Source organism: Streptomyces spectabilis, assembly GCF_008704795.1.
Classification (GTDB): domain Bacteria; phylum Actinomycetota; class Actinomycetes; order Streptomycetales; family Streptomycetaceae; genus Streptomyces; species Streptomyces spectabilis.
The window spans coordinates 2,730,963-2,846,305 of the sequence record NZ_CP023690.1 but is presented as its reverse complement, the minus strand read 5'-3'; the positions used below and the strand labels follow the sequence as shown (position 1 = coordinate 2,846,305).

At 72.7% G+C, this 115,343-nt stretch carries 96 protein-coding genes and 2 pseudogenes (2 of these 98 cut by a window edge); 69 read left to right on the top strand and 29 right to left on the bottom strand.

Features of this window, described 5'->3' with window-relative positions:
• The 3 genes from CP982_RS12260 to CP982_RS12250 form a co-directional block, all read left to right on the top strand.
• A protein-coding gene (locus CP982_RS12260; RefSeq protein WP_150510553.1) for an SAV_6107 family HEPN domain-containing protein crosses the window boundary here: on the top strand, nucleotides 1–312 show its 3' portion. 219 nt of this gene lie to the left of the window's left edge; the window shows 312 of its 531 coding nt (coding positions 220–531); the start codon falls outside the window, past its left edge; it ends in the stop codon at nucleotides 310–312.
• Between the two features lie 202 nt (nucleotides 313–514).
• Complete coding sequence (locus CP982_RS12255; RefSeq protein ID WP_030679388.1) at nucleotides 515–1,351, top strand: methyltransferase; 837 nt, start codon at nucleotides 515–517, stop codon at nucleotides 1,349–1,351.
• A 301-nt stretch (nucleotides 1,352–1,652) separates the two neighbouring features.
• Entirely contained in the window at nucleotides 1,653–2,075 is a 423-nt protein-coding gene (locus CP982_RS12250) for a DUF3040 domain-containing protein (protein ID WP_150510552.1), read from the top strand.
• 388 nt (nucleotides 2,076–2,463) lie between these two features.
• Here CP982_RS12250 and CP982_RS12245 read toward each other — a convergent pair whose 3' ends face one another.
• The 4 genes from CP982_RS12245 to CP982_RS12230 all read right to left on the bottom strand — a co-directional run bounded on the left by CP982_RS12245 (nucleotide 2,464) and on the right by CP982_RS12230 (nucleotide 8,231).
• Complete coding sequence (locus CP982_RS12245) at nucleotides 2,464–4,875, bottom strand: transglutaminase TgpA family protein (RefSeq protein ID WP_150510551.1); 2,412 nt, start codon at nucleotides 4,873–4,875, stop codon at nucleotides 2,464–2,466.
• Nucleotides 4,872–6,278 (bottom strand): DUF58 domain-containing protein, encoded by a 1,407-nt coding sequence (locus tag CP982_RS12240; RefSeq protein WP_150510550.1) that lies wholly within the window; start codon nucleotides 6,276–6,278, stop codon nucleotides 4,872–4,874. The genes CP982_RS12245 and CP982_RS12240 overlap by 4 nt, the downstream gene beginning before the upstream one ends.
• Nucleotides 6,278–7,297 (bottom strand): AAA family ATPase, encoded by a 1,020-nt coding sequence (locus CP982_RS12235; RefSeq protein WP_150510549.1) that lies wholly within the window; start codon nucleotides 7,295–7,297, stop codon nucleotides 6,278–6,280. Before CP982_RS12235 ends, CP982_RS12240 begins: the two co-directional genes overlap by 1 nt.
• A gap of 370 nt (nucleotides 7,298–7,667) precedes the next feature.
• Nucleotides 7,668–8,231, bottom strand: coding sequence for a beta-class carbonic anhydrase (locus CP982_RS12230; protein ID WP_150510548.1), 564 nt, complete (start codon nucleotides 8,229–8,231; stop codon nucleotides 7,668–7,670).
• A gap of 412 nt (nucleotides 8,232–8,643) precedes the next feature.
• On the opposite strand from CP982_RS12230, the pseudogene rsmH reads away from it, so the two are divergent.
• The 16 genes and pseudogenes from rsmH (at nucleotide 8,644) to CP982_RS12150 (ending at nucleotide 26,533) form a co-directional block, all read left to right on the top strand.
• Nucleotides 8,644–9,602: pseudogene (gene rsmH / locus CP982_RS12225) on the top strand (16S rRNA (cytosine(1402)-N(4))-methyltransferase RsmH).
• Between the two features lie 107 nt (nucleotides 9,603–9,709).
• Nucleotides 9,710–10,276: a cell division protein FtsL gene (ftsL, locus tag CP982_RS12220; protein WP_150510547.1), complete on the top strand. Its 567-nt coding sequence runs from the start codon at nucleotides 9,710–9,712 to the stop codon at nucleotides 10,274–10,276.
• 5 nt (nucleotides 10,277–10,281) lie between these two features.
• Nucleotides 10,282–12,288, top strand: a complete 2,007-nt coding sequence (locus CP982_RS12215) for a peptidoglycan D,D-transpeptidase FtsI family protein (protein WP_150510546.1) — start codon at nucleotides 10,282–10,284, stop codon at nucleotides 12,286–12,288.
• An 11-nt stretch (nucleotides 12,289–12,299) separates the two neighbouring features.
• Complete coding sequence (locus CP982_RS12210) at nucleotides 12,300–13,964, top strand: UDP-N-acetylmuramoyl-L-alanyl-D-glutamate--2,6-diaminopimelate ligase (RefSeq protein WP_184924958.1); 1,665 nt, start codon at nucleotides 12,300–12,302, stop codon at nucleotides 13,962–13,964.
• A 4-nt stretch (nucleotides 13,965–13,968) separates the two neighbouring features.
• Nucleotides 13,969–15,387, top strand: a complete 1,419-nt coding sequence (locus tag CP982_RS12205; protein ID WP_150510544.1) for a UDP-N-acetylmuramoyl-tripeptide--D-alanyl-D-alanine ligase — start codon at nucleotides 13,969–13,971, stop codon at nucleotides 15,385–15,387.
• Nucleotides 15,384–16,457, top strand: a complete 1,074-nt coding sequence (mraY, locus tag CP982_RS12200) for a phospho-N-acetylmuramoyl-pentapeptide-transferase (protein WP_144002956.1) — start codon at nucleotides 15,384–15,386, stop codon at nucleotides 16,455–16,457. Before CP982_RS12205 ends, mraY begins: the two co-directional genes overlap by 4 nt.
• A complete protein-coding gene (gene murD, locus CP982_RS12195; protein WP_150510543.1) occupies nucleotides 16,439–17,887 on the top strand; it encodes a UDP-N-acetylmuramoyl-L-alanine--D-glutamate ligase in 1,449 nt (482 codons plus the stop codon). The genes mraY and murD overlap by 19 nt, the downstream gene beginning before the upstream one ends.
• A 125-nt stretch (nucleotides 17,888–18,012) precedes the next feature.
• Nucleotides 18,013–19,335 carry a putative lipid II flippase FtsW gene (ftsW, locus tag CP982_RS12190; RefSeq protein ID WP_150510542.1) on the top strand — a complete coding sequence of 441 codons (1,323 nt, stop codon included), beginning with the start codon at nucleotides 18,013–18,015 and terminating at the stop codon, nucleotides 19,333–19,335.
• Between the two features lie 6 nt (nucleotides 19,336–19,341).
• Nucleotides 19,342–20,436 (top strand): undecaprenyldiphospho-muramoylpentapeptide beta-N-acetylglucosaminyltransferase, encoded by a 1,095-nt coding sequence (gene murG / locus CP982_RS12185; protein ID WP_144002953.1) that lies wholly within the window; start codon nucleotides 19,342–19,344, stop codon nucleotides 20,434–20,436.
• Between the two features lie 14 nt (nucleotides 20,437–20,450).
• Nucleotides 20,451–21,242, top strand: coding sequence for a cell division protein FtsQ/DivIB (locus CP982_RS12180; RefSeq protein ID WP_150510541.1), 792 nt, complete (start codon nucleotides 20,451–20,453; stop codon nucleotides 21,240–21,242).
• A 276-nt stretch (nucleotides 21,243–21,518) separates the two neighbouring features.
• Nucleotides 21,519–22,745, top strand: a complete 1,227-nt coding sequence (gene ftsZ, locus CP982_RS12175) for a cell division protein FtsZ (RefSeq protein ID WP_150510540.1) — start codon at nucleotides 21,519–21,521, stop codon at nucleotides 22,743–22,745.
• 26 nt (nucleotides 22,746–22,771) lie between these two features.
• A complete protein-coding gene (pgeF, locus tag CP982_RS12170) occupies nucleotides 22,772–23,482 on the top strand; it encodes a peptidoglycan editing factor PgeF (protein WP_150510539.1) in 711 nt (236 codons plus the stop codon).
• A gap of 6 nt (nucleotides 23,483–23,488) precedes the next feature.
• The gene (locus CP982_RS12165; RefSeq protein ID WP_150510538.1) at nucleotides 23,489–24,208 is read left to right on the top strand and encodes a YggS family pyridoxal phosphate-dependent enzyme; all 720 of its coding nucleotides are present in this window, start codon (nucleotides 23,489–23,491) and stop codon (nucleotides 24,206–24,208) included.
• 125 nt (nucleotides 24,209–24,333) lie between these two features.
• Entirely contained in the window at nucleotides 24,334–24,981 is a 648-nt protein-coding gene (locus CP982_RS12160) for a cell division protein SepF (RefSeq protein ID WP_150510537.1), read from the top strand.
• Between the two features lie 81 nt (nucleotides 24,982–25,062).
• Nucleotides 25,063–25,347, top strand: a complete 285-nt coding sequence (locus CP982_RS12155) for a YggT family protein (protein WP_030679335.1) — start codon at nucleotides 25,063–25,065, stop codon at nucleotides 25,345–25,347.
• A gap of 46 nt (nucleotides 25,348–25,393) precedes the next feature.
• Nucleotides 25,394–26,533: a DivIVA domain-containing protein gene (locus CP982_RS12150; RefSeq protein ID WP_144002947.1), complete on the top strand. Its 1,140-nt coding sequence runs from the start codon at nucleotides 25,394–25,396 to the stop codon at nucleotides 26,531–26,533.
• A 188-nt stretch (nucleotides 26,534–26,721) separates the two neighbouring features.
• On the opposite strand, the gene ileS is transcribed toward CP982_RS12150, so the two are convergent.
• Nucleotides 26,722–29,865 carry an isoleucine--tRNA ligase gene (ileS, locus tag CP982_RS12145; protein WP_150510536.1) on the bottom strand — a complete coding sequence of 1,048 codons (3,144 nt, stop codon included), beginning with the start codon at nucleotides 29,863–29,865 and terminating at the stop codon, nucleotides 26,722–26,724.
• A gap of 598 nt (nucleotides 29,866–30,463) precedes the next feature.
• Between ileS and CP982_RS12135 the strand changes: the two genes are divergently transcribed.
• The 5 genes from CP982_RS12135 (at nucleotide 30,464) to CP982_RS12115 (ending at nucleotide 35,576) form a co-directional block, all read left to right on the top strand.
• Nucleotides 30,464–31,738, top strand: a complete 1,275-nt coding sequence (locus CP982_RS12135; RefSeq protein ID WP_150510535.1) for a TraR/DksA family transcriptional regulator — start codon at nucleotides 30,464–30,466, stop codon at nucleotides 31,736–31,738.
• Nucleotides 31,739–31,815: 77 nt separating this feature from the next.
• Entirely contained in the window at nucleotides 31,816–32,403 is a 588-nt protein-coding gene (gene lspA, locus CP982_RS12130) for a signal peptidase II (protein WP_150510534.1), read from the top strand.
• 68 nt (nucleotides 32,404–32,471) lie between these two features.
• Nucleotides 32,472–33,413 carry an RluA family pseudouridine synthase gene (locus CP982_RS12125; protein ID WP_150510533.1) on the top strand — a complete coding sequence of 314 codons (942 nt, stop codon included), beginning with the start codon at nucleotides 32,472–32,474 and terminating at the stop codon, nucleotides 33,411–33,413.
• Nucleotides 33,410–33,889, top strand: coding sequence for a GNAT family N-acetyltransferase (locus CP982_RS12120; protein WP_229878924.1), 480 nt, complete (start codon nucleotides 33,410–33,412; stop codon nucleotides 33,887–33,889). Before CP982_RS12125 ends, CP982_RS12120 begins: the two co-directional genes overlap by 4 nt.
• Nucleotides 33,890–33,989: 100 nt before the next feature.
• The gene (locus CP982_RS12115) at nucleotides 33,990–35,576 is read left to right on the top strand and encodes a Na+/H+ antiporter (protein WP_150510532.1); all 1,587 of its coding nucleotides are present in this window, start codon (nucleotides 33,990–33,992) and stop codon (nucleotides 35,574–35,576) included.
• 18 nt (nucleotides 35,577–35,594) lie between these two features.
• Here the strand turns inward: CP982_RS12115 and CP982_RS12110 are convergent, their stop codons facing one another.
• Nucleotides 35,595–36,686 (bottom strand): mechanosensitive ion channel family protein, encoded by a 1,092-nt coding sequence (locus CP982_RS12110; protein ID WP_150510531.1) that lies wholly within the window; start codon nucleotides 36,684–36,686, stop codon nucleotides 35,595–35,597.
• Nucleotides 36,687–36,763: 77 nt separating this feature from the next.
• Here CP982_RS12110 and CP982_RS12105 point away from each other — a divergent pair, with 77 nt between their 5' ends.
• Entirely contained in the window at nucleotides 36,764–37,333 is a 570-nt protein-coding gene (locus tag CP982_RS12105) for a dienelactone hydrolase family protein (protein ID WP_150510530.1), read from the top strand.
• Between the two features lie 22 nt (nucleotides 37,334–37,355).
• Here CP982_RS12105 and CP982_RS12100 read toward each other — a convergent pair whose 3' ends face one another.
• From CP982_RS12100 to CP982_RS12080, 5 genes are all read right to left on the bottom strand, one after another.
• The gene (locus tag CP982_RS12100; protein WP_150510529.1) at nucleotides 37,356–38,927 is read right to left on the bottom strand and encodes a serine/threonine-protein kinase; all 1,572 of its coding nucleotides are present in this window, start codon (nucleotides 38,925–38,927) and stop codon (nucleotides 37,356–37,358) included.
• 53 nt (nucleotides 38,928–38,980) lie between these two features.
• A complete protein-coding gene (locus CP982_RS12095; RefSeq protein ID WP_184924955.1) occupies nucleotides 38,981–40,681 on the bottom strand; it encodes an alkaline phosphatase D family protein in 1,701 nt (566 codons plus the stop codon).
• Nucleotides 40,682–40,785: 104 nt separating this feature from the next.
• Nucleotides 40,786–41,604, bottom strand: coding sequence for a thioredoxin domain-containing protein (locus tag CP982_RS12090; protein WP_150510528.1), 819 nt, complete (start codon nucleotides 41,602–41,604; stop codon nucleotides 40,786–40,788).
• A gap of 44 nt (nucleotides 41,605–41,648) precedes the next feature.
• Nucleotides 41,649–42,338 (bottom strand): hypothetical protein, encoded by a 690-nt coding sequence (locus tag CP982_RS12085; protein WP_150510527.1) that lies wholly within the window; start codon nucleotides 42,336–42,338, stop codon nucleotides 41,649–41,651.
• A 135-nt stretch (nucleotides 42,339–42,473) separates the two neighbouring features.
• A complete protein-coding gene (locus CP982_RS12080; protein WP_150510526.1) occupies nucleotides 42,474–43,802 on the bottom strand; it encodes a DUF2252 domain-containing protein in 1,329 nt (442 codons plus the stop codon).
• A 180-nt stretch (nucleotides 43,803–43,982) separates the two neighbouring features.
• On the opposite strand from CP982_RS12080, the gene dnaE reads away from it, so the two are divergent.
• Complete coding sequence (gene dnaE / locus CP982_RS12075) at nucleotides 43,983–47,525, top strand: DNA polymerase III subunit alpha (RefSeq protein WP_150510525.1); 3,543 nt, start codon at nucleotides 43,983–43,985, stop codon at nucleotides 47,523–47,525.
• A gap of 81 nt (nucleotides 47,526–47,606) precedes the next feature.
• Here dnaE and CP982_RS41665 read toward each other — a convergent pair whose 3' ends face one another.
• Nucleotides 47,607–47,777, bottom strand: coding sequence for a hypothetical protein (locus tag CP982_RS41665; RefSeq protein WP_170316405.1), 171 nt, complete (start codon nucleotides 47,775–47,777; stop codon nucleotides 47,607–47,609).
• A 312-nt stretch (nucleotides 47,778–48,089) separates the two neighbouring features.
• On the opposite strand from CP982_RS41665, the gene CP982_RS12070 reads away from it, so the two are divergent.
• The 4 genes from CP982_RS12070 to CP982_RS12055 all read left to right on the top strand — a co-directional run bounded on the left by CP982_RS12070 (nucleotide 48,090) and on the right by CP982_RS12055 (nucleotide 52,059).
• Nucleotides 48,090–49,310, top strand: a complete 1,221-nt coding sequence (locus tag CP982_RS12070; protein ID WP_150510524.1) for an NYN domain-containing protein — start codon at nucleotides 48,090–48,092, stop codon at nucleotides 49,308–49,310.
• Between the two features lie 128 nt (nucleotides 49,311–49,438).
• Complete coding sequence (locus tag CP982_RS12065) at nucleotides 49,439–50,476, top strand: ABC transporter ATP-binding protein (protein ID WP_372503351.1); 1,038 nt, start codon at nucleotides 49,439–49,441, stop codon at nucleotides 50,474–50,476.
• A gap of 46 nt (nucleotides 50,477–50,522) precedes the next feature.
• Complete coding sequence (locus tag CP982_RS12060; RefSeq protein ID WP_150510523.1) at nucleotides 50,523–51,344, top strand: ABC transporter permease; 822 nt, start codon at nucleotides 50,523–50,525, stop codon at nucleotides 51,342–51,344.
• 58 nt (nucleotides 51,345–51,402) lie between these two features.
• Nucleotides 51,403–52,059, top strand: coding sequence for a DUF2567 domain-containing protein (locus CP982_RS12055; RefSeq protein ID WP_150510522.1), 657 nt, complete (start codon nucleotides 51,403–51,405; stop codon nucleotides 52,057–52,059).
• 108 nt (nucleotides 52,060–52,167) lie between these two features.
• Here CP982_RS12055 and CP982_RS43330 read toward each other — a convergent pair whose 3' ends face one another.
• From CP982_RS43330 to CP982_RS12035, 5 genes are all read right to left on the bottom strand, one after another.
• Nucleotides 52,168–52,242, bottom strand: a complete 75-nt coding sequence (locus CP982_RS43330; RefSeq protein WP_467095488.1) for a hypothetical protein — start codon at nucleotides 52,240–52,242, stop codon at nucleotides 52,168–52,170.
• A 40-nt stretch (nucleotides 52,243–52,282) separates the two neighbouring features.
• Entirely contained in the window at nucleotides 52,283–52,783 is a 501-nt protein-coding gene (gene ybaK / locus CP982_RS12050; RefSeq protein WP_150510521.1) for a Cys-tRNA(Pro) deacylase, read from the bottom strand.
• A gap of 33 nt (nucleotides 52,784–52,816) precedes the next feature.
• A complete protein-coding gene (locus CP982_RS12045; RefSeq protein ID WP_150510520.1) occupies nucleotides 52,817–53,557 on the bottom strand; it encodes an LON peptidase substrate-binding domain-containing protein in 741 nt (246 codons plus the stop codon).
• Between the two features lie 11 nt (nucleotides 53,558–53,568).
• Nucleotides 53,569–54,585 (bottom strand): hypothetical protein, encoded by a 1,017-nt coding sequence (locus CP982_RS12040; protein ID WP_150510519.1) that lies wholly within the window; start codon nucleotides 54,583–54,585, stop codon nucleotides 53,569–53,571.
• 378 nt (nucleotides 54,586–54,963) lie between these two features.
• On the bottom strand, nucleotides 54,964–56,478 hold the full coding sequence (locus tag CP982_RS12035) for an oxidoreductase (RefSeq protein WP_221514882.1): 1,515 nt from the start codon (nucleotides 56,476–56,478) through the stop codon (nucleotides 54,964–54,966).
• Nucleotides 56,479–56,793: 315 nt separating this feature from the next.
• Between CP982_RS12035 and hisD the strand changes: the two genes are divergently transcribed.
• Genes hisD through hisF form a run of 8 tightly spaced genes read left to right on the top strand, consistent with a single transcriptional unit; the run spans nucleotide 56,794 to nucleotide 62,530 of the window.
• A complete protein-coding gene (hisD, locus tag CP982_RS12030) occupies nucleotides 56,794–58,125 on the top strand; it encodes a histidinol dehydrogenase (protein ID WP_150510517.1) in 1,332 nt (443 codons plus the stop codon).
• Nucleotides 58,122–59,228: a histidinol-phosphate transaminase gene (locus tag CP982_RS12025; protein ID WP_150510516.1), complete on the top strand. Its 1,107-nt coding sequence runs from the start codon at nucleotides 58,122–58,124 to the stop codon at nucleotides 59,226–59,228. The genes hisD and CP982_RS12025 overlap by 4 nt, the downstream gene beginning before the upstream one ends.
• Nucleotides 59,225–59,818 (top strand): imidazoleglycerol-phosphate dehydratase HisB, encoded by a 594-nt coding sequence (hisB, locus tag CP982_RS12020; protein WP_150510515.1) that lies wholly within the window; start codon nucleotides 59,225–59,227, stop codon nucleotides 59,816–59,818. The genes CP982_RS12025 and hisB overlap by 4 nt, the downstream gene beginning before the upstream one ends.
• 4 nt (nucleotides 59,819–59,822) lie before the next feature.
• On the top strand, nucleotides 59,823–59,987 hold the full coding sequence (locus CP982_RS41660; RefSeq protein WP_030683755.1) for a hypothetical protein: 165 nt from the start codon (nucleotides 59,823–59,825) through the stop codon (nucleotides 59,985–59,987).
• On the top strand, nucleotides 59,978–60,634 hold the full coding sequence (gene hisH / locus CP982_RS12015) for an imidazole glycerol phosphate synthase subunit HisH (protein WP_150510514.1): 657 nt from the start codon (nucleotides 59,978–59,980) through the stop codon (nucleotides 60,632–60,634). Before CP982_RS41660 ends, hisH begins: the two co-directional genes overlap by 10 nt.
• The gene (gene priA, locus CP982_RS12010) at nucleotides 60,634–61,374 is read left to right on the top strand and encodes a bifunctional 1-(5-phosphoribosyl)-5-((5-phosphoribosylamino)methylideneamino)imidazole-4-carboxamide isomerase/phosphoribosylanthranilate isomerase PriA (RefSeq protein ID WP_150510513.1); all 741 of its coding nucleotides are present in this window, start codon (nucleotides 60,634–60,636) and stop codon (nucleotides 61,372–61,374) included. Before hisH ends, priA begins: the two co-directional genes overlap by 1 nt.
• Nucleotides 61,371–61,778, top strand: coding sequence for a RidA family protein (locus tag CP982_RS12005; protein WP_150510512.1), 408 nt, complete (start codon nucleotides 61,371–61,373; stop codon nucleotides 61,776–61,778). Before priA ends, CP982_RS12005 begins: the two co-directional genes overlap by 4 nt.
• Complete coding sequence (gene hisF, locus CP982_RS12000; protein ID WP_150510511.1) at nucleotides 61,775–62,530, top strand: imidazole glycerol phosphate synthase subunit HisF; 756 nt, start codon at nucleotides 61,775–61,777, stop codon at nucleotides 62,528–62,530. The genes CP982_RS12005 and hisF overlap by 4 nt, the downstream gene beginning before the upstream one ends.
• A gap of 29 nt (nucleotides 62,531–62,559) precedes the next feature.
• Here hisF and CP982_RS11995 read toward each other — a convergent pair whose 3' ends face one another.
• Nucleotides 62,560–63,195 (bottom strand): TIGR03085 family metal-binding protein, encoded by a 636-nt coding sequence (locus CP982_RS11995; RefSeq protein WP_150510510.1) that lies wholly within the window; start codon nucleotides 63,193–63,195, stop codon nucleotides 62,560–62,562.
• A gap of 83 nt (nucleotides 63,196–63,278) precedes the next feature.
• Here CP982_RS11995 and hisI point away from each other — a divergent pair, with 83 nt between their 5' ends.
• The 11 genes from hisI to lgt all read left to right on the top strand — a co-directional run bounded on the left by hisI (nucleotide 63,279) and on the right by lgt (nucleotide 71,926).
• On the top strand, nucleotides 63,279–63,644 hold the full coding sequence (gene hisI, locus CP982_RS11990) for a phosphoribosyl-AMP cyclohydrolase (protein WP_150510509.1): 366 nt from the start codon (nucleotides 63,279–63,281) through the stop codon (nucleotides 63,642–63,644).
• Between the two features lie 10 nt (nucleotides 63,645–63,654).
• A complete protein-coding gene (locus CP982_RS11985; protein WP_150510508.1) occupies nucleotides 63,655–65,172 on the top strand; it encodes an anthranilate synthase component I in 1,518 nt (505 codons plus the stop codon).
• A 7-nt stretch (nucleotides 65,173–65,179) separates the two neighbouring features.
• The gene (locus tag CP982_RS11980; protein ID WP_150510507.1) at nucleotides 65,180–65,836 is read left to right on the top strand and encodes a TIGR02234 family membrane protein; all 657 of its coding nucleotides are present in this window, start codon (nucleotides 65,180–65,182) and stop codon (nucleotides 65,834–65,836) included.
• Nucleotides 65,837–65,945: 109 nt separating this feature from the next.
• Complete coding sequence (locus CP982_RS11975) at nucleotides 65,946–66,170, top strand: HGxxPAAW family protein (protein ID WP_150510506.1); 225 nt, start codon at nucleotides 65,946–65,948, stop codon at nucleotides 66,168–66,170.
• 99 nt (nucleotides 66,171–66,269) lie between these two features.
• Nucleotides 66,270–66,707: a DUF2752 domain-containing protein gene (locus tag CP982_RS11970; protein WP_150510505.1), complete on the top strand. Its 438-nt coding sequence runs from the start codon at nucleotides 66,270–66,272 to the stop codon at nucleotides 66,705–66,707.
• Between the two features lie 134 nt (nucleotides 66,708–66,841).
• Nucleotides 66,842–67,651, top strand: a complete 810-nt coding sequence (gene trpC / locus CP982_RS11965) for an indole-3-glycerol phosphate synthase TrpC (protein WP_150510504.1) — start codon at nucleotides 66,842–66,844, stop codon at nucleotides 67,649–67,651.
• Nucleotides 67,652–67,659: 8 nt separating this feature from the next.
• Nucleotides 67,660–67,842, top strand: coding sequence for a tryptophan biosynthesis modulator TrpM (trpM, locus tag CP982_RS42480; protein WP_150510503.1), 183 nt, complete (start codon nucleotides 67,660–67,662; stop codon nucleotides 67,840–67,842).
• A 90-nt stretch (nucleotides 67,843–67,932) separates the two neighbouring features.
• The gene (trpB, locus tag CP982_RS11955; RefSeq protein ID WP_150510502.1) at nucleotides 67,933–69,186 is read left to right on the top strand and encodes a tryptophan synthase subunit beta; all 1,254 of its coding nucleotides are present in this window, start codon (nucleotides 67,933–67,935) and stop codon (nucleotides 69,184–69,186) included.
• Nucleotides 69,183–70,010 (top strand): tryptophan synthase subunit alpha, encoded by an 828-nt coding sequence (trpA, locus tag CP982_RS11950; protein WP_150510501.1) that lies wholly within the window; start codon nucleotides 69,183–69,185, stop codon nucleotides 70,008–70,010. Before trpB ends, trpA begins: the two co-directional genes overlap by 4 nt.
• A 63-nt stretch (nucleotides 70,011–70,073) precedes the next feature.
• Nucleotides 70,074–70,856 carry a DsbA family protein gene (locus CP982_RS11945; protein ID WP_150510500.1) on the top strand — a complete coding sequence of 261 codons (783 nt, stop codon included), beginning with the start codon at nucleotides 70,074–70,076 and terminating at the stop codon, nucleotides 70,854–70,856.
• 113 nt (nucleotides 70,857–70,969) lie between these two features.
• The gene (gene lgt / locus CP982_RS11940) at nucleotides 70,970–71,926 is read left to right on the top strand and encodes a prolipoprotein diacylglyceryl transferase (protein WP_150510499.1); all 957 of its coding nucleotides are present in this window, start codon (nucleotides 70,970–70,972) and stop codon (nucleotides 71,924–71,926) included.
• Between the two features lie 16 nt (nucleotides 71,927–71,942).
• On the opposite strand, the gene CP982_RS11935 is transcribed toward lgt, so the two are convergent.
• The 7 genes and pseudogenes from CP982_RS11935 to CP982_RS11905 all read right to left on the bottom strand — a co-directional run.
• On the bottom strand, nucleotides 71,943–72,776 hold the full coding sequence (locus CP982_RS11935; RefSeq protein WP_150510498.1) for an HpcH/HpaI aldolase/citrate lyase family protein: 834 nt from the start codon (nucleotides 72,774–72,776) through the stop codon (nucleotides 71,943–71,945).
• Nucleotides 72,773–73,963, bottom strand: a complete 1,191-nt coding sequence (locus CP982_RS11930) for a CaiB/BaiF CoA transferase family protein (RefSeq protein WP_150510497.1) — start codon at nucleotides 73,961–73,963, stop codon at nucleotides 72,773–72,775. The genes CP982_RS11935 and CP982_RS11930 overlap by 4 nt, the downstream gene beginning before the upstream one ends.
• Nucleotides 73,960–74,862, bottom strand: a complete 903-nt coding sequence (gene rbsK / locus CP982_RS11925) for a ribokinase (protein WP_150510496.1) — start codon at nucleotides 74,860–74,862, stop codon at nucleotides 73,960–73,962. The genes CP982_RS11930 and rbsK overlap by 4 nt, the downstream gene beginning before the upstream one ends.
• Nucleotides 74,862–76,253 carry an ADP-ribosylglycohydrolase family protein gene (locus tag CP982_RS11920; protein WP_150510495.1) on the bottom strand — a complete coding sequence of 464 codons (1,392 nt, stop codon included), beginning with the start codon at nucleotides 76,251–76,253 and terminating at the stop codon, nucleotides 74,862–74,864. Before CP982_RS11920 ends, rbsK begins: the two co-directional genes overlap by 1 nt.
• On the bottom strand, nucleotides 76,253–77,416 hold the full coding sequence (locus CP982_RS11915) for an ADP-ribosylglycohydrolase family protein (RefSeq protein WP_150510494.1): 1,164 nt from the start codon (nucleotides 77,414–77,416) through the stop codon (nucleotides 76,253–76,255). Before CP982_RS11915 ends, CP982_RS11920 begins: the two co-directional genes overlap by 1 nt.
• A gap of 24 nt (nucleotides 77,417–77,440) precedes the next feature.
• The gene (locus CP982_RS11910) at nucleotides 77,441–78,538 is read right to left on the bottom strand and encodes an ADP-ribosylglycohydrolase family protein (protein ID WP_229878935.1); all 1,098 of its coding nucleotides are present in this window, start codon (nucleotides 78,536–78,538) and stop codon (nucleotides 77,441–77,443) included.
• Nucleotides 78,539–78,856: 318 nt separating this feature from the next.
• Nucleotides 78,857–79,696 (bottom strand): annotated as a pseudogene (locus CP982_RS11905) (ADP-ribosylglycohydrolase family protein); the annotation flags it as partial.
• Between the two features lie 313 nt (nucleotides 79,697–80,009).
• On the opposite strand from CP982_RS11905, the gene CP982_RS11900 reads away from it, so the two are divergent.
• From CP982_RS11900 to CP982_RS11875, 6 genes are all read left to right on the top strand, one after another.
• Nucleotides 80,010–80,741 carry a VIT1/CCC1 transporter family protein gene (locus CP982_RS11900; protein ID WP_150510493.1) on the top strand — a complete coding sequence of 244 codons (732 nt, stop codon included), beginning with the start codon at nucleotides 80,010–80,012 and terminating at the stop codon, nucleotides 80,739–80,741.
• A gap of 376 nt (nucleotides 80,742–81,117) precedes the next feature.
• Complete coding sequence (gene gltB / locus CP982_RS11895) at nucleotides 81,118–85,629, top strand: glutamate synthase large subunit (RefSeq protein ID WP_150515434.1); 4,512 nt, start codon at nucleotides 81,118–81,120, stop codon at nucleotides 85,627–85,629.
• A complete protein-coding gene (locus CP982_RS11890; RefSeq protein ID WP_150510492.1) occupies nucleotides 85,622–87,082 on the top strand; it encodes a glutamate synthase subunit beta in 1,461 nt (486 codons plus the stop codon). The genes gltB and CP982_RS11890 overlap by 8 nt, the downstream gene beginning before the upstream one ends.
• Nucleotides 87,083–89,779: 2,697 nt before the next feature.
• On the top strand, nucleotides 89,780–91,081 hold the full coding sequence (locus tag CP982_RS11885; RefSeq protein WP_150510491.1) for a sugar ABC transporter substrate-binding protein: 1,302 nt from the start codon (nucleotides 89,780–89,782) through the stop codon (nucleotides 91,079–91,081).
• Nucleotides 91,082–91,100: 19 nt separating this feature from the next.
• Nucleotides 91,101–92,093 (top strand): carbohydrate ABC transporter permease, encoded by a 993-nt coding sequence (locus CP982_RS11880; RefSeq protein WP_150510490.1) that lies wholly within the window; start codon nucleotides 91,101–91,103, stop codon nucleotides 92,091–92,093.
• Entirely contained in the window at nucleotides 92,090–92,923 is an 834-nt protein-coding gene (locus tag CP982_RS11875) for a carbohydrate ABC transporter permease (protein WP_150510489.1), read from the top strand. The genes CP982_RS11880 and CP982_RS11875 overlap by 4 nt, the downstream gene beginning before the upstream one ends.
• Nucleotides 92,924–92,999: 76 nt before the next feature.
• Here CP982_RS11875 and CP982_RS11870 read toward each other — a convergent pair whose 3' ends face one another.
• The gene (locus CP982_RS11870) at nucleotides 93,000–93,893 is read right to left on the bottom strand and encodes a chitosanase (RefSeq protein ID WP_150510488.1); all 894 of its coding nucleotides are present in this window, start codon (nucleotides 93,891–93,893) and stop codon (nucleotides 93,000–93,002) included.
• A gap of 156 nt (nucleotides 93,894–94,049) precedes the next feature.
• Here CP982_RS11870 and CP982_RS11865 point away from each other — a divergent pair, with 156 nt between their 5' ends.
• The 4 genes from CP982_RS11865 (at nucleotide 94,050) to CP982_RS11850 (ending at nucleotide 97,123) form a co-directional block, all read left to right on the top strand.
• Complete coding sequence (locus CP982_RS11865) at nucleotides 94,050–94,268, top strand: hypothetical protein (RefSeq protein WP_150510487.1); 219 nt, start codon at nucleotides 94,050–94,052, stop codon at nucleotides 94,266–94,268.
• 5 nt (nucleotides 94,269–94,273) lie between these two features.
• Nucleotides 94,274–95,386 carry a hypothetical protein gene (locus tag CP982_RS11860; RefSeq protein ID WP_229878925.1) on the top strand — a complete coding sequence of 371 codons (1,113 nt, stop codon included), beginning with the start codon at nucleotides 94,274–94,276 and terminating at the stop codon, nucleotides 95,384–95,386.
• A 94-nt stretch (nucleotides 95,387–95,480) separates the two neighbouring features.
• Nucleotides 95,481–96,365, top strand: coding sequence for a 4,5:9,10-diseco-3-hydroxy-5,9,17-trioxoandrosta-1(10),2-diene-4-oate hydrolase (gene hsaD / locus CP982_RS11855; RefSeq protein ID WP_229878926.1), 885 nt, complete (start codon nucleotides 95,481–95,483; stop codon nucleotides 96,363–96,365).
• On the top strand, nucleotides 96,362–97,123 hold the full coding sequence (locus tag CP982_RS11850; protein ID WP_150510485.1) for a VWA domain-containing protein: 762 nt from the start codon (nucleotides 96,362–96,364) through the stop codon (nucleotides 97,121–97,123). Before hsaD ends, CP982_RS11850 begins: the two co-directional genes overlap by 4 nt.
• A gap of 27 nt (nucleotides 97,124–97,150) precedes the next feature.
• On the opposite strand, the gene CP982_RS11845 is transcribed toward CP982_RS11850, so the two are convergent.
• Both CP982_RS11845 and CP982_RS11840 read right to left on the bottom strand, forming a co-directional pair.
• Nucleotides 97,151–98,077 (bottom strand): tyrosine-protein phosphatase, encoded by a 927-nt coding sequence (locus CP982_RS11845; protein WP_150510484.1) that lies wholly within the window; start codon nucleotides 98,075–98,077, stop codon nucleotides 97,151–97,153.
• A gap of 222 nt (nucleotides 98,078–98,299) precedes the next feature.
• Nucleotides 98,300–99,196: a hypothetical protein gene (locus CP982_RS11840; protein ID WP_150510483.1), complete on the bottom strand. Its 897-nt coding sequence runs from the start codon at nucleotides 99,194–99,196 to the stop codon at nucleotides 98,300–98,302.
• A 267-nt stretch (nucleotides 99,197–99,463) separates the two neighbouring features.
• Here CP982_RS11840 and CP982_RS11835 point away from each other — a divergent pair, with 267 nt between their 5' ends.
• The 4 genes from CP982_RS11835 to CP982_RS11820 all read left to right on the top strand — a co-directional run bounded on the left by CP982_RS11835 (nucleotide 99,464) and on the right by CP982_RS11820 (nucleotide 105,559).
• On the top strand, nucleotides 99,464–100,264 hold the full coding sequence (locus tag CP982_RS11835) for a S1 family peptidase (protein WP_150510482.1): 801 nt from the start codon (nucleotides 99,464–99,466) through the stop codon (nucleotides 100,262–100,264).
• 170 nt (nucleotides 100,265–100,434) lie between these two features.
• The gene (locus CP982_RS11830; RefSeq protein ID WP_150510481.1) at nucleotides 100,435–101,082 is read left to right on the top strand and encodes a response regulator; all 648 of its coding nucleotides are present in this window, start codon (nucleotides 100,435–100,437) and stop codon (nucleotides 101,080–101,082) included.
• A 7-nt stretch (nucleotides 101,083–101,089) separates the two neighbouring features.
• Entirely contained in the window at nucleotides 101,090–102,247 is a 1,158-nt protein-coding gene (locus CP982_RS11825; RefSeq protein WP_150510480.1) for a sensor histidine kinase, read from the top strand.
• Nucleotides 102,248–102,463: 216 nt separating this feature from the next.
• Nucleotides 102,464–105,559, top strand: coding sequence for an endo-alpha-N-acetylgalactosaminidase family protein (locus CP982_RS11820; RefSeq protein ID WP_229878927.1), 3,096 nt, complete (start codon nucleotides 102,464–102,466; stop codon nucleotides 105,557–105,559).
• A 76-nt stretch (nucleotides 105,560–105,635) separates the two neighbouring features.
• Here CP982_RS11820 and CP982_RS11815 read toward each other — a convergent pair whose 3' ends face one another.
• The gene (locus CP982_RS11815; RefSeq protein ID WP_150510479.1) at nucleotides 105,636–107,381 is read right to left on the bottom strand and encodes a glycoside hydrolase family 35 protein; all 1,746 of its coding nucleotides are present in this window, start codon (nucleotides 107,379–107,381) and stop codon (nucleotides 105,636–105,638) included.
• Nucleotides 107,382–107,540: 159 nt separating this feature from the next.
• Here CP982_RS11815 and CP982_RS11810 point away from each other — a divergent pair, with 159 nt between their 5' ends.
• The 6 genes from CP982_RS11810 to CP982_RS11785 form a co-directional block, all read left to right on the top strand.
• Nucleotides 107,541–108,440: a helix-turn-helix domain-containing protein gene (locus tag CP982_RS11810; RefSeq protein WP_150510478.1), complete on the top strand. Its 900-nt coding sequence runs from the start codon at nucleotides 107,541–107,543 to the stop codon at nucleotides 108,438–108,440.
• Between the two features lie 10 nt (nucleotides 108,441–108,450).
• Nucleotides 108,451–108,792 carry a chorismate mutase gene (locus CP982_RS11805; protein WP_184924952.1) on the top strand — a complete coding sequence of 114 codons (342 nt, stop codon included), beginning with the start codon at nucleotides 108,451–108,453 and terminating at the stop codon, nucleotides 108,790–108,792.
• Between the two features lie 93 nt (nucleotides 108,793–108,885).
• A complete protein-coding gene (gene pepN, locus CP982_RS11800; RefSeq protein WP_150510477.1) occupies nucleotides 108,886–111,387 on the top strand; it encodes an aminopeptidase N in 2,502 nt (833 codons plus the stop codon).
• Between the two features lie 167 nt (nucleotides 111,388–111,554).
• Nucleotides 111,555–112,403, top strand: a complete 849-nt coding sequence (locus CP982_RS11795; RefSeq protein WP_150510476.1) for an SDR family oxidoreductase — start codon at nucleotides 111,555–111,557, stop codon at nucleotides 112,401–112,403.
• A gap of 241 nt (nucleotides 112,404–112,644) precedes the next feature.
• Complete coding sequence (locus CP982_RS11790) at nucleotides 112,645–114,033, top strand: pyridoxal phosphate-dependent decarboxylase family protein (protein ID WP_150510475.1); 1,389 nt, start codon at nucleotides 112,645–112,647, stop codon at nucleotides 114,031–114,033.
• On the top strand, nucleotides 114,030–115,343 hold the 5' portion of the coding sequence (locus CP982_RS11785) for a lysine N(6)-hydroxylase/L-ornithine N(5)-oxygenase family protein (protein WP_150510474.1). Its footprint extends 132 nt past the window's final position; only the first 1,314 of its 1,446 coding nucleotides appear in the window; its start codon is at nucleotides 114,030–114,032; the stop codon falls past the right edge of the window. The genes CP982_RS11790 and CP982_RS11785 overlap by 4 nt, the downstream gene beginning before the upstream one ends.

Sequence of the window (115,343 nt, the reverse complement as noted above, 5' to 3'; positions counted from 1 at the left end):
CTGCGCACCGCGGCCGCGGTCCTCGCCGCCCGCGGCCGCCCCGAGCTCAACCCCCGGCGCAGGCAGCGCATCCGCAGCGCCTGGGAAGTGCTGCCCGAGATAGCCCCCGAGCTGACCGAGTGGAGCGCCCTGTTCGCCTCCGGCGCCGCCCGCAGGGCCCGCGCCGAAGCGGGCATCCAGGGCGCGGCCAGCATCCGCGACGCCGACGACCTGCTGCGCGACGCGGCGATGTTCCTCCGCCTCGTCGAGCGGATGCTGGTCCTCCAGCCGGTCCTCCCGCAAGCGCGCCAGGAGTCACCCGATGCGGGCTGACCTGGGCGTGCGCCACGCGGCCCGAGCGAGTCCCGCGGCGCACGCCTGGCCCGGGCGCGGCCGGGTGTCGGCGTGAGCGGCCGCCCGCGCCGCCCGCCCCCGCGGATGCCGGGGCACGGCTCCAGAGGCAATAGGGTGGGATCGCCCGTACCCGAACAGCCCGCCGACACCCAGGCGGAGCCGCGCCGAGGAGTCAACTGCCGTGTCGGACCCGATGCGCCCGCCCGCCTCCCCCCGTCACCCGCAGACGGCGTCGCTGCGCTCCGACCCCCCTCGCCCGCGCGCTTCCCTCCGTACGGCCGTGGTCTGGGACGTCCTGAAGGACGCCCTCGACCGCCGCGTCAAGGCCACCGCGGGCGACGCCCCCGGCGGTCTCGAGGTCCTGGACACCGGCGGCGGCAGCGGCAACTTCGCGGTACCCGTGGCCCGCCTCGGCCACCGCGTCACGGTCGTCGACCCCAGCCCCAACGCGCTGTTCGCGCTGGAGCGCCGCGCCGCCGAGGCGGGCGTCGCCGACCGCGTGCGCGGCGTCCAGGGCGACGTGCACGGCCTCTTCGACGTCGTCGAGCGCGGCGGTTACGACGCGGTGCTGTGCCACGGAGTCCTGGAGTACGTGGACGACCCGGCCGAAGGCGTGCGCAACGCCGTCGGCGCGCTGCGCCCCGCCGGCGTCCTGAGCCTGCTCGCCGCGGGCCTCGGCGGCGCCGTCATCGCCCGCGCCCTCGCCGGTCACTTCACCGAGGCCCACAAGGCGCTGGAGGACCCGGCCGGGCGCTGGGGCGAGGGCGACCCGGTGCCGCGGCGCTTCACCGCCGAGCAGCTCACCGAGCTGGTCGAGGGTGCGGGCCTGCGGGTGGGCGGCGTGCACGGCGTGCGCGTCTTCGCCGACCTCGTGCCCGGCGTCCTCGTCGACACCGAGCCCGGCGCCCTGGAGGCCCTCCTGAAGCTGGAGGCGGCCGCCGCCGAGCTGTCCGCGTTCCACTCCGTGGCCACCCAGCTGCACGTGCTCGGCGAGACGCCCGAGGCGAGCGGGGCCTGAGCTCCGACCGGCCGCTGGGACTCCTGTGACGCCTGGGGCTACCTCGCTGATCAGGGGCGCAGCAGCACATGGAGTACGCCACAGGCCCCCCGAACGGGCTACGGGCGCCGTATGATCGAGGGACACCGTCCGGCATGACAGACCGGCCGCTGGGGAATGCAGGCTTCAGCGAGCCGGAGCGACCTGACGGTCCGGTTTGGCGAAGTTGGCGCAGAGGGGCGGGTTTCACGGGGGCGATTCCCTGCCTATCCTGAAGGGGACCCCCCGGTCGCCCCGGCGACTGCACGATGAGGAGGACTCCGTGCCGCTCTCGGAGCACGAGCAGCGCATGCTCGAGCAAATGGAGCGAGCGCTGTACGCCGAAGATCCCAAGTTCGCGACAGCGCTTGAGGGAAGCGGGCTGCGTACGTACACCCGGAAGCGGGTCTACCAAGCGGTCGCGGGCTTCCTGGTGGGTATCGCCCTTCTCATGGCCGGAATGGTCGCCCAGCTGATCTGGGTGAGCGTGGTGGGATTCCTCGTCATGCTGGGATGCGCGGTGCTCGCCGTCACCGGTTGGCGCAAGGCGCCCAAGCCGGGCGAGCAGGCCCCCGGCGCCCCCAGTGGACCCACCGCCGCCCCGCACGGGCGGCGGCAGCATCAGCCCAGGCAGCGGCGGTCCGTGATGGACCGCATCGAGCAGCGTTGGCAGCGTCGCAGGGACGAGCAGCAAGGCGGCCAATAGCCTCCGAGGGTCCCCCGCCGCGCCTGACTTCTCTGTCGTGCCCGAGGCCCGGCCGCGCACTTGGCGCGCCGGGCCTTGTCGCTGCCCGCGTGGCCGTACGCGTCGCTGTTCGCGTCACCGTTCGCCGCATCCCCCGCCGATCGCGCCGAGCCCGCCGACGCTCGCCCATGCCCGCGCCCCCGTGATCCGCACGGCCCAGCGCCCCCGGCCGGAACACCTCTGCCTACTGGCCCAGCCCCGGACACGGCCGGTCCAGGCGTTTGCTCGCGCATGTGCACCCGCACATTGGTCGGTGGTGGAGGGTCCGCACACGGCGGTGGGGTGACCGCTGGTCCGCGGCCACCCCACGCACGTTTCGGGCCAGGCCCGGACGGCCGGGCCCGGGGCCTCAGCCCCCTTCGCGCGCCGCCGGGCGGGCGGGCCACCGCTTGGCAAGACGGCGCTGCCACCGGGAGCGCAGCACCGTCCAGCGCTCCGAGAGGGACCACATCACCCGCGCGGCCGAACGCGGCGCGAGCGTCGCCCGCAGCCGGGTCGAACGGCTCACGGAGGCACGCAGCCCCGCCCGCAGGCGCCGCACGTCGTCGGGCAGCCCCGTGGCCAGCCGCGGCTGCGGCGCGTACAGGACCTGCTCCACCGCCGCCGCCACCCGGTGCACGGACTCCGCGGCGCCCGGCTCCAGCTTGCCGACGAGGACGATCCGGGCCGCCGCCTTCCGCGGCGTCTGCGATTCGTCCGGCGGGATGCCGTGGTCCCACGCGGTGTCCGTGACCTCCAGCCAGGCCGCGAGGGTCCGCGTCGCCGCGTCCGCCTCCGTGCGCCCGCCGACGCCGAGCCGCACCGCGCGCACCCGCGTCCGCCACAGCAGCGGCAACAGGGGCACCAGGAGCACGGCCAGGCCCGCCAACGAACCGCCCACGATCATCCCGACCGGCGGCCCGCCGTCCCCGGAGTCCATCGCGAGCAGCGGCGCCGCGCTGTTGCAGCCGCCCGCCTGACGCTGGTCGCGCGGGCAGTCCGAGGACTGCGACGGCTGCGGGGACTCCTCCGCCGTCGTGGACGGCTCGGGCGCCGCCGGGTCGTCGGCGTCGTCGGTCGGGGCCTGGTCACGGGCGTAGTCCGGGACGGTACCGCGGGACGGCGTCGGCTCGAAACGGGTCCAGCCCACGCCTTCGAAGTACAGCTCGGGCCAGGCGTGCGCGTCCCTCAGGCCCACCGACATGGTGCCGTCCGCCTGCGCGGAGCCCGGGGTGAAGCCCACCGCCACGCGCGCGGGAATGCCGAGCGTGCGCGCCATCGACGCCATGGCGAAGGAGAAGTGGACGCAGAAGCCCTCCTTCTGGTCCAGGAAGCGCGCGATCGCCGAGGGGCCGCTGCCCGCGCGGACCTGCGTGTTGTACGTGAAGCCGCCGTCGGAGGCGAACCAGTCCTGGAGCTTCACCGCCCGCTCGTAGTCGTTCGCCGCGCCCCGGGTGATCCTGCGGGCCGTCTCGCCCACCACCGAAGGCAGGGTGTCCGGCACCTTGGTGAACTCGCGCCGCACGCCCTCGGGCGCCGGGGGCGCGGCCGCTAGCTGCTCGGCCGTGGGCTCCACGGCCAGGCTGTTGACGGAGTACTGCACACCCCGCGTGGTCTGCCCGTTGTCGCCGACCACGGCACGGCCCACGGGCTCGTACCGCCAGCGCCCCTCGATGCGCACCTGGCTCGCCGGATACGGCATGGGCAGCCAGTTCTGCGCGTAGCCGTCCGCCGCCGAGATGTTCGTCTGGATCTCGGTCCTGCGGACCGTGGGGGACAGGCCCGGCGGGTCCGGGAGGCGCGAGGGGATGTCCTCGATGTCCCGGACGGTGGTCTTCCACGTCGTCCCGTCGAACTGGTCGAGCGAGACGATCCGCAGATACATCTCCTGGGAGTTCTTCGCGTTCGTGCGGTACGAGATGACCTCGCGGTCCTCCGGCTGGTTCAGGCTGTCCTGGAGCGCGACCAGTGGGTTCACCGCGGAGATCGTGCCGCCTCCGCCGCGGCCGCCGCCCCCCGGGCCGTTCGAGTCGTCGAGGAGGCCGCCGTCGAGGGCGGGCAGCGCGAGCGGCACCACCAGGGCGACGCCCAGGGCGACGGCGCCGATGCGGCGGCCCGTGCGCACCGGGGCGAGGGCGCCGCCGTCGCCGTCCAGGCCCGCCGAGACCCGGCCGGGCGGCCGGGCCGCCCCGCCGAAGACCCGCCCCCACTGCGAGAGCCGGTCCCGGCCCTCGGCGAGGAGCAGCAGCAGATACCCGGCGGCCGCGAGCAGGAACCACAGCCACCCGGCGCCGTCCTCGGCGAGGCCCGCGGCGATCGAGTACAGGGCGAGCAGCGGCAGGCCCGCCGGTGCCGCGGTGCGGAACGTCACCGCGAGCGCGTCCACCATGAGCCCGACCACCAGGACCCCGCCGACCAGCATCAGCCGGATGCCGTCGGTGAGCGGCGCCGGGATCGCGTACCGCCCGACGTCGTCACCGCCCGCCTCCAGGAGCAGGCCGAAGTGCCGGAACACCTCGGGGGTGGGGATCACCCCGGCGAGCGCCTGCTCCCGGCCGAAGACCAGCGTCAGGAGCAGCAGCGTGACCAGGGCCTGCACGGCCACCGTCAGCGGCCGGGCGAGCGGCACCCGCCGGGCCAGACCGCCCACGCCGCTCTGCAGCGCGAGCAGGATCGCCGCCTGCACCAGCCAGCCCGACTTGTCGACGAGCGGCAGCATCGCGCCCGACGCCATCAGCGTCGCGGCGGCGGCGCACAGCGCGAGTCGCGTACGCCCACTCATGACCATCCCCCTGTCCCGCCCGCCATCGGGCCCCTGCTCGCCGCCGGGGCCGCGCCCACGCCGGTGCGCAGGTGGTCCGCCTGACGCCACAGATCGACCAGCGGCACCCCGGGCGGCACGGCGACCGCCGTCCAGCCCGCCTCGCGCAGCAGCCGCAGCCGGTCCGCGGCCCGCGCGGACGGCGGGGCTCCCGCGCCCCGCAGCCAGGCGTCGCCGTCCAGCACGAAGGCGACCGCGGCGCCGCTGCGCTGGCGCATCTTGGCGACCACCGTGGCCTGCTCCTCGTCCAGGTCGCCGATGAAGGCCACGAGGAGGCCTTCGTTGCCGCCGCGGAGCACGTCGTACGCGGGCGACAGGCCCGCGCCGTCCGAGTGGTCGATCACGGCGAGCGTGTCCATCATCAGCCCGGCCGCGTCCGCCGACTCCTGGCTCGCGCCCGCGAAACCGTCGGCGCCCTCACCGGGCAGCGAGTTGCCGGTGTCCGTCAACAGCCGTACGGAAAAGCCCCGTTCGAGCATGTGCACCAGCGTGGACGCGGTGCCCGAGACGGCCCATTCGAAGGCCGAGTCCGGGCCCGCGCCCTGGTAGGCCACCGCACGGGTGTCAAGCAGGACCGTGCAGCGCGAGCGCTGCGGCTGCTCCTCGCGGCGCACCATCAGCTCGCCGTAGCGCGCGGTGGAGCGCCAGTGGACGCGGCGCAGGTCGTCGCCGTAGCGGTAGCCGCGCGGAATGATGTCGTCCTCGCCCGCGAGGGCGAGCGACCGGTGCCGTCCGTCGCCGTACCCCTTGGCCTCGCCGGTCAGGCGCACCGCCGGGAGCGCTTCCACGCGCGGGACCACCGTCAGCGTGTCGTACGTGGAGAAGGACCTGGTCAGCTCGCACATGCCGAAGGGGTCGGTGAGGCGGAGCTGGAGCGGGCCCAGCGGATAGCGGCCGCGCAGGTCCGAGCGGACGCGGTAGGACACCTCGCGGCGCCCGCCCGCCTCCACGCGGTCGAGCACGAACCGCGGCCGCGGCCCGAGCACGTACGGCACTCGATCCTGGAGCATGAGCAGGCCCGTGGGCAGCCGCGAGACGTTCTCCATCCGCAGGTGCACGCGCGCCTCCGAGCCGGCGGGCACGCGCGCGGGGGAGAGACGGCGGCTGCCCGCGACGCGGTAGCGCGTGCGGTACAGCACGGCGGAGCACACCAGCGGCAGGACCGCGAGCAGCAGCCCGACCCGCAGCAGGTCGCTCTGGCCGAGCACATAGGCGCAGACGGCGGCGGCGACGCCCGCGGCGAAGAAGGAGCGGCCCCGGGTGGTGAGGCCGGCGAGCGCCGTGCGCAGGCCGCCCCGCTCACCCCTGTCCCCTGTGTCGGCGGGGCCGCCGGGGGCGTCCGACGGCCTCCCCCCGGCCGTCATCACAGCCTCCGGGCGCCGGGCGGCTGCTGGCCGAAGAACCCCTGGCCGGGCTGCTGGGCAGCCGGGACGGGGGTGCGCTGCAGGATCTCCAGGACGACCGATTCAGCCGTCCGGCGGTTCAACTGGGCCTGCGCCGTGGGCAGCAGCCGGTGCGCGAGGACGGCGACGGCCAGCGCCTGCACGTCGTCCGGCAGCGCGAAGTCACGGCCGCTGAGCGCCGCGGACGCCTTGGCGGCCCGCAGCAGGTGCAGGGTCGCGCGCGGCGAGGCGCCGAGTCTCAGGTCGGGGTGGTTGCGCGTGGCACCCACCAGGTCGACCGCGTACCGCCGCACGGCCTCGGCGACGTGGACCGTGCGGACCGCGTCGATGAGCTTCACGATGTCGTGCGCGTGCGCCACCGGCTGGAGGTCGTCGAGCGGGGAGACGCCGCCGTGCACGTCCAGCATCTGCAGCTCGGCCTCGGGGCCCGGATAGCCGATCGAGACGCGCGCCATGAAGCGGTCGCGCTGTGCCTCGGGCAGCGGATAGGTGCCCTCCATCTCCACCGGGTTCTGCGTGGCCACCACCATGAACGGGCTGGGCAGTTCGTACGTCTGCCCGTCGATGGTGACCTGGCGCTCCTCCATGGACTCCAGGAGCGCGGACTGCGTCTTCGGGGACGCGCGGTTGATCTCGTCGCCGATGACGATCTGCGCGAAGATCGCTCCCGGTTTGAACTCGAAGTCACGGCGCTGCTGGTCCCAGATGGACACACCCGTGATGTCCGACGGCAGCAGGTCCGGCGTGAACTGGATACGCCGCACCGAGCAGTCGATGGACCGCGCGAGCGCCTTGGCGAGCATGGTCTTGCCCACGCCCGGAACATCCTCGATGAGCAGGTGCCCCTCGGCGAGGAGCACGGTCAGCGAAAGCCGTACGACCTCCGGCTTGCCCTCGATCACACCCTCGACCGACCCGCGGACACGCTCCGCCGTGGCGGTCAGATCTGACAGGCTCGCTCGATCGTCATAGGTCGTCACCCGGCCCTCCTCGGCCCTTCCCCACGCTCGGCAAGGAGCAAGGGACACCTCTTTTCATGGTTCCCCGGGCCGACACTCGCGTGCGGACCGGCCCACCCCGAAACACGGACACCACGCGTGAATGGTTCAGCGCGGCGCCACACAGGCATTCTTGTTGGGCATACCGGTTCGTGTCACTTGCCTGTGGATAACTGGCGCCGTTATGTCGGATCTTGCGGCGTTTCGGGTGCCGGAGATTGTCCGGTACCCGGTACCCCCGCGTCACACACTGTCGCTTTGGTCACGCGGCTCGCCGCGGCCGCGCGAAGGCGGGGCGGCGCCGCCCGGGGACGGCGCCGCCCCGCTCGGGCGGTTCGGATGTGCCGCCGCGTCAGGCGGGGTCGATCTCGCGCAGCAGGCCCGTGTGCACGTCGAAGACGAATCCGCGCACGTCGTCGTTGTGCAGCAGGAACGGCGAGGTGCGCACCCGCTGCATCGACTGCCGTACGTCCTGGTCGACGTCGCGGAAGGACTCCACGGCCCACGGCGGCCGCTGCCCGACCTCCATCTCCAGGTCGTGCCGGAACTCCTCGGTGAGCGACTCCAGGCCACAGCCCGTGTGGTGGATGAGGACCACGCTGCGGGTGCCGAGCGCGCGCTGGCTGATGGTCAGCGAGCGGATGACGTCGTCGGTGACGACGCCGCCCGCGTTGCGGATGGTGTGGCAGTCGCCGAGTTCGAGCCCGAGCGCGGCGTGCAGGTCGAGGCGGGCGTCCATGCAGGCCACGACCGCGACCTGGAGGACGGGCCGGGCGTCCATGCCCGGGTCGGTGAAGCGCGCCGCGTAGCGCGTATTCGCGTCGACCAGGCGGTCGGTGACGGTACCGCCCTCACGGGCGCCGTCGGTGGGTATGGCGCCTTCGGGCTCGGTGGGGAGGGATGCGGAAGTCGTCATGACTATGACGGTAGTGGTCACGGTGGGTGCGGGCCTGTTGTGAGAGGGGACAAAGAACATGATTGAACGTTGTTGTGAGGTAACCCACAGGAGTGGGAGCGGAGCGGCCGAACAGGTGAAACCGCGCCGATCACCGACGCGATCCCGGCCGGGCCGCGCCGCGCAGGCCGGTTGATTGACCGCGAGACGGGGTGGACTAAAGTGACGCGAAGCGGGAGCGGAGACCTGCTCCACGCTGGTACATCCGGAGATTCGCAGAATTCCCCACGTGCGTGGCGCGTACGTACGGCTCGGCCTCCTCCCGCTCCCGGTCGGCTGACGCCGCCCCCGGCGCCGGCATACCGGTTCCCCTTCGTCGAGCGGGCGGGGATCCGACGGTGCGTACGACGCCCGCCGGACCTGAGAGGGCCCCTTGAGCAGCAGTCGACACGTCCCGGTGATGCTCCAGCGGTGCCTGGACCTGCTGGCCCCGGCCCTCACCCGGCCGGGAGCCGTCGTCGTCGACTGCACCCTCGGCCTCGGCGGCCACAGCGAGGCCCTCCTCGCCGCCTTCCCCGAGGCCCGCCTCATCGCCCTGGACCGCGACAAGGAGGCGCTGCGCCTGTCCGGCGAGCGGCTCGCGCCCTACGGCGAGCGCGCGACCCTCGTCCACGCGGTCTACGACGAGCTGCCCGACGTGCTCGACCGGCTCGGCGTCCCGCGCGTGCAGGGCGTCCTGTTCGACCTCGGCGTCTCCTCCATGCAGCTCGACGAGGCGGACCGCGGCTTCGCCTACGCCCAGGACGCGCCCCTCGACATGCGCATGGACCAGACGACGGGCATGAGCGCCGCCGAGGTCCTCAACACCTACCCCCGGGCGAACTGGTCCGGATCCTGCGCGCGTACGGCGAGGAGAAGCAGGCCAAGCGGATCGTGTCCGCCGTCGTGCGCGAGCGCGACAAGGAGCCCTTCAGCAACAGCGCCCGGCTCGTCGAGCTGATCCGGGACGCGCTGCCGCAGGCCGCCAAGCGCACCGGCGGCAACCCCGCCAAGCGCACCTTCCAGGCCCTGCGCATCGAGGTCAACGGCGAGCTGAGCGTCCTGGAGCGGGCCATCCCCGCGGCCGTGAAGGCGCTCGCCGTCGACGGCCGCATCGCCGTCCTGTCGTACCACTCCCTCGAGGACCGTCTGGTCAAGCAGGTGTTCGCGGCCGGTGCCGCGACGACGGCCCCGGCCGGCCTGCCGGTCGTGCCCGAGGAGTACCAGCCGCGGCTCAAGCTCCTGACGCGCGGTGCCGAACTGCCCACCGAGGAGGAGATCGCGGAGAACCGCAGGGCCGTGCCCGCGCGGCTGCGCGGGGCGCAGCGCATCCGCGAGGACGTCACTCGGTGAGAGGCGTCCGCGAGGTGCCCGCGTGACCCGGTGCCCGCGTGGGCGACGCCGTCCGCGGGAGCGAGGGTCCGCATGACCGAGGTGGCTTCGTGAAGGAGGTGGCTGGAGTGAGCAAGAGACCGCAGCTGCGGGGGAGGGCGGCGCGGCTCGCGCGGCTGCTGCCCGCGGGCCCGAGCCAGGCCGCCCGCACCCCCTTCATGCTTCTGGTCGTGCTGCTGCTCGGCGGCGGCCTGATCACGCTCCTGCTGCTCAACTCCTCGCTCAACGAAGGGTCCTTCCAGCTCAGCAGGTTGAAGAAGGAGACCCAGGAGCTCACCGACGAGGAGCAGCAGCTCCAGCGGGACGTCGACGAGTACGCGGCCCCGGACGCGCTCCAGCGCCGCGCCCGCGAGCTCGGCATGGTCCCCGGCGGCGACCCGGTCTTCCTGAACCCCGACGGCACCGTCCGCGGGGTTCCCGGCGCCGCGGCGGGGCCCTCCGCCCTGCGCGAGTCCGCGGCCCGCCCGCCCGCGCCGCTGCCCCCGGCGCCGCGGGCCCCCGAAGCGCTCCCCACGCCCGGGGCCGTGCCGTCCCCGGCGCCGAGCCCCGCCGCCGCACCGCCCGCGCGCGGGACCGCGCCGGACGCGGTCCCGCCCCCTTCCGCGAAACCCGCCCCCACGACCTCCGGCAGGTGACGTAAGTGACGGACCGTCAACCGCCGCCCCGGCGCCGCGTCCCCGCACCGGCCCGCCCCGTCCGGCCCGCACGCGGCGGCGGGCCGCGCCGCCCCCCGCAGGGCGCACGGCAGGGCCGCCGCCCGTCCGCGGCCCGGGCCAAGCCGCTGCGCCTGGGCAGCCCCCGGCCCCGGCTCCGCCTGGTCAGCCTCGCCCTGACCCTGGTGATGCTGGCGTTCGTGGTGCGGCTCCTCCAGGTGCAGGCCGTCGACGCCGACGCGTACGCCGCCAAGGCGGAGAAGAACCGGTACTCCAGCCACAAGATCGCCGCCGAGCGCGGTGCCATCACCGACCGCAGGGGCGTCGAGCTCGCCACCAGCGTGGACGCGTACGACATCACGGCCGACCCCACGCTCTTCACGGCCGAGGAGACGAAGATCCAGGACGCGCCCGAGCAGGCCGCGGCCCTGCTCGCGCCGATCGTCGACGAGGACACCGACGCCCTCGCCAAGAAGCTCAGGACGCCCCGCACCCGCTTCACGCTGCTCGCCCGCCGCGAGACCCCGCAGGTGTGGAAGCAGATCAAGGACCTGCGCGCCACGCTCGCCGACAAGGCGAACGCCGACGCCAAGGCGGTCAACGTCCTCGCCGGCGTCTTCGCCGTGCCCACCAGCAAGCGCGTGTACCCCAACGACGACCTGGCCGCCGGGATACTGGGCTGGGTCAACGCCGACGGCAAGGGCGGCGGCGGCGTCGAGCAGCAGCTCGACAAGGACCTCGCGGGCAAGCGCGGCGAGATCCGCTACGCCCAGTCCGGCGGCCGCCAGGTGCCGACCGCGGGCACCAACGAGAAGCCCGCCGTGCCCGGCTCCGACGTCGAGCTGACCATCGACCGCGACATCCAGTGGGCCGCGCAGGACGCCATCACCGAGCAGGTCAGGAAGTCCCGGGCGGACCGCGGCTACGTGGTCGTGCAGGACACCCGCACCGGCGAGGTCCTCGCCATGGCCAACGCGCCCGGCTTCGACCCCAACGACCTGTCGCGGGCCGCGAGCGGCAGCCTCGGCAACGCGGCGGTCCAGGACGCCTACGAACCGGGCTCCACCGCCAAGGTCATGTCGATGGCCGCCGTACTGGAGGAGAACGCGGCGACGCCGCAGACCCGGGTCACCGTCCCCAACCGGCTGCACCGGGGCGACCGGCTCTTCCAGGACGACATCGACCACCCGACCTGGTACCTCACGCTCAACGGCGTGCTCGCCAAGTCCAGCAACATCGGCACCATCCTCGCCACCGGCGAGCTGGGGAACACCCAGCGGGAAGTGAACCGGACCCTGTACGCGTACCTGCGGAAGTTCGGCATCGGAAAGCCCAGCGGACTCGGGTTCCCCGGCGAGACCAAGGGCATCCTCGCGCCGCCCGACAAGTGGTCGACCTCGCAGCAGTTCACCATCCCGTTCGGCCAGGGCGTGTCCATCAACGCCATGCAGGCGGCCTCCGTGTACTCGACCATCGCCAACGACGGCGTGCGGATCGAGCCCACGCTGGTGCGCGGCACCAAGGGGCCCGACGGCCGCTTCACGCCCGCGTCCGCGCCGCGGAAGAACCGTGTCATCAGTAAGAAGACCGCGAACACCGTCGCGCGGATGCTGGAGTCGGTCGTCGACGACGAGGAAGGCACCGGCACGAAGGCGCGCATCCCCGGCTACCGTGTCGCCGGCAAGACCGGCACGGCCAACCGCGTCGACCCGCAGACCGGCCGCTACCGCGGCTACACCTCGTCCTTCGCCGGGTTCGCGCCCGCCGACAAGCCGCGCGTCACCGTCTACTGCGTCATCCAGAACGCCAAGAAGGGCAGCTACTTCGGCGGCCAGATCTGCGGGCCCATCTACAAGAAGGTCATGCAGTTCTCCCTGAAGACCCTCCAGGTGCCGCCCACCGGCCACACCCCCGCCCGCCTTCCGGTCACCTTCACCCCGGGCAAGCCCGAGACCCCCGGCCGTCCCCCGGCCGCCGACAAGCCGGGCCGCTGAGCGGATCCGCCGTGACGACGATCACCCCGGATCCGGGGAACCGCACACCAGGGCCCCTCCCTTTTGGCCCCAGCGGGGGTACGCCCGGTACGCTCACCGCCGTGCCACACGCTGATCAGTCCCAAACCACCCAGAAGGACGCTCCCGTGACCCATCCGGGACCGCCGAGGCCGGCCCAGGTCTCCGCCACCCCTCTCGCGGAGCTCGCCGATCAGCTGGGGGCCGCGGTCCCGGGCACCGCGCCGGGCGCCACCGGTGTCACCGGCATCACCCATGACTCGCGCGCGGTGCGCCCCGGCGACCTGTACGTCGCGCTGCCCGGCGCCCGCATGCACGGCGCGGACTTCGTCGCCCAGGCCGCCGACCACGGCGCCGCCGCCATCCTCACCGACCCGACCGGTGCCGAGCGCGCCGCCGCCACGGGCCTGCCGGTCCTCGTCGTCGAGGACCCGCGCGGCCGCATGGGCGAGCTGGCCGCCACGGTGTACGGCCACCCGGGCCGCGACCTGCTCCAGATCGGCATCACCGGCACGTCCGGCAAGACGACGACCGCGTACCTCATGGAGGGCGGTCTGCGGCAGGTCCGCAGCACCGGCCTCATCGGCACGGTGGAGATGCGCATCGGCGACGAGCGGATCAAGTCGGAGCGCACCACGCCCGAAGCCACCGATCTGCAGGCGCTGTTCGCAGTGATGCGCGAGCGCGGCGTCCAGGCGGTCGCGATGGAGGTCTCCAGCCACGCCCTGGTGCTCGGGCGCGTGGACGGCTGTGTGTTCGACGTGGCCGTGTTCAACAACCTGAGCCCGGAGCACATGGAGTTCCACTCCGACATGGAGGACTACTTCCGGGCCAAGGCGCAGCTGTTCACGCGGCGGCGCGCGCGGCTCGGCGTCGTCAACTACGACGACGAGTACGGGCGCAGACTCCTGACCGAGTCCGAGGTGCCGGTCACCAGCTTCTCCGCCGAGGGCCACCCGGACGCCGACTGGCGCGCCGAGGACGTCCACGTGGGACCGCTGGACTCCACCTTCACCGCCGTCGGCCCCAAGGGCGAGCGGATCACCGCGAAGTCGCCGCTGGCGGGCCCGTTCAACGTCGCCAACACGCTCGCCGCGATCGTCGCGCTCGCCGTCGCCGGGATCGACCCGCAGACCGCGGCCGACGGCATCGGCGCGGTGCCCGGCGTGCCGGGCCGCCTGGAGCGCGTCGACGCGGGCCAGGACTACCTGGCGGTCGTCGACTACGCCCACAAGACGGACGCTGTCGAATCGGTCCTGCGCGCGCTGCGCAAGGTCACCGAGGGCAAGCTGCACATCGTGCTCGGCTGCGGCGGCGACCGCGACCAGACCAAGCGGATGCCGATGGGCGCCGCCGCGGCCCGGCTCGCCGACACCGCCGTACTGACCTCCGACAACCCCCGCTCCGAGGACCCCCTCGCGATCCTCGCCACCATGCTCGCGGGCGCCGCGGAGGTGCCCGCCCACGAGCGCGCCGAGGTCGCCGTCTTCGAGGACCGGGCCGCCGCGATCGCCGCGGCCGTCGCCCGCGCCGAGCCCGGCGACACCGTCCTCGTCGCGGGCAAGGGCCACGAGCAGGGCCAGGACATCGCCGGGGTGGTGCGTCCCTTCGACGACCGCCAGGTGCTTCGCGAAGCTATCCAGCAAACCCAGGGATGAAGTTGTGATCGCCCTCTCCCTCGCCGAGATCGCCACCGTCGTCGGCGGGCAGACGTACGACATACCGGATCCGTCGGTCCGGGTCACCGCGCAGGTCGTCCGGGACTCCCGTGAGGTGGAGCCCGGCAGCCTGTTCGCCGCGTTCGCCGGCGAGCGCGTCGACGGCCACGACTACGCGGCGCAGGTCGTCGCGGCGGGTGCCGTGGCCGTCCTCGCGCAGCGGCCCGTCGGCGTGCCCGCCATCGTCGTCGACGACGTGCAGACGGCGCTCGGCGCGCTCGCCCGGCACGTCGTCGCCCGGCTCGGCGCCACCCTCGTGGCCCTCACCGGCTCCGCGGGCAAGACCAGCACCAAGGACCTGATCGCGCAGGTGCTCCAGCGCGAGGCGCCGACGGTGTGGACGCCCGGCTCGTTCAACAACGAGATCGGGCTTCCGCTGACCGCCCTGTCCGCCACCGAGGAGACCAGGTTCCTGGTCCTGGAGATGGGCGCGCGCGGCACGGGCCACATCCGCTATCTGACCGGGCTCACGCCGCCGCGGATCGGTCTCGTCCTGAACGTCGGCACCGCCCACATCGGTGAGTTCGGCGGCCGCGAGCAGATCGCGGAAGCAAAGGGCGAGCTGGTCGAGAGCCTCCCGGCGGACGGCACCGCGATCCTCAACGCGGACGACCCGCTGGTGCGCGCGATGGCCTCGCGGACGCGGGCGCGCGTGCTGTTCTTCGGAGAGGCCGCCGACGCCGACGTACGCGCCGAGAATGTCCGTCTCACGGAGAACGGACAGCCGGCCTTCACGCTGCACACACCCTCCGGGTGCAGCGACGTGCGACTGCGCCTGTACGGTGAGCACCACGTGTCGAACGCGCTCGCCGCGGCCGCCGTCGCCCATGACCTTGGCATGCCCGTGGACGAGATCGCCCTCGCGCTCTCCGAGGCGGGCACGCTGTCCCGCTGGCGTATGGAGGTCACCGAGCGCCCGGACGGCGTGACGGTCGTCAACGACGCCTACAACGCGAACCCCGAGTCCATGCGCGCCGCCCTGCGTGCGCTGGCCGCCATGGGCAAGGGGCGCCGCACGTGGGCGGTGCTCGGCCACATGGCCGAGCTCGGGGACGAGGGGCTCGCCGAGCACGACGCGGTCGGACGCCTTGCGGTCCGGCTGAACGTGAACAAGCTCGTGGCAGTCGGGGGCAGGGAAGCGTCCTGGCTCCAACTGGGCGCATACAACGAGGGTTCGTGGGGTGAGGAGTCGGTGCACGTGTCCGACGCACAGGCGGCGATCGACCTGCTGCGCAGCGAGCTGCGCCCAGGAGACGTCGTGCTGGTGAAGGCGTCCAGATCGGTGGGCCTCGAGAGCGTCGCGCAGACGCTCGTGGCGGACACCGCCGCCGGCACCGCGACGGGCGGAGTTGACGCCCGATGATGAAGCAAATCCTCTTCGCGGGTGTGATCGGGCTCTTCCTGACCCTGGTCGGTACGCCCCTGCTGATCAAGCTCCTGGCACGCAAGGGCTATGGCCAGTACATCCGCGACGACGGCCCGCGCGAGCACCACAGCAAGCGCGGTACGCCGACGATGGGTGGTATCGCCTTCATCCTGGCGACCCTCATCGCGTACTTCCTGAGCAAGATCATCACGGGTGCCGAGCCGACCATCTCGGGTCTGCTCGTGCTCGGCCTGATGGCGGGCATGGGTCTGGTCGGCTTCCTCGACGACTACATCAAGATCGTCAAGCGCCGCTCGCTCGGTCTGCGCGCCAAGGCGAAGATGGCGGGACAGCTGATCGTCGGCATCGCCTTCGCCGTCATCTCGCTGCAGTTCGCCGACGGCCGGGGCCAGACCCCGGCGTCCACGAAGCTGTCGTTCGTGGAGGACTTCGGCTGGTCGATCGGCCCGGTCCTGTTCGTCGTCTGGGCGCTGTTCATGATCCTGGCGATGTCGAACGGCGTGAACCTCACCGACGGCCTGGACGGCCTCGCCACCGGCGCCTCCGTGATGGTCTTCGGCGCGTACACGTTCATCGGTGTCTGGCAGTTCCAGGAGTCCTGCGCCAACGCCCAGGACCTCACCAACCCGGCCGCGTGTTTCGAGGTCAGGGACCCGCTCGACCTGGCCGTCGTGGCCTCCGCGCTGATGGGCGCCTGCTTCGGCTTCCTGTGGTGGAACACCTCGCCCGCCAAGATCTTCATGGGCGACACCGGCTCGCTCGCCCTCGGCGGCGCGCTCGCCGGTCTCGCCATCTGCTCCCGCACGGAGATGCTGCTCGCGCTCCTCGGCGGCCTCTTCGTCCTCATCACCATGTCGGTGGTCATCCAGGTCGGCTCCTTCCGACTGACCGGTAAGCGGGTCTTCCGGATGGCGCCACTGCAACACCACTTCGAACTCAAGGGCTGGTCCGAAGTCCTGGTCGTGGTCCGTTTCTGGATCATCCAGGGCATGTGCGTCATCGTCGGACTCGGCCTCTTCTACGCCGGATGGGCAGCCAAGAAGTGAGCGACTGGCAGGACTCCTGGAAGGGTCTGCGCGTCACCGTCGCCGGGCTCGGCGTCAGCGGCGTCAGCGCCGCCCGCGCCCTCGCGGGCCTCGGCGCCGAGGTGACCGTCGTGGACGGCGGCTCGGGCCCGGCGCTCGAGGCGCGGGCCGCCGACCTCGCCGAGGCGGGCGTCGCCGTGCGCCTCGGGGACGCGCAGACGCTGCCCGAGGGGACCGGCCTCGTCGTCACCTCGCCGGGCTGGAAGCCGCAGAGCCCGCTGTTTCTGGCCGCCGCCGAGGCGGGCGTCGACGTCATCGGCGACGTGGAGGTCGCCTGGCGCCTGCGCGGCCCCGGCGCCGCCCCCTGGCTGGCCGTCACCGGCACCAACGGCAAGACCACGACCACCCAGATGCTGGCGTCGATCCTGCGGGCCGCGGGCCTGCGCACCGCCGCCGTCGGCAACATCGGCACGCCGATCGTCGACGTCATCCTGGAGGGTGATGACGCCTACGACGTTCTGGCCGTCGAGCTGTCCAGCTATCAGCTGCACTGGGCGCCATCGCTGCGCACGCACTCCGCCGCCGTGCTGAATCTCGCGCCGGACCATCTGGACTGGCACGGCTCCATGGAGGCGTACGCCGCCGACAAGGGCCGGATCTACGAGGGCAACCAGGTCGCGTGCGTCTACAACGTCGACGCCACCGACAAGCCGTCCACCGAGGACCTGGTCCGCGAGGCCGACGTCGAGGAGGGCTGCCGCGCCATCGGCTTCACGCTGAACACGCCCGCCCCCTCGCAACTCGGCGTCGTGGAGGGCATCCTGGTCGACCGTGCCTTCGTACCGGACCGCCAGAAGCAGGCCCAGGAGCTCGCCGAGGTCTCCGACGTCAGCCCGCCGGCCCCGCACAACATCGCCAACGCCCTCGCGGCGGCCGCGCTCGCGCGCGCCTTCGGCGTGGCCCCGCAGGCGGTCCGCGACGGCCTGCGGGCCTTCCGTCCGGACGCCCACCGCATCGAGCACGTCGCCGACGTGGCCGGTGTCGCCTACGTCGACGACTCCAAGGCCACCAACACCCACGCGGCCCAGGCCTCGTTGGCGGCGTACGAGTCGATCGTGTGGATCGCGGGCGGCCTCGCCAAGGGAGCAACCTTCGACGAGCTGGTCGCCGCCTCGGCGAAGCGGCTGCGCGCCGCCGTCCTGATCGGCGCCGACCGCGCCCTGATCAGGGAAGCCCTCGCGCGACACGCGCCGGAAGTACCGGTCGTCGACCTCGACCGGACCGACACTGGGGCGATGGCCGAGGCGGTGCGCCGGGCGGCACGGCTCGCAGCGCCGGGGGACACCGTCCTGATGGCCCCGGCCTGTGCGTCGATGGACATGTTCACCAACTACAACAAGCGTGGTGACGCGTTCGCGGAAGCGGTTCGCGAACTCGGCGCGAGCGCCTGACACGGGCCCGGGATGGGCGCCGTCGTCAGGCACCCGGCACCGTGAGGAGGGCACGTGAAAGCGTCGGCGTTGTGGGTGTGGGGGCGTTGCCGGGTACGGCCGTGCGCCGGTCTGGGGCGGCGCTGATGGCCGGGCGCGCCCCGGTCCGTACGCCCCGTGTCCCGCGTACGCCGAAACGGCCGGCCCGTCCGCGCAGCACACCGGTGCCGCGCGAGAGCCCCGTACGACGGCTCTACGTCAGGGCCCGGCGGGCCTGGGACCGGCCGCTGACCGCCTACTACCTGATCTTCGGCGCCGCGCTGCTGATCACCGCCCTGGGCCTGGTGATGGTCTACTCGGCGTCGATGATCCAGGCGCTGCAGCTGAACCTGCCCGCCTCGTACTTCTTCCGCAAGCAGTTCGTCGCCGCGGTGCTCGGCAGCACGCTGCTGCTCGTCGCCATGCGGATGCCGGTCAAACTGCACCGGGCGCTGTCCTACCCGATCCTCGCGGGGTCCGTCTTCCTGATGGTCCTCGTCCAGATCCCGGGGATAGGGCGCAGCGTCAACGGCAATCAGAACTGGATCTATTTGGGGGGTCCGTTCCAGCTCCAGCCCAGTGAGTTCGGCAAGCTCGCCCTCGTGCTCTGGGGCGCCGACCTGCTGGCCCGCAAACAGGACAAGCGGCTGCTCACCCAGTGGAAGCACATGCTGGTGCCGCTCGTGCCCGTCACCTTCATGCTGCTCGGCCTGATCATGCTGGGCGGCGACATGGGCACGGCGATCATCCTCACCGCGATCCTGTTCGGGCTGCTCTGGCTGGCGGGGGCGCCCACGCGGCTGTTCGCGGGCGTGCTGAGCATCGCGGCCCTCCTCGGTGTGATCCTCATCAAGACGAGCCCCAACCGCATGGCGCGCCTGGAGTGCATCGGCGCGACCGAGCCGGGCCCCGGCGACTCCTGCTGGCAGGCCGTGCACGGCATCTACGCCCTCGCCTCGGGCGGATTCTTCGGTTCCGGACTGGGCGCGAGTGTGGAAAAATGGGGTCAACTACCCGAACCGCACACCGACTTCATCTTCGCCATCACCGGTGAGGAACTCGGTCTCGCGGGGACGCTGTCGGTGCTCGCCCTGTTCGCGGCTCTAGGCTATGCGGGTATCCGCGTGGCCGGACGCACGGAGGACCCCTTCGTGAGGTACGCCGCGGGAGGTGTGACCACCTGGATCACGGCCCAGGCCGTGGTCAACATCGGTGCGGTGCTCGGCCTGCTGCCGATCGCCGGTGTCCCGCTCCCGCTGTTCTCCTACGGAGGCTCAGCCCTGCTGCCGACCATGTTCGCCGTCGGACTCCTCATCGCCTTCGCGCGACAGGACCCCGCGGCGAAGGCGGCCCTGGCCATGCGGCAACCTCGGGTGAGATGGAACACGATGCGACGGCGCGTCAAGGCGCGCTCGTCCGGAGAGCGGTGAATTTCGGTGCATGTCGTACTCGCCGGCGGGGGGACCGCCGGCCACATCGAGCCCGCGCTTGCCCTCGCAGACGCCCTGCGCAGGCAGGACCCGACCGTGGGCATCACGGCCCTCGGCACGGAGCGCGGCCTCGAGACCCGACTCGTACCCGAGCGCGGTTACGAACTCGCCCTGATCCCCGCCGTCCCCCTGCCGCGCAAGCCCACGCCCGAGCTGATCACGGTGCCCGGGCGGCTGCGCGGCACCATCAAGGCGGCCGAGCAGATCCTGGAGCGCACCAAGGCGGACTGCGTCGTCGGCTTCGGCGGCTACGTGGCCCTGCCCGGCTACCTCGCCGCCAAGCGCCGCGGCGTGCCGATCGTGGTGCACGAGGCCAACGCGCGCCCCGGCCTGGCCAACAAGATCGGCTCCCGGTACGCGGCGGCCGTCGCGGTCTCCACGCCGGACAGCAAGCTGCGCGGCTCGCGCTACATCGGCATCCCGCTGCGCCGCGCCATCGCCATGCTGGACCGCGCCAAGGTGCGCCCGGAGGCCCGGGACGCCTTCGGCCTGGACCCGAACCTGCCCACCCTCCTGGTCTCCGGCGGCTCCCAGGGCGCCCGGCGCCTGAACGAGGTCGTCCAGCAGGCCGCGCCGGTCCTGCAGCGCGCGGGCATCCAGATCCTGCACGCCGTCGGCCCGAAGAACGAATTGCCGTACGTCGAGAACATGCCCGGAATGCCGCCCTACATCCCGGTACCGTACGTGGACCGGATGGACCTCGCGTACGCGGCGGCGGACATGATGCTCTGCCGCGCGGGCGCGATGACCGTCGCCGAACTCTCCGCCGTCGGGCTCCCGGCCGCCTACGTCCCGCTGCCCATCGGCAACGGCGAACAGCGGCTCAACGCCCAGCCGGTGGTCAAGGCGGGCGGCGGACTGCTGGTCGACGACGCGGAACTGACGCCCGAATGGGTCCAGTCCCAGGTGCTGCCCGTGCTCGCCGACCCGCACCGGCTGTACGAGATGTCCCGTGCCGCCTCGGAGTTCGGCCGCAGGGACGCCGACGACCTGCTCGTCGGCATGGTGCACGAGGCGATTGCGTCACGCCGCAGCGCGTGAGAAGGCAGGGGAGCGTGGCCGGACAGAAGACCGCCGAACGGCAGGGGCCCAAGTCCGGCCCGCCCCGCCCGCGCTCGCGCCGCCCCCGGCTGCCGAAGTCGCGCACCCTGCTCCTCGTCGGGGCCCTGCTGTGCGTCCTCGGCGGGGCCGCGGTCTGGGTGCTCTACGGCTCCTCCTGGCTGCGCGTGGAGCGGGTGACGGCGACCGGGACCGTGGTCCTCAAGCCGGACCAGGTGCGCGAGGCGGCGGGCATCCGCGGCGGCGGACCGCTGATTTCGGTCGACTCCGACGCCGTCGAGGAGCGGCTGCGGAGGAAATTGCCCCGTATTGACTCGGTTGACGTCATCCGCGACTGGCCCCACGGAATCACACTGAAGGTGACCGAGCGCACCCCCGCCCTGCTCATCGAAAAGGGCGGAAAGTTCGTCGAAGTGGACGCCAAGGGTGTGCGCTTCGCCACGGTCGACAAGGCCCCGAAGGGCACCCCCCTCCTGGTCCTGACACCGCATCAGTCCGGCGACGCGGCCGCCAGCCTGCGCCGCTTCGGCCCCGACCGGCTGCGCCGGGAGGCGGTCCGGGTGGCCACGGACCTGCCCGGCGCCGTGGCCGGGGACACCACCGCCGTCAAGGTCCGGTCGTACGACTCCATCTCGCTGGAGTTGGCGGACGGGCGCACGGTCGCCTGGGGGAGCAGCGAGAACGGCCGTATGAAGGCCGAAGCCCTGAGCGCCCTGATGAAAGCCGTCCCCAAGGCACGGCACTTCGACGTGACCGTCCCCACCGCCCCCGCGTCATCGGCAAGTTGACGTACATCAGCGCAGGCCAGCACCCTGGATGGGCATTGCTACGCCTGATCACATAGGGTGAAAAGAAAAACGGGAGGTTCGGCGTGTTCGTTGAACGCGCGCCACTTGTCGACTTAGTGTCCTGTTCGGAAGAGTCCAGGGAACAGACACACTGGTAACCCTAAACTTCAGCGTTAGGGTTCGGGTCGGCGATTCGGACCGTCCCATTCGGCATCAGTCGTCGTATCGCGGCAGCGTGACATGACGACACGTAACTCGAGGCGAGAGGCCTTCGACGTGGCAGCACCGCAGAACTACCTCGCAGTCATCAAAGTCATCGGTGTCGGCGGCGGTGGTGTCAATGCCATCAACCGGATGATCGAGGTCGGTCTCAAGGGCGTCGAGTTCATCGCCATCAACACCGACGCGCAAGCCCTGTTGATGAGCGACGCCGACGTCAAGCTCGACGTCGGCCGTGAACTCACCCGCGGACTCGGCGCCGGCGCCAACCCGGCCGTCGGCCGCAAGGCCGCCGAAGACCACCGCGAGGAGATCGAGGAGGTCCTCAAGGGGGCCGACATGGTCTTCGTCACGGCCGGTGAGGGCGGCGGCACCGGCACGGGCGGCGCGCCCGTGGTCGCCAACATCGCGCGCTCCCTCGGCGCCCTGACGATCGGTGTGGTCACCCGGCCGTTCACCTTCGAGGGCCGCCGTCGCGCGAACCAGGCGGAGGACGGCATCGCCGAGCTCCGCGAAGAGGTCGACACCCTCATCGTCATCCCGAACGACCGGCTGCTCTCCATCTCGGACCGCCAGGTCAGCGTGCTCGACGCCTTCAAGTCGGCCGACCAGGTCCTGCTCTCCGGCGTCCAGGGCATCACCGACCTCATCACCACGCCCGGCCTGATCAACCTCGACTTCGCCGACGTCAAGTCGGTCATGTCCGAGGCCGGTTCGGCGCTCATGGGCATCGGCTCGGCCCGCGGCGACGACCGCGCGGTGGCCGCCGCGGAGATGGCGATCTCCTCGCCGCTCCTGGAGGCGTCCATCGACGGCGCCCGCGGTGTGCTCCTCTCCATCTCCGGCGGCTCCGACCTCGGTCTGTTCGAGATCAACGAGGCGGCGCAGCTGGTCAGCGAGGCGGCCCACCCGGAGGCGAACATCATCTTCGGCGCGGTCATCGACGACGCGCTCGGCGACGAGGTCCGGGTCACCGTCATCGCCGCCGGGTTCGACGGCGGCCAGCCGCCGGCCAAGCGGGACAACGTCCTGGGATCGGCCTCCAGCAAGCGCGAGGAGCCCGCTCCCGCCGGCCGTCCCACCGAATCGTCCCGTCCGGGACCGGCCTTCGGCGGCCTCGGCAGCGTCACCCCGCGCGAGGAGCCCCCGGCCCCGGAGCCGGTCGAGCCGGCCCCGGTGAACGAGGCCCCCGCGACCCCGGTGACGCCCCCGCAGGTCCCGCCGACCCGTCTGCACCAGGACAGCCAGGCCGAAGAGCTGGACGTGCCGGACTTCCTGAAGTGATAGGCGAAAGCTCCGGAACGAGCACTGTGAGCGGCGCGCACTTCGCCTTCACCGACCGGTGGGGCGGGGTGAGCGCCGTTCCGTACGAAGAGCTCAACCTCGGCGGAGCGGTCGGCGACGACCCCGACGCCGTCCTGCGGAACCGCGAACTGACGGCCAAGTCCCTGGGCGTCGACCCCGCCCGGGTGGTCTGGATGCACCAGGTGCACGGCCGGGACGTCGCCGTGGTCGACGGGCCCTGGCCCGCGGACCAGGAGATTCCGGCGGTCGACGCCGTCGTCACCGCCGAGCGCGGTCTCGCCCTCGCGGTGCTGACCGCCGACTGCACTCCCGTACTCCTCGCCGACCCGGTGGCGGGCGTCGTCGCCGCGGCGCACGCGGGCCGTCCGGGCATGGTCGCCGGAGTGGTGCCCGCGGCCGTCGAGGCCATGGTGGACCTGGGCGCGGAGCCCGGCCGGATCGTGGCCCGCACCGGCCCCGCCGTCTGCGGCCGTTGTTACGAAGTGCCCGCGGACATGCGCGCCGACGTCGCCGCCGTGGAACCCGCGGCGTACGCCGTCACGAGCTGGGGCACACCGGCGGTCGACGTGACCGCCGGGGTGCACGCGCAGCTGGAGCGGCTCGGGGTGCGCGACCGGGAGCAGTCGCCGGTGTGCACGCTGGAGTCGGGTGACCACTTCTCGTACCGCCGCGACCGCGTCACCGGTCGGCTCGCGGGCTATGTCTGGCTGGACTGATGGGGCATGACGGACCGTAAGTCGGAACTCGCCACGAACCTGGCGAATGTGGAACAGCGCATCGAGGCGGCCTGCGTGGCCGCCGGGCGCAAGCGCGAAGAAGTGACCCTCATCGTGGTCACCAAGACCTACCCCGCGAGCGACGTACGCGCGCTCGCGGAGCTCGGCGTCCGGCACGTCGCCGAGAACCGCGACCAGGACGCGGCGCCCAAGGCCGCCGCCTGCGCGGATCTGCCGCTGAGCTGGCACTTCGTCGGTCAGTTGCAGACCAACAAGGTGCGTTCCGTGGTCGGTTACGCGGACGTGGTGCAGTCGGTGGACCGGCCGAAGCTCGTCACCGCGCTCTCGGCCGCGGCCGTCCGGGCCGGGCGGGAGGTGGGCTGCCTGCTCCAGGTCGCCCTCGACGCCGGGGTGAGCGGCCGCGGGGAGCGCGGTGGCGTGGGCCCCGGTGGAATCGAAGAGTTGGCCGGTCTCGTGGCCGACGCCCCCGGCCTTCGGCTCGACGGTCTGATGACGGTCGCGCCGCTCACCGGGGAATACGCGGGACGGCAACAGGCGGCGTTCGAGCGGCTGATGGATTTGTCGACTGCCCTGCGCGTGGCCCATCCGGCTGCGAACATGGTCTCGGCAGGTATGAGTGCGGACCTCGAACAGGCCGTTGCGGCCGGTGCGACACATGTGCGCGTCGGTACAGCGGTACTCGGAGTCCGACGCGGGCTCGGGTAACGTCGCCAGGAAGTCGGACCACAGCAGAAAATATGGTCATCCCCGCCCCTGAGCGGGGATGACTCGTGGATCGCGGGAAGTTGGTGACGACCTCTCGATCCACCACAGAGCGGAGGACTCAGAGCATGGCCGGCGCGATGCGCAAGATGGCGGTCTACCTCGGCCTCGTGGAGGACGACGGTTACGACGGCCGGGGCTTCGACCCCGATGACGATTTCGAGCCCGAGCCGGAGCCCGAGCGCGACCGCCGGCGGCACGAACCACCGCACCAGTCGCACCAGTCCCACCTCGCGGACCGGGACTTGGAACGGGACGAATCGGTACGAGTGGTGCAGCCGCCGGCGCAGCGCGACCCGGCGCCGCGAGCCGCTTCGCTCGCCGCTGAATCGGGACGACCGGCGCGAATCGCCCCCGTGGCATCTATCACACCCGAACGTCAGAACCTGGAGAAGAACGCACCGGTGATCATGCCCAAGGTCGTGTCCGAGCGTGAGCCCTACCGCATCACCACGCTTCACCCCCGGACCTACAACGAAGCCCGTACCATCGGGGAACACTTCCGCGAAGGCACTCCGGTGATCATGAACTTGACCGAGATGGACGACACCGACGCGAAGCGACTTGTCGACTTTGCCGCCGGTCTGGTCTTCGGTCTGCATGGCAGTATCGAGCGAGTGACGCAGAAGGTGTTCCTGTTGTCGCCTGCTAACGTCGATGTCACGGCGGAGGACAAGGCCCGCATCGCAGAGGGCGGGTTCTTCAACCAGAGCTGAGACGCAGTGCAGTAGCCAGCAGCAGTACCGGACCGATACAGCGCGGATGCGACCAGAAGCAGGGGAGAGGGAAACGCGGACATGGGCGTGGTCTTGCAAGTGATCTACATCGCGCTGATGTGCTTCCTCATCGTGCTGATCTTCCGGCTGGTCATGGACTACGTCTTCCAGTTCGCCCGCTCATGGCAACCCGGCAAGGCGATGGTGGTCGTTCTGGAGGCCACCTACACTGTCACCGATCCACCGCTCAAGCTCCTGCGGCGGTTCATTCCGCCGCTGCGCCTCGGCGGCGTGGCACTCGACCTGTCCTTCTTCGTACTGATGATCATCGTCTACATCCTGATCACCGTCGTGAGTCAGCTGTGAACGATACGGTCTTGCCGAATGCCGACGACTACGTTGAGGTGAAGAGATGCCGTTGACCCCCGAGGACGTGCGGAACAAGCAGTTCACGACCGTCCGCCTCCGAGAAGGCTATGACGAGGACGAGGTCGATGCCTTCCTCGATGAGGTCGAAGCCGAACTGACCCGCCTGCTCCGCGAGAACGAGGACCTGCGCGCCAAGCTGGCCGCGGCCACGCGCGCGGCCGCGCAGAACCAGCAGCAGGGCAACATGCGCAAGGGCCCCGAGGGTGGCCCCCAGGACCAGCGAGGTCCCGGCGCGCCCGTGCCCGCCGCAATATCGGGCCCGCAGCCGGTCCCGCCGCAGCAGCAGATGGGCGGCCCGATGGGCGGCCCGCCGCAGCTTCCCGGCGGTGCGCCGCAGCTGCCCGCAGGCCCCAGTGGGCACGGCCCGCAGGGTGGTCCGCAGGGTCCCGGCCCGATGGGCCAAGGTCCGATGGGTCAGGGTCCGATGGGCCAGGGCCCCATGGGGCAGGGTTCGATGGGCGGCCCCATGGGCGGTCCCATGGGCGGCCACGGTCCGCAGATGCCCCAGCCCGGCCAGGGCCCCGGTGGCGACAGCGCCGCCCGTGTGCTCTCGCTCGCGCAGCAGACCGCCGACCAGGCGATCGCCGAGGCCCGTTCCGAGGCCAACAAGATCGTGGGTGAGGCCCGTTCGCGCGCCGAGGGCCTGGAGCGGGACGCCCGTGCCAAGGCCGACGCCCTGGAGCGGGACGCGCAGGAGAAGCACCGTGTCGCGATGGGCTCGCTGGAGTCCGCCCGCGCCACGCTTGAGCGCAAGGTCGAGGACCTGCGCGGCTTCGAGCGCGAGTACCGCACGCGTCTGAAGTCCTACCTGGAGTCGCAGCTGCGTCAGCTGGAGACCCAGGCCGACGACTCGCTCGCGCCGCCGCGTACCCCGGCGACCGCCTCGCTGCCGCCGTCCCCGGCGCCTTCTATGGCCTCGGCCGGCGCGGGTGCCCCGTCCTACGGCGGCAACCAGTCGATGGGTGGCAACCAGCCCGCGGGCGCGCCGTCGTACGGCGGGCAGCAGCAGATGTCGCCCGCGATGACGCAGCCGATGGCGCCGGTGCGGCCGCAGGGCCAGCCGCCGATGCAGCAGGCCCCGTCCCCGATGCGCGGCTTCCTCATCGACGAGGACGACAACTGACGGGCGTCACCACGCCATAGGCGTCGGCAGCGTTCAGGGCGGAGCCCCCGGATTCCCCGGGGGCTCCGCCCTTTTGTGCGCACCGTGCCCCGTCGTGCTCACGGTCCATGCGTCCCTCCCGGTCGGGGATGTGACGAAGGCCCGGTCCCGCCAAGCAGCTTGGCGGGACCGGGCCTTCGTCGTTGCTCTTACGCCTTGCGGAGGCGGAACGTCAGGTTCAGCGAGTCGTCCTTGAACGGCTCGCCGTAGCTGTCGTCCGCGTCGCCGGAGGCGAAGTCCGTTGCCAGGACCTCGTCGGCGATGAGCGCGGCGTGGTCCGTGAGGGCCGTGACCGTGGCCTCGTCCGTGGAGGCCCAGCGCAGTGCGATGCGGTCCGCGACGTCCAGGCCGCTGTTCTTGCGGGCCTCCTGGATCATGCGGATCGCGTCACGGGCGAGGCCCGCGCGGCGCAGTTCGTCCGTGAGCTCCAGGTCGAGGGCGACCGTGGCGCCGGAGTCGGACGCCACCGACCAGCCCTCGCGCGGGGTTTCGGTGATGATGACCTCGTCCGGAGCGAGCGTCACGGTCTCGCCGTCGACCTCGACCGACGCCGTGCCCTCGCGGAGCGCGAGGGAGAGCGCGGCCGCGTCGGCCTCCGCGACCGCCTTGGCCACGGCCTGGACGCCCTTGCCGAACCGCTTGCCGAGGGCGCGGAAGTTCGCCTTCGCCGTCGTGTCGACCAGGGAGCCGCCGACCTCGGAGAGGGAGGCGAGCGAGGAGACGTTCAGCTCTTCGGTGATCTGGGCGCGCAGTTCGTCGCCGAGCGCCTCGAAGCCGGTGGCCGCGACCAGCGCGCGGGACAGCGGCTGGCGGGTCTTGACGCCCGACTCCGCACGCGAGGCGCGGCCCAGCTCCACCAGACGGCGGACCAGGGCCATCTGCCGCGAGAGCTCCGGGTCGACGGCCGAGAGGTCGGCCTCGGGCCAGCTGGTGAGGTGCACCGACTCCGGGGCGTCCGGGGTGACGGGGACGATCAGGTCCTGCCAGACGCGCTCGGTGATGAACGGCGTCAGCGGCGCGAGCAGCCGCGTGACCGTCTCGACGACCTCGTGCAGGGTGCGAAGGGCCGCCTTGTCACCCTGCCAGAAGCGGCGGCGCGAGCGGCGGACGTACCAGTTGGAGAGGTTGTCGACGAAGGCGGACAGGAGCTTGCCCGCGCGCTGGGTGTCGTAGGACTCCAGGGCCTGCGTCACCTGGTCGGTGAGCGCGTGCAGCTCGCTGAGCAGCCAGCGGTCCAGGAGCGGGCGGTCGGCGGACGCCGGGTCGGCGTCCGAGGGGGCCCACGTCGACGTCCGGGCGTACAGCGCCTGGAAGGCGACCGTGTTCCAGTACGTCAGGAGGGTCTTGCGGACGACCTCCTGGATCGTGCCGTGGCCCACGCGGCGGGCCGCCCAGGGGGAGCCGCCCGCGGCCATGAACCAGCGCACGGCGTCGGCGCCGTGCTGGTCCATCAGCGGGATCGGCTGCAGGATGTTGCCCAGGTGCTTGGACATCTTGCGGCCGTCCTCGGCGAGGATGTGGCCGAGGCAGACGACGTTCTCGTAGCTCGACTTGTCGAAGACGAGCGTGCCGACGGCCATCAGCGTGTAGAACCAGCCGCGGGTCTGGTCGATGGCCTCGCTGATGAACTGCGCCGGGTAGCGGGACTCGAACAGTTCCTTGTTCTTGTACGGGTAGCCCCACTGTGCGAACGGCATCGAGCCCGAGTCGTACCAGGCGTCGATGACCTCCGGCACGCGCACCGCCTCGAGGGAGCAGCCCTCGTGGGTGCAGGTGAAGGTGACGTCGTCGATGAACGGGCGGTGCGGGTCGAGGTCCGACTGGTCGGTGCCGGTCAGCTCGGTCAGCTCCTGACGGGAGCCGACGCAGGTCAGATGGCCTTCCTCGCAGCGCCAGATGGGCAGCGGGGTGCCCCAGTAGCGGTTGCGGGACAGGGCCCAGTCGACGTTGTTGGTCAGCCAGTCGCCGAAGCGGCCGTGCTTGACCGAGTCGGGGAACCAGTTGGTCTTCTCGTTCTCCTGGAGGAGGCGGTCCTTGACGGCCGTGGTGCGGATGTACCAGGACGGCTGCGCGTAGTAGAGGAGCGCGGTGTGGCAGCGCCAGCAGTGGGGGTAGCTGTGCTCGTACGCGATGTGCTTGAAGAGCAGGCCGCGGTCGTCCAGGTTCTTGGTGAGCGTCTCGTCGGCCTTCTTGAAGAAGACGCCGCCGACCAGCGGGACGTCCTCCTCGAAGGTGCCGTCCGGGCGGACGGGGTTCACGACGGGCAGGCCGTACGACCGGCAGACCTTGAGGTCGTCCTCACCGAAGGCGGGGGACTGGTGGACGAGACCGGTGCCGTCCTCCGTGGTCACGTAGTCGGCGTTGACGACGAAGTGGGCCTCGGCGGGGAACTCCACAAGGTCGAAGGGGCGCTGGTAGGTCCAGCGCTCCATCTCGGCGCCCGTGAACTTCTGGCCCGTGGTCTCCCAGCCCTCGCCGAGGGCCTTCTCCACCAGGGGCTCGGCGACGACCAGCTTCTCCTTGCCGTCGGTGGCCACCACATAGGTGACGTCCGGGTGCGCGGCGACGGCCGTGTTGGACACCAGGGTCCACGGGGTCGTCGTCCACACCAGGAAGGCGGCCTCGCCCGCGAGGGGGCCGCCGGTGACGGGGAAGCGGACGTAGACGGACGGGTCGACGACCGTCTCGTAGCCCTGCGCCAGCTCGTGGTCGGAGAGGCCGGTGCCGCAGCGGGGGCACCAGGGGGCGACGCGGTGGTCCTGGACGAGGAGGTCCTTCTTGAAGATCTCCTTCAGGGACCACCAGACGGAGTCCACGTACTCCGGGTTCATGGTGCGGTACGCGTCGTCCAGGTCGACCCAGTAGCCCATGCGGGTCGTGAGCTCGGCGAAGGCGTCGGTGTGGCGGGTCACGGACTCGCGGCACTTGGCGTTGAACGCGGCGATGCCGTACGCCTCGATGTCCTTCTTGCCGTTGAAGCCGAGCTCCTTCTCGACCGCCAGCTCGACGGGCAGGCCGTGGCAGTCCCAGCCGGCCTTGCGGGCCACGTGGTAGCCGCGCATGGTGCGGAAGCGCGGGAAGACGTCCTTGAAGACGCGGGCCTCGATGTGGTGGGCGCCCGGCATGCCGTTGGCGGTGGGCGGGCCCTCGTAGAACACCCACTCGGGGCGGCCCTCGGACTGCTCCAGGGTCTTGGCGAAGATCTTCTGCTCGCGCCAGAAGTCGAGCACGGCGTGCTCGAGGGCGGGCAGGTCGACCTGGGCGGGTACCTGGCGGTACTGCGGCGGCGTCATATCGCGCTTCCTCCGGCGGACGTGCGTTCCGTTCCGTCGGAGGGACGAGAGGCTTTCTGCGCTCCCGCGGTACCACCCTCCTTGGCCGTCCTGGCGCCGGTGGCGCTCCTGACGGCCCCCTCATTGGGGTCGCGATGCCGGTTCTACTCGCTTCGGCCCGGCCGGTACGGCTGTGGGCTGCGGCTTTCCTCCGGCGGCTCCGGGGTGATCTTCACGTCGCGCTCGCCCCCGGGCTCTCACCGTCCCCGGGTCGCTCATGGCTGCGTACGTCGCTACTCGTCCCCATCCACGCTTCTCGCTCCGGCCAGTGTACGGCGCCCGGGGAGGGGCGGCCCACCGGATTTCGGCGGGCTCCGGACGGTGCGGGGCGCGCGGGCCCCACTGACCCGAATGGCGAGACGCGCGCCAACGTGTCCCGGTGCGCCCCGGTCGGCGGATTACGGGGCGGGGAGCTGGGCACAACGCATGAAGGCTCGCCGCGCGGCACCCGTGGGGCGGGCGAATCGGGCGGCGTGCCCCGTTGCCGCGGGCCTGGAGTCGATTTATCGTCCCAGCACGATTCGCGAGCAAGATCACAATATGTGAAGGGGCCGCGGCCATGGTGGCGAAGAAGACCGCCGTACAGCAGTCGGCGTCCAGCAGATCCACAGCCGCGGGGGCCGACGGGGCGGCCGGAGGAGGGGGCGGCAAGGCGTCCCGCGCCGTGAAGACCGTACGGGCGGGCAAGGCGGTGGGATCCGCCGCCGAGGAGCCGAAGAAGACCGCTACGAAGGCTGCCGCCAAGAAGGCCGCGGCCAAGAAGGGTGCCGCTGCCTCCGGTGCCTCCGGGACCGCTGCCAAGAAGGCTGCCGCCAAGGAAACGGCAGCCAAGAAGGCGACGGCGGAGAAGACGGCGGCCAAGAAGACGGCAGCCAAGAAGGTCGCGAGCAAGAAGACCGCGACCGAGGAGACCGCTGCCAAGAAGAGCGCTGCCAAGAAAACTGTCGCCAAGAAGACCGCTGCCAAGAAGACGGCGGCCGCGAAAGCCGCGTCCGAGGAGCCGGGCGCCGAGCAGACGCCACCGGTGAAGAAGGCGGCGGCCAAGAAGACCGCCAAGAAGACGGTGACCACCAAAACCGTGGTCAAGAAGACCGCGACCAAGAAGGCGGCGGCCAAGAAGACCGTGTCCGCCAAGGCGGCGGGCGGGAGCGAGGGTGAGGGCGAGGCGGGAGGAGCTGCCGTCGGCAAGCAGGTGAGCGGGGGTCGTGGCGCGTCCAAGAAGGGGACGGAGGCCACGGCGAAGGACCGGGGGACCGGCACACGTTCGGCCAAGAAGACGGCCGCGCCCGCGGCCGAGGATGCGGCTCAGGCCGCGGAGACGACGGGAGCCACGACGGTGGTTGCGAAGAAGACTCCGGGCACGGCGACGGCGACGCAGCAGGCGGAGGCCACGACGAAGGCGGGAACGGTACCGAAGGCACGGGCCGCGGCCACGCCCGGCGAGCTCGCGGTGCGGCCGGGTGAGGACCCGTGGACCCCGGCCGAGGTCGCCGAGGCGCGGACCGAGCTGATGACGGAGACCATGCGCCTTCGCGCCGAGATCGAGGCGTCCGAGACGTCCCTCGCGGGCCTGATGCGGGACTCCGGGGACGGCGCGGGGGACGACCAGGCGGACACCGGCACCAAGAACATCACCCGCGAGCACGAGATGGCCCTGGCCGCGAACGCCCGGGAGATGCTGGAGCAGACCGAGCGCGCCCTGGAGCGCCTCGACGCGGGCACGTACGGCCTCTGCGAGAACTGCGGCAACGCGATCGGCAAGGCCCGCATGCAGGCCTTCCCGCGAGCGACCCTGTGTGTCGAGTGCAAGCAGAAGCAGGAACGGCGCTCCTGAGCACGGCCTGGACGGCTGGGGCCGCATGCGTGTGCCGTACCCTCGTCCCAGTCAGGTACCTAGGTTGAGGGATTCACGTGGCAGAGGCGGAGCGCATCATCGGTACGCCGGACATCCCTGAGGCAGAGCACGGCGCCGACGGCGGCGGGCAGGACGCCGAGAGCGAGCGGCGGTCCCGGGGCAAGCGCAAGATCGCCGTGCTGTTCGGCGTGGCCCTGGTCGCGTACGCCCTGGACCTCGTCAGCAAGATGATCGTGGTCGCCAAGCTGGAGCACCACGAGCCCATCGACGTGGTCGGTGACCTGCTGCGCTTCAACGCGATCCGCAACGCGGGCGCCGCCTTCGGCATGGGCGAGGCCTACACCATCATCTTCACGGTGATCGCCGCGGGCGTGATCGTGGTGATCGCCCGCCTCGCGCGCAAGCTGTACAGCCTGCCGTGGGCGATCGCGCTCGGACTGCTGCTCGGCGGCGCGCTCGGCAACCTGACCGACCGGATCTTCCGCTCGCCCGGCGTCTTCAAGGGCGCGGTCGTCGACTTCATCGCTCCCAAGGGCTTCGCGGTGTTCAACCTCGCGGACTCGGCGATCGTCTGCGGCGGCATCCTGATCGTGCTGCTCTCCTTCCGCGGGCTCGACCCGGACGGGACCGTGCACAAGGACTGACCCGCCCCGGAGGCCGCGCGTGGGGCCTTCGGTACGGGAGTGTCCGCCCCCTCCTGCATACTCGTGGGGTGAGCACGATTCCCGAGATCCGTACCCTGCCCGTGCCCGACGGCCTTGAGGGCGAGCGCGTCGACGCCGCCATCTCGCGCATGTTCGGGTTCTCCCGTACGAAGGCCGCCGAGCTCGCGGCCGCCGGCAAGGTGCTGGTCGACGGCGCGGTCGCCGGCAAGTCCGAGCGCGTGCACGGCGGTGCCTGGCTGGAGGTGGAGATGCCGCAGGCGCCCGCGCCGGTGCAGCTCGTCGCCGAGCCCGTCGAGGGCATGGAGATCGTGCACGACGACGAGGACATCGTCGTGATCGTCAAGCCCATCGGCGTCGCCGCGCACCCGAGCCCCGGCTGGACCGGCACCACCGTGATCGGCGGCCTCGCGGCGGCGGGGTACCGCATCTCGACGTCCGGCGCCGCCGAGCGCCAGGGCATCGTGCACCGCCTGGACGTGGGCACCTCGGGCCTGATGGTGGTCGCCAAGTCCGAGCGGGCGTACACGTCACTGAAGCGCCAGTTCAAGGAGCGCACGGTCGACAAGCGGTACAACGCGCTCGTGCAGGGCCACCCCGACCCCATGAGCGGCACCATCGACGCCCCCATCGGCCGCCACCCGAACCACGACTACAAGTGGGCGGTCACCGCCGAGGGCAAGCCGTCGGTCACGCACTACGACCTGATGGAGGCCTTCCGCTCCGCGTCGCTGCTGGACATCAAGCTGGAGACGGGCCGCACCCACCAGATCCGCGTCCACATGGCCGCCCACCGCCACCCGTGCGTCGGCGACATGACGTACGGCGCGGACCCCACGATCGCCAAACGCCTGGGCCTGACCCGCCAGTGGCTGCACGCGGTGCGGCTCGGCTTCGAGCACCCCGGGGACGGCCAGTGGGTCGAGTACGCGAGCGGCTACCCCGACGACCTCCAGCAGGCCCTCGACCGGGTCCGGGCGGAGAGCGCGTGACGGCCGCGGGCGGCGTGAGCTGCCGGGTCGCGGAGGGCCGGGCGGACCTGGACGCCTGCTTCGCCGTGCGCAAGGAGGTGTTCGTCGCCGAGCAGGGCGTGCCCGAGGACCTGGAGTACGACGCGTACGACCAGGGGGCCGTGCACGTCCTCGCGGTGTCCCGCGAGGACGGGGCGCCGCTCGGCACGGGGCGGCTGCTCACGGGCGAGGCCGCGGCCGCCAAGAACGGCGGGGACGCCACCGTGGGCGCCCTGGGCAGGCTGGCCGTGCTGCGCTCCGCGCGGGGGCTCGGCGCCGGGGCCGCGCTGGTCCGGGCCATCGAGGACGCCGCCCGCGAGCGCGGACTCGCCGCCGTCGACCTGCACGCGCAGACGCAGGCACTGGGGTTCTACGAACGGCTCGGGTACGAGGCGTACGGCCCGGAGTTCCCGGACGCGGGGATTCCGCACCGGGCCATGCGGAAGGCGCTGCGCTAGCCGGGGGCCATCGGCGTGGCGGGTGATTTGCCCCCTTTATGGCCATCCGTGGCAAGGTTGAGGTCCTGATCGTGCAGACCTCGGCTCCCGGAGGGCACCCGTGGATCAACTGGCGCTGTTGCTGGTCCTGTTGCTGGGGGCCGTGGTGACCGTGCCGCTGGGGGACCGGCTCGGGCTTCCCGCGCCGGTCCTGATGACGCTCGGAGGCATCGTCCTCGCGTTCCTGCCCTTCGTGCCGAACGTGGACGTCCCGCCGGACTTCATCCTGCCGCTGGTCCTTCCGCCGCTGCTCTACGCCGCCGTGCAGCGCACGTCGTGGCGGCAGTTCGCGGCCAACATCCGCCCCATCCTGCTGCTCGCCGTCGCCCTCGTCTTCGTGACGACGGCGGCGGTCGCGGCCGTCGCGCACACGATCGTGCCGGGCCTGCCGCTGGCCGCCGCGCTCGCCCTCGGCGCGCTCGTCGCCCCGCCCGACCCGGTCGCCGCGACCGCCGTGGCCGGGTCGCTCGGACTGCCGCGGCGCCTGGTGTCGATCCTGGAGGGCGAGGGCCTGTTCAACGACGTCACGGCGATCGTGCTCTACCACGTGGCGATCGCCGCCGCCGTCAGCGGCACCTTCTCCTGGCCCTCGGCCGCCGGCCAGCTGGTGCTCTCCGCGGTCGTCGCCGTGGCCGTGGGACTCGCGCTCGGCTGGCTCAGCAACAAACTGATGGGCCTGCTCGCCGACGCGACGCTGCAGACGGGCCTGACCCTGCTCGTGCCGTTCGTCGCGTACGTACTCGCCGAGGAACTGCACGGCTCCGGCGTCCTCGCCGTGCTGACCACCGCGCTCTACCTCGCCGAGAACGCCGTCGACGCCGATGACGTGCTCGGCCGGATCACCGGCCAGTCCTTCTGGCAGATCGTCGACACGCTGGTCACCGGCGTCGCCTTCGGGCTCATCGGGCTCGAACTGCACAACGTCTTCGGCACCTCCGAGGGGCGCGAGTGGCAGATGCTCGGCTGGGGCGCCGTCGTCGTGGCCGTCGTCGTCGGCGTACGGCTGCTCTGGCTGCTGCCCGCGACGTGGCTCGCCAAGCGGCTGCACAAGCGGCGCGACTACGACGAGGAGATCCCGGTGTCGTGGCGCGAGACCGTCGTCATGTGGTGGTCCGGGATGCGCGGCGTCGCCTCGGTCGCGCTCGCCCTCGCCATCCCGCTCAAGACCGACGACGGCGCCCCGTTCCCGGGCCGCGACGAGGTCGTCTTCATCGCGTTCTGCGTCATCATGGCCACGCTCGTCGCCCAGGGCCTGACGCTGCCCTGGCTGGTGAAGAAGCTCGGCGTCCGCGCGGACACCGACGCCGAGCGGGCCCTGGAGCGCGCCCTCGCGCTGCGCGCCGCCAAGGCCGCCAAGACCCGGCTCCGGGAGATCGAGGAGGTCGAGGAGCTGCCCGAGGAGCTGTCCGAGCGGCTCCTGCGCGGCGCCTTCGACATCGGCGCCCGGATCAGCCCGGACATCCTCGACGACGAGCGGCGCGAGCGGTACGCCAAGCGCGCCGACCGTTTCAAGGCCGTCCAGCGCATCCAGCGCGAGATGATGTCGGCCGCCCGGCACGAGGTCCTCGCCGCGCGCAGCGAGCCCGGCTCCGACCCGGAGATCGTGGACCGGGTGCTGCGCCAGCTGGACGTCCGCAGCCTGCGCTGACGGGCCGGTCGCGGTCGCTCAGCCCCGGCCCGTGCGCGGCACGTGCGGCGGCGCCGGACGCGGCTCCGCGCCGTCGGGCGGCAGCTCCGCCCAGGCGGTGTTGACCCGCGGCAGCGCGTACGGATGGTGCTCGGTCAGCCAGGCGACGAGCTGCTCGCGGACCGTGACCCGCACCGTCCAGATGTCGTCGGCGTCCTTGGCGGTGGCGAGCGCGCGCACCTGGATCGTGCTGACCGTGGTGTCGGTGACCGCGAGGCCCCAGTCCCGGCCGTCCCAGGCGGCGCAGTCGCGCAGCACGTCGTGCAGCTTCTCGCGCATGGCGGCGACCGGGGCGGCGTGGTCGAGGTGGAAGAAGACCGTGCCGGTCATCTGGGCGCCGCCGCGCGACCAGTTCTCGAACGGCTTCGACGTGAAGTACGAGACGGGCATGGTGATCCGCCGCTCGTCCCAGGTGCGCACGGCGAGGAAGGTCAGCGTGATCTCCTCGACGGTGCCCCACTCGCCGTCCACGACGACGGTGTCGCCGATCCGCACCATGTCGCCGAACGCGATCTGCAGCCCGGCGAAGAGGTTCCCGAGCGTGGACTGCGCGGCGACGCCCGCCACGATGCCGAGGATGCCCGCGGAGGCCAGGAGCGAGGCCCCGGCCGCCTGCATCGCGGGGAACGTGAGCAGCATCGCGGCCACCGCCACCACGCCGATGAGGGCCGCCACGACCCGCTGGATCAGCGTCACCTGCGTACGGACGCGGCGGACCCGGGCGGGGTCGCGGTGGGCGGCCGCGTAACGCCCGTACGACGCCTCCACTATCGCCGTGGAGATCCGCACGGCGAGCCAGGCCACCGAGCCGATCAGGACCAGCGAGAGCGCTCTGCCGATGCCCGCCGAGTGGTCCTGCGCGACCTTCGTGTGCGCGTACGAGCCGCGCAGCAGGGCGGTGCACAGGACGACTTGCAGGGGCAGACGGCAGCGGCGGAGCAGCCCCCACAGGGGGCGCTCCGGCTGCAGGGCGTCGGCACGGCGCAGCGCCGTGTCCACCAGCCAGCCGACAGCCAGGGTGAGCACGAGCGCGGCGCCGACCACGATCAACGGGCGCAGGACGTTCTCCATGTCTCCGAGGGTAGGTGGAGCGGGTGGGGCGATCGAGGGTAGGTGGGGCGGGTGGGCTCAGGTGGCACGATGGCTCCATGAACATCGTGCTTTTCCATTCGACGTACGGGCTGCGGCCCGCGGTGCGCGCGGCGGCCGACCGGCTGCGCGAGGCGGGCCACCAGGTGTGGACCCCCGACCTCTTCGAGGGGCGCGTCTTCGACACCGTCGAGGAAGGCATGGCCCACCAGGAAGAGGTAGGCAGGGACGAGCTCCTCAAACGTGCGGTTCTGGCCGCCGCGCCGTACTCGGACCGCGGCCTCGTCTACGCGGGCTTCTCGTTCGGCGCCTCGGTCGCGCAGACCCTCGCGCTCGGTGACGGCAAGGCGCGCGGCCTGCTGCTCCTGCACGGCACCAGCGACATCGCCGAGAACGCGTCGGTGGACGACCTGCCGGTGCAGCTGCACGTCGCCGAGCCCGACCCCTTCGAGACGGACGACTGGCTGAGCTCCTGGTACCTCCAGATGGGCCGCGTCGGCGCCGACGTGGAGGTCTACCGCTACGCCGGGGCGGGCCACCTGTACACGGATCCGGACCTGGACGACTACGACGCCGACGCGGCCGACGCCACCTGGCGCACCGCCCTCGGCTTCCTGGAGACGCTCTAGAGGACGGGCTGGCGCACGGGCCCTAGGGCCGGCCCGTGCAGCGCCCCCTCGGGCTGCTCAGCGGTGGCTTGCACTGGAAGACCAGGTCGGCGGCGCTGCGGCTGAGGAAGCGTCCGATGCAGGTGTGGTCCGAGGTCCGGCCACGCTCGGCGCAGAACCGCAGCGCGGCCCTGCCGTCGGCGAACGGCCCCGGGGCGTAGAAGACCCAGAAGCCGGGCCGCAGCGAGGCGTAGGCGTCGCTGTGCAGGTACTGGGCCTCCGGGACCTGCCTGCGCACGGCCGCCAGCTTGCGGTCGCGGGTCGCGGGTGACGAGGTGTCCGGCTCGGAGTGGAGCTGGGCGACCCAGCGTCCGGCGCCGGGCAGCGGCTCCCGCCGCGTGGCCGTCGCGCCGGGGGACGCCGACGGGGTGCGCCTCGCCGAGGGCGTCGCGGTGGGCGACTCCTTCCGCGAGGGCGTCGTGGAAGGGGCGGACGGGGTCGCGGAGGGCGACCCGGTGGGGGTGTCCCGTGGCGCGGGCCCCGCGCTTTCGGTGGTCCGTCCGCCCGCCTCGCCGCCCGGTTCGTCCCCACCCCGCAGCGCGAGGGCCACCACGGTGCCCGCGATGAGGGCGAGGGCCACCGCGATGACCGCGACGACCACGGGCGTACGCCGTCGGGGCGCGGCGGGCGGCTCCGGGCGGACCGCGGTCACCGTCGGCGTGTACGCGGCCGCGTCCGGCGGCCCGGGCGGCGGCACGGCCGGTGGCGGCGGCCGGCCCTCGGCGACCGCCGCCAGCATCGCGTCGAGCCGCTCCGCGTCCGGGCGCAGTCCCGGATCCCGTACCAGCAGCGCCGTCAGGACCGGTGCGAGCGGCCCCGACCGCACCGGCGGCGGCACCGGGTCGTCGAGCACCGCCGCCAGCGTGGCGAGGGTCGTGGCGCGGCGCAGCGGACTGACGCCCTCCACGGCGACGTACAGGACGAGCCCGAGCGACCACAGATCGGCGGCCGGTCCCTCGCCGGTGCCGCGGACGCGCTCGGGCGCGATGTACTCGGGGGAGCCGATCAGCTCGCCGGTGGCGGTGAGCGGGTTCGAACCCTGGAGCGCGGCGATGCCGAAGTCGGTGAGCACCGCGGACGGCAGCGCACCGGGTTCCGGCGCCTCGCGCAGCAGGACGTTGGCCGGTTTGACGTCGCGGTGCAGGACCCCGGCGGCGTGGACGACGCGCAGCGCCGACAGGAGCTGCCGGCCGAGGCGCGCCGCGTCCCGCGGGGACAGCGTGCGCTCCTCCAGGAGGTCCTGGAGGGTGCGGCCGGAGAGGAGCTCCATGACGAGCCAGGGGTGCGGGCCCGCGTCGCTGTCGATGATCTGATGGATCGTCACCACGTGCGGGTGGTTGAGCCGGGCCAGGGCCCGGGCCTCGCGCAGCACCCGCTCGCGCAGGACCGCCGAGGCCTCGCCCGTCGGCTCGGGGTCCGGCGGCCGCACCTCCTTCAGGGCCACCTCGCGGTGGAGCACGGTGTCGCGCGCCCGCCACACCGTGCCCATGCCGCCGCTGCCGAGCCGCTCGATGAGCTCGAACCGTCCGTCGACCACGTCCCCCTGGCCACTCATGGCCGACAGGCTAGGCGCTTTCGGCGCTCGCGTCGGCCCGCTTCACCGGGCTTTCAGCGCACCGGTTCGCGCACCCGCTCCACCTTCTGCGTCCCGCTGAGCGTGCGGTACGAACGGGCCCAGGACGACGTCGCCTTGGGGTCCTTGCGGTCGGACACCACGTAGTAGTCCATCTGCGAGCGCTCGGCGGTCACGTCGAGGACGCCGTAGCCGTGCGAGTCCATGTCCAGCCACTTCACATGGCGGTTGGCGGCCTTGACGGCGGCGACGCCGACGAGCGACAGCGTGTGCGGCGCCACCTTCAGATAGTCGTCGACGTTGTCGGAGGTCACGGACGTGACGACGAACTCCGTGGCGGCGGACGGCGACGACGGGTACGTGGCGGCCGTGACGGGCACGTCGTTCGCCCAGGCCATGTGGATGTCGCCGGTCAGGAACACCGTGTTCTTGACGCCCTTGTCCCGCAGGTGTCCGATCAGCTCCTTGCGGTCGTGCGTATAGCCGTCCCACTGGTCGGTGTTGACGGCCAGGCCCTCCTTGGGCAGACCGAGCAGCTCGGCCAGCGGCGCGAGCAGATACGCCGGGAGCGAGCCGAAGGCCACCGGCGAGATCATCACCGAGGTGCCGACCAGCTTCCAGGCGGCGTCGGACGAGGCGAGGCCCGCCTTCAGCCAGTCGAGCTGGGCGCGCCCCGTGAGGGTGCGCTCCGGCGAGTCGACGGCGCCGCTGCCGGGCTTCGCCTGCTGCGAGCGGAACGAGCGCAGGTCGAGCAGGTGCAGATCGGCCAGCTTGCCGAAGCGCAGACGGCGGTAGACGGTGCCTTCGGTGGAGGGGCGGACCGGCATCCATTCGAAGTACGCCTGCTTGGCGGCGGCCACGCGCGCGGACCAGGGGCCCTCGGTCTCGGGCTGGTGGTTCTCCGCGCCGCCGGACCAGGTGTCGTTGGCGACCTCGTGGTCGTCCCAGATCGCGATGACGGGGTGCGTGGCGTGCATCGCCAGGGCGTCCGGGTCGGTCTTGTGGACGCCGTGCCGCTCGCGGTAGTCGGCGAGCGTGACGATCTCGTGCCGGGGCCGGTGCTCGCGCACGAGACCGCGGGTGGAGGCGTAGCCGCCGGTCGCGTACTCGTACAGGTAGTCGCCGAGGTGCAGGACCGCGTCGAGCTCGGTGCGGGCCGCGAGGTGCCGGTACGAGGAGAAGTAGCCCGCCTCCCAGTTGGAGCAGGAGACCACGCCGAAGCGGACGCCGGGCGCGGCGGCGTCGTGCGCGGGGGCGGTGCGGGTCCTGCCGACGGGGGAGTGCGCCGCGGAACCGCCCTCTACGGAGAAGCGGTAGTAATAGGTGGTCGCCTGGCGCAAGCCCCTTACGTCCGCCTTGACGGTGTGGTCGCTGGCCGCCTTCGCGGTGGTGGTTCCCCGGCCGACGACCCGGGTGAAGCCCTTGTCCTCGGCCACCTCCCAACCCACCTGGACGTCGGGGCCCTTGCCGGAGCCGGGCACCGCGTCCGGGGTCGGGGTGACGCGCGTCCACAGCAGGACGCCGTCGGGCAGCGGGTCCCCGGAGGCGACGCCGTGCAGGAAGGCGGGGCCGTCGGCGGCGTGGGCGGACCCGGTGGCCGCGAGCGGAGCGGCGAGGACGGCGGTGGCGGCCGCGGCCTTGACGACGGTCCGGCGGCGCGGCGTGAGCGCGGCGGCCCGAGGTCTCTCGGAGTCCTCGGCGGCCGCGGGCGAGTTGTTGTCTATTCGACTGGTCACGAGGAGGCACCCTACGGACCGGTAACGCCGAAAGAGCGGGCGCCCTCGAAAAGTTCGCCCGCTCTTTCACAAGTCGCCTACTGCGCTTGCGTGACAGCTCCCGATCAGGCCTTCAGTTCCTTGTCCACGGCCTTGTTGAAGTCCTCGGGCGTCATCGGCGCGTTCCGGCCGTCGGCGCCCTTGAGCTGCTTGCCGTTCATGACGAGGGCCGGGGTGCCGCCCACGTCGTCCTTGTTGGCGCTGAACGCGTCCGACATCGCCAGGGCCCAGCGGTCGTACGTGCCGTCCTTGACCGCCTTCTTGAAGGCCGCGCTCTTCTTGAGCTCGGGCACCTCGTTGGCGATCTTCAGCAGGTTGGCGTCGTCCTTGAACTTGTCGTCCGACTCGGCCGGGTGGTTGTCGGCGGAGTACAGCGCCTTCTTGTAGGCGAGGAAGGCGTCGGGCGAGACGTTCAGCGCGGCGCCGAGCGCGCTCATCGCGTTGCGGGAGCCCTCGCCCTGGAAGTTGCGGTCGAGGAAGGTGGCGCCGACGAACTGGAGCTTGTACTTGCCGTCCTTGAGGTCCTTCTCGACGGTCGGGCCGACGGCCTGCTCGAAGCTGGCGCAGATCGGGCAGCGCGGGTCCTCGTAGACCTTCAGGGTCTTCTTGGCACTGGCCTTGCCGATGACGACCGTCGTGCCTTCCTTGCCGGTGGTGTTGGCCGGCTTGACCAGCTTCTGGTCCTTGGCCTCTTCCCAGTAGCCGGGCTTGTTGCCCTGGACGACGGCGTAGCTGATGCCGCCGGCGATGGCGAGGACGCCGACGATGGACGTGCCGACGATGATCGACCGCTTGCGCTTCTCGCGCCGGCGCTCGGCCTCCTGCTGGGCGCGGATCCGCTCGCGGGCGGCCTGCTTGGAGGCCTGGCTGTTGCGCTTGCTCATGGTGGTGCTCCGTGGGTGTGTGGGACGGGTGTGGGCGTACGTACTCAGGCGACGGCGGCCGAGTACGGCGGTCCACGCCGTCCCACGCAGTGCACGAAGAGCCGGGTGCGCGCCGCCCGGGCCCGGAGCACGGGCCGCGGCGCGCGGTGCTCCGGAACGGACCGGCCGGTCACCACGGCCAGGGCGATCAGGAGCGGCCGGAAGGTGGCCGCGGCCACGGCGCGCAGCAGCTGGGCGATGGCGCGCTCGCCCCGGTGCAGCCAGGCCGCGGCGGCGAGGCCGACGCCGATGTGCGTGGCGAGCAGCAGCCAGGCCGCGGCCGGGTCGGCGTCGGCGAGCAGGGCGGCGGCGCCGTGCATCCGCTCGCCGCCCGCCATCCGGGCCAGCGGGGAGCCCACGTCGCCGCCGCCGCACAGCACGTCGACGCCGAAGGAGCGCAGCGGGCCCGCGACCGGGCCGCCCGCCTGGCCGTAGCAGACGTGCTGGCCGGTGGTGAAGACGGTGTCGGCGGCGAGCTCCAGCGGGACGAGCAGCGCGGCGATCTTGCCGAAGCCGCGCTCGCGCCCCGCCAGGGCGTACGCGATGACGTAGACGGCGGCCGTGATCGCCAGACAGGTGGTCAGCGGCAGCGGGGCCCGGGACAGCAGAATGTGCGACGCGGCGGACAGCAGCACGACGAGTGCCGTGAACAGTGCCGCGCGCACCACTCTCATCTGGGTCCCGAATATGTCCATCGCGCAAGCGAGTGTGCCATGAGCCGTCGTAAGGCATCCCTAAAGGGTCCCTGTGAATCACATGGGTCACTCGGGATCACGGGGGTGCGTCACGAGGGCTCCCGCGGGGCGCGCCGGGCCCCCGCGGCCGACTCCCTACAGCCCCGGTATCCGGCCGTTGCGGAACAGGTCGACGAAGATCTGGTGGTCGCGGCGCGCGCGGGCGCCGTACGCGTGGGCGAAGTCCACGAGGAGGTCCGCGAAGCCCGCCTCGTCGGCCGCGATCGCGGCGTCGATGGCCCGCTCCGTGGAGAACGGCACCAGGTCCGAGTGGCCGCTCTCGTCGTCCGCCGCCGCGTGCATCGTGGCGGTGGCCCGGCCCAGGTCGGCGACCACCGCGGCGATCTCCTCCGGGTCGTCGATGTCCGACCAGTCCAGGTCCACGGCGTACGGCGAGACCTCGGCGACGAGCTGGCCCGCGCCGTCCAGCTCGGTCCAGCCGAGCCAGGGGTCGGCGTGCGCCTGCAGGGCGCGCTGCGAGATGACCGTGCGGTGGCCCTCGTGCTGGAAGTACTCGCGGATCGAGGCGTCCGTGACGTGCCGCGAGACGGCCGGGGTCTGCGCCTGCTTGAGATAGATCACGACGTCGTTCTCCAACGCGTCGCTGTTGCCCTCCAGGAGGATGTTGTACGAGGGCAGTCCGGCCGAGCCGATGCCGATGCCGCGGCGGCCCACGACGTCCTTGACGCGGTAGGAGTCCGGGCGGGTCAGGGAGGACTCCGGGAGCGTCTCCAGATAGCCGTCGAAGGCCGCGAGGACCTTGTAGCGCGTGGCGGCGTCCAGCTCGATGGAGCCGCCCCCCGGCGCGAAGCGGCGCTCGAAGTCACGGATCTCCGTCATCGAGTCCAGGAGCTCGAAGCGGGTCAGCGAGCGGGCGGCGCGCAGCGCGCCGAGCAGCGGGCCCTGGGCGGTGTCCAGGGTGAACGGCGGCACCTCCTCGCTCTTGGCGCCCGTGGCCAGGTCGTGGACGCGGGCGCGGTACGCCGCCGCGTACGTGCGCACCAGGCCGGTGATCTGCTCGTCGCTCAGCGCCTTCGTGTAGCCGATCAGGGCGAGCGAGGCGGCGAAGCGCTTGAGGTCCCAGGTGAAGGGGCCCACGTACGCCTCGTCGAAGTCGTTCACGTTGAAGATCAGGCGGCCCTGGGCGTCCATGTACGTGCCGAAGTTCTCCGCGTGCAGGTCGCCGTGGATCCACACCCGGCCCGTGCGGTCGTCCACGTACGCACCGGTGTGCTGCCCGCGCTCCAGGTCGTGGTAGAAGAGGGCGGCCGTGCCCCGGTAGAACGCGAAGGCGGAGGCCGCCATCTTCCGGAACTTCACCCGGAACGCCGCGGGGTCGGCGGCGAGCAGCTCGCCGAAAGCGGTGCCGAAGACGGCGAGGATCTCCTCGCCGCGCTGATCGGCGGTGGGCTGCGGGACCGACATCGCGGGGTGCCTCCTGGTGCATGTCATTCGGGGCGGGCGTTCCGTGCCCCTGCCCTCTTCCAACGCCCGACCGTACTCCTGAGTGCCGCTCGGCTGTCAGTGACCCGGACTAGACTTCCCCGCTGTCCCCCCAGACTGTCCGCAGCCTGTCGCCGAGCGTTTCCGTTGGAGGCCAAAGCCGTGTCGAAGCCGCCCTTCACGCACCTGCACGTGCACACCCAGTACTCGCTCCTGGACGGTGCGGCGCGGCTGAAGGACATGTTCAAGGCGTGCAACGACATGGGCATGACCCATATCGCCATGTCCGACCACGGCAACCTCCACGGGGCGTACGACTTCTTCCACACCGCCCAGAAGGCCGGGGTCACCCCGATCATCGGCATCGAGGCGTACGTCGCGCCGGAGTCCCGGCGCAACAAGCGCAAGATCCAGTGGGGCCAGCCGCACCAGAAGCGGGACGACGTCTCCGGTTCGGGTGGTTACACCCACAAGACGATCTGGGCGGCGAACAGCACGGGCCTGCACAACCTCTTCAAGCTGTCCTCGGACGCGTACGCCGAGGGCTGGCTCCAGAAGTGGCCCCGCATGGACAAGGAGACGATCTCCCAGTGGTCGGAGGGGCTCATCGCCTCCACCGGCTGCCCGTCCGGCGAGCTGCAGACCCGGCTTCGCCTCGGCCAGTTCGACGAGGCCCTGAAGGCGGCGTCGGAGTACCAGGACATCTTCGGCAAGGACCGGTACTTCCTGGAGCTGATGGACCACGGCATCGAGATCGAGCGCCGGGTCCGCGACGGCCTCCTGGAGGTCGGCAAGAAGCTCGGCATCCCCCCGCTGGTCACCAACGACTCGCACTACACGTACGCGCACGAGGCGACCGCCCACGACGCCCTGCTCTGCATCCAGACCGGCAAGAACCTCTCGGACCCGGACCGCTTCCGGTTCGACGGCACCGGCTACTACCTGAAGTCCACGGACGAGATGTACGCCGTCGACTCCTCGGACGCCTGGCAGGAGGGGTGCCGCAACACCCTCCTGGTGGCCGAGCAGATCGACACCACCGGCATGTTCGAGAAGCGCGACCTCATGCCGAAGTTCGACATCCCGGAAGAGGGCTACACCGAGGTCACCTGGTTCAAGGAGGAGGTCCGCCGCGGCATGGAGCGCCGCTATCCGGGCGGCGTCCCCGAGGACCGCCAGCGGCAGGCCGAGTACGAGATGGACACCATCATCTCGATGGGCTTCCCGGGCTACTTCCTCGTCGTCGCCGACTTCATCATGTGGGCCAAGAAGCAGGGCATCGCGGTGGGCCCGGGCCGTGGCTCCGCGGCCGGCTCGATCGTGGCGTACGCCATGGGCATCACCGACCTCGACCCGATCACGCACGGCCTGATCTTCGAGCGGTTCCTCAACCCCGAGCGCATCTCCATGCCCGACGTCGACATCGACTTCGACGAGCGCAGGCGCGTCGAGGTGATCCGGTACGTGACGGAGAAGTACGGCTCCGACAAGGTCGCCATGATCGGCACCTACGGCAAGATCAAGGCCAAGAACGCGATCAAGGACTCCGCCCGCGTCCTCGGCTACCCGTACGCGATGGGCGACCGCCTCACCAAGGCGATGCCCGCCGACGTCCTCGGCAAGGGCATCGACCTCGACGGCATCACCAACCCCACCCACCCGCGCTACAGCGAGGCGGGCGAGATCCGGGGGATGTACGAGAACGAGCCGGACGTGAAGAAGGTCATCGACACCGCCAAGGGCGTCGAGGGCCTGGTCCGGCAGATGGGCGTGCACGCCGCGGGCGTCATCATGTCCAGCGAGCCGATCGTCGACCACGCCCCGCTCTGGACGCGGCACACCGACGGCGTGACCATCACGCAGTGGGACTATCCGCAGTGCGAGTCGCTCGGCCTGCTGAAGATGGACTTCCTGGGTCTGCGCAACCTGACCATCATGGACGACGCCGTCAAGATGGTGCGGGCCAACAAGGGCATCGACCTGGAGATGCTCGACCTGCCGCTCGACGACCCCAAGACCTTCGAACTGCTCTGCCGCGGTGACACGCTCGGCGTGTTCCAGTTCGACGGCGGCCCGATGCGCTCGCTGCTCCGCCAGATGCAGCCCGACAACTTCGAGGACATTTCCGCCGTCTCGGCGCTGTACCGCCCGGGCCCGATGGGCATGAACTCGCACACGAACTACGCGGAGCGGAAGAACGGCCGCCAGGAGATCACCCCGATCCACCCGGAGCTCGAAGAGCCCCTGAAGGAGACCCTGGGCCTCACCTACGGCCTGATCGTGTACCAGGAGCAGGTGCAGAAGGCCGCCCAGATCATCGCCGGGTACTCGCTCGGTGAGGCCGACATCCTCCGCCGCGTGATGGGCAAGAAGAAGCCGGAGGAGCTGGAGAAGAACTTCGGCATCTTCCAGGCGGGCGCCCGTAAGAACGGCTACTCGGACGAGGCGATCCAAAAGCTCTGGGACGTCCTGGTCCCGTTCGCCGGATACGCGTTCAACAAGGCGCACTCCTCCGCGTACGGCCTGGTCACGTACTGGACCGCCTATCTGAAGGCGAACTACCCGGCCGAGTACATGGCCGCGCTGCTCACCTCGGTGAAGGACGACAAGGACAAGTCGGCCGTCTATCTGAACGAGTGCCGCCGCATGCGGATCCGCGTCCTCCCGCCGAACGTGAACGAGTCGGTGCACAACTTCGCCGCCCAGGGCGACGACGTGATCCTCTTCGGCCTCGAAGCCGTCCGGAACGTGGGCACGAACGTGGTGGACGCGATCATCCGCTCGCGCAAGGCCAAGGGGAAGTACGCCTCCTTCCCCGACTACCTCGACAAGGTCGAGGCCGCCGCCTGCAACAAGCGCACCACGGAGTCGCTGATCAAGGCCGGCGCCTTCGACACCATGGGCCACACCCGCAAGGGCCTGACCGCGCAGTACGAGCCGATGATCGACAACGTGGTCGCGGTCAAGCGCAAGGAGGCCGAGGGCCAGTTCGACCTCTTCGGCGGCATGGGCGAGGACGACTCCAGCGAGCCCGGCTTCGGCCTGGACGTCGAGTTCTCCGAGGACGAGTGGGACAAGACCTATCTGCTCGCCCAGGAGCGCGAGATGCTCGGTCTGTACGTGTCCGACCACCCGCTCTTCGGCCTGGAGAACGTGCTCTCCGACAAGGCCGACGCGGGCATCGGCCAGCTCACCGGCGGTGACTTCTCCGACGGCGCGGTCGTCACCATCGGCGGCATCATCTCCGGCCTCCAGCGCAAGATGACCAAGCAGGGCAACGCCTGGGCCATCGCCACCGTCGAGGACCTCGCGGGCTCCATCGAGTGCATGTTCTTCCCGGCGACGTACCAGCTGGTGTCGACCCAGCTCGTCGAGGACGCCGTCGTCTTCGTCAAGGGCCGTCTGGACAAGCGCGAGGACGTCCCCCGGCTCGTCGCGATGGAGCTCCAGGTCCCCGACCTGTCGAACGCGGGCACCAACGCCCCGGTGCTCATCACCATCCCGACGGTGAAGGTGAGCCCGCCGATGGTCACCCGGCTCGGTGAGATCCTCAGCCACCACAAGGGCAACAGCGAGGTGCGGATCAAGCTCCAGGGAGCGCAGAAGACCACCGTGCTGCGGCTCGACCGGCACCGCGTGAAGCCGGATCCGGCCCTCTTCGGTGACTTGAAGGTGCTGCTCGGCCCGTCCTGTCTGACCGGCTGACCGGCTCGCCCTCCCGGGGCACGGCACGGCCGAGGGGCGCACCCGCATCGGGTGCGCCCCTCAGGTGTGCCTGAGCCCGCGTCAGTTGTGGCCGAAGCGGCGCTCGCGGTGCTTGCGGGCGACATCGCCCGGGTTCGCCTCGGCCGCGGACTTCGCCTGGGCCTCCATCGAGGACTGCTGCGCCTGCTGCTGACCGCGCTCGGCCTGGGCGGCGGCCTTCTGGTTCCGGTCGCGGTTCTTGTTCTTGGCCATATTGATCTTCCTCCTGCGAAGGATCGGGGGGCCAGGACGCGACCAGACTCACATATGCGGGACTATCCCGCATTTCGGGCACTCACCGTGCGTAATAGGGGCTGCCGGAGGGTACGGAGCGGGTACGCCACGCCGAAGATCGAGTTTCGAGCCGTTAACCTCCGCGAGGTCGGGCAGACTCGAAGCGAACCCGAAGTGACCCCCAGGACCGCAGGTCCGCGGCCGTGCACCTGTGAGACCGTTCGGGGCACCCGTGGGGAGCTTTCGGGCAAGGCCGGGCAAGCCGGGCAACCTGGAAAGAGGGTGGATCGCGTGGACCGCTGCGTCGTCCTGGTGGACGCCGGGTATCTGCTGGGAGCCGCCGCGAGCCTCCTCGCGGGAGAGCCGTCCCGGTCCCGGATCACCGTTGACCACACCGCGCTCATCCAGGGCCTGCGCGAGCGCGCCGAGTCCGATACCGAGCGGCCCCTGCTGCGCATCTACTGGTTCGACGGCGCGCCCGACCGCGTGCCGCAGCCGGAGCACCGCAGGCTGCGCGTCATGCCGCGGGTGACCGTCCGCCTGGGCGCGCTGACCCGCAGCGACGGACGGTGGGCCCAGAAGGGCGTGGACGCCGCCATGCACGCCGAGCTGACGGAGCTGGCCCGCAACCGCGCCTGCTCCGACGTCGTGCTCGTCACCGGCGACGGCGATCTGCTGCCCGGCATGATGGCCGCCAAGGAGCACGGCGTCGCCGTCCACCTGTGGGCCGTCCAGGCCGCCGACGGCGACTACAACCAGTCCGAGGACCTCGTCGCCGAGGCCGACGAGCGGCGCGTCCTCGACCGCGTCTGGATCACCAAGGCCGTCCGGGCCAAGGAACTCGGCGGCGTCTGCGCGCCCCCGCCGGCGCCCCGGCCCGAGATCGCCGCGATCCTCTCCGCGCCGCTGCCCGAGTCCGCCCTCTCCGGCGCCCCTGCGGACTCCGCCGAGCAGCCCGCGGTCCAGCACGCGGCCGCCTCGCCGCGCGCCCAGGAGAACGGCGACCGGGCCGGCAAGGGCGTCCCCACCCCCAAGGACCTCGCCGCGCTCCGCGGCCCGGGACCGGTGCAGGCAGGCAAGGAGCACGCCAACGCCACCCTGCGCTGGTCGTCGGACAAGGGCTGGGTCGACCGCCCCGCCGCCCCTGCCGAGCCCGCCGAGGCCGCCGCGCTGCCCACGCTCGCCCAGCTCACCACGGCCGAGCAGCGCTGGGCCGACCGCGAGGAGGACATCACCACCGTCGGCGGCGACCCGTACGAGGTCGGGCAGGTCTTCGCGCGCCGCTGGATGGCGCGCCTGCCCGAGCAGCACAACCTGCAGAAGCTGTCCACGATGTACCCGCGCATCCCGCACCGCATCGACGGGGAACTGCTGCGGTACGCCGCCCGCTTCGGGCTGCTCGCCCACAAGGACGACCAGATCGACGAGCACGACCGCTATGCGATCCGTGCCGGATTCTGGCGGGAAATCGACGTTCGTACCGCCGCGGAGCACGTGCCTGCCGGGGAATGAGGGGCTGAGCGGGGCCCGGCGAGAGGGCTGGATAAGCACCCCGCAGGGGCTCGCGGCGCGCCCGGACGGACGCGTGAGGCCCGCCCCGCGCGCCCCGCCGCGCGGCCGACCCCGTACCCTCGTCCTTCGTGAGTACGCGCGCGGCACAGGCAGTCCGAGGGGGGCTCCGGCAGGGGCACGGCAGCGATGCCGTCTGCGTGGTGCGCGATCTGGTCAAGGTCTATCCCGCCGCCCGGGGCAGGCGCGGCAGGCCCGCCACGCCCGAGGTGCGCGCCAGCGACGGCGTCGACATCCGGGTGGGCCGCGGCGAGATCTTCGGGCTCCTCGGGCCCAACGGCGCCGGGAAGTCCACCCTCGTACGACAGCTCACCGGCCTCATGCGCCCCGACAGCGGCAGCGTCGAGGTCCTCGGCCACGACGTCGTGCGCCACCCCGAGCGGGCCGCGCGCCTGCTCGCCTACCTCGGCCAGGAGTCGACCGCGCTCGACGAGCTGACCGTCTCCCTCGCCGTCGAGACGACCGCGCGCCTGCGCGGCCTCGAAACGGCCCGCGCGCGGGCCCAGCGCGACGACGTCCTCGACGAGCTCGGGCTCACCGAGCTCGCCTCCCGGCCCCTGAAGAAGCTCTCGGGCGGCCAGCGCAGGCTCGCCTGCTTCGCCACCGCGCTCGTCGGCGAGCGGCAGCTGCTCGTGCTCGACGAGCCGACCACCGGCATGGACCCGGTGGCGCGGCGCGCGGTGTGGAGCGCGGTCGACCGGCGGCGCGCCGAGCGCGGCACGACCGTCCTGCTCGTCACCCACAACGTCATCGAGGCCGAGACCGTGCTCGACCGGGTCGCCGTGCTCGACCACGGCAAGGTCATCGCCTGCGACACGCCCACCGGTCTCAAGGAGAAGGTCGCGGGCGAGGTGCGGGTGGAGCTCGTGTGGCGGGAGCGGGCGCCCGTCGACGTCCCGGAGGTCGCCGCGCTGCGCTCGTCCGCCGTCGAGTCCGGGCGCCGCTGGACGCTGCGGCTCGCGCCGGAGGAGGCCAGGGCGGCCGTCGCGGCGGTCACGGGCGGCAGCGCCTTCGCCGCGCTCGACGACTTCACGCTGGCCACGCCCAGCCTGGAGGACGTGTATCTGGCCCTCGGCGGGCGCGGCGGGGACGGACTGGTGAAGGCGTGAGGGACCGAGCCGTGAAGCGTTGGGACGTCTGCAGGAAGGTTGTCCGTTGAGTGCCGTTCCCCTGGAGGCCGTGATCCGGGCCGAGGACGACCGCGCGGCGGCGGTGGACGTGGCGGCGCCGCTGGGCCCGCGGGCGCGGATGCTCCCCGCGCTCGCCGCGGTCTACCGCGCGCAGCTGTCGCGGGCGCGGGTCGCTCGCATCCCGCTGCTCTTCGTCGCCACCTTCCAGTCGGTCGGCATCATGATCCTCATGCGCGGGGTCGTGGACGGCGGCAGCGAGGCCCACGCGGTCGTGGCCGGCTCGTCCGTCCTCGTCGTGGCCTTCGTCGCGCTGAACCTGCTCGCCCAGTACTTCGGCCAGCTGCGCGGCGACGGCGGGCTCGACCACTACGCCACGCTGCCCGTGCCGCCCGCAGCCGTCGTGCTCGGCGCGGCCGCCGCGTACGCCTCCTTCACGGTGCCCGGCACCGTCGTCACGGCGGTCGTCGGCTGCGGGCTCTTCGGCCTGCCGCTGACGCACCTGTGGGTGCTCGCCGCGGTGATCCCGCTCGCGGGGGCCGCGCTCGCCGGGCTCGGCGCCGCCCTCGGGCTGCTCGCGCCCCGTCCGGAACTGGCCACGCTGCTCGGCCAGATGGGCATGTCGGCGGCGCTCCTGCTCGGCGTCCTCCCTGCCGAGCGGATGCCGGGCCTCCTGCAGTACGCGCGCGACCTGCTGCCGTCCACGTACGGCGTCGAGGCGCTCGCCCGCACCTTCCGCGGCGACCCCGACTGGGGCGTCGTGCTGCTCGACCTCGGGGTGTGCGCGGTGGTCGGCGTGGTCTCGCTCTCCGTCGCCACGTGGGCCTACCGGCGCGCGGCCGTGCGCTGACCGCGGCCCGCGTCCGTCCGGTGGCGCGGTTCTCAGGCAGAGCTGGCACCATGTGTGCGTGACCGCACCGCTGACACCCTCCCAACCGCCGCAGCCCGAGCCCGAGCACGATCCCTGGCAGGCGCCGCGGGCCTCCGCGCACGTGCCGGGGTCCGAGGCCGACACCCGGCACGAGGAGGGCGAGCCCGGCATGAAGCGTGAGATCGGGCAGGCCGCGGTGATCGCGGCCGCGGTGGCGGTCAGCGGCGTGCTGCTCGGACTGCTGTGGCTGTGGCTGGCGCCCCGGGTGCCGCTGATCGCCGACAAGCAGGCGGTCTACCTCAAGGACACCGAGGGGGAGCAGGCCATCGGGGTCGACGGAACGTTCACCCTGCTGGGGCTCGCGTTCGGCTTCGTCAGCGCGCTCGTCGTCTTCCTCGTACGGCGCCGGGGCGGCATCCCGCTCGTCGTCGGGCTCGCCGTCGGGGCGCTCCTCGGCGCGGTGCTCGCCTGGAAGGTGGGCGTGTGGGTCGGGCCCGACACGGATGTGGTGGCGCACGCCAAGTCCGTGGGGCGCGGGGTCGTGTTCGACGCGCCGATGGAGTTGAACGCGAAGGGGGTGCTGCTCGCGTGGCCCGTCGCCGCGATGATCGTGCACCTCGTGCTCACCGCGCTGTTCGGGCCCCGGGACCCGGAGCCGTTCTCTTCCTACGGGCCGGGCCAGGAGCGGGCCTGAGCCCTCGCGGTGCGCCCCGGCCCGCACCGGAGATTCAGCCCGTCCGGCGTTTGAGGACGAGGCGCGGAGCGCCGAAAACGGGGGTACGGGGGCGGAGCCCCCGGATCGTCAGGCCGGGCGGCGGCCGTGGTTCGACTTGGATTTCCTTACGCGCCACTTCCGCTTTCTCGTTTTCTTCGACATATGTGTGGTCCTAGTCGAGGAACGCGAGGGCGTCGAGGGGTCATTCACGCCCGATCGGCGCCAGGGTCGCCGAGGTGAGGGCGGCCAGATCGGCGGGGGAGAGCTCCACCTCGAGGCCCCGGCGGCCCGCCGAGACGCAGATCGTGGCGTGGGCCGAGGCCGAGTCGTCCAGGACCGTGCGGAGCTTCTTGCGCTGGCCCAGCGGGGAGATGCCGCCGCGCACGTACCCCGTGGTGCGCTCCGCCGCCGCCGGGTCCGCCATGACCGCGCGCTTGCCGGAGACCGCCGCCGCCAGGGCCTTGAGGTCGAGCGAGCCCGCGACCGGCACGACGGCCACCGTCAGCTCGCCGTCGACCTCGGCGACCAGGGTCTTGAAGACGCGCCCGGGGGACACGCCCATCGCCTCCGCGGCCTCGTCCCCGTACGAGGGGTGGGACGGGTCGTGGTCGTACGCGTGCAGGGTGAAGGCGACGCCCGCACCCGTGAGGGCCACCGTCGCCGGGGTGCCGCCCGTCTGGGACTTCTTCTGCTTCTTCGCCACTTCGCCCGCCCGTCGGATGCGTCTCGGGATACGTCAGTTGAGGCTCGTCGTGCCGCGCGTCAGGTCCGTCGCGGGCAACGACGGCAGATTACGGATGATCGCGGTCTCGCTGCGCAGCAAGGTCAGCTCGTCGCGCAGCCGGGACGCCGTGTCGGCGGCCTCCAGGAGGCGCTGCTTCGTGGGGGTGTCCAGGACCGCGGCCGCCGCGACCAGGTACGACACCACCGACGGGTCGTCCGGCAGCTCCGTGCCCGTGGACAGGGACCGCTCCCGGGCGCCCGCGAGGCGCTTCTGGTAGGAGCGGAAGGCTCTGAGCACGCCCTCGGCGAGGGCTCCGGCCTCGTCGCCGGGCTCCTCCGGGAGCGGTTCGAGCTCCGCCGTCAGATACGCGCCCGAGGCGTCCACCGAGCGCAGCCGCATCCGGGTGGTGCCGGTGGCGAGCACCTCGAAGCCGCCGTCCTCGCGCTCGCGGATGGTCGCCGCGTCCGCGACGCAGCCCACCGTGTGGAAGGCCCGCATCGGGTCGTCGCCGAAGCCCGCGGCGGGGCCCTGCTCGGGCCGGGTCGTGGGGTCGGGGAGGCCCGGCGCGCTCGGCGCCACCTCGCTGCCGTCGCGGATCGCCACGACGGCGAACTGCCGCTGCTCCTCGTCGGGAGACTTGAGCAGGTCGCGCATCATGGCGCGATATCGCTCCTCGAAGACGTTCAGGGGCAGCACGAGCCCCGGGAACAGCACCGAGTTGAGTGGGAACAGGGGGAGCCGGACGGTCGTCACGAGCCGAAAGCCTAACGGCCGTCGGTGACCTTGCCCTCCTCGCGCCCGCGCCGGGGCCGCAGCGGCGTGCGCGCGGCCACCTCGATGCGGACGCCGTCGCGCAGCTCCAGGAACTGCCCGAGCGGGTCGTCGGAGACGCGGTCCCAGGGGAAGGTGGTCGCGTACGGGCCGATCAGACGGAACTGGTCGAGGGCGTCCTGCCAGCGCTCCAGGCGGATGAGGACGTACGTGAGGAGGTTGCGCACCTCGGCCGGCCACGGGTCGGCGGGCGCGTACGAGGCCGAGAGCGCGACGGCCAGGTCCGCGGCCCGGTCCAGGCGCTCGCGCGGCAGCCGTCCGCCGCCGCCCGCGAGGTAGGCGAACGCGGCGCGCACCGGAAGGGCCTGTATCAGCGACCCGGGCAGCGCGTCCGCGGCGGCGCGCTCCGCGAAGTCGAAGCACTCGGTGTGCGAGCCGTACCAGTCCGCGGACAGGTACATCAGTGCCGAGGTGTGGCAGCCGTAGTGGTACGAGGAGCGGCGCACGGCCTGTCCCCACAGCTCCTCGAAGTCGGAGTGCGAGGCGTGGGTGCCGCGGGCGTGGTCGAGGGCCACGCGCCAGGGCACCGGGTCGCGCGGGTCGGCCTCGGCCGCGGCCGTGAGCAGCGGGCTGACCTCGCGGAGCAGTTCGGCGCGCGCGGGCGACTCCCAGCCGCGCACGACCGCGAGCTCGGCCTTGAGCAGCAGCGCGTCCGGGTCGTGCGGGGCGACGGTCAGCCAGTCGTCGAACCACTCGGTGCGGGAGCGGGCGAAGGCGGCGAGGCGGGTGGCGTACCGGTCGCGGTTCTCCCACTCGGCTGCCTCGCGGGTGGTGGCGAGCAGCTTGGCGGCCGGGCCGTAGTCGCCGCGGCCCGCGGCCACCAGGGCCGGGCCCAGGCGGTCGTCCGGCACGTCGAGCAGCACCTCGTCGGCGGCGGGGAGGCCGTCGGCGAGGTGGGGGGTGTGGCGGACCATGCGGGCGGTGCGGATGAGGGCGCGCAGCAGCGGCATGAGCGGTCCCCCTCTGGCGCCTGGGCGTTCTGGTGCGGTCGTTGAGTGTTGACGGACAGGGCGGGGGCTTGGTTGTGCGGGGCCGCATAACGGTTCGGCCGCGAATCCTTGCCCCTCGCGGTGCGCCCCAGGCCCGCCCCTTCCCGATCCGGGGGCTGCCGCCCCCGTACCCCCGCCTTTTCGGCGCTCCGCGCCTCGTCCTCAAACGCCGGACGGGCTGAATGTCTCCGGTGCGCGCCGGATCTCGTCCGCAGACCGCGGATCGGTGTGACCCGCAGAGGGGATCCCGCCCGCAGTGGCACGATCCAGCCCGTCCGGCGTTTGAGGACGAGCGCGCCAGCGCGACAAGGGGGCGGGCGAGTGGGGGAGAGGGAGCCGTCAGTTCCGGCGGAGCAGCCGGGTCGCGCCTGCCGCCACCGTCGTCGCCAGGACCCAGCCCGTCAGGATCAGGGCCGCCGCCAGCCACTGCCAGCCGCCGCGCAGTTGCCAGTAGCTGTCCTGGCCCAGGTTGATGACGGGCAGGAGCAGGTCGAGGGCGAACAGGGACGGGTTCCAGTCGGGGTGCTCGCCCTCCTTGAGGGGCGGGTGGTCGGCGCGGGAGAAGGCGATCGCGCTCGCCGCCCAGAGGATCGCCATCCACAGCGCGGCCCGGCCGGGGCGGTAGCCGTAGGCCACCGTCCAGTCCTGCGCGTACCCCCAGAGCTTGGCCGCGAGCGGCAGGGTCTCGCGGCGGCGGCGCTGCTTGGCGAGCAGGACCTCGCGGGCGTCGGCGTCCTCGCCGCCGTTGCGCAGGACGGCGGCGAGCTTCTCGTACGGCTCGGGGTTGTACTCGGCGGTGGCCGCGGCCACCCACTGGAGGCGCCGCGACAGCGGGAAGGCGCCCTGGGGGATCAGGTTCTCGTACGTGAAGCCGCCCATCTGGAGGGCGCCGGGGCCCGGCCAGCTCGTGGCCCGGTCCATCAGGTTGACGACGCGGGCGCCGGACAGGACCACCTTGCCGCGCTGCGGGGCCTCTCCGAGGAAGCGCAGCTCGGGCGTCTGCACCCGGCGCAGCGAGACCTCCTGGTCGTCCTTGAGGGTGAAGCGCGCCTGGCCGAAGTCCACCGCGTCGCCGAAGCGCCCGTCGTCGAGCCGGATGCCGCCCTCGCAGCTGAAGCGCTGGACGCGGGTCCCGCGCGCGGGCGTCGTGCCGCTGGTCTGCGGCGGATTGCCGACCCCCGCCGGGGTCAGGTACAGGGTGCGCTCGACGGTGAGCTGCGGGGCGTTCAGGGCGTAGCGGCCGTACGGGTTGGCCAGCAGGCTGCCGCGCAGGCTCAGGCTGACGCCGATCTTCGCGCCGCGCAGACGCAGCTCGCCGTGCGACTCCAGCATCTCCGCCTGGAGGTCCTGGCCGACGGTCATGCCGTCGCCCATCAGCGAGCGGGTGCGCCGGTCGCGGTAGACGACGGCCTGGTTGAGCAGCAGGTCCGTGCCGATGTGGGCGTCGGTCAGGCGTATGCCGTTGTGGATCCGGCAGCGCGGCAGATGCAGATCGCCCTCGGTGTGCAGCCGGGCGGCCTCCAGGCGCGGGATGGAGCAGTCGACCATGCGCAGCGTGGTGAAGCGGGCCTCGGGCAGGAGGACCTCCTTCTCGAAGCGGCAGCCCTTCAGCTCCGTGTACGGCACCACCGTGCCGCCCGCCAGGTCCAGGACGTCGGTGATCTGCACGCCGGTGAGCTTCAGGGACGACACCCGGCCCGCGAGCGCGGGCGGCCCGTCGAGCAGCAGCCAGGCCACGATGCGGGCCCGCACGCTGCGCCCGGGGCCCCAGGGGTGGGCGCCGTGCGGGTCGTCGACGGTGGCGTTGCCCGCCCTCAGGTCGTACACCGTGCCGTTGCGGAACGCCTGCCACATCCCGATCTCCGCGGCGGTGAGGCCGTCCGGCGGGTCCCCGATGCCGGTGTCGTCGACCACTGGTGCCGTCCTCCCGTGGATGCTCTGGTGCGTCCGTGTCTCGTACAACTGTTCATGCCCGCTCCGTGACCGGCTGAACGCTAGTGGTGAACGGGGTCTCCCGGGAATTCGGGTCGGTCGCCCCCGGGCGCCGCCCAGACATTCGGAATGAAGGGCTCCGCCGATGGGCGTCCCGCCGCCGGGTCCTGGCCCGGCGCGTATCAGTCACTGATACGGCCGACCGGCCGCCCGCGGCCGTCTGCGAGAATTGGCCATGTGATCTCTCGAATCGATCTGCGCAGCGAGTCCCTCACGGAGTTTCCGTCGGGTTCCGCTCTGCGCGCCCTGCTGCCCCGTGCCGACTTCGACGTCGCGGCCGCCCTGGAGAAGGTGCGACCGATCTGCGAAGACGTGCATCATCGCGGCGACGCGGCGCTGATCGAGTACGCGGAGAAGTTCGACGGCGTGCGGCTCGACCGGGTCCGGGTGCCCGCCGAGGCGCTCACCGAGGCCCTGGCAGGGCTCGACCCGGACGTGCGCGCCGCCCTGGAGGAGTCCATCCGCCGCGCCCGCACCGTCCACCGCGCCCAGCGCCGCGCCCCGCACACCACCCAGGTCGTGCCCGGCGGCTCCGTCACCGAGAAGTGGGTGCCGGTCGAGCGCGTCGGCCTGTACGCCCCGGGCGGCCGGTCCGTCTACCCGTCCTCCGTGATCATGAACGCGGTGCCCGCGCAGGAGGCCGGGGTCGCGTCCATGGCGCTCGCCTCGCCGCCGCAGAAGGAGCACGGCGGACTGCCGCACCCGACGATCCTCGCCGCCTGCGCGCTCCTCGGCATCGACGAGGTGTACGCCGTCGGCGGCGCCCAGGCCGTCGCGATGTTCGCGTACGGCACCGAGTCCTGCGCCTCCGCCAACATGGTCACGGGGCCCGGCAACATCTGGGTCGCCGCCGCCAAGCGGTACTTCACGGGCCGCATCGGCATCGACACCGAAGCGGGCCCGACGGAGATCGCGGTCCTCGCCGACGACACCGCGGACCCGGTGCACATCGCGTCCGACTTGATCAGCCAGGCCGAGCACGACCCGCTCGCGGCCGCCGTCCTGGTCACGGACTCGGTGGCGCTCGCCGACTCGGTCGTCAAGGAGCTGGAGCCGCAGGTCGCCGCCACCAAGCACGTCGAGGACCGGATCGTGCCCGCCCTGACCGGCCGGCAGTCCGCGGTCGTGCTCGTGGACGGCCTGGAGGAGGGCCTGCGCGTCGTCGACGCGTACGGCGCCGAGCACCTGGAGATCCAGACCGCCGACGCCCCCGCCGTCGCGGACCGGGTGAAGAACGCGGGCGCGATCTTCGTCGGCCCGTGGGCGCCCGTCTCGCTCGGCGACTACTGCGCGGGCTCCAACCACGTGCTGCCCACCGGCGGCTGCGCCTGCCACTCCTCGGGCCTGTCCGTCCAGTCCTTCCTGCGCGGCATCCACATCGTGGACTACTCCCGCGACGCCCTCGCCGAGGTCGCGCACCACGTGGTGACGCTCGCGGAGGCGGAGGACCTGCCCGCGCACGGCGCCGCCGTGAAGGCCAGGTTCGGCTGGAAGGTGCCGGGCCAGTGACGCGGATCGACGACCTCCCCGTACGGGACGAACTGCGCGGCAAGTCCCCGTACGGCGCCCCGCAGCTGGACGTACCCGTCCGGCTCAACACCAACGAGAATCCGTACCCGCTGCCCGAGCCCCTCGTCGAGCGCATCGCCGAGCGCGTCCGCGAGGCCGCGCGCGGTCTGAACCGCTACCCCGACCGGGACGCGGTCGAGCTGCGCACCCGGCTCGCCGCCTATCTGACCCGCACCGGCGGCCACGAGGTCACCCGCGCCCAGGTCTGGGCGGCCAACGGCTCGAACGAGATCATCCAGCAGCTGCTCCAGACGTTCGGCGGTCCGGGCCGCACCGCCATCGGCTTCGAGCCCTCGTACTCGATGCACGCCCTGATCGCGCGCGGCACCGGCACCGGCTGGATCTCCGGACCGCGCGAGGACGACTACACGATCGACGTCGAGGCCGCCGCCACGGCGATCGCCGAGAACGCGCCGGACGTCGTCTTCATCACGACCCCCAACAACCCCACGGGCAACGCCGTGCCCCGCGAGGCCGTCGTCGCCCTGTACGACGCCGCCCAGGCCGCCAAGCCGTCCATGGTCGTCGTCGACGAGGCGTACGTGGAGTTCAGCCACGGCGAGTCGCTGCTTCCGCTGCTCGAAGGACGGCCGCACCTGGTGGTCTCGCGCACCATGTCCAAGGCGTTCGGCGCCGCGGGCCTGCGCCTGGGCTATCTGGCCGCCGCCCCGGCGGTCGTGGACGCCGTCCAGCTGGTGCGCCTGCCGTACCACCTGTCGGCCGTCACCCAGGCCACCGCGCTCGCCGCCCTGGAGCACACGGACACCCTCCTCGGGTACGTCGAGCAGCTCAAGGCCGAGCGTGACCGCCTCGTCACCGGACTGCGGGACCTCGGCTTCGAAGTGACGGAGTCGGACGCGAACTTCGTCCAGTTCGGGCGGTTCGCCGACGCCCACGACGCCTGGCGGCGGATCCTCGACCAGGGGGTCCTCGTCCGGGACAACGGCGTGCCCGGCATGCTCCGGGTGACCGCGGGAACCCCCGCCGAAAACGACGCGTTCCTCGATGCGGTGCGCGCACTCAAGAAGGAGCAGGGAGCATGAGCCGCGTAGGCCGTGTCGAAAGGACCACCAAGGAGACCTCCGTCGTCGTCGAGATAGACCTCGACGGCACCGGAAAGGTCGACGTGTCGACCGGGGTCGGCTTCTACGACCACATGCTCGACCAGCTCGGCCGCCACGGCCTGTTCGACCTCACGGTCAAGACCGAGGGCGACCTGCACATCGACACCCACCACACCATCGAGGACACCGCCCTCGCGCTCGGCGCCGCCTTCAAGCAGGCACTCGGCGACAAGGTGGGGATCTACCGCTTCGGCAACTGCACGGTGCCGCTGGACGAGTCCCTCGCCCAGGTCACCGTCGACCTGAGCGGCCGCCCGTACCTGGTCCACACGGAGCCCGAGAACCTGGCCCCGATGATCGGCTCGTACGACACGACGATGACCCGGCACATCTTCGAGTCCTTCGTCGCCCAGGCGCAGATCGCCCTGCACATCCACGTGCCGTACGGGCGCAACGCCCACCACGTCGTCGAGTGCCAGTTCAAGGCCCTCGCGCGAGCGCTGCGGTACGCCAGCGAGCGCGACCCGCGCGCCGCCGGCATCCTCCCCTCCACCAAGGGAGCGCTGTAACCGCATGAACGGCATCTCCACCATGCTGCTCTTCGTCGGGCTCTTCCTGCTCGGCGGCGTCTACTCCTTCGTCAAGCAGAAGCAGTCCAAGAGCCTGATCACGCTGCTCTCCATCGGCGCCGGTATGTGCCTGCTCGCGGGCATCGTCCGCCTGGAGGTGTGGAATTGACCTCCGCGGCACCCTCCAAGAAGGTCGTCGTCCTCGACTACGGCTTCGGGAACGTGCGCTCCGCCGAGCGCGCCCTCGCCCGCACGGGCGCCGACGTCGAGATCACCCGTGACTACGACACGGCCATGAACGCCGACGGCCTCCTGGTGCCGGGCGTGGGCGCCTTCGACGCCTGCATGCGGGGCCTGCGGTCCGTGCGCGGCGACTGGATCGTCGGCCGCCGCCTGTCCGGCGGCCGCCCCGTCATGGGCATCTGCGTCGGCATGCAGATCCTCTTCGCGCACGGCATCGAGCACGGCGTCGAGACCGAGGGCCTGGACGAGTGGCCCGGCACCGTCGAGCCCCTGAAGGCCGACGTCGTGCCCCACATGGGCTGGAACACGGTCGAAGCCCCCGAGGGCTCCGAGCTGTTCCGGGGCCTGGACGCCGACGAGCGCTACTACTTCGTGCACTCCTACGCCGTCCACGACTGGTCCCTGGAGATCGCGAACCCCGCCATGCGCGCCCCCAAGGTCGCCTGGGCCACCCACGGCTCGCCCTTCGTGGCGGCCGTCGAGAACGGCGCCCTGTGGGCCACGCAGTTCCACCCCGAGAAGTCCGGCGACGCCGGAGCGCAGCTGCTGAAGAACTGGATCGGAACCCTCTGATGGCCCCTGTCACGGCCCCGAAGCTCGAACTCCTCCCCGCCGTCGACGTCCGCGACGGCCAGGCCGTCCGCCTCGTGCACGGCGAGTCCGGCACGGAGACCTCGTACGGCTCCCCGCTGGAGGCCGCCCTCGCCTGGCAGCGCGCGGGCGCCGAGTGGCTGCACCTGGTCGACCTGGACGCCGCCTTCGGCACCGGCGACAACCGCGCCCTGATCGCCGAGGTCGCGGGCGCCATGGACATCAAGGTCGAGCTCTCCGGCGGCATCCGCGACGACGACACCCTCGCCGCCGCCCTCGCCACCGGCTGCACCCGTGTGAACCTCGGCACGGCCGCCCTGGAGACCCCCGAGTGGGTCGCCAAGGTCATCGCCGAGCACGGCGACAAGATCGCCGTCGGCCTCGACGTGCGCGGCACCACGCTGCGCGGCCGCGGCTGGACCCGCGACGGCGGCGACCTGTACGAGACCCTGGAGCGCCTCAACGCCGAGGGCTGCGCGCGCTACGTGGTCACCGACATCGCCAAGGACGGCACGCTCCAGGGCCCGAACCTGGAGCTCCTGCGCACCGTCTGCGCGGCCACCGACCGCCCGGTCGTCGCCTCCGGCGGCGTCTCCTCCCTGGACGACCTGCGGGCGATCGCCGAGCTCGTGCCGCAGGGCGTGGAGGGCTCCATCGTCGGCAAGGCCCTGTACGCGAAGGCGTTCACCCTCGAAGAGGCCCTGGAGGCCGTGTCCCGATGAGCGGCGTACGGCGCGTGCAGTCCGGCAGTCCCTGGGAGGACGCCTTCGGTTTCGCACGCGCCGTCGCGGCGGGCGACCGGGTCCTGGTCGGCGGGACGACGTCCTTCCGGGGCGACGTCCTGCACGGCGAGGGCGACCCCTACGAGCAGGCCCGGGTGGCCTTCACGAGCGCCCTGGAGGCGCTCGCGGAGTTCGGCCTCGGCGCCGACTCCGTCATCCGCACCCGCATGTACCTGACCCACGCGCGGGACGTCGACGACGTGGGCCGGGCCCACCGGGAGTTCTTCGACTCCGTGCGCCCGGTCACCACCCTCGTGGTCGTGTCCGGCTTCGTCGACCCGCGCATCCTGGTCGAAGTAGAACTCGAAGCATTCCGAGAAGTCCCTCAAGGAGCACCATCGTGACGCTCGCCGTCCGAGTCATCCCCTGCCTGGACGTCGACAACGGCCGGGTCGTCAAGGGCGTCAACTTCCAGAACCTGCGCGACGCGGGCGACCCCGTCGAGATGGCGAAGGTCTACGACGCCGAGGGCGCCGACGAGCTGACCTTCCTGGACATCACCGCCTCCTCCGGCAACCGCGAGACCACCTACGACGTGGTCCGCCGCACCGCCGAGCAGGTCTTCATCCCGCTCACGGTCGGCGGCGGCGTGCGCACCGCCGAGGACGTCGACAAGCTGCTGCGCGCGGGCGCCGACAAGGTCGGCGTGAACACCGCCGCGATCGCCCGGCCCGACCTGATCCGCGAGATCGCCGAGCGCTTCGGCCGCCAGGTCCTCGTCCTGTCGGTGGACGCCCGCCGCACGGACTCGGGGTCCTTCGAGGTCACCACCCACGGCGGCCGGAAGTCCGCCGGGATCGACGCCGTCGAGTGGGCCCACCGGGCCGCCGAGCTCGGCGCGGGCGAGATCCTGCTCAACTCGATGGACGCGGACGGCACGAAGGACGGCTACGACATCGAGATGATCGAGGCCGTCCGCAAGCACGTCACCGTGCCCGTCATCGCCTCCGGCGGAGCGGGCCGCCTCGACCACTTCCCGCCCGCCGTCGCCGCGGGCGCCGACGCGGTCCTGGCCGCGTCCGTCTTCCACTTCGGGGACCTGCGGATCGGCGAGGTCAAGGAGACCCTGCGGGAGGCGGGGCACCCGGTGCGCTGACCGGCCGGACGCCCCGCCGCGCGGCGGGGCTAGAGGCCCAGCTGCTTCGTCTCGTGGAGCTTGGCCACGGCCTCCTTGTCGCCCGCCAGCTCCACGTCGGCGACCTCCTGGCGGCCGTAGACGAACATCAGCAGCTCGCCGGGCTCCCCGGTGGCCGTGACCACCGGGGTGCCGCGGTGGGCCACCGCCGTCTGGCCGTCGGGGCGGCGAAGCACCAGGCCCACCGGCGCCTTGCGGCCGATCATGCGGGCCGTGCGCTCGAGCCGGGCCCACAGGGCGTCGGCGAAGACGGGGTCGAGCTCGCGCGGCGTCCAGCCGGGCTCGGCACGGCGCACGTCCTCGGTGTGGACGTAGAACTCGACGGCGTTCGCGGCCTCGTCGACCTGCTTCAGATTGAAGGGCGAGAACCGGGGCGGCCCCGTGCGGATGAGCTGGATCAGCTCCTCGTACGGCTTCGCGGCGAACTCGGCCTGCACCCGCTCGAGCCGGGACGCGAGCTGCTTGATCAGGATTCCGCCCGCGGCGTCCGCACGCCGCTCGCGCACCACCACGTGCGCGGCGAGATCTCGGGTGCTCCAGCCCTCGCACAGGGTCGGTGCGTCCGGTCCCGCCGCCTCCAGGAGGTCCGCGAGGAGGAGCCGTTCACGCTTGGCATGGGTCGACATGGCAGCCAGCGTACGACCGCGCGCGCGGTCCGCACAGTGGACCTCCGCGGGGCGCGCCGCCCGGGCGCGGCACAATGTCCGGCATGAGCAGCACGCCCGCACCCAGCAGCCTCGACCCCGCCATCGCCGCCCGCCTCAAGCGCGGCGCCGACGGGCTCTTCCCCGCCGTCGCCCAGCAGTACGACACCGGTGAGGTGCTGATGCTCGGCTGGATGGACGACGAGGCGCTGCACCGCACCCTGACCACCGGACGCTGCACCTACTGGTCGCGCAGCCGCCAGGAGTACTGGGTCAAGGGGGACACCTCCGGGCACGTCCAGCACGTGAAGTCCGTCGCCCTCGACTGCGACGCCGACACCGTCCTCGTCAAGGTCGACCAGGTCGGGGCCGCCTGCCACACGGGCACCCGCACCTGCTTCGACACCGACGTGCTCCCCCTCGGCCAGTAGGGTCGCCCCCATGGATCTTGAGACCTTCCGCAAGCTCGCGGCCGACCGCCGAGTGATCCCCGTCAGCCGCAGGCTCCTCGCCGACGGCGACACCCCGGTCGGGCTCTACCGCAAGCTCGCCGCCGAGCGCCCCGGCACCTTCCTCCTGGAGTCCGCGGAGAACGGCCGCGCCGACTTCCTCTGGTCTCGCTACTCCTTCGTCGGCGTGCGCAGCGCCGCCGCCCTGACCGTGCGGGGCGGCGAGGCCCACTGGCTGGGCACCCCGCCCGTCGGCGTGCCCACGTCCGGCGACCCGCTCGCCGCGCTGCGCGCCACCGTCGCCGCCCTGCACACCCCGCGCGACCTCACCGGCGCCGAGGGCCTGCCGCCCTTCACCGGCGGCATGGTCGGCTACCTCGGCTACGACATCGTGCGCCGCCTGGAGAAGATCGGCCCCGGAGAGGTCGACGACCTCGGGCTTCCCGAGCTCACCATGCTGCTGACCAGCGACCTCGCCGTACTCGACCACTGGGACGGCTCGGTCCTGCTGATCGCCAACGCGATCAACCACAACGACCTCGACACCGGCGTCGACGAGGCCCACGCCGACGCCGTGGCCCGGCTTGACGCCATGGAGGCCGATCTGTCGCGGCCGGTCGCCCAGCCCCCGGCCGCCCTGCCGCCCTCCGCGCTGCCGGAGTTCACCGCCCGCTGGGGCGGCCCCGACTACCAAGCTGCCGTCGAGGACATCAAGGAGCGCATCCGCGCGGGCGAGGCCTTCCAGGTCGTGCCCTCGCAGCGGTTCGAGACCCCGTGCCGCGCGAGCGCGCTCGACGTCTACCGGGTGCTGCGGGCCACCAACCCGTCGCCGTACATGTACCTGTTCCGCTTCGACGGGTTCGACGTCGTCGGCTCCAGCCCCGAGGCCCTGGTCAAGGTCGAGGACGGGCGCGCCATGGTGCACCCCATCGCGGGCACACGGCCGCGCGGCGCCACGCCCAAGGAGGACCAGGAGCTCGCCGAGGAACTCCTCGCCGACCCCAAGGAGCGCGCCGAGCACCTGATGCTCGTCGACCTCGGCCGCAACGACCTCGGGCGCGTCTGCGAGCCGGGCTCCGTCGAGGTCGTGGACTTCATGTCCATCGAGAAGTACTCGCACGTCATGCACATCGTCTCGACGGTCACCGGCCGCGTCGCCGAGGGCCGCACCGCGTTCGACGTGCTCACCGCCTGCTTCCCCGCGGGCACCCTCTCCGGCGCCCCCAAGCCCCGCGCGATGCAGATCATCGACGAGCTCGAACCCGCGCGCCGCGGCCTGTACGGCGGCTGCGTCGGCTACCTCGACTTCGCGGGCGACTCCGACACCGCCATCGCCATCCGCACCGCGCTCCTTCGCGACGGCACCGCCTACGTCCAGGCCGGGGCCGGGGTCGTCGCCGACTCCGACCCCGTCGCCGAGGACACCGAGTGCCGCAACAAGGCCGCCGCCGTGCTCCGCGCCATCCATACCGCGAACCGGCTGCACACCACAGCGAGCCGTGAGGGATAGTGGACGGGTGACTTCTGCCCTCCCGACGCCCCGTACCGAGGACGCGCCCCAGGCCGCCGCGAGCCGTACCGCACGCGGCGGCGGCCGCCGCAGCCTCGCCGCCGCCCTGCTGCTCGGCGCCGCGGGCGCGGCCCTCGCGCTGCTCGCCTCCCGGCAGTCCTGGGCGCACGGTTCCACGGCCGTCGCGGGCGGCGACTTCCCGCTGACCGCCAAGGGCAGCGACGTCACGGGCGTGCCCGCCGCGCTCGCGATAGTCGGCCTGGCCGCGCTCGTCGCGGTCTTCGCCGTCCGCCGCGCGGGCCGGGTGCTCGTGTCGGCGCTGCTCGCCCTCAGCGGCGTCGGCATCGTCGTCGCGGCGCTGCTCGGCGCGAGCGACCGCGCGGCGCTCGACGACAAGGCAGCGACCGCCTCCGGCGACGCCGCCGCCGAGGTCGCCGGGCTCAGCCACACCGGCTGGCCGTACGCGGCCGTCGCCGCCGGCGTCCTCATCCTGGCCGCGGGGCTGCTCGCCCTGGTCCGCGGCAGCGCCTGGCCCGCGATGTCCGGCCGCTACGAGCGCGACGGCGCCCCGCGGCCGCGCGCCCGCCGAGCCCCCGACCCCGACCGCCCCGAGGACCTGTGGAAGGCCATCGACCGGGGCGAGGACCCGACACAGGCGCCCTAGACACGCCGCCGACCTGCCGGGACACCCCGGCACCGGGCACGATCCCGCGTACGGGACAATGGACAGAGCGTTCAACACGCGCACAGCCACAGCTAACGAGGAGCAAGTCATGGCGGGACATGGCCACGGACACACCCCGGCCGCCTGGACCGGTGTCATCATCGCCTTCATCGGTTTCTGCGTCGCGGGTGCCTTCATGGTGATGGCGAAGCCCGTCGGCTTCTGGGCCGGCATGGCGATCATCCTCGCGGGCGGCGTCGTCGGCTTCGCGATGCGCCTGGCCGGCCTCGGCCAGAAGCCGCACCAGCACCAGGTGGCCCGCGCCGAGGGCTGACCGCACGCGTACGCCGACGGGGCGGCCGGGACACACGTCCGGCCGCCCCGTCGGCGCACCGGCCGGGTGCCCCGGCGCCGCACGGGGGAGAATGCCCGGGTGAGTGCCGAACAGGAGACCGCCGTGCCCGCGGGCGCGGGCCCCGCGCTGCGCCGCCTCGCCGTGCCGCTCGGCGTGCTCGGCTCCGTCGTCGCCGCCTTCGCGTACGTCGGAGCCGTCGACCCGAACGAGCCGGGGCACTACCCGACCTGCCCGCTGCTCTACTTCACGGGCGTCTACTGCCCCGGCTGCGGCGGTCTGCGCAGCGCGCACGCGGTCAGCCACGGCGACCTCGCCGCGGCCCTCGGCGCCAACGCCGTCGCCGTCGCCGGCTACGGCCTCTTCGCCGTCCTGTGGGTCCTGTGGGCCGTCCGGGCGGTGCGCGGCAGGCCCGCCAGGATCGAGCTCGGCCGGGCCCAGCTGTGGGCCGTCGGCACCGTCCTCGCGCTCTTCACCCTCGTACGGAATCTGCCGTTCGGGTCCTGGCTGCACCCCTAGCGGCCCCGAGAGGCCGCCCCGGAACCGGCGTAGAGTCCAGGTAGTGGGAGCCTCGTCAACCGGATGCGAGTACTACGCCGTGCTGCGGATACCATCGCAGTGACCATCGGAAAGCAGGGAAGGGGGCCGCTCGCGTGAGTGTGCTCGACGAGATCATCGACGGAGTCCGTGCCGACCTCGCACAGCGGCAGGCGCGCGTCAGCCTCGACGAGCTCAAGGAGCGCGTGGCGAAGGCCCCGGCGGCCAAGGACGGCGCGGCCGCGCTGCGCGGTGAGGGCGTCAAGGTCATCTGCGAGGTCAAGCGCTCCAGCCCCTCCAAGGGCGCGCTCGCCGCGATCGCGGACCCGGCGGGCCTCGCCGCCGACTACGAGGCGGGCGGCGCCGCCGTCATCTCCGTGCTCACCGAGGAGCGCCGCTTCGGCGGCTCGCTCGCCGACCTGGAGGCCGTGCGCGCCAAGGTCGACATCCCGGTGCTCCGCAAGGACTTCATCGTCACCTCGTACCAGCTGTGGGAGGCCCGCGCGTACGGCGCCGACCTCGCCCTGCTGATCGTCGCGGCCCTGGACCAGCCCGCTCTGGAGTCGCTGATCGAGCGCGCCGAGTCCATCGGCCTCACCCCGATCGTGGAGGTCCACGACGAGGACGAGGCCGAGCGCGCCCTCGACGCGGGCGCCCGCGTCATCGGGGTGAACGCGCGCGACCTGAAGACCCTCAAGGTCGACCGCGCCACGTTCGAGCGCGTCGCGCCCGAGCTGCCCGACTCCGTGGTGAAGATCGCCGAGTCCGGCGTGCGCGGACCGCACGACCTCATCGCCTACGCGAACGCGGGCGCCGACGCGGTGCTCGTGGGCGAGTCCCTCGTCACCGGCCGCGACCCGAAGGCCGCCGTGTCCGACCTGGTCGCCGCGGGGGCCCACCCGGCCCTGCGGCACGGCCGGAGCTGACGCTCCCCATGTCCGCCGACCGCCTCGCCGCCACGCGCGACCCGTACGCCCGCCTCGCCCGCGGGTGCCGGCCGCGCGGCTGCCGGGCGCCGGCGCGACGGGTGCACGGGCGGCGCGTGCGGTACGTCATCGGGGACGAGCCCGGGCAGGTGAACGGGATGCGATGGCGCCCTCGCGGCGCGCGTCCCTGACCTCGCACGAGTCCGGCACCGCCGGACCGGTTCGGCTGCGCGCAGACGGTTACCCACGTTCGCTCACGCACGACAACGAGGTACCCACACATGCCCAGCGAGTTCTTCATTCCCGACCCGGACGGCCAAGTCCCCAGCGCTGAAGGCTACTTCGGCGCGTTCGGCGGCAAGTTCATCCCGGAGGCCCTGGTCGCGGCGGTCGACGAGGTTGCGGTCGAGTTCGAGAAGGCGAAGGCCGACCCCGCGTTCGCCCGGGAGCTCGACGACCTGCTCGTGAACTACACGGGCCGCCCCAGCGCCCTCACCGAGGTGCCGAGGTTCGCCGAGCACGCCGGTGGCGCCCGCGTCTTCCTGAAGCGGGAGGACCTCAACCACACCGGCTCCCACAAGATCAACAATGTGCTCGGGCAGGCCCTGCTCACCCGGCGGATGGGCAAGACCCGGGTGATCGCCGAGACCGGGGCGGGCCAGCACGGCGTCGCCACGGCGACGGCCTGCGCGCTGTTCGGCCTGGACTGCACCATCTACATGGGCGAGATCGACACCCAGCGCCAGGCGCTGAACGTCGCCCGCATGCGCATGCTCGGCGCCGAGGTCATCGCCGTGAAGTCCGGCAGCCGCACGCTGAAGGACGCGATCAACGAGGCCTTCCGCGACTGGGTCGCCAATGTGGACCGCACCCACTACCTCTTCGGGACCGTGGCCGGGCCGCACCCCTTCCCCGCCATGGTGCGGGACTTCCACCGCGTCATCGGGGTCGAGGCCAGGCGGCAGATCCTGGAGCGCGCCGGGCGCCTGCCCGACGCCGCGATCGCCTGCGTCGGCGGCGGCTCCAACGCCATCGGCCTCTTCCACGCCTTCATCCCGGACGCGGAGGTCCGCCTCATCGGCTGCGAGCCCGCGGGCCACGGCGTCGAGACCGGCGAGCACGCGGCCACCCTGACCGCGGGCGAGCCGGGCATCCTGCACGGTTCGCGGTCCTACGTCCTGCAGGACGAGGAGGGCCAGATCACCGAGCCGTACTCCATCTCGGCGGGGCTCGACTACCCGGGCATCGGCCCGGAGCACGCCTTCCTCAAGGACAGCGGCCGCGGCGAGTACCGCGCCGTCACCGACGACGCCGCGATGCGGGCCCTGCGCCTGCTCTCCCGCAGCGAAGGGATCATCCCGGCGATCGAGAGCGCCCACGCGCTCGCCGGGGCCCTGGAGGTCGGCAAGGAGCTGGGGCCCGAGGGCCTGCTCGTGGTCAACCTCTCCGGACGCGGCGACAAGGACATGGACACGGCCGCCCGGTACTTCGGCCTGTACGACGGCGACGACGCTGCCAAGGGGGACTCCCAGTGAGCGGGAACATCAGGCTGCTGAACGACACCCTCGCCGCCGCCGAGGACGAGGGCCGCTCAGCCCTCATCGCGTATCTGCCCGCCGGCTTCCCGACCGTCGACGGCGGCATCGAGGCGGTCAAGGCCGCCTTCGCGGGCGGCGCGGACGTCGTGGAAGTGGGGCTCCCGCACAGCGACCCCGTCCTCGACGGGCCCGTCATCCAGACCGCCGACGACATCGCCCTGCGCGGCGGCGTCAGGATCGCGGACGTGCTGCGCACGGTCCGCGAGGCCCACGCCGCGACGGGCAAGCCGGTCCTCGTCATGACGTATTGGAACCCCATCGACCGCTACGGCGTGGAGCGCTTCACCGCCGAGCTCGCCGAGGCCGGCGGCGCGGGCTGCATCCTGCCCGACCTGCCCGTCCAGGAGTCGGCGCTGTGGCGCGAGCACGCGGCCAAGCACGATCTGGCCACCGTCTTCGTCGTCGCCCCGAGCAGCAAGGACCAGCGGCTCAGGGAGATCACGGCGGCGGGCTCCGGCTTCGTGTACGCCGCCTCGCTGATGGGGGTCACCGGCACCCGCGTCTCGGTCGGCGAGCAGGCCGCGGACCTCGTCCGGCGCACCCGCGCCACCACCGACCTGCCGGTCTGTGTCGGCCTCGGCGTCTCGAACGCCGAGCAGGCGGCCGAGGTCGCGGGCTTCGCCGACGGCGTCATCGTCGGCTCGGCGTTCGTCCAGCGGATGCTGGACGCCGCGGACGAGGCCGCGGGCCTGGCAGCGGTGCGTGACCTCGCGGGCGAGCTGGCCCGGGGCGTGCGCAAGGGCTCGTCGCACGGACGGTAGCTCGTACGGGTGGACCTGGACCGGGGAGGCGCGCTCGCGCCTCCCCGGTTCGTTTGGTCCGGTATGAGCGAGAAGAACCGTGAGGGTAAGCGCACCGCCCGGGAGCGCCTAGCAGTGGAGCGTGAGCGGCAGAAGGCGCGCGACAGGCGGCGCCGCACGCTCCTGGTGAGCGCGGCGGTCGTCGGCGTGCTCGCCCTGGCCGCGGTCGGCGGCCTGCTCGCGGCCAACGCCGGGGACGACGACAAGAAGAAGGACAGCGCGGGCCCGGTCGTCGCCCCCACCGGCGCGGCGGGCAAGGACAAGCTGGCCATCCAGTCGGGCAAGGACGGCGCCAAGTCCACCCTCACCGTCTGGGAGGACTTCCGCTGCCCGGCCTGCAAGCAGTTCGAGGACGGCTACCGCTCGGCGATCAACGGCCTGGTGGACAAGGGACAGCTGAAGGTCCAGTACCACCTCGCGACCCTCATCGACGACAACATGGGCGGCTCCGGCTCCCTGCGCGCCGCCAACGCCGCCGCCTGCGCCCAGGACGCGGGCAAGTTCGCGCCGTACCACGACGTGCTGTTCCAGAACCAGCCGATGGAGACGGACGACGCCTTCGCGGACAACGACAAGCTGATCGAGCTCGCGGGCAAGGTCGAAGGACTCGACACCGCGCCCTTCAAGAAGTGCGTCACCGACGGCACGCACAACAGCTGGGTGACCAAGTCCGACAAGGCCTTCGAGGACGCGGGCCTGCGCGGCACGCCCACGGTCCTGCTCGACGGGAAGAACATCTTCGAGGACCAGAAGAACCCGCTGACCCCCGACAAGCTCAAGGCCGCCGTGGAGAAGGCGAACGGCTAGGCGGGTCCGCCCGGCGGCGGCCGGATCCCGTCCCGCCGCCGGGCCCCTGTTACGGACCCGTTGTCGGGCTGGTTGCCGTCGCCCCCGCCCAGCAAGGTAGCGTCGACCCTGCCATGGAATTTGCCTACATCCCCAGTCCTTCGCGCGGAGTGGTCGACCTCGGCCCCATCCCGCTGCGCGGCTACGCGTTCTGCATCATCATCGGCGTGTTCGTCGCCGTGTGGCTCGGCAACAAGCGGTGGGTCGCCCGTGGCGGGCAGCCCGGCACCGTGGCCGACATCTCCGTGTGGGCGGTGCCCTTCGGCCTGGTCGGCGGCCGCCTCTACCACGTGATCACGGACTACCAGCTGTACTTCGGCGACGGCCGTGACTGGGTGGACGCCTTCAAGATCTGGGAGGGCGGCCTCGGCATCTGGGGTGCGATCGCCTTCGGCGCGGTCGGCGCCTGGATCGGCTGTCGCAGGCGCGGCATCCCGCTGCCCGCCTGGGCCGACGCGCTGGCCCCCGGCATCGCCTTCGCCCAGGCGATCGGCCGCTGGGGCAACTGGTTCAACCAGGAGCTGTACGGCAGGGAGACGGACGTTCCGTGGGCGCTGAAGATCACCAGCTCCGACGACGGCCGCGTCCCCGGCACGTACCACCCGACGTTCCTGTACGAGTCGCTGTGGTGCATCGGTGTCGCGCTGCTGGTCATCTGGGCGGACCGGCGCTTCAAGCTGGGCCACGGCCGGGCGTTCGCGCTGTACGTCGCCTCGTACTGTGTAGGCCGCTTCTGGATCGAGTACATGCGGGTCGACGACGCGCACGAATTCCTCGGCCTGCGCCTGAACAACTGGACCGCGCTGCTCGTCTTCCTGCTCGCCGTGGTGTACCTCGTGCTCTCGGCCCGGCTGCGGCCGGGGCGTGAGGAGATCGTCGAGCCGGTTCCTGTCGGGGGCGCCCCCGACAGCGACAAGGCCGAGCCCGCGGACGCCCTGTCCGAGGCCGGGGCCGAGAAGCCCGGTGCCGGGAAGACCAGTCTGGACAAGGCCGGGTCCGACGGCGAGGCGGAGTCCGCTTCCAAGGGCTGACGCGGACGCGCCGTGACTACGGCGTGCGGTGGGCCAGCGCGAGCGTCCTGTGGGCCTGCTCCACCACCGCGCGGTCCACGAAGCGGCCGTCGGGGAGCGCCTGCGCTCCCTCCTCCGCGGCCGCCGCCTTGAGGACCTCCTCCGCCCGTTCGACCTCCTGCGGAGTCGGCAGGTACGCGCGCTCGATGACCGGCAGCTGACGCGGGTGGATCGCCGCGCGGCCGAGCAGGCCAAGGGCGCGGCCCCGGGCGCAGGACGCCGTGAGGCCGTCGGTGTCGCGGACGTCGGGGTAGACCGACTGGGCGGGCGGCGGGAGCCCCGCGGCCCGGGCCGCCACCACCACCCGGGAGCGGCACCAGTCGAGGCCCGCCTCGTCCCGTACGCCGAGGTCGGCGCGGAGGTCCGCCTCCCCGATGGACAGGCCGCGCAGCGCCGGGTGGGCGGTCGCGACGGCGAAGGCCCGCTCCACGCCCAGGGCCGATTCGAGCAGGGCGTACAGGGCGGGTGCGCCGCCGTCCCGGGGAGCGGCGCGTTCGGCGGTGCGGATCACGTCGTCGGCCGACGCGACCTTGGGCAGCCGCAGACCCGCGAGGCCGGGCAGCGGGGCGAGCGCCTCCAGGTCGGCGTCGGACAGGGGAGTGCCGAGGGCGTTCACGCGGACGTGGACCGGCACCGGGCACGGCTCGCCGAGCAGCTCGGCGGTGGCCGCGCGGGCGTACGCCTTGCGGCCGTGCGCCACCGCGTCCTCCAGGTCGACGATCACCACGTCCGCGCCCGCCACCAGCGCCTTGGCCACCACCTCGGGCCGGTCGCCGGGAGCGTACAGCCAGGTCAGCGGGTGCGGTCTCATAGCGCACCCGCCGTGCGCAGCGAGGCGATCTCCCCGGCCGTGAGGCCGAGTCCGGTGAGGATCTCGTCGGTGTCGGCGCCGTGCGGGCGGCCCGCCCAGCGGATCCCGCCGGGCGTCTCGGAGAGGCGGAACAGGACGTTCTGCATCCGCAGGGGGCCGAGCTCCGGGTCGGGGACCGTGGTGAGGGTGCCCAGGGCCGTGTACTGCGGATCCGTCATGACGTCCCGTACGTCCTGGACCGGGGCCACCGCCGCCTCCGCCTTCTCGAAGGCCTCGACGACCTCGGCGCGGGTGTGCCGGGCGATCCAGGTGCCGACCGCCTCGTCGAGGACGTCCGCGTGCGCGGCCCGCCCGGCGCCGGTGGTGAACCAGGGCTCGTCGGTCAGCTCGGGGCGGCCGACCAGGCGCATCACCCGCTCCGCGATCGACTGGGCCGACGTGGACACCGCGACCCAGCCGCCGTCGGCCGTGCGGTAGGTGTTGCGGGGCGCGTTGTTCGTGGAGCGGTTGCCGGTGCGCGGCTGTACGTGGCCCAGCTGGTCGTACCAGAGCGGCTGCGGGCCCAGGACCGTGAGGATCGGCTCGATGATCGCCATGTCGACGACCTGGCCCCGGCCCGTGCGGTCGCGGGCGGCGAGCGCCGTCATCACCGCGTACGCCGTGGCGAGCCCGGCGATGGAGTCCGCGAGGCCGAACGGCGGCAGCGTGGGCGGCCCTTCGGGCTCGCCGGTCACCGCCGCGAAGCCGCTCATCGCCTCGGCGAGGGTGCCGAAGCCGGGGCGGCGCGCGTACGGCCCGAACTGCCCGAAGCCCGTGACGCGGGCGAGCACCAGGCGCGGGTTGGCCGCGCTCAGCTCGTCCCAGCCCAGGTCCCACTTCTCCAGGGTGCCCGGGCGGAAGTTCTCCACGATCACGTCCGCGTCGGCGGCGAGGCGCAGGAGGGTGGTCCGGCCGCCGGGCGTCGACAGGTCGAGCGTCATGGTGCGCTTGTTGCGGCCGAGCAGCTTCCACCACAGGCCGATGCCGTCCTTCGCCGGGCCGTGGCCCCGCGACGGGTCGGGCCGCGTGGGGTGCTCGACCTTGATGACGTCCGCGCCGAAGTCGCCGAGGAACGTCGCGGCGAGCGGGCCCGCGAAGAGGGTGGCGAGGTCGATGACGCGCAGGCCGTCCAGCGGGGGCCGCGTCACCGCTCCGCCTCCGCCGCCGCGTCGATCTCCGTGCGGTACGGCATGGCGGCGGCCGCGCCGGGCCGCTGCACGGACAGCGCGGCCGCCGTCGAGGCCCAGCCGAGCGCGGACGGCAGGGGCCTGCCCTCGCCGAGCGCCGCCGCGAGCGCGCCCACGAAGGTGTCGCCCGCGCCCGTCGTGTCCACGGCCGTGACCCGGGGGGCGGGCACCGTGACCGGTTCGGCGCCGCGCGCCGCGTACAGGCTGCCCTCGGCGCCGAGCGTGACGACGACCTCCGGGACCCGGTCGAGGAGCGCGTGGGCCGCCGCGTGCGGGTCCGCGGCCCCGGTGAGCGCCGCGGCCTCGTGCTCGTTGGGGATCAACAGGTCGGTGGCGTCGAGGAGTTCGGGCGGCAGCTGCTGGGCGGGGGCGGGGGTGAGGACGGTGCGCACGCCGTGCTCGCGGGCGTGGCGCGCGGCGGCGACGACGCCGTCGAGCGGGATCTCCAGCTGGAGCAGGAGCAGATCGGCGGAGGTGATGAGGGCCTCGTCGCCGTGGGTCAGACCGGTCAGGGTGGCGTTGGCGCCGGGCACGACCACGATCGCGTTGCCGCCGTCGTCGTCGACGACGATGTGCGCGGTGCCGGTCGCGCCCTCCACGGTGCGCAGCAGGTCGGTGTCCACGCCCGAGTGGTCGAGCGCGGTGCGCAGCTGGGTGCCGAAGGCGTCGGTGCCGACCGCGCCGATCATCGAGACGGTGGCGCCCGCGCGGGCCGCGGCGACGGCCTGGTTGGCGCCCTTGCCGCCGGGGAAGGTGCGGAACTCGCGGCCGGTGACGGTCTCGCCGCGCCGCGGGGCCTCGGGCACGTAGGCGACCAGGTCCATGTTGGTGCTGCCCAGGACGACGATGTGGGGGGCCATCAGGGGGATGTCTCCTCTGTGGGGTGAGGGTGCGTCAGTTCATGGGTAAGAGTGGCCAGTTCGTCGAATCCGATGCCGTCGAAGGCGCCGACGGACGTGGCGAGGCGGTTCTTCAGCGGGGCCGTCCAGCGGGCCGGGAGCGCGTCCGGGTGCCCGGCGAGCAGGCCCGCGACCGAACCGGCCGTCGCGCCGTTGGAGTCCGTGTCCCAGCCGCCGGAGACCGCGCGCGTGATGGAGCCGGTGAAGTCGCCGTCGGCGTGGGTGAGGGCGGCGGCGAGCAGGGCCGCGTTCGGGACCACGTGGACCCAGTGGTAGCGGCCGTACGCGGTGTGCAGCGCGTCGACGACGTCGTCGAAGCGGCGTGTCGTACGGGCCAGTTCGATGCCGTGCCCGACGGCCTCGGCGAGGCGGGATCCGGGCGGCACCACCGTCAGGCCCGTCGCCAGGCAGTGGTGCACGTCGCCGCTTCCGGACGCGGCCTGAGCGATCGTGGCCGCCGCGAACATCGCGCCGTACACGCCGTTGCCGGTGTGGGTCAGACACGCGTCCCTGCGGGCCTGCTCGGCCGCCGCCCCGGGGTCGCCGGGGTGGGTCCAGCCGTGCACGTCCGCGCGGATCAGGGCGCCGATCCACTCGCGGAACGGGTTGCGGTGCCGGGCCGTGCGGGGCGGTACGACGCCGTTGAGGAGGTTGCGGTACGCGACGCGTTCGGCGGTGAAGGTGCGGGCGGCGGGGAGTTCGTCGAGCCACAGGGCGGCCACGTCCGCCGTGGTGAAGGCGGGGCCGTGCCGGCGCAGGAGCAGCAGGTTGAGGAGCGGGTAGTTGAGGTCGTCGTCCTCCGGCATGCCGTCGATGTTCTCGGCGAGGGACGTGGGGGCGGAGCGTCTGTTCCAGGGGTGGCGGGCGGTGAGCTCGGGCGGGACGCCCCGGGCCGTGAACCAGGTGGTCAGCGGCCAGTTGTCCGCTGCCCTTGCCAGGGCGCGGATGGCGTGCAGGGGGAGCTTCTCCACGGGTTTGCCCAGGAGGCAGCCCGCGGCTCTGCCGAGCCAGGCCGCGTGGACGCGGGCGTGGTGCCCTGCCGGGGGCTCCCCGATCCCGCCCCTTCCCGAAACCAAGGGGCTCCGCCCCCTGGACCCCCGGTTGTCGGCGCTTCGCGCCTCGTCCTCAAACGCCGGACGGGCTGGATCACCCAGCTCGTCCAAGAGTTGTTCCGCGAGGGACCGTAGGTAAGGTGGGGCGGGGTGGGGCGAGGCCCCCGAGGGGGGCGGGGCCGGGTGGCCGCCCGCTGCCAGCCAGCGGGTTCGGGCCTCGGTGACGTCGCGGCCCTCCTCTTCTGCCTGGCGGAGTTCGTGGGTGAGGAGGTCCTCGGGCTGGAGCCAGGTGAGGCGCATCAGGGGGTGCCGCCCGTCAGGGCCGTGAACGCCTGTTCGTGGGCGCGGCGGCGGGCCCGGTCCTTGGCGAAGACCTCTTCGGCGACCGCCGTCAGGGCGCGGGCCGGGGCGTGCAGGTCCAGGCGGCTCGCCTCGGCCACCCGCTTCGACCAGTCGGACGGGACCGCGGCCTCGCCGCGCAGGGCGCCCGCGAGCGCGCCGCTCATCGTGGCGATCGAGTCGCAGTCGCGGCCGTAGTTCACCGAGCCGAGGACGGTGGCGCGGTAGTCGCCGTCGCCGATCAGCAACATGCCGAGCGCGACGGGGAGTTCCTCGACGGCGTGCAGGCGCGAGGGGCGCCGGGCGCCGAGGGACGGGGCGCGGTAGTCGGGGCCGACGGTGTCGAAGGGGGCGACCGCCGCGCGCAGCGGGCGCAGCGCCGTCTCGTAGGCGCGGTGGCGGCCCGCCGTGTCCGCCACCGCCTCGATCGCCGCCCGCGTGCCGTCCTTGGCCAGGGCCAGACAGGTGTCGATCACCGTGGTGGGCGTCGCGCCGGGGGCGCAGGCCGCCGCCACGGCCGCCGCGAAGACGCCCGCCGCCTCCCGTCCGTACGACGACTGGTGCGCGCCCGCGACGTCCAGGGCCTCGGCGTACGCGGCCTCGGGGTGGGCGGCGTTGACCAGGCCGACCGGCGCCATGTACATCGCCGCGCCGCAGTTGACGATGTTGCCGCTGCCCGCCTCGCGCGGGTCCACGTGGCCGTAGTGCAGGCGGGCGACGAGCCACTTCTCGGCGAGGAAGACGCGGTGCAGGGGCAGGGCCTCGGCCTCGAGCTCCGGGATCCAGCGCGGGTTCGTCATCAGGTCGGGGACCAGGTGGTCGGCGACGGCGTACGCGTCCACGTGGTCGCGTACCGCGGCGTACACGCGGACCAGCGCGTGCGTCATCAAGGTGTCGTCGGTGACGTGGCCGTCGCCCTTGTGGTACGGGGCGATGGGGCGGGCCGTGCGCCAGGCGTCGCCGTGCCAGGGGCCGACGATGCCGTGCACCGGGCCGCCGTGCCGGTCCGCGATCTGTTCGGGGGAGTAGCCCTCCACGGGGCCGCCGAGCGCGTCGCCGACGGCCGCGCCCACGAGGGCACCGGTGACGCGGTCCTCGAGGAACGTCCTCTTCGGTGGTGGCATGCCTGGATCGCCCTCCTGGGGTGGTCAGTTCGTACGGGTCAGTTGTGCGGCCAGCTCCACCAGGTCGGTACCCGCGAGGCGCGGCAGGGCGCAGCCGGACAGGGTGCGGCAGGACGTGCGCCAGCTGTCGGGGATCGCGGCGGCCGTGCCCAGGACGCCGGTCAGGGCGCCGGCGAGCGCGGGTGCCGAGTCCGCCACGCGCGACAGACAGGCGGCGGCGGGCACCGCCTCGCGGACCCGGCCGCGGGCCGCGGCGGCCAGGGCCAGGGCGACGGGCACGGTCTCGGCGGCGGCGATGCCGTAGCTGTAGACGTGGTCGACGATCTCGTGCTCCAGGAGCGGGACCAGGGCGAACGTGGCGTCGGCCGCGGGGGCGCAGGTGCGGGCGAGCTTCACGGCGTGCCGGGCGTTGCGCCCGATCTCGGTGTGCTCGGGCAACTGGGCGAGGCCGGCGTCGACCGCGGCGTCGGGCCCGGCGCCGCCGAGGGCGGCCGCGATCGCCGCGGCCATCGCGCGGGCGCCGTGCACGCCGTCACCGTCCTGGGTGTAGCGGGCGTCGAACTCGGCCAGGTCGGCGGCCCGTTCGGGGTCGCCGGGGTGCACGACGGCCAGGACGCAGGCGCGCACGCAGGCCGCGTCGTCGAAGAAGTGCGGGTTGTCGTGGCCGGTGGCGGGCGGGGTGAGGCCCGCGGCCAGATTGCCGAGGCCCGCGCGCACGGAGATGCGGGCGCGCAGGGGGAGCACGGCGGACTCCACCTCCGGGGCGCGGGCCGCGGCGGCGGCGACCTCGCTGGCCAGGGTGTTCCAGGACAGGGCGAGGGTGGCGCGGGTGCGGCGGTCCCTGGTCAGGGTGGGGTCGAGGGTGCCGTCCGCGGCGCGGAGCACGGACTCGGCGGTGAGCGCGGCCCATTCGGCGTCGTCCGAGGGGCCGAGGCGCAGGGGCTCAGGGGGCTGGTTGAGGGCGATGGGGACGGGGAGGGTGGTGGTGGCGTTGTGCTCGGCGAAGGTGTCCAGTTCGCGGGTGAGGCGGCGGGTCCAGTCGGGCATGCGGGTCGCCCTGTGCCGGGCCGATGGCCAACCGGCGGCGTCGCCTGCCGCGAGGCCGAGCAGGAGGCCTTCGATCTGGGCCCCGTCGAGGGGGCGTCGGCCGGGGCTGCGCCCCTGGACCCGGGGCCTGGTTCCACAGTTGCTCGACACCGGGGGCTGTGCCCACCCGTCCCCAAGCTCTCGGCTTCGCTCGAGCAGGGGAGACCCCACTTGCCCTGCGGGACGATTGCCCACAGCAGTATCTGCTGTCAGGAGTTCCGCCACGTCCAGTACGTGGTGGCCCTTCATGGAGGGGAGGCAGGTGCCCCTTACCGGGCCGATCGCCGCTGACCACTCCGGGGGGATCGAGGCGGCGCCGCCCGTGGCTCCGGCGAGGGCGCCCGCCACCGCCGCCGTGGTGTCCGCGTCGCGGCCCATGTTGACCGCGGTGAGGACCGCCGTCGCGAAGTCGCCCCGGGCGGCCGCGTACGCGCCGAAGGCGAGGCCCACCGCCTCCGGGGCCAGGTCCGTCCAGGGGTAGCCGCCGATGACGACCGCCGAGCGGACCGCGCGTTCGCCCCGGTGGGCCACGGCGACGGCACGGCGCAGGGAGCGCGAGGTCCAGGAGTCGTACGGGATGACGGACAGGGCCGCCGCGACCACCGTCTCCACCGGGGCCCCGGCCATCGCCGCCGCGACGCCCGCGGCGACGGCCCGGCCGCCGTGGATGCCCTCGCCGTCGTGGCTGACGGTGCCGTCGACGGCGACCAGGCGTGCCGCCTCCGCTGGGCGGCCCGCGGCGAAGACGCCGAAGGGCGCGGCCCGCATCGCGAGGCCGTCGCTCCAGGCGTGCCGGTGCTGCGCGGAGATGGGCGCGGCCAGGCCCCTGCGGAGGTTCTCCAGGGTGCCGCGCTCGCTGAACCCGGCGCCTCGGAAGGGGCCTTCGTCCAGGTCGGCGATCCACCGGTGCCAGGCGTGCTCGACGTGCGCGACGGTGAGCGCGGAGCCGTGCCGGGCGAGCAGCAGGCCGGAGAAGATCGCGTACTCGGTGTCGTCGGTACCGGCCGGGTGCTCGGCGACGTACCCGGTGATGCGGCCCCAACGGCGGCGGATCTCGGACGGCTTCAGGTTCTCGGCGGGCGCGCCGAGCGCGTCGCCGACCGCCAGGCCGAGCAGGGCCCCGCGGGCCCGCTCGCGCAGTCCGCCCGCGCCGTCGGGCGCCGGGACCGGGGGAACACAGGCGACGGACGCCATGTCCTGCCTCCCATCGCGCTGAGTACCGCTGAGTAACGCTGAGTGCCGCTGAGTCGTGCTGGGAGCATCCCTGCCACGCCGCGCCACTCATGTGAGCATGCAGGCGCTCAGCATCACTCCTTCGGCATGTCCGCGACGGCTCTGCGACGGCTCCGCGCGGCCCGTGCCGGGCGTCTCACAGGGGTGTGTTTTCGCAGGTAAGTACGGCCTTCCTTGCTGGCGAGAGCGATTTTTCGCGCGTACTTTCGAGATCGCCGACGAGAAGTCAGAGCGATGTCGAGACGTACAGAGCCATTCCTGAGGGGGCCGCACCATGGCGATCATCGAGACCGAAGCGACACTGCACGAGGCGCACCGTGACAACCACACCCACCGTGACGTCAACGGTGGCTGGCTGCGCCCGGCCGTCTTCGGGGCCATGGACGGCCTGGTGTCCAACCTCGCCCTGATGACGGGCGTCGCGGGCGGGGCCGTGTCGCAGCAGACCATCGTGATCACCGGGCTCTCCGGGCTCGCGGCCGGTGCGTTCTCCATGGCCGCGGGCGAGTACACCTCGGTCGCCTCGCAGCGCGAACTGGTGCAGGCCGAACTGGACGTGGAGCGCCGGGAGTTGCGCAAGCACCCCAAGGACGAGGAGCAGGAGCTGGCCGCGCTCTACGAGTCCCGCGGCGTCGAGCCCGCCCTCGCCCGCGAGGTCGCGCGGCAGCTGTCGCGCGACCCCGAGCAGGCCCTGGAGATCCACGCCCGCGAGGAGCTCGGCATCGACCCGAGCGATCTGCCCTCGCCGGTCGTGGCGGCGGTCTCGTCCTTCGGCTCGTTCGCCCTCGGCGCGCTGCTCCCCGTGCTGCCGTATCTGCTGGGCGCCAGTGCCCTGTGGCCCGCGGTGCTGCTCGCGCTCGTCGGCCTGTTCGCCTGCGGCGCCGTCGTCGCCAAGGTGACCGCGCGGTCGTGGTGGTTCAGCGGGCTGCGGCAGCTCGTGCTCGGCGGGGCCGCGGCCGGTGTGACGTACGCCCTGGGCAGCCTGTTCGGGACGGCCGTAGGATGACCGATCGCCGGGGTATGCGGACTCTCGTACAAGTATCCGTTTCGAGACTGTTTCGATGCCTTGACCGGCGGGCATGAGCCGTAAGCGCTGCGGGCAATGAGGCCTGTGGTCGCTCCGGGCCACCGGTCACCGATCTGCCCGTTCAGGCCCCTCTCCGCCGCTCTCCATCCCCAGAGCGCTGTCCAGATACTGGAATGAAGTATCCGCTTTTCGAGAAGCGGCTCATCATGTAACCTGCACGAAATTTCGCCAGGGCCAACGTCGTCCCTCGCCGCCCGCGCCCCCAGAGCCTGGGAGGTGCCCCACCACGACGACGGGAGTGCCGATGCGTTCCGACGCCTGGTCGCCCATGGACGGTCGCCCCGCCCCGCAGGGCATGTACGACCCCCGGAACGAACACGACGCCTGTGGTGTCGGCTTCGTGGCCACCCTCACCGGTGAGGCGAGCCACGAGCTCGTCGAGCAGGCGCTGACCGTACTGCGCAACCTGGAACACCGCGGCGCCACCGGCTCCGAGCCGGACTCCGGAGACGGCGCGGGCATCCTGCTGCAGGTCCCGGACGCGTTCCTGCGCGAGGCCGCCGGCTTCGAGCTGCCCGCGGCGGGCGCGTACGCCGTCGGCATCGCCTTCCTGCCCCCGCACGGTGCGGACGAAGCCGTCTCACACATCGAGACGCTGGCCGCCGACGAGGGCCTCACCGTCCTCGGCTGGCGCGAGGTGCCGGTCGCCCCGACGCTGCTCGGCGCCACCGCCCGCGCCACCATGCCGGTCTTCCGGCAGCTCTTCGTCGCCGACGGGGAGAGCACCGGCCTCGCCCTGGACCGCAAGGCCTTCGTCCTGCGCAAGCGCGCCGAGCGCGAGGCCGCCACCTACTTCCCTTCGCTCTCCGCGCGCACGATCGTCTACAAGGGCATGCTGACCACCGGCCAGCTGGAGCCCTTCTTCCCCGATCTGTCCGACCGCCGCTTCGCGACGGCGATCGCGCTCGTCCACTCGCGCTTCTCGACGAACACCTTCCCGAGCTGGCCGCTCGCGCACCCCTACCGCTTCGTCGCCCACAACGGCGAGATCAACACCGTGCAGGGCAACCGCAACTGGATGCGGGCCCGGGAGTCGCAGCTGGTCGGCGAGGTGTTCGGGAGCCAGGAGACGCTGGAGCGGACCTTCCCGGTGTGTACGCCGGACGCGTCCGACTCCGCGTCCTTCGACGAGGTCCTCGAACTGCTCCACCTCGGCGGCCGCTCCCTGCCGCACAGCGTGCTCATGATGATCCCGGAGGCGTGGGAGAACCACGCCTCGATGGACCCGACCCGGCGCGCCTTCTACCAGTACCACTCCACGATGATGGAGCCCTGGGACGGCCCCGCCTGCGTCACCTTCACCGACGGCACCCAGGTCGGCGCCGTCCTGGACCGCAACGGCCTGCGCCCGGGGCGCTACTGGGTCACCGACGACGGCCTCGTCGTGCTCGGCTCCGAGGTCGGCGTCCTCGACATCGACCCCGCCAAGGTCGTCCGCAAGGGCCGCCTCCAGCCCGGCCGGATGTTCCTCGTCGACACCGTCGAGCACCGCATCGTCGAGGACGACGAGATCAAGGCGGGGCTCGCCGCCGAGAAGCCGTACCAGGAGTGGCTGGAAGCCGGCGAGATCGAGCTCTCCGACCTGCCTGAGCGCGAGCACATCGTGCACACCCACGCCTCCGTCACCCGCCGCCAGCAGACCTTCGGCTACACCGAGGAGGAGCTGCGGATCCTGCTCGCGCCGATGGCCAAGGCCGGCGCGGAGCCGATCGGCTCGATGGGCACGGACACCCCGATCGCGGCCCTCTCCGAGCGGCCGCGGCTGATCTTCGACTACTTCACGCAGCTGTTCGCCCAGGTCACCAACCCGCCCCTGGACGCCATCCGCGAGGAGCTGGTCACCTCGCTGCGCTCCTCGCTGGGGCCGCAGGGCAACCTCCTGGAGCCGTCCGCCGCCTCGTGCCGCTCCGTCACGCTGCCCTTCCCGGTCATCGACAACGACGAGCTGGCCAAGCTCATCCACATCAACGCCGACGGCGACATGCCCGGCATGAAGGCCGCGACCCTCTCCGGCCTGTACCGGGTGCACGGCGGCGGCGACGCGCTCGCCGCCCGCATCGAGGAGATCTGCGCCGAGGCCGATGCCGCCATCGAGGCCGGGGCCCGCCTCGTCGTGCTCTCCGACCGGCACTCCGACGCCGAGCACGCGCCGATCCCCTCGCTGCTTCTCACCGCGGCCGTCCACCACCACCTCATCCGCACCAAGCAGCGCACCCAGGTGGGCCTGCTCGTCGAGGCGGGCGACGTGCGCGAGGTGCACCACGTCGCGCTGCTCATCGGCTTCGGCGCCGCGGCCGTCAACCCGTACCTGGCGATGGAGTCCGTCGAGGACCTGGTGCGCGCGGGCACCTTCCTGCCCGGCATCGAGGCCGAGCAGGCCATCCGCAACCTCATCTACGCCCTCGGCAAGGGCGTGTTGAAGGTGATGTCCAAGATGGGCATCTCCACGGTCGCCTCCTACCGCGGCGCGCAGGTCTTCGAGGCCGTCGGCCTGGAGGCGTCCTTCGTCGAGAAGTACTTCAACGGCACCGCCTCCAAGATCGGCGGAGTCGGCATCGACGTCATCGCCCGCGAGGTCGCCGCCCGCCACGCCAAGGCCTACCCGGCCTCCGGGATCGCGCCCGCGCACCGGGCCCTGGACATCGGCGGCGAGTACCAGTGGCGCCGCGAGGGCGAGCCGCACCTCTTCGACCCCGAGACGGTCTTCCGCCTCCAGCACTCCACCCGCAACCGCCGGTACGACGTCTTCAAGCAGTACACGGACCGCGTGAACGAGCAGTCCGAGCGGCTGATGACGCTGCGCGGCCTGTTCGGCTTCAAGTCCGAGCGCCCCTCGATCCCGGTGGACGAGGTCGAGCCGGTCTCCGAGATCGTCAAGCGCTTCTCCACCGGCGCCATGTCGTACGGCTCCATCTCCCGCGAGGCGCACGAGACGCTCGCCATCGCGATGAACCAGCTCGGCGGCAAGTCCAACACCGGCGAGGGCGGCGAGGACCCGGACCGCCTCTACGACCCGGCGCGCCGCTCCAGCATCAAGCAGGTCGCCTCCGGCCGCTTCGGCGTCACCTCCGAGTACCTGGTCAACGCCGACGACATCCAGATCAAGATGGCGCAGGGCGCCAAGCCCGGCGAGGGCGGCCAGCTGCCCGGCCACAAGGTCTACCCGTGGGTCGCCAAGACGCGTCACTCGACGCCGGGCGTGGGCCTGATCTCCCCGCCGCCGCACCACGACATCTACTCCATCGAGGACCTGGCGCAGCTGATCCACGACCTGAAGAACGCGAACCCGCAGGCGCGGATCCACGTGAAGCTGGTCTCCGAGGTCGGCGTCGGCACCGTCGCCGCGGGCGTCTCCAAGGCGCACGCGGACGTCGTCCTCATCTCCGGCCACGACGGCGGCACGGGCGCGTCCCCGCTGACCTCCCTGAAGCACGCGGGCGGCCCCTGGGAGCTCGGCCTCGCCGAGACCCAGCAGACCCTGCTGCTCAACGGCCTGCGCGACCGCATCGTCGTGCAGACCGACGGCCAGCTCAAGACCGGCCGCGACGTCGTCATCGCCGCGCTGCTCGGCGCCGAGGAGTTCGGCTTCGCGACCGCTCCGCTCGTGGTGTCCGGCTGCGTCATGATGCGCGTCTGCCACCTGGACACCTGCCCCGTCGGCATCGCCACGCAGAACCCCACGCTGCGCGACCGCTTCAGCGGCAAGGCCGAGTACGTCGTGAACTTCTTCCAGTTCATCGCCGAGGAGGTCCGCGAGCTCCTCGCCGAGCTCGGCTTCCGCTCCATCGAGGAGGCCGTCGGCCACGCCGAGCTCCTCGACACCACGCGCGCCGTCAACCACTGGAAGGCCCAGGGCCTCGACCTCGCGCCGCTGTTCCACGTCCCGGACCTGGCCGAGGGCGCGGTGCGCCACCAGCTCGTCGCGCAGGACCACGGCCTGGAGAAGGCGCTCGACAACGAGCTGATCAGGCTCGCCGCCGACGCGCTCGCCGCGAACTCCCTCCAGGACGCCCAGCCGGTCCGCGCCCAGGTCGCCATCCGCAACATCAACCGCACCGTCGGCACCATGCTCGGCCACGAGGTGACGAAGAAGTTCGGCGGCGCGGGCCTGCCCGACGACACCATCGACATCACCTTCACCGGCTCGGCGGGCCAGTCCTTCGGCGCCTTCGTGCCGCGCGGCATCACGCTGCGCCTGGAGGGCGACGCCAATGACTACGTCGGCAAGGGCCTCTCCGGCGGCCGCGTGATCGTCCGCCCGGACCGGGGCGCCGACCACCTCGCCGAGTACTCGACGATCGCGGGCAACACCATCGCGTACGGTGCGACGGGCGGCGAGCTGTTCCTCCGCGGCCGCACGGGCGAGCGGTTCTGCGTCCGCAACTCCGGTGCGACGGTCGTGTCCGAGGGCGTGGGCGACCACGGCTGCGAGTACATGACCGGCGGCCACGCCGTGGTGCTCGGCGAGACCGGCCGCAACTTCGCGGCGGGCATGTCGGGCGGCATCGCGTACGTCATCGACCTCGACCGCGACAACGTCAACGCCGGGAACCTGGCGGCCGTCGAGGCCCTGGACGACACCGACGAGCAGTGGCTGCACGACGTCGTGCGCCGCCACCAGGAGGAGACCGGCTCCACGGTCGCCGAGAAGCTGCTCGCGGAGTGGGACACGGCCGTGACCCGCTTCAGCAAGATCATCCCCAGTACGTACAAGGCCGTGCTCGCCGCCAAGGACGCCGCCGAGCGAGCCGGACTCTCCGAGTCCGAGATCACCGAGAAGATGATGGAGGCGGCGACCAATGGCTGATCCCAAGGGCTTTCTGCACCACGGCCGTGAGGTCGCCCGGACCCGCCCGGTGGGCGAGCGCGTCCAGGACTGGAACGAGGTCTACGTCCCGGGCTCGCTGCTCCCGATCATCTCCAAGCAGGCCTCGCGCTGCATGGACTGCGGCATCCCCTTCTGCCACAACGGCTGCCCGCTGGGGAACCTGATCCCCGAGTGGAACGACTACGCGTACCGCGAGGACTGGTCGGCGGCCTCCGAGCGGCTGCACGCCACGAACAACTTCCCGGAGTTCACCGGGCGGCTCTGCCCGGCCCCCTGCGAGTCGGCGTGCGTCCTCGGCATCAACCAGCCGGCCGTCACCATCAAGAACGTCGAAGTCTCGATCATCGACAAGGCGTGGGAGACGGGCGACGTGGCGCCGCAGGCGCCGGAGCGCCTGAGCGGCAAGACGGTCGCCGTCATCGGCTCGGGCCCGGCCGGGCTCGCCGCCGCCCAGCAGCTCACCCGGGCGGGCCACACCGTCGCCGTCTACGAGCGCGCGGACCGCATCGGCGGTCTCCTGCGCTACGGCATCCCCGAGTTCAAGATGGAGAAGCGGCACATCAACCGGCGCATCGAGCAGATGCGCGCGGAGGGCACCAAGTTCCGCACCGGCGTGGAGATCGGCCGCGACATCGACGCGGCGAAGCTGCGCAAGCGGTACGACGCCGTGGTCGTCGCGGCGGGCGCCACGACGGCCCGCGACCTGCCGGTGCCCGGCCGCGAGCTCAAGGGCGTCTACCAGGCCATGGAGTACCTGCCGCTCGCCAACAAGGTGCAGGAGGGCGACTACGTGGTGACGCCCGTCTCCGCCGAGGGCAAGCACGTCGTCGTCATCGGCGGCGGCGACACCGGGGCGGACTGCGTGGGCACCGCGCACCGCCAGGGCGCGGCGTCCGTCACCCAGCTGGAGATCATGCCCCGCCCCGGCGAGGACCGGGCTCCCGGTCAGCCCTGGCCGACCTTTCCCATGCTCTACAAGGTCACCTCCGCCCACGAGGAGGGCGGCGAGCGCGTCTACTCCGTCTCGACGACCCACTTCGAGGGCGACGAGGACGGGAACGTGCAGTGGCTGCACCTGGTCGAGGTCGCCTTCGTGGACGGCAAGCTCACACAGAAGCCGGGCACGGAGCGTCGGATTCCGGCGCAGCTCGTGACCCTCGCGATGGGCTTCACCGGTACGGACCGGGAGAACGGTCTGGTGGACCAGTTCGGCATCGACCTGGACGAGCGTGGCAATATTGCCCGTGACGGTGACTTCCACACCAACGTGCCGGGCGTCTTCGTCGCGGGTGACGCGGGGCGTGGCCAGTCGCTGATCGTCTGGGCGATCGCCGAGGGCCGCTCGGCCGCGCGCGGTGTGGACCGGTTCCTCACCGGCGCGAGCGACCTCCCGGCCCCGATCCGTCCCTCGGACCGTTCCCTTACGGTCTGACCCTGTTTGTCCCGTACAACGGCGTGCGGAACTGAGCGCGGTGCCTGCCGTGTCCCCGACCGGACCTTCGGCAGGCGCCGCGCACCCTTGCCCCGGGCCTTCCGGGGCCGGGGCCCTGCCGGGGCGCTGGGCGGCCCCCTGCCCTTCGCTAGGCCTCTCGGACTGTTCCTCCCTGGCCGGGCTCTCGGCCTGCCTCGGGTTCCTCGGGTTGTGGGCTCTGGTCTTGCTGGGGTGCGGGGTGGCGGCTGACGGGGGCGCTGGCGCTTGCGGGGTGGCGGTTGACGCTGACGCTGAGGCCGGGGGACGAGGTGCCGCGCTCCGCGCGCCGGGGCGGGCCCACCCACCCGCCCCCACCAGGCACGGGCGTGAGGGCCCCTGCCGAGGCACCGGCGACCGCCCCGGGCCCTGCGCGCGGGGCTTCGAGCCGGGCGCGCTGCCCGCAGCGGGGCGGCCCCACCCACCCGCCCCCACCCGCCCCCACCCGGGCCAGGGCTCGGTGCCTGTACTGCGGAAGCTGAGAGGGCGCCGACCCCCGTGGGCCCGGCCGGAGCGCTCCGGGTCGAGCCTGTGCCTTACGCGGCGGTCCTGGCCTCCACCGGGGGCCGGAACGGTGGCGGCTCACGTGCTTGGCCGTGCCGCTGGGCGCCGAGGTCCCGTCCGCAGACGGGGCGGTCCCGACACCTGCCCGGGCCGGTACGGCTTGAAGGCCTGGCCCGGCCCGTGCACCCGGACGTACTGCTCCAAGCCGAGCTCGCGTTCGCGCCCCGGCCCGGTCCCGCCGCCCGCCCCCTCCGTGTCGCCCTTGCCGCAGAGGGCGGCTCACGCACCCGAGCGGGCCGATGCCGCGTCCGTACGACGAGGGCCCGCCCCGCCGCCGCCCGGACGCAGCGCCTCCCTGCGGGCACAGCGGGCGGCCAGGAGCGAGGGCATCCGTGAGCCTGGTCGAGGCGCTGCGAGTCAGGCCGGTAGTGGCCTCGCCTGAGGTGTGAGGTGACGTTGGGGTCGGGGAGGGCGGTCCCGACCGGAAGCTCCGTGCCCCGGTGTACGGATGCCGCCCCACCTGCCGGAGCTGGTGGTGGGCCCCGGCCGTGTGGAGCGGGGGCCGACGGGAGGCCTTGTGGGCGGGTGCGGGGTGCCGATCCGCTTGACCTCGCACTCAGGCGTGGCCAGCGGTGGTCGTACCTGTCCGCTTGGGGCGACGCGAGGGCGCTGGGGTGGGGTGCCGTGTGTGGGTGCGGGGTGTGGTCGGGGCTTCGGCGCCGGCCCCAACTGGCGCTTGGGCGTGGGCAGGTGGCTGTGCCTGCGCGGCCTTGTGTGGCGGGGCTGGGTGTGAGGCGCCGTGCCGGGGCGCGCTGTCCCGGTCGGCTTCCTCAAGCCGTGCCGGGTGGGGGTGGGCGGTGGGACCGCGCGGGTCTGGGGCAGGGCCTCGACGGGAGGCCCCGTGGGCGGGTGCGAGGTGCCGCCCCGCTTGACCTCGTACTTAGGCGTGGCCAGCGGCGTCGCACCTGTCCGCTTGGCGCGGCGCGCGGTGCGGCGCCGGGGGCAGCGCCCGTGGGGTGCCGCGGCGGGGTGCTGGGCGGGGGCGGTTGGCGCGACCGCGTCAGTGCGTAGGGCAGGGGCCCTGAGGAGGGTGCTGCGTGTGGGTGCGGGGTGTGGTCGGCTGGGCTTCGGCACCGGCCCCAACTGGCGTTTGGGCGTGGGCAGGTGGCTGTGCCTGCGCGGCCTTGTGTGGCGGGGCTGGGTGTGAGGCGCCGTGCCGGGGCGCGCTGTCCCGGTCGGCTTCCCCAAGCGTGCTGGGCGGGGGTGGGCGGTGGGGCCGCGCGGGTGTGGAGAGCGGGGCTCGACGGGAGGCTCCGTGAGTGGGTACGAGGTGCGCCGTGCCGGGTGGGGAGGGCGGTGGGACCGCGCAGGCGTGGGGAGAGGGGCTCGACGGGAGGCCCATGGATGGGCGCGAGGCCGTGCCGGGTGAGTGGTGGGACCGAGCGGGTCTGGGGCAGAGGCCCGACGGGAGGCCCCGTGAGTGGGTGCGAGGTGCCGGATGGGGCGGGTGGTGGGGGTGCGTGGTCGTGTGGTGCTGGGGTCCGACGGGAGGCTCCGTGAGTGGGTGTCAGGTGTCGTGTCAGGTGGGGCGGGTGGTGGGGGGCACGTGGTTGTGTGGGGCTGGGGCGCGACGGGAGGCTCCGTGAGTGGGTGTCAGGTGCCGTGTCGGGTGGGGCGGGTGGTGGGGGGCCACGTGGCTGTGTGGGGCTCGGGCTCGACGGGAGGCCCCATGAGTGGGTGGGTGGTGGGGCCGCGTGGGTCGGGGAGCCGGGGGCCGCGGGTGGGCCCCGGTGTTGGGGGGCCTTTGCCCTTGGGCCGGTTGGAGTGTCCGAGTCGCCCCCGGCGGTGGGGCCCGTGGCCGGGCTGTGGGGTCGTCTCAGTGGTCGGGGGGCCGGGTGGGCCCGTGAGGTGGGGGCAGGGCTGCGGGGTGGGCGGGTGGGGGAGAGCGTCCCCCGCGGGGCGGTAGATGTGCGGCAAACGGGTGGGACCGCGGAGCCGGTCCGCCGCGCCGCGACGACGTAGGACACCGTCGGAACACAGCGATAGCGCACCGCGCAACGGTGATTACGGTTCGGCCGCTTCCCCGAAAGGGTCTAGACCGCCAACACCCTGCGTGAGCACAATCGCTCCCACTACAAGAACCTGAAGGGGGCCGGCATGAAGCGACGTGTCATCGCGGCGGGTTGTATCGCCCTGACGCTCGGTCTGACCGCAACCGCGTGCGGCGATGACGGCGACGGGGGCAAGGGCGGCAAGGCCGACGGCAAGGGCAAGACCCTCACCGTATGGATCATGGAGGGGACCAACCCCGACCCCCGGCCCTTCTTCAAGGAGGTCGGCGCGGCCTTCGAGAAGAAGACCGGTGCCAAGATCAAGGTCGAGTACCAGCAGTGGGCCACCGCCCAGAAGAAGTTCACGACGGCCATCGAGGGCGGCGAGGACCAGGTCCCGGACGTCGCCGAGGTCGGCACGACGTGGGTGCCGCAGTTCGCCGAGACCGGCGCGCTCGTCGACGTCAGCGACGACCTGAAGAAGTCGGGTCTGGCGAACGACCTGGTGGAGGGCCTGAAGGACGCGGGCACCCTGGACGGCAAGCAGTACGGCATGCCCTGGTACGCGGGCGTGCGGTCCATCGTCTACCGCAAGGACGTCTTCGAGAAGCACGACCTGAAGCCGCCGACCACCTGGAAGGAGCTCCAGGAGACGGCGAAGACGCTCAAGGAGAAGGAGCCGGACAAGATCGCCTTCCCGGTGGCGGGCGGCGCGGAGATGTTCGCGACGGCCTTCGTCTGGGGCGCGGGCGGTGAACTCGCCACCCAGCAGGGCGACAAGTGGAAGTCCGCGATCAACTCGCCCGAGGCCGTGAAGGGCATCAAGTACTACACGGACCTCGCACGGAAGGACCGCGTCTCCCCGGCCAAGGTCAACACCTGGACCGAGAAGGAGGTCGGCGACGCCTGGAACAAGGGCCAGATCTCGATGTCGGTCGGCGGCAACTGGACCCCCAAGGCCATCGTCGAGGCGAACCCGAAGCTCAAGGGCAAGCTCGGCGCCGTGCCGATCCCCGGGCAGACCGGCGGCATGAGCAAGTCCTTCCTCGGCGGCTCCTACCTCTCCGCGTTCAACACGGACAAGAAGGAACTCGCCTGGGAGCTGGTCAAGTTGATGACCACCGGTGAGTTCGCCGCGAAGTGGGCCAAGCAGACCAACTACTTCCCCGGCCAGAACTCCGAGCTGAAGAAGATCGAGGCCCAGAAGGACCCGCTGGTCGAGCCGTTCGCGAAGCAGATGATCGAGGCCGGCGCCACCGTCCCGAAGACCAAGGCGTACGGCGAGATCCAGGCCTCGCAGGTCATCACCGGCATGGTCCAGTCGATCCTCACGGGCAAGTCGTCCGTCCAGGACGCCGCGGACAAGGCGGCGAAGGACATGGACGACATCTTCGCCAAGGACAAGTGAGCGAAAGACGAGTCACGCCGTGAAAGACACGCTCGTCAGTGACGGGCCGGAGGTCACGCCTTCGGTCCGCCCGCAATCCGACGACGGTGGCGCCGAAGCCGCGCGCCGCCGCAAGAAACTGGTCACCCTCACCCGGCCCTGGCTGCTGCTCACGCCCTCGCTGATCGTGCTCGTGGGGCTGCTCCTGTGGCCCCTGATCCAGGTCGGCAAGCTCTCGCTGCAGGACTACAAGGTCAAGTTCGGCGGTGGCGAGGGCACGTACATCGGCTTCGACCACTACAAGGACCTGCTGACCGGCGACCTGCTGTGGAAGACGGTCCTGCCGAACACGGTGTTCTTCGCGCTCGCGTGCGTCGGCCTGACCGTCGTGCTCGGCACGCTCGTGGCCCTGCTGCTCAACCGGCTCGGCCCGACGTGGAAGCTGATCTGCTCGGTGTCCATCCTGGCCGCGTGGGCGATGCCCGCGGTCACCGGGACGTATGTGTGGATCTGGCTGTTCTCGCCGGAGGACGGCATGATCAGCCAGGTCGCGGACTCGGTCGGCCTGATCGACGCGGAGACCACCAACTGGTTCACCGAACGGCTGCCGTTCTACGGGATCGCCACGATCAACGTCGTGCACCACGGCTTCCCGTTCGTCGCGATCACCGTGCTCGCCGGGCTCCTCACCATCCCGAAGGAGCTGTACGAGGCGGGCGAGATCGACGGCGCCAACGCCTGGCAGCGGTTCTGGCGCATCACCGTGCCGAGCATCAAGCCGGTGTTCCTGGTGGTGACCATCCTGTCCACCATCTGGGACTTCAAGGTCTTCACCCAGGTCTTCCTGATGCCGGGAGGCAGCGGCTCCAACCCGGACGTCTACAACCTCGGCGTCTACTCGTACATCGAGGCGTTCGCCAAGAACGACTACGGTACGGGCGCCGCGGCCGCGGTCCTCCTGACGCTGCTGCTCCTGGTGATCACCATCGTCTACATCCGCACGCTGTTCCGGCAGGGGGAGGAGGACCTGTGAGCGTCCGCCGTACCACGCTCGCCTCGCGCGTCGGCCTGCCGGTCGCGGTGATCGCGCTGCTGGTCTTCACGCTGTTCCCGGTCTACTGGATGGTCTCCACGGCCCTCGACCCGAAGGCGCTCACGCGCGGCTCGGACCTGCTGCCGAGCGGAGTGACGTTCGAGCACTTCGACTTCGTCTTCGACCGGGGCAACTTCGGCCAGTACCTGCTGAACTCGGCGATCGTCGGCATCGCCACGATCGCCGCGGCGGCCGCGCTCTCGCTGTTCGCGGCGATCGCGGTGGCCCGGTTCAAGTTCAAGTTCCGCACCTCCGTGCTGATCATGGTTCTGATCGTGCAGATGGTGCCGCTGGAGGCCCTCGTCATCCCGCTGTTCATCCAGATGCGGGACTTCGAGATGCTGAACTCGCTGCTCGGCCTTTCGGTGGTGTACATCGCCCTGTCGCTGCCGTTCGCGATCTGGACCCTGCGCGGCTTCGTCGCGGCGGTGCCCAAGGAGGTCGAGGAGGCGGCGTACATCGACGGCGCGTCCTGGTTCCGCATGTTCTGGTCGGTGCTGCTCCCGCTGGTCGGACCCGGCCTGGTGGCCACCTCGATCTTCGCCTTCATCACGGCGTGGAACGAGTTCGTGTTCGCGTACACCTTCATGAAGGGCAGCGACAAGTACACGGCGGCCGTGGGCATCTTCCAGTTCTTCGGTGAGAACACCACCTCCTGGGGGCCGGTCATGGCCAGCTCCACGCTGGTCACGCTGCCGGTGATGATCTTCTTCGTGATCGTGCACCGCAGGCTGGGCTCCGGCCTCGCGGCCGGTGCGGTCAAGGGCTGACCCGCCCCCGCGCCCGGCACGGGCCCGGACCCCCGCACGGGGTCCGGGCCCGTGCGCGTTCCCGGGCCGGGCCGCGCTAGCGCGGGACCCGGAACGTCTCCCCGTACACCCGCCACGTCAGCGGCGTACGGAGGTCCAGATTGCCCTCGCGGAGGAAGCGCCGCTGGGCGGTGTCGACGCGCGAGGTGTTCCGGTGGGCCTTCTCGCCGCGCATCACCGAGCGGCGCACGTCGAGGAAGGCGTCGAGGTACGTCTTCTCGCCGCCGCCGCCCGCCGGGGTCTCCGCCTTCTTCAGCGCGGCCTCGCGCAGGCCGTGGAAGGACTTCGGTCCGGTGCCGGGACCGTGCATGACCATCGCGTCGTAGTACACGAACTGCCCGAGCGTGCCGAGCCCGTCGAGCTTGGCGAGGCGGACCGCCGGGTCGAAGTAGAGGCGGTCGCGCACCGCGTCCTGGGCCCGCTGGAAGGCGGCGACGCGCGCCTCCCGCGCCCACGCGCGCGTGAAGGGCCGCCCCAGGCCCGCGTGCGAGTCGCTGCCGTCGACGGCGCGCAGGGCGGGCAGGAAGCGGGCCAGGCCGTTGTCCGGGTGCTTCTTCGTGTAGCCCTCGACGAGCTCCAGGAGGTCGTGGGTGCCGGTGCAGAAGCCGATGATGCCCGCGGTGTAGCCGCGGCCGTCGCCTATGTCCTCGATGTAGCCGTACTGGCCGCGCCAGTCGAGCGTCGAGTTCTCCGCGCTCGCGACGAGCTTCATCGCGAGCTCCTTCTTCGCGGGTGCCGCGAGCCCCGGCGGCAGGTCCGCCACCCGCTTGTCGTGCGTGCGCCGGTCGACCGACGAGCCGTCCTCGTCGTACGGCCGCGCGGCGGCGGGCCTGTCCTCGCCCGCGCCCCGGGAGCCGTCGGCGGCGGAGCACGCGACCGCGGTGACGGTGAGGGGGACGACCGCGAGAAGAAGCAGACCAGCGCGTTTCATTCGACCAAGCGTACGGGTGCGGACGCCGGGCCCGGCTTGGGCGTACGGGCGCGGGCACCGGGATCCGGCTTCCCGTGCCCGCTATTGACTAATATTCAATTCCGCTCCACTCTCGGGACGCGAACCCAGCAGCAGCCGCGCGTCGTGGGAGGTCCCGTGAACACCCGAGCAGTGGAGCAGCTGAAGACGGAGCTGGGGGCCGAACCCCCGGAAAGCGTCGGGCGCCTCGCGCCCGAGCACATCGAACGGCTCGCCACCGCGCTGCGCCACGAGCGCGAACGCCGGGCCTCGGGCCTGAGCGAGGCGGCCGAGGACGCCCTGAAGCTGGTGCCCGCCCTGGCCCGCGGTCCGGTCCGCCGGATCCTCTTCCGCTAGGGGGCGTGGGCACCGTGGACAAGCTGCGCGCCAGGGCCGAGACCCTGAAGACCGCCCGCCTCCTCGACGTCGGCCCCGACGACCTCGCGTTCCTCGCGGAGCTGCCCGCCGACGACGTGCGCCGCCTGCGCGCCGACTGCGTCGCCGCGCTCTTCGACCGGTCGCCGGAGATGCTCGACCGCATCGCGTCGGCCACCAAGCTGGTGCCCGCGGGGGTCGCCGCCGCCATCTCCCAGAAGGCCCTCGGGCCCCGGCTCGCCGCGGCCGTCGCCGGGCGCCTCGAACCCGCCCGCGCCGCCGACATCATCGAGAAGCTGCCCGTCGCTTTCACCGCCGAGTCCTGCGCGCACCTCGACCCGCGGCGGATCAGCGGCATCGTCGACCGGCTCGACGAGGGCCTCGTCGTCCGCATCGCCATCGAACTCGCCGGGCGCGCGGACCACCTCACCATGGGGCGGTTCGTCGGACATCTGCGGGACTCCGCGCTGAGCCGCATCCTGCCGCAGGTCGGCGACGCGACCGTGCTGCGCACCGGCTTCCTCGTCGACGACCCCGAACGGCTCGGCCGGATCGTGGAGTTGATGGGCGAGGAACGGCTTGCTTCCGTCATCGCCCGCGCCGCGGCCGACGGCCTGTGGCCCGAGGCGCTCGCCGTCGCCGGGATGGTCACCGGCGAGCAGCGCGGGCGGATCGCCTCGCTCGCGGCGGCGCGGCCCGTCGAGCACCTTGACGCGCTCGTCACGACCGTGGCCGCGCAGGGCCTGTGGGAGTCGCTGCTTCCGCTGGTCGCCCTGCTGTCCGACGAGGAGCGGCGCGCCGTCGCGGCTCTGCCCGCGCTCCGGGACCCGGGCGTCCTCGGGGACATCGTGCCCGCCGTCGTGTCCACCGGCCTGTGGGCCGAGTTCCTGCCGCTCGTGGAGGTCCTGCCCGAGCCCTCGCGGCAGGTCGTCGCGGACCGGGCCGGGGCGATCGGGGACGAGGACCTCGACGCGCTCGCCCGCGAGGTCGACAAACGGGACCTGTGGGGCCTGGTGCTGCCCCTGGTGGAGCTGATGTCGGACGAGGCGAAGACCAGGATCTTCGCCCTGCCGTCCTTCCGGGACGCCGAACCGTCCTAGCCCGCGACGGTCCTGGCCCGCGAGGCACTTCGCCCGCCCCGGCCCGCCCCGGCCCCCTGCGGGCCGGGGCGGGCGGATGGGGGAGGATGGGGGGGTGACGAGTGAGACGAAGGGGACGGACCACACCCGTGCGGGCACCTCGCGCGTGGCCGAGGCCGAGGGCCTGCGGCTGCGCTACCACGAGGCGGGCCCCCAGGACCCCGAGGCCCCCGTCCTGGTGATGCTGCACGGCGGCGGCCCCGGCGCCTCCGCCTGGTCGACCTTCGGGCACCTGCTGCCCGGCTTCGCCCGGCACTTCCGTACGCTGCTCGTCGACCAGCCCGGCTTCGGCGCGTCCGACAAGCCCGAACTCGACCGGGACTTCTACTCCTTCAGCGCCGCGGCGGTCGCCGCGCTCCTGGACGAGCTGGGCATCGCCCGCGCCCACGTCGCGGGCACCTCGCTCGGCGGCGGCGCCTGCGTGCGCATGGCCCTCGACCACCCGGACAAGGTCGACAGACTGCTGCTCATGGCCCCCGGCGGCCTCTCCCTGAACGTCTTCTCGGCCGACCCGCCCGAAGGCGTGCGACGGCTCGTCGAGTTCGGCGCGGCGCCCGAGCCGACGCGCGAGGCGATGCGGGCGTTCCTGACGACCCTCGTCCACGACCCGGCGCACGTCACCGACGAGCTCGTCGAGGAGCGGTACGCCGACGCCCTCGACCCGGAGGCCAGGCGCGGCGCCCAGCGCGTGGGCGCCGCGTTCGCCAGGTGGCCGGAGGGCGCGCTGCTGTGGCGCGAGGCGCACCGCGTCACCCGCCCGACGCTCCTCACCTGGGGGCGCGAGGACCGGGTGAACCCGCTCGACGGCGCGTTCGTCGCCCTGAAGGCCATGCCCGACGCCCGTCTGCACGTCTTCCCGCGCTGCGGCCACCTGGCCTTCACCGAGCGGGCCGACGAGTTCCGCCGCCTGGCCGTCGACTTCCTCACGGGCCCCGCATGACCGCGGCGATCAGCCTCCGCAAGGTCGAGGAGACGGCACCCGCGCTCGTCAGCCTCTACAAGACGGCGGGCGCCTCCGTGCGCGCGCACGGCCTGGAGGGCGAGCGGGCCGCCGTCTACCTGGTGGTCGACTACTCCGGCTCCATGCGGCCGTACTACAAGGACGGCAGCGTCCAGGCGCTCGCCGACCGGGTCCTCGGCCTGTCCGCGCACCTGGACGACGACGGCGTCGTGCCGACCGTGTTCTTCTCCACGGACGTGGACGCCGTCGCCGACGTCGAACTGGCCCGCCACCAGGGCCGGATCGAGAAGATCGCCGCAGGCCTCGGCCACATGGGCAAGACCAACTACCACCTGGCCATGGACGCCGTCATCGACCACTACCTGGACGCCGCGGAGAGCGCGGCGAGCCGGGGCGAGCGCCCGCCCGCGCCCGCGCTCGTCGTCTTCCAGACCGACGGTGGCCCCCTCAACAAGGCCGCGGCCGAACGGTACTTGTGCAAGGCCGCGAAGCTCCCGATGTTCTGGAAGTTCATCGGTTTCGGCGACCCGGGGAGCCGCCAGTTCGACTATCTGCGGCGGCTCGACGACCTGGCCGTGCCCGAGAAGCGGCCCGTCGACAACGCCGGGTTCTTCCACGCGGGCGAGGAGCCGCGCACGGTGCCCGACGCCGTCCTGTACGACCACCTGGTGGGGGAGTTCCCCCAGTGGCTGAAGGCGGCACGGGCGCTCGGGATCGCCGCCCCGCGCACCGCCTGACCGCCCACGGGGGCGGGGGCCCGCGGCTCAGCCGACCAGGCGCTCGCGCAGGCCGAGCAGGGTGCGGGCGTCGAGTCCGAGGCCCTTCGTCAGATAGCCGCCGAAGCTTCCGTACTGGCGCGTGGCCTCGGCGAGTGCCGCGTCGAGGTAGTCCGTACGGACCTCCTGGAGCGGGATGAGGAGCTCCGGCTTGAGCATGAGGCCCGCCTGCCGGAGCGACTCGCGCACCCTGGCGTCGTACGCGGCGCGGAAGGTGTTCGACGCCGAGTAGTCCGCCACGGCGGTCCGTTCGGGCACGCCGACCGCGCGCAGCAGGACGTACGTCAGCCAGCCCGTGCGGTCCTTGCCCGCCGTGCAGTGGTAGAGCAGCGGCGCGGCGCCCCCGGCGGCGAGGTCGCGCAGCGTCGCCGCGAAGTGCGCGCGGCCCGTGGCGTCCGTGACGAACGCGCGGTACACCTCCCGCATGAAGGCCTCGGCCCTGCCGCCGCCGAGCAGCTCCTCCTGCTTGACCGGGTCGCGGGAGCCGATCACCGTCATGAGCTGCCGGAAGAGGCCGTTGTCCGGCACCGGCCGCGCGGTGGCGGCGAGCCCGGCGGGGAGCCGGTCCGGGCCGTCGTACCGGACCTCCTCCGCGACGCGGAAGTCCACCACCGTGCGCAGGCCGAGCCCGGCGAGCGTGCCGACGTCCGCGTCGGTGAGCTTGCTGAGCGCGTCGGCGCGGTAGACCAGGCCGCGGCGGACCCGCTCGCCGTCGTAGGTGCGGTGGCCGCCCACGTCACGGACGTTGACGGCGCCCTGGAGCGGGATCTGCCGGACGTCCCGGAGCTGTCCGGGAGCCGCCGCGGCGTACGAGGGGCGCGGCGCGGGCGCCGACCCCGCGGCGGGCGCGGCTCCGGTGCCGAGCGCCACGAGGACGGCCGTGGCCGCCGTGAGGGTGCGAGTGCTGCCGCGCATCGGTCCGCCTTCCGCCGCGCCGTGGTCCGGTCGTGCGGGACGGTAGCGAGGGGGTCTTGAAGGGGGAAGGCGCAGAGGCAGGATTTTTGACGGATAGTCAGTTACGTGGTGATGGCGCAGGCCGGGTCACCGGGTGAGCCGGGCAGCGGCCCGGCGCCGGCGCTCCGAGCGCCCCCGGCAAGGGGCGGCAGGGGCGTGGGGGGAGCCCCGGTGTCGGTGGGGTTAGGTGTCGCAGTCCAGGACCGTGTGGCAGAGGCCGCACCGCGCTCGCACCCGTCCCCGCGCCGGAAGGCGGATGCGCTGGTGGCACGTGGGGCAGGGGAAGGAGACCCGCAGCGGACCGGACGCGTCGGGGCGTGAGAAGGAGTACGACCCCCCGGACCGGGGGGCGGAGCCGTGGTCGAGGGCGTAGCGCCGGTCCTTGGCGTAGCGCCGGCGCCCCGCCCAGCCCGCCCCGGTCAGCGGCGGCTGCTGCCCGTCGCGCCGGGCCTGCGCGAGGCCTCGCGTATAGGCGGTGTACGCCTGCGCGCTGGTGAACCACGTCTCGGGCGCCTCGCCGAACGCGAGGGCCCGTTTGGCGAGCACGTACCCGAACTCCTCCGGCGTGAGGTAGCCGAGCTTCTGCGAGGACGCGCCGTCCTCGCGGTAGGCGTCCAGGAGGAGCCACCCCGCGCCGAGGTAGGTCGTCGCGGTGTCCGTGAGGATCTCGTTGGCGCGGGTGCCGGGGAAGGTCAGGCCGAGGCGGTGCAGGTACACGTGCATCACCTCGTGCGCGAGGGCCGCCCCGATGTCCCTGCGATGCCGCCGGAAGCGGTCGTTCAGCTCGATGAAGTACTCGGGCCCGGCGGTCAGTTCGACGTACGCGGCGTGCTCCATCTCGCGGAACGACACGATCACGCGGGCGTCCGGGAGCCGCAGGTGCCGCACCATCTCGCGGGCCACCCGCTGCGCGCCGAGGTACAGGTCGTCCTGGTCGCAGAAGGCCACGTCCGCGGGGGCCACGCTGGTGTCGAAGGAGTGGACGGTGTCGTACGAGAGCCGTTTGTAGAGCGCGGTGACGGCGGAGCGGACCGTCTCCAGATGGGGGTAGCCGTGTTCCACGGGCTGTCCGCCTGCCACGCCGTCCCCCCTGGGCCGCGGCGGGATCCGATGCCCGGATCCCGCATGGATCATCCCAACTCGTCCCCACTGTACGGGTGTTGTCAGCGGCCGTAACCAGCTCGAAAGTCGGCGGCTGGCTGAAAACCGCCCCTTGTCGGCCGCGTGTGGGCCTCCTCATAATCCAACAACGCTTTGGCGGGCTCATGCCACGCAGCGCTCCGGCGCGTGCGGCGTGGGCCCGTCGCGCTGCGCAACCCCCCACACCTCCCATGAAGGGACATCACGTTGAAGACCGACAAGCTTCGTGGAGTCAAGAGAGCCACCGTCCTCGGGTCGATCGCCCTCGCCGGACTCAGCCTGCAGCCCCTCGCCGCCCAGGCGGCCCCGACCCCCGGCCCCAACCCCGGTCAGCAGGTCGTCGGCGGCACGCGCGCCGCGCAGGGTGAGTTCCCGTTCATGGTCCGCCTGTCGATGGGCTGCGGTGGCTCCCTGCTGAAGCAGGACGTCGTCCTCACCGCCGCGCACTGTGTCGACGGCTCCGGCAACAACACCTCCATCACCGCCACCGGCGGCGTCGTCGACCTGCAGAGCTCCAGCGCCATCAAGGTCAAGTCCACCAAGGTCCTGCAGGCCCCCGGCTACAACGGCAGCGGCAAGGACTGGGCGCTGATCAAGCTCGCCAAGCCGATCAACCAGCCCACGCTGAAGATCGCCACCGACACCAAGTACAACAACGGCAACTTCACCGTCGCGGGCTGGGGCGCCGCCCGCGAAGGCGGCCCGCAGCAGCGCTACCTGCTCAAGGCCACCGTGCCGTTCGTGAGCGACGCGGACTGCTCGCGCGCGTACAACGGCGACATCATCCCCGGCGAGGAGATCTGCGCGGGCAAGCTCGGCGTCGGCGGCGTCGACACCTGCCAGGGCGACTCGGGCGGCCCCATGTTCCGCAAGGACGACGCGGGCCAGTACATCCAGGTCGGCATCGTCAGCTGGGGCACCGGCTGCGCCCGCCCGGCCTACCCCGGCGTCTACACCGAGGTGTCGACCTTCGCGGCCGACATAACCAAGTACGCCAGCCAGCTCTGACGTCCCGCGCCGCGCGTGCGGCGAGCGGTGCCGTCCACGGAGCCGGGCCCCTGCCGGGGGCCCGGCTCTCCGCGTACCCGTACAGCAGTGCGACCCCGCCGCGTACATATGGGACACTCGTCGCGTACGAGACACGCGTACGAGACAGGCGAGACGGCGAGGCAGCGGCAATGGCGATCACGGTGGTCATCGCGGACGACCAGGAGATGGTCCGCACCGGCTTCCGCATGATCCTGGAGAGCCAGCCCGACATCGAGGTGCTCGCCGACGTCGTCGACGGCGAGGCCGCGCTCGACGCCGTCGAGCGGCACGACCCGGACGTCCTGCTCCTCGACATCCGCATGCCCCGCCTCGACGGCCTGGAGGCCACCCGCCGCCTCACCGCCCGCGGCAGCCGCCCCCGCATCGTCATCGTCACCACCTTCGACCTCGACGAATACGTCCACGCCGCGCTGCACGGCGGCGCCTGCGGGTTCCTCCTGAAGAACGCCAGCCCCGCCATGCTCGTCGAGGCGGTCCGGGCCGCGGCCGTCGGCGACGCCCTCGTCTCACCCGCCGTCACCGTGCGCCTGCTGCGCGAACTGGCCCCCCGCACGACGGCCCCCGGCCCCGCCGAACCCCTCACCCAGCGCGAGCGGGACGTCGTCCGCGCCCTCGCCCGCGGCCGCACCAACGCCGAGATCGCCGCCGAACTGTACGTGTCCCTGTCCACGGTCAAGTCCCACCTCGCGAACGTCCAGGCCAAACTGGCCGCCCGCAACCGCGTGGAGATCGCCGCCTGGGCATGGGAGAGCGGGCTCGCCACCAAGGCCCCGTGAGCCCGCCGTGCGCCCCGCCCTGAGGCCGCCCGCCCTCGACCGGCACCCCGCGCTGCGCCACGCCGCCCGGCTGCTGCTCGCCGCCGCCCTCGTGCTCCTGGTCCTCGTCGAGGGCCTCACCCTCACCCGCAACCCCACCGAACCGCGCGCCGCGCTCCTCGCCTCGGGCATCGTCACCTGCCTGTGCGCCGTGCCCTGGGCCCGCGTCCCGCTCGCCGCCCGCGCCTGGACCGCCGCCGGAGTCTCCTGGGCCGCCACCCTGTACGTGTTCGCCGGCGGACGCCCGCTCGTCGTCTGGGGCCTGGGCGAGGCCGTCGCCCTGCTCGTCCTGCTCACCGGCGTCCTGCTGCGCCTTCCCGCGCGCCGCGCCGCCGTCCTCGGACCGCTGCTCGCGCTCGCCTGCGCGGCGGCGCCCGTGCGCGACGCCGCGCCGGGCCGCTTCACGCTCCTGTTCTCCGCGCTCGCCGCCGTCGTGAGCGCCTTCTCGCTGCTGCTGCGCGGCACGGAGGCCCAGCGCGTGCGCGACATGGAGGCCGCGCGCGCCGCCGAGCGCCTCGACCTCGCCCGGGAGCTGCACGACCTGGTCGCCCACCACGTCACCGGCATCGTCGTCCAGGCCCGCGCCGCGGGCTTCACCGCGGGCACCGCCGTCGACGCGCCCACCACCGCCGACACCTTCACCCGCATCGCGGACGCGGGCGACGCGGCACTCGGCGCGATGCGCCGCCTGGTGCGCGTCCTGCGCGAAGGCGAGGCGCGCACGGCGCCCCTGCCGGGGCTCGCCGAGCTGCGCGCGCTCGCCCACGCCGGTGCCGTCGCCGGGCCGCCCGTGACGGTTGAGGTGGAACACGGTCTGCAGGAGCGCCTTCCGGCCGATCTCGCGGCCACCGCCCACCACATCGTGCGCGAGGCGCTCACCAACGTACGCAAACACGCCGCCGACGCCACCGCCGTGCTCGTCGCGGTACGCCTCGCCGACGGCGGCCTGGAGGTCCGCGTCACCGACGACGGCACGGCTGGGCCGCCGGGCCCCGGCGACCGCGGCGGGTTCGGCCTCGTCGGCCTGGAGGAACGGGTCCGGGCCCTCGGGGGACGCCTCACCGCCGGGCCCCGCCCGCGCGGGGGCTGGGAGGTCCGCGCCGTGCTGCCGTACGGCCCGGCGTAAGCCGCCTGCTGGGGGGGGCTGTTGTCTATCTGCGGGCCGTCGGGGGCTGGGCGCGCAGTTCCCCGCGCCCCTTTGGGGCGCTGCTGCCCGACCGCACTGTGCCCAAGGCGCTGCCCTGCGCTTAGTCCAAGACCTTCCGCTTCTTTGTCCATGGGCGCCCCCGCGCTCCCGGCGCATCGTGACCGTCACGGATTTCGTCGTACGGAGGGTGCGTTCATGGGTGCGTTCATGCCGTCGTCACAGCCGTCCGGGCCGAGTCGCAGAGCCGTCGTCGCCACCGGAGCGCTCGCCTCGCTGGGTGCCGCCGTCAGCGTGGGCACCGCGCACGCCGCGCCCGCCACCGGGCCGCGCGCCGACGAGGCGGTGCTGCGCTCGGCCGCCCTCGACGTCCGCGTCGCCACCGCCTTCCCGCGCGTCGTGTCGTACACCGACCGCGCGAGCGGCGCCGTGCTGCACGCGCAGCCGGACCCCGTCACCACGCTCCTCATCGACGACAAGGAACACACCCCGGAGGTCACCGCCACCCTCCACGACGACCGCGCCGCCTACGTCCTCACCCTCGACGGCGGCACCCGCGTCGACGTGGAGATCTCCGTGGCGGGCCGCCGGGTCCACTGGCGCGTCACCCGCGTCCAGGACACCGACACCCTGCGGATCGGCACCCTCCGCATCCCCGGCCTCGCCCTCCTGTCCGTCCGCAGCGACCAGCCCGGCGCCACCCTCCTCGCCGCCCGCGTCCAGCTCGACAAGGCCAAGAGCGGCGACACCCTCGTCCGGCTCACCGCGGACACCCCCGCGCAGGCCCCCACGGGCTGCGCGTACGCCGTGCTCGCGCACGACCGGCTCGGCGGCGCCGTCGAGACCAACACCGTCTACGACAAGCCCACATCCGAGACCAGCTGGGACAACGGACGGCTGTGGCGGCAGACCCTGCGCGCCGACGGCCGCACCGAGGCCCGCCTGACCCCCGGCCAGTGGACCCACCGCGCCGCCACCTCACCCGTCGACGCCACCGAGCCGCTGCCGTACGCCACCGTCGTCGTCACCGGCGACCGCAACGGCGACGGCAAGGTCGACTGGCAGGACGCCGCGATCGCCTTCCGCGACATCATGGTGAACCCCCTCGGCGCCGACACACAGCACCTGCGCGTCGTCCCGCACATCCCCTTCAACTTCGCCTCGCAGGCCACCAACCCGTTCCTCGCCACCCTCGACGAGGTCAAGCGCATCCACCTGGCCACCGACGGCCTGCGCCAGTACACCCTCCTCAAGGGCTACCAGTCCGAGGGCCACGACTCCGCCCACCCCGACTACGCGGGCAACCACAACACCCGCGCCGGCGGCCTGCGCGACCTCAACACCCTGGTCCGCGAAGGCGCCAAGTGGAACAGCGACTTCGGCGTCCACGTCAACGCCACCGAGTCCTACCCCGTCGCCCACGCCTTCTCCGAGAAGCTCGTCGACAAGAACAACGAACAGTGGGACTGGCTCGACCAGAGCTACCGCATCGACCAGCGCCGCGACCTCGTCTCCGGCGACATCGTCAAGCGCTTCGCCGACCTGCGCCGCGAGACCCACCAGGCGCTCAACACCCTCTACATCGACGTGTTCCGCGAGTCCGGCTGGACCTCCGACCGGCTCCAGCGCACCCTGCGCGACCAGGGCTGGACCGTCACCACCGAATGGGGCCACGGCTTCGAACGCGCCGCGGTCTGGTCCCACTGGGCCACCGAGACCGACTACGGCCCCGACACCTCGCGCGGCATCAACTCCCAGCTGATCCGCTTCATCCGCCACCACCAGAAGGACGTCTTCGCCGACAAGTGGCCCACCCTCCTCGGCATCGCCCGCATGGGCAACTACGAGGGCTGGGTCGGCAAGACCGACTGGACCGCCTTCCACCGCCTCATCTGGACCCACGCGCTGCCCGCCAAGTACCTCCAGGCCCACCCGATCAAGACGTGGACCGAGCACGAGATCACCTTCTTCGGCCCCGGCGCCACCTCCGTGACCGACACCGACGGCACCCGCCGCATCACCACCGGCGGCCACCCCGTCTACGACGACGGCACCTACCTGCTGCCCTGGGAACCCCGCCGCGCCACCGACCCCGCCAAGCTCTACCACTACAACCCCCGCGGCGGCGCCAGCAGCTGGACCCTGCCGCGCGGCTGGGCGGGCACCCGCACGGTCCACCTGTACCGCCTCACCGACCAGGGCCGCGTCCACGAACGCGAACTCCCCGTACGCCACGGGAAGATCACCATCGAAGCCCGCGCCGAGCAGCCCTACGTCGTCCACCGCACCCGCGCCCGCGCCCTGCCCGACCCCGACTGGGGCCAGGGCACCCCGCTGCGCGACCCCGGCTTCCACTCGGGCACCCTGGACGCCTGGCAGGTCACCGGGGACGCCGCCGTGCGGCGCAGCGCCCTCGGCGACCACGAACTGGTCATCGCCCCCGGCGCCGCCGCCTCCGTCACCCAGCGCCTGCGCCGCCTCGAACCCGGCTCGTACGTCGCCTCCGTACAGGTCGAGGTCGGCGAGCGGGCGGGCGAGGAACGCACCGCGACCCTGGAGGTGCGCACCGCCGACGGCGTCACCGCCGCCAACCGCACCACCACCTCCACCGCCGCGAACCACGTCGCCGCCGACCGCAAGCACGGCACCCGCTTCCAGCGCCTGTTCACCCCCTTCACCGTGCCCGAGGGCGGCGGCCCCGTCCGGCTCGCGCTGCGCGCCGGGGCCGGGCGGGCCCGCGTCCGCTTCGACAACGTCCGCGTCGTGGCCACCGCGCCCGCGCCCCGGCTGCCCCGCGGCGTCCTGTGCCGCGAGGACTTCGAGCACGTGCCGCAGGGGTGGGGCCCCTTCGTCAAGGGCGACGCCGGGGGCACCACCGACCCGCGCACCCACATCGCGCAGCGGCACGCCCCGTTCACCCAGCGCGGCTGGAACGGCAAGGCCGTCGACGACGTCGTCGACGGCGGCCAGTCCCTCAAGTCCCGGGGCGAGAACGAGGGCCTCGTCTACCGCACCGTGCCGCACACGGTGCGGTTCGTCGCCGGGAAGCGGTACCGGGTCTCCTTCCGCTACGAGAACGAGACCGCGGGCCAGTACGCCTGGGTGACCGCCACGGACACCCCCGGCCCCCGCGAACTCTCCCGCGCCCCCCTGCCCGCCGCCCACGCCCCCGCCACCCACTCCTACGAGTTCACCGCCCCCGAGGAGGGCGAGGCCTGGGTGGGCCTGCGCAAGGTCGGCGACGACGGGAAGGCGGAATTCGTCCTGGACACGTTCGAGGTCCGCGAGGCGTAGCCCTGCCGGGGGGGCTCCGCCCCCCCGTGTCGGCGCTCCGCGCCTCGTCCTCAAACGCCGGACGGGCTGAACCCGGCTACCGCAGCCGCACCTCCGCGGGCCCCTCCACCCCCTCCACCTCAAGCACCCACACCGCGTTCGCCCCCTCGCGCAGCACCGGGCCCGGTACGAAGAGCCCCCGCTGCGGCCCGACCTCCCAATACCGCCCGACGCAGAAGCCGTTCACCCACACGAAGCCCCGCGTCCACCCCGGCAGCGAAAGGACCGCGTCCCCCGCCCCTGCCACCTCCACCACACCCCGGTACAGACCGGCCCGCCCCTGACCGCCGCCCCCGGCGCACGGCACCGAGCCCGCCGCGTCGAACGCCCCAAGGGGCACCCCCACCGCCCGCACCCCGTGCACGTACTGCCGCTCGTGCAGCACCCCGCCCGTGAGCCCCTTCGCCTCCCCGAGCCGCGGCCCGTAGTTGACGCGCCCGAGGGACTCCACCCACAGCTCGACGCGGGCACCCCCCGGCACGGGGACGGGCAGGGCGGGGGAGTCCTCGCTGAGCACCCCCGCCCGCACCCCGTCGACGTACACGACGGCCCGGTCCCGCAGCCCCGGCACGGTCAGCGGATACGGCCCGCGCGGCCCGGGCAGCGTGAAGGAGTAGCGGACGAGCCCCCGGTCGACCCCCAGCTCCTCGAACGTGGGCGGCACGGCGTGCTCGGCCTCGGGCCCGCCCAGACGCGCGGCCACCGCGGCCAGCGGAGCCCACTCGTCGAGCCGCCCGACGGCGGGCGCGCGCAGCACCGGGGGAGCGGGCGGCGGCTCGGGCAGCGGCCCGTCCGCGTACCCGGCGAGGACCTCGCGGAACAGCCGGAACTTCGCGGTCGGCAGCCCCCGCTCGTCGACGGGCGCGTCGTAGTCGTAGGACGTCACGTCCGGCTGCAGGGCCCCGTCGTGCAGCGCCCCGCCGTCCCGGTTCGCCCCCGCCCACCCGGCGAAGTTCGTCCCGCCGTGCGCCATGTACAGGTTCACCGACGCCCCGCACTCCAGGATCTCCCGCAGCGCGCCGGCCGCGTCCCCGGGCTCACGCACGGCGTGCTCCGCGCCCCAGTGGTCGAACCAGCCGCACCAGAACTCCATGCACATCAGCGGCCCCCCGGGCCGGTGCCGCCGCAGCACATCGAAGCCCTCCCGCGCCCGCGAGCCGAAATTCACCGTCGCCAGGACACCGGGCACGCTCCCGCCCGTCAGCATGTGGTCCTCGGGCCCGTCGGACGTGCACAGCTCCGCCGTGACCCCCCGCCCGCGCAGCAGCTCCGTGAGCGCGCGCAGATACACCTGGTCCGAGCCGTAGCTGCCGTACTCGTTCTCGACCTGCACCAGGACCACGGGCCCGCCCCTGTCGTGCTGCCGCGCCACCACCTGCGGAAGCAGCCGCGCGAACCAGCGCTCCACATGCGCCAGATACCGCGCGTCCCGGGTCCGGACGCGCGCCCCCAGCTCCCCCGTCAGCCACGACGGCAGGCCCCCGTTGTCCCACTCGGCACAGATGTACGGGCCCGGCCGCACGATCGCCCACAGCCCCGCGGCGTGCGCGGCGTCCAGGAACCGGCCGACCGCCTCCACGTCGTGGAACGCGCCAGGACGCGGCTCGTGCACGTTCCACGGCACGTACGTCTCCACGCAGTTGAGGCCCATCGCCCGCAGCATCGCAAGGCGGTGCCCCCACTGCGCCTCGTGCACCCGGAAGTAGTGCAGCGCCCCCGAGAGCAGCCGCACCGGCCGCCCGTCCAGCTCGAACCCGTCCTCGCCCACCCTGAAGCCGCTCACGCCGTCCCCTCCCGGTCCGCTGACAGCCGCCACGATTGCCTCTGGCGGGCGGCCCGGTCCATGGACAAAGATCGAGCCCGATTGGACTGGACGAGACGGGCCGCGACCGGACGTGACCCGGCGCGGCCGACGGCGAACGGACCGGGAGGGCGGCAGCGGATGTACCACACCTGGATGCGCTACTTCACGCCGAGCCCCGTCCACCACCGCCTCGGCCTGGTGTGCCTCGGCGTCGGCCTCCAGCACGGCACGCTGCCCGCCGTCGGCCCGCGCACCCTCGACCACCACGTCGCCCTCGTCGTCAGCGCGGGCAGCGGCTGGTTCGCCACCCCCGAAGGACGCCGGGCACCCGTCACCGCGCCCGCCCTGATCTGGCTGGTGCCCGGCGTGCCGCACCACTACGGCGCCGACCCGGACACCGGCTGGGACGAGTGCTTCGTCGATTTCACCGGACCCGCCACCGCCACCTACACCGAACTCGGCTACATCGAACCCGAGCGGCCCGTCGTCGCCCTGGCCGACCCCGCCGCCGCCCGCGCCGTCGTCGGCCGCGTCGCCCGCGCCGCCCGCCGCGGCAACCCGCTCCTGGAGGTCGAGACCGGCGCCGCCGTCCACGAACTCCTCGTCGCCCTCCGCCGCGCCCGCGCCGACCTCGCCCCCGACGGCGACCCCGTCCTGCAGGCCCTGGCCCGCGACGCCTTCCAGCCGCTGTCCATCGCCGAGCACGCGGCCCGGCACGGCATGACCCCCGCCGAACTGCGCACCGCCGTGCGCCGCGGCGCCGGCTGCAGCCCCAAGGACTACCTCCTCGGCATCCGCCTCGGCCGCGCCAAGGAACTCCTCGCCGCCACCGAGCTGCCCGTCGCCGCCGTCGCCCGCCGCGTCGGCTACGACGACCCCGCCTACTTCTCCCGCCTCTTCACCCGCCGCGTCGGCACCGCCCCGGTGCGCTTCCGCGCCCAGCAGGGCCGCACCGTGCCCGGCGGCTGGTCACAGCGCGTCCCCGACCCGGACGACCCGCCCATGCTCACCTCGGGCGGGCCCGGCGGGGCAACGTAGGCTCCCTCCCATGACCACGAAGCACCCCGCCGACAACGCCGACAACGCCGACCAGGCCGACCCCGCCGTGCTCGCCGAGCTGAGCCGCCTGCGCGACAGCATCGACAACATCGACGCCGCGGTCGTCCACATGCTCGCCGAACGGTTCAAGTGCACCCAGCAGGTCGGCCACCTCAAGGCCAACCACCACCTGCCCCCCGCCGACCCGGCCCGCGAATCCCGCCAGATCGCCCGCCTGCGCGAACTGGCCGAGAACGCCAAACTGGACCCGGCCTTCGCGGAGAAGTTCCTCACCTTCATCATCGCCGAGGTCATCCGCCACCACGAGACCATCGCGAACGAGAAGGCCTGACCCCGCCCCGAGGCGCACGACCGCACGAATGAGCCCCGCCCCGGCCGGGGCACCCCCTGCCAGGCGCCCCGCCAGATCGGGCACCATGGCCAGATGCCCGCACTGACGCGCGACGAAGCGCAGACCCGAGCCCAGCTCCTCGACGTCCGGCGGTACGAGATCACCCTCGATCTCACCACCGGCGAGGAGACCTTCGACTCCCGTACGGCGATCACCTTCACCGCCGCGGCGGACGGCGACACCTTCGTCGAGTTGAAGCCCGCGCACCTGCGCTCCGTCACGCTCGACGGCACCCCCCTCGACCCCGCGGCCCTCAACGACAACCGGCTCCCCCTGACCGGCCTCACCGCGGGCGAGCACCGCCTCACCGTCGACGCCGCCATGCGCTACTCCCGCACCGGCGAGGGCATGCACCGCTTCACCGACCCCACCGACGGCGAGACGTACGTCTACACCCAGCTGTTCCTCGACGACATCCAGCGCGTCTTCGCCGCCTTCGACCAGCCCGACCTGAAGGCCGCCTTCGAGCTGACCGTCACCGCCCCCAAGAGCTGGACCGTCCTCGCCAACAGCGTCACCGAGCACACCGGCGGCGGCACCTGGAAGGCCGCGCCCACACCCCCGCTGCCCACCTACCTGGTCGCCGTCGCCGCCGGCCCCTGGCACTCCGTGCGCACCGAACACCGCGGCCTGCCCTTCGGCCTCCACTGCCGCCGCTCGCTCGCGCCCCACCTCGACGCCGACGCCGACGAACTGCTCGACATCACCCGCGCCTGCTTCGACCGCTACCACGAGAAGTTCGCCGAGCCCTACCCCTTCGACTCCTACGACCAGGCCTTCGTCCCCGAGTTCAACGCCGGCGCCATGGAGAACCCCGGCCTCGTCACCTTCCGCGACGACTTCGTCTACCGCTCCGCCGTCACCGACACCCAGCGCCAGACCCGCGCCATGGTCGTCGCCCACGAAATGGCCCACATGTGGTTCGGCGACCTCGTCACCCTCAAGTGGTGGGACGACATCTGGCTCAACGAGTCCTTCGCCGAATACATGGGCTACCAGACCCTCACCGAAGCCAGCCGCTTCACCGACACCTGGGTCGACTTCGGCGTCGCCCGCAAGTCCTGGGGCTACGACGCCGACCAGCGCCCCTCCACCCACCCCGTCGCCCCCGACCCCGACGCCGTCCCCGACACCGCCTCCGCCCTCCTCAACTTCGACGGCATCTCCTACGCCAAGGGCGCCAGCGCCCTGCGCCAACTCGTCACCTGGCTCGGCGAGAAGGACTTCCTCGCGGGCATCAACGCCCACTTCGCCCGCCACAAGTTCGCCAACGCCACCCTCGCCGACTTCATCGACAACCTCGCGTCCGCCACCGACCGCGACGTCCACGCCTGGGCCGACGCCTGGCTGCGCACCACCGGCGTCGACACCTTCACCCCGGCCGTCAGCCACAGCGGCCGCGCCTGGACCCTCCGCCTCGACCGCGACGGCAGCCGCCCCCACCGCGTCGCCATCGGCGTCTACGACCGCGACCTGTCCGACGGCCGCCAGCTCGTCCTGCGCGAACGCTACGAGACGGACCTCCCCGAGCAGACCGCGCCCACCCCGCGCGACGGCGGCTGCCCCGCCCTCATCGTCCCCAACGACCACGACCTGACCTACGCCAAGATCCGCCTCGACCCGGTGTCCCAGGACACCGCCCTGCGCTCCCTGTCCAGCGTGCCCGACCCGCTCACCCGCGCCGTCCTGTGGAACGCGCTGCGCGACATGGTCCGCGACGGCGACCTGGAACCCGCCGCCTACCTCGACACCGCCCGCGCCCACCTGCCCGCCGAGACCGACCTCGCCCTCGTCTCCGGCGTCCTCACCTTCGCCGGCACCGTCATCGCCGACCACTACACCCCGCGCACCCGACGGCCCGCCGCCCTCGCCACCCTCGACGCCCTGTGCCACGACGTCATCCGCCACACCGAGGACGGCTCAGACCCCGGCCTCAGGCTCATCGCCGTACGCGGCCTCATCGACGTCGCCACCCAGGCCGAGCCCCTCCACACCTGGCTCGCCCAGGGCGCCGTACCCGGCGGACCCGAACTCGACCCCGAGCTGCGCTGGCGCGCCCTCGCCCGCCTCGCCGTCCTCGGCGAGGCCGACGAGGACACCATCGCCGCCGAACTGCGCCGCGACCCCAGCGCCACCGGCCAGGAAGGCGCCGCCCGCTGCCGCGCCGCCCTGCCCGACCCCGAGGCCAAACACCGCGCCTGGGACGCCATGTTCACCACCGACGACCTCTCCAACTCCCTGTTCATCGCCACCGCCCAGGGCTTCTGGCAGCCCGAACAGGACGACCTCGTACGCCCCTACCTGGCCCGCTACTTCGACGACGCCGTCGACGTCGCCGCCCGCCGCGGCCCCGCCATCGCCGACGCCACCGGCCGCCACGCCTTCCCCTGCGCCGTCGACGACGAAACGCTGCGCCTCGGCGAGACCTGCCTGGCCCGCAACGACCTCACCCCGGCGCTCCGCCGCCGCCTCACCGACCAACTCGACGACCTGGCCCGGGCCCTGCGCGTCCTGCACAAGACCGAGCAGGGCTGACCCGGACCCCCGCGCGACCCCCGGCCTAGGACGGATGCCCTAGGCCGAGCTCCTTCCTGACGACGATCCGGAACACCACTCCGGATGCCTAGGGTCGAACGCACAGCAGGCCGGGCCGACGGACCACACCGACGGCCCGGCCCCGCCCGCACACCCAAGGAGCCCCCTTGATCGTCGTCACCGGAGCCACCGGAAACGTCGGCAGCGCCCTCGTCACCCAGCTCACCGCCGCCGACACCCCCGTACGCGCCCTCGTCCGCGACCCGCACCGCGCCCACCTGCCCGCCACCGCCGACATCACCCGCCTCACCGTCAGCGCCGAACCCACCGACATGACCGCCCAGTTCGACGGCGCCGACGCCCTCTTCCTGCACGCCTCCGTCACCGGCGAACACACCACCGCGTTCCTCGCCGCCGCCCGCGCCGCAGGCGTCCGGCACGTCACCGTGCTCTCCAGCATCGCCGTCGAGGACGACCCCGCCCACGACACGTTCATCCACACCTGGCACCGCGCCCTCGAACAGGACGTCCGCGACAGCGGCCTCGACTGGACCTTCCTGCGCCCCGGCGCCTTCGCCACCAACACCCTCCAGTGGGCCTGGCAGATCCACGAGGGCGACACCGTACGCGGCCCCTACGCCAAGAGCGTCCTCTCACCCATCCACGAGGCCGACATCGCCGCCGTCGCCCGCCACAGCCTCCTGGAACGCCACCACGGCACCGCCCACGTCCTCACCGGCCCCGAAGCCATCACCACCGAGGACCAGATCGCCGCCATCGCCCACGCCATCGGCCGCCCCCTCACCTACACCGAGATACCGCCCCACGACGTCGTCCCCAAGATGTTCCCCCTCATCCCCGCGGACATGGTCCCCGGCTTCGTCGCCTCCCTCGCCGACACCATCGACACGGCACCGACCCTGACGACAACGGTGGAAGCGGTCACCGGCACCCCGGCCCGCACGTACGCCCAGTGGGCACACGACCACGCGGACGACTTCCGTACGACGAACTGAGGCCCGCACCAGGGAGACCCGGCTCCGGGGAGGGGCGGGCCTTGCCAGGGGAGGCGCCCGGCAAGGCCCGCCCCCAGGGCGTGTCCGACGGGTCGGACACGCCCTAGCACCCCGCCCCCGTGCAGACACGATTTCCCCGCACAGCCGTACCCCTTTCGGGTTCCGAAACCCCCACCCCACAACACGCCCCACCCCCACCCACCAGGCTGGTGCCCCCGTCCGCCCACCGGAGGTCACCGCCATGCGCACCCCGCCGCCCCTCGCCGGAGGCGCCCAAGGCCCCGACGCCCTACAGCCGTTGCTCACCACCGCCCTGGACGCCCTGCGCGAGGGCGCCGCGGCCCGCGGCGGCCCCCTCCCGCCCGGCGGCCCCACCACCGTCGCCGCCCGCCTCCACGAAGCCGCCACCCCCCTCCTGCCCCACCACGGCACCGGCGCCCGCACCGCCCTGCGCACCCTCGTCCACGCCACCGCCCAAGGCGCCGCCGACCCCGCCGAACCCCTCTGCGCGGCCCACCTCCACTGCCCGCCGCTCGCCCTCGCCGCAGCCGCCGACCTCGCCGCCTCCGCGCTCAACCCCTCCCTCGACTCCTGGGACCAGGCCCCCGCCGCCTCCGCCCTCGAAGCCCTCCTCACCACCACCCTCGCCACCGAGGTCCACGGCCGCGGCGACGCCCTCATCACCACCGGCGGCACCGAGTCCAACCAACTCGCCCTGCTCCTCGCCCGCGAACGCGCCACCGCCCACGGCCGCACCCCCCGCATCCTCACCGGCGCCAACGCCCACCACTCCCTGCACCGCGCCGCCTGGCTCCTCGGCCTGCCCACCCCCGTCACCCTGCCCACACCCACCGGCACCCTCGACCCCGCCACCCTCGCCACCGCCCTCGCCGCACACACCGCCGACGACACCGACCTCCTCGTCACCGCCACCGCGGGCACCACCGACGCGGGCCTCATCGACCCCCTCACCGACATCGCCGACCTCTGCGCCACCCACGGCGCCCGCCTCCACGTCGACGCCGCCTACGGCGGCGGACTCCTCTTCAGCGACACCCACCGCGCCAAACTCCACGGCCTCGACCGCGCCGACAGCGTCACCCTCGACCTGCACAAACTCGGCTGGCAACCCGCCGCGGCCGGAATCCTCACCGTCCGCGACGCCACCGACACCCACACCCTCACCCACCGCGCCGACTACCTCAACGCGGACGACGACACCGAAGCAGGCCTGCCCGACCTCCTCGGCCGCTCCCTGCGCACCACCCGCCGCCCCGACGCACTCAAGATCGCCGTCACCCTCAAAGCACTCGGCCGCACCGGCCTCGGCGCCCTCGTCGACCACGTCTGCGACCAGGCCCACCACCTCGCCGACGCCATCACCGCCCACCCCCACTTCGACCTCTACGCCACCCCCACCATCAGCACCGTCCTCTTCCGGCCCACCCACGCCGACGACGACCACATCGCCCACATCCGCCGAAAACTCCTCACCGAAGGCACCGCCGTCCTCGGCCGCGCCCAACTCGAAGGACGCCGCTGGCTCAAAGCCACCCTCCTCAACCCGCACACCACCCCCGACGACCTCACCACCCTCCTCAAGCTCGTGGAAGGAACCAGCCCCCGATGACCGCCACCCGCCCACCAGGCACCCCCGACCGGCCCACCCAGGCACCCACCACCCCCGACAACCCCCGCGACCTGGTCGGCATCGGCATCGGCCCGTTCAACCTCTCCCTCGCCGCCCTCGCCCACCCCCTCGACCTCGACACCGCCTTCTACGAACAACGGCCCGCCTTCCACTGGCACCCCGGCCTCCTCATCGACGGCGCAACCCTCCAAGTCCCCTTCCTCGCCGACCTGGTCACCCTCGCCGACCCCGCCAACCCCTGGTCCTTCCTCAACTACCTCAAGACCCGCGAACGCCTCTACCCCTTCTACTTCGCCGAGCGCTTCCACATCCAGCGCGCCGAATACGACGCCTACTGCCGCTGGGTCAGCGACAACCTCCCCCGACTCCACTACGGCCACCAGATCGACGCCGTCCGCTGGAACCCCGAACACGACCTCTTCGACGTCGACTTCACCCAACTCGACGCCGACGGCGAAGCCGAAGCCCTCGGCCGCACCCACGCCAGGAACATCGTCCTCGGCATCGGCACCGCCCCCCACATCCCCGAACCCCTCAAACCCCTCGCCGAGGCCCCCACCGTCCCCGTCATCCACGCCGCCGACTACCTCCTGCACCGCGACCGCTTCCTCACCGCCGACCACATCACCGTCATCGGCTCCGGACAATCCGGCGCCGAAGTCTTCCTCGACCTCCTCCGCCACCGCCCCCCGGGCGCCGAAAAACTCCACTGGCTCGCCCGCACCCCCGCCTTCGCCCCCATGGAGTACTCCAAGCTCGGCCTCGAACACTTCACCCCCGACTACACCCGCTACTTCCACGCCCTGCCCGAAACCGTCCGCGACCAGCTCGTCCCCGGCCAGTGGCAACTCCACAAAGGCATCGACACCGACACCATCGCCGCCATCCACGACGAGCTCTACCAGCGCACCCTCCACGGCGGCTGGCCCGACGCCGTCCTCACCCCCGGCGTCAACGTCCGCACCGCGGGACGCGTCGCCACCACCCGCGTCGAACTCCACCTCGAACACCTCGAACAAGGCACCCGCTCCCGCCTCACCACCGACGCCGTCATCCTCGCCACCGGCTACCGCGAACGCCCCCTCGGCCGCCTCCTCGCCGGACTCGACCCCTACCTGCGCCGCGACTCATCCGAACGACCCCGCATCGACGAACACCACCGCCTCGTCCTCGACCCCTCCATCACCGGCGCCATCTACGTACAGAACGCCGAACGCCACACCCACGGCGTCGGCGCCCCCGACCTCGGCCTCGCCGCCTGGCGCAGCGCCGGCATCCTCAACACCCTC

Excerpts from the sequence above, each read along its gene's own strand:
- CP982_RS12245 (WP_150510551.1), bottom strand. The coding sequence starts at position 4,875 with ATGAGTGGGCGTACGCGACTCGCGCTGTGCGCCGCCGCCGCGACGCTG.
- CP982_RS12240 (WP_150510550.1), bottom strand. The coding sequence starts at position 6,278 with ATGACGGCCGGGGGGAGGCCGTCGGACGCCCCCGGCGGCCCCGCCGAC.
- CP982_RS12230 (WP_150510548.1), bottom strand. The coding sequence starts at position 8,231 with ATGACGACTTCCGCATCCCTCCCCACCGAGCCCGAAGGCGCCATACCC.
- mraY (WP_144002956.1), top strand. The coding sequence starts at position 15,384 with ATGATGAAGCAAATCCTCTTCGCGGGTGTGATCGGGCTCTTCCTGACC.
- murD (WP_150510543.1), top strand. The coding sequence starts at position 16,439 with ATGGGCAGCCAAGAAGTGAGCGACTGGCAGGACTCCTGGAAGGGTCTG.
- ftsW (WP_150510542.1), top strand. The coding sequence starts at position 18,013 with ATGGCCGGGCGCGCCCCGGTCCGTACGCCCCGTGTCCCGCGTACGCCG.
- CP982_RS12165 (WP_150510538.1), top strand. The coding sequence starts at position 23,489 with ATGACGGACCGTAAGTCGGAACTCGCCACGAACCTGGCGAATGTGGAA.
- CP982_RS12160 (WP_150510537.1), top strand. The coding sequence starts at position 24,334 with ATGGCCGGCGCGATGCGCAAGATGGCGGTCTACCTCGGCCTCGTGGAG.
- CP982_RS12155 (WP_030679335.1), top strand. The coding sequence starts at position 25,063 with ATGGGCGTGGTCTTGCAAGTGATCTACATCGCGCTGATGTGCTTCCTC.
- CP982_RS12150 (WP_144002947.1), top strand. The coding sequence starts at position 25,394 with ATGCCGTTGACCCCCGAGGACGTGCGGAACAAGCAGTTCACGACCGTC.
- ileS (WP_150510536.1), bottom strand. The coding sequence starts at position 29,865 with ATGACGCCGCCGCAGTACCGCCAGGTACCCGCCCAGGTCGACCTGCCC.
- CP982_RS12135 (WP_150510535.1), top strand. The coding sequence starts at position 30,464 with ATGGTGGCGAAGAAGACCGCCGTACAGCAGTCGGCGTCCAGCAGATCC.
- CP982_RS12110 (WP_150510531.1), bottom strand. The coding sequence starts at position 36,686 with ATGGAGAACGTCCTGCGCCCGTTGATCGTGGTCGGCGCCGCGCTCGTG.
- CP982_RS12105 (WP_150510530.1), top strand. The coding sequence starts at position 36,764 with ATGAACATCGTGCTTTTCCATTCGACGTACGGGCTGCGGCCCGCGGTG.
- CP982_RS12100 (WP_150510529.1), bottom strand. The coding sequence starts at position 38,927 with ATGAGTGGCCAGGGGGACGTGGTCGACGGACGGTTCGAGCTCATCGAG.
- CP982_RS12090 (WP_150510528.1), bottom strand. The coding sequence starts at position 41,604 with ATGAGCAAGCGCAACAGCCAGGCCTCCAAGCAGGCCGCCCGCGAGCGG.
- CP982_RS12085 (WP_150510527.1), bottom strand. The coding sequence starts at position 42,338 with ATGGACATATTCGGGACCCAGATGAGAGTGGTGCGCGCGGCACTGTTC.
- CP982_RS12080 (WP_150510526.1), bottom strand. The coding sequence starts at position 43,802 with ATGTCGGTCCCGCAGCCCACCGCCGATCAGCGCGGCGAGGAGATCCTC.
- CP982_RS41665 (WP_170316405.1), bottom strand. The coding sequence starts at position 47,777 with ATGGCCAAGAACAAGAACCGCGACCGGAACCAGAAGGCCGCCGCCCAG.
- CP982_RS12040 (WP_150510519.1), bottom strand. The coding sequence starts at position 54,585 with ATGCCGCTGCTGCGCGCCCTCATCCGCACCGCCCGCATGGTCCGCCAC.
- CP982_RS12035 (WP_221514882.1), bottom strand. The coding sequence starts at position 56,478 with ATGTGGCAGGCGTTCCGCAACGGCACGGTGTACGACCTGAGGGCGGGC.
- hisB (WP_150510515.1), top strand. The coding sequence starts at position 59,225 with ATGAGCCGCGTAGGCCGTGTCGAAAGGACCACCAAGGAGACCTCCGTC.
- CP982_RS41660 (WP_030683755.1), top strand. The coding sequence starts at position 59,823 with ATGAACGGCATCTCCACCATGCTGCTCTTCGTCGGGCTCTTCCTGCTC.
- priA (WP_150510513.1), top strand. The coding sequence starts at position 60,634 with ATGGCCCCTGTCACGGCCCCGAAGCTCGAACTCCTCCCCGCCGTCGAC.
- CP982_RS12005 (WP_150510512.1), top strand. The coding sequence starts at position 61,371 with ATGAGCGGCGTACGGCGCGTGCAGTCCGGCAGTCCCTGGGAGGACGCC.
- CP982_RS11995 (WP_150510510.1), bottom strand. The coding sequence starts at position 63,195 with ATGTCGACCCATGCCAAGCGTGAACGGCTCCTCCTCGCGGACCTCCTG.
- hisI (WP_150510509.1), top strand. The coding sequence starts at position 63,279 with ATGAGCAGCACGCCCGCACCCAGCAGCCTCGACCCCGCCATCGCCGCC.
- CP982_RS11985 (WP_150510508.1), top strand. The coding sequence starts at position 63,655 with ATGGATCTTGAGACCTTCCGCAAGCTCGCGGCCGACCGCCGAGTGATC.
- CP982_RS11975 (WP_150510506.1), top strand. The coding sequence starts at position 65,946 with ATGGCGGGACATGGCCACGGACACACCCCGGCCGCCTGGACCGGTGTC.
- trpM (WP_150510503.1), top strand. The coding sequence starts at position 67,660 with ATGTCCGCCGACCGCCTCGCCGCCACGCGCGACCCGTACGCCCGCCTC.
- trpB (WP_150510502.1), top strand. The coding sequence starts at position 67,933 with ATGCCCAGCGAGTTCTTCATTCCCGACCCGGACGGCCAAGTCCCCAGC.
- CP982_RS11945 (WP_150510500.1), top strand. The coding sequence starts at position 70,074 with ATGAGCGAGAAGAACCGTGAGGGTAAGCGCACCGCCCGGGAGCGCCTA.
- lgt (WP_150510499.1), top strand. The coding sequence starts at position 70,970 with ATGGAATTTGCCTACATCCCCAGTCCTTCGCGCGGAGTGGTCGACCTC.
- CP982_RS11935 (WP_150510498.1), bottom strand. The coding sequence starts at position 72,776 with ATGAGACCGCACCCGCTGACCTGGCTGTACGCTCCCGGCGACCGGCCC.
- rbsK (WP_150510496.1), bottom strand. The coding sequence starts at position 74,862 with ATGGCCCCCCACATCGTCGTCCTGGGCAGCACCAACATGGACCTGGTC.
- CP982_RS11920 (WP_150510495.1), bottom strand. The coding sequence starts at position 76,253 with ATGCGCCTCACCTGGCTCCAGCCCGAGGACCTCCTCACCCACGAACTC.
- CP982_RS11915 (WP_150510494.1), bottom strand. The coding sequence starts at position 77,416 with ATGCCACCACCGAAGAGGACGTTCCTCGAGGACCGCGTCACCGGTGCC.
- CP982_RS11900 (WP_150510493.1), top strand. The coding sequence starts at position 80,010 with ATGGCGATCATCGAGACCGAAGCGACACTGCACGAGGCGCACCGTGAC.
- gltB (WP_150515434.1), top strand. The coding sequence starts at position 81,118 with ATGTACGACCCCCGGAACGAACACGACGCCTGTGGTGTCGGCTTCGTG.
- CP982_RS11890 (WP_150510492.1), top strand. The coding sequence starts at position 85,622 with ATGGCTGATCCCAAGGGCTTTCTGCACCACGGCCGTGAGGTCGCCCGG.
- CP982_RS11885 (WP_150510491.1), top strand. The coding sequence starts at position 89,780 with ATGAAGCGACGTGTCATCGCGGCGGGTTGTATCGCCCTGACGCTCGGT.
- CP982_RS11870 (WP_150510488.1), bottom strand. The coding sequence starts at position 93,893 with ATGAAACGCGCTGGTCTGCTTCTTCTCGCGGTCGTCCCCCTCACCGTC.
- CP982_RS11850 (WP_150510485.1), top strand. The coding sequence starts at position 96,362 with ATGACCGCGGCGATCAGCCTCCGCAAGGTCGAGGAGACGGCACCCGCG.
- CP982_RS11845 (WP_150510484.1), bottom strand. The coding sequence starts at position 98,077 with ATGCGCGGCAGCACTCGCACCCTCACGGCGGCCACGGCCGTCCTCGTG.
- CP982_RS11830 (WP_150510481.1), top strand. The coding sequence starts at position 100,435 with ATGGCGATCACGGTGGTCATCGCGGACGACCAGGAGATGGTCCGCACC.
- CP982_RS11820 (WP_229878927.1), top strand. The coding sequence starts at position 102,464 with ATGGGTGCGTTCATGCCGTCGTCACAGCCGTCCGGGCCGAGTCGCAGA.
- CP982_RS11810 (WP_150510478.1), top strand. The coding sequence starts at position 107,541 with ATGTACCACACCTGGATGCGCTACTTCACGCCGAGCCCCGTCCACCAC.
- CP982_RS11805 (WP_184924952.1), top strand. The coding sequence starts at position 108,451 with ATGACCACGAAGCACCCCGCCGACAACGCCGACAACGCCGACCAGGCC.
- pepN (WP_150510477.1), top strand. The coding sequence starts at position 108,886 with ATGCCCGCACTGACGCGCGACGAAGCGCAGACCCGAGCCCAGCTCCTC.
- CP982_RS11790 (WP_150510475.1), top strand. The coding sequence starts at position 112,645 with ATGCGCACCCCGCCGCCCCTCGCCGGAGGCGCCCAAGGCCCCGACGCC.